This is a genomic window from Photobacterium sp. DNB22_13_2 (genome assembly GCF_052873915.1).
Genome location: NZ_JBNNXU010000010.1, coordinates 1 through 115,343, shown reverse-complemented (window position 1 = coordinate 115,343; position 115,343 = coordinate 1). Strand labels below are relative to the sequence as shown.

General features: G+C 49.2%; 102 protein-coding genes, 1 tRNA gene and 2 rRNA genes. 35 read left to right on the top strand and 70 right to left on the bottom strand.

Going from position 1 to position 115,343, the window contains the following annotated elements:
- Positions 1-483 precede the first annotated feature (483 nt).
- Positions 484-792 carry a transcriptional regulator BolA gene (bolA, locus tag ACVA58_RS15695; protein ID WP_446511354.1) on the bottom strand — a complete coding sequence of 103 codons (309 nt, stop codon included), beginning with the start codon at positions 790-792 and terminating at the stop codon, positions 484-486.
- Between the two features lie 150 nt (positions 793-942).
- Between bolA and ACVA58_RS15690 the strand changes: the two genes are divergently transcribed.
- The 9 genes from ACVA58_RS15690 (at position 943) to yajL (ending at position 9,153) form a co-directional block, all read left to right on the top strand.
- Positions 943-2,073, top strand: a complete 1,131-nt coding sequence (locus ACVA58_RS15690; RefSeq protein WP_446511353.1) for a methyltransferase — start codon at positions 943-945, stop codon at positions 2,071-2,073.
- Between the two features lie 64 nt (positions 2,074-2,137).
- Positions 2,138-2,707, top strand: a complete 570-nt coding sequence (locus ACVA58_RS15685; protein ID WP_446511352.1) for a YajG family lipoprotein — start codon at positions 2,138-2,140, stop codon at positions 2,705-2,707.
- Positions 2,707-3,261: a peptidylprolyl isomerase gene (locus tag ACVA58_RS15680; protein WP_446511351.1), complete on the top strand. Its 555-nt coding sequence runs from the start codon at positions 2,707-2,709 to the stop codon at positions 3,259-3,261. The genes ACVA58_RS15685 and ACVA58_RS15680 overlap by 1 nt, the downstream gene beginning before the upstream one ends.
- Before the next feature lie 48 nt (positions 3,262-3,309).
- The gene (locus tag ACVA58_RS15675) at positions 3,310-3,672 is read left to right on the top strand and encodes a hypothetical protein (protein WP_446511350.1); all 363 of its coding nucleotides are present in this window, start codon (positions 3,310-3,312) and stop codon (positions 3,670-3,672) included.
- Positions 3,673-3,847: 175 nt separating this feature from the next.
- A complete protein-coding gene (locus ACVA58_RS15670) occupies positions 3,848-5,221 on the top strand; it encodes an AmpG family muropeptide MFS transporter (RefSeq protein WP_446511349.1) in 1,374 nt (457 codons plus the stop codon).
- A gap of 358 nt (positions 5,222-5,579) precedes the next feature.
- Positions 5,580-6,362, top strand: coding sequence for a nucleoside-specific channel-forming Tsx family protein (locus ACVA58_RS15665; RefSeq protein WP_446511348.1), 783 nt, complete (start codon positions 5,580-5,582; stop codon positions 6,360-6,362).
- A 307-nt stretch (positions 6,363-6,669) separates the two neighbouring features.
- Positions 6,670-7,497, top strand: a complete 828-nt coding sequence (locus ACVA58_RS15660) for a nucleoside-specific channel-forming Tsx family protein (protein WP_446511347.1) — start codon at positions 6,670-6,672, stop codon at positions 7,495-7,497.
- A 101-nt stretch (positions 7,498-7,598) separates the two neighbouring features.
- Positions 7,599-8,540, top strand: a complete 942-nt coding sequence (panE, locus tag ACVA58_RS15655) for a 2-dehydropantoate 2-reductase (RefSeq protein WP_446511346.1) — start codon at positions 7,599-7,601, stop codon at positions 8,538-8,540.
- Positions 8,530-9,153, top strand: coding sequence for a protein deglycase YajL (yajL, locus tag ACVA58_RS15650; protein ID WP_446511345.1), 624 nt, complete (start codon positions 8,530-8,532; stop codon positions 9,151-9,153). Before panE ends, yajL begins: the two co-directional genes overlap by 11 nt.
- 75 nt (positions 9,154-9,228) lie before the next feature.
- On the opposite strand, the gene thiI is transcribed toward yajL, so the two are convergent.
- From thiI to pomA, 3 genes are all read right to left on the bottom strand, one after another.
- Complete coding sequence (gene thiI, locus ACVA58_RS15645; RefSeq protein WP_446511344.1) at positions 9,229-10,677, bottom strand: tRNA uracil 4-sulfurtransferase ThiI; 1,449 nt, start codon at positions 10,675-10,677, stop codon at positions 9,229-9,231.
- 229 nt (positions 10,678-10,906) lie between these two features.
- Positions 10,907-11,827, bottom strand: coding sequence for a flagellar motor protein MotB (locus ACVA58_RS15640; RefSeq protein ID WP_446511343.1), 921 nt, complete (start codon positions 11,825-11,827; stop codon positions 10,907-10,909).
- A gap of 9 nt (positions 11,828-11,836) precedes the next feature.
- Positions 11,837-12,598, bottom strand: coding sequence for a flagellar motor protein PomA (gene pomA / locus ACVA58_RS15635; RefSeq protein ID WP_255040731.1), 762 nt, complete (start codon positions 12,596-12,598; stop codon positions 11,837-11,839).
- Between the two features lie 318 nt (positions 12,599-12,916).
- Between pomA and xseB the strand changes: the two genes are divergently transcribed.
- From xseB to dxs, 3 genes are read left to right on the top strand one after another with little or no spacing between them, the layout of a single operon-like run.
- Positions 12,917-13,159, top strand: a complete 243-nt coding sequence (gene xseB / locus ACVA58_RS15630) for an exodeoxyribonuclease VII small subunit (protein ID WP_446511342.1) — start codon at positions 12,917-12,919, stop codon at positions 13,157-13,159.
- On the top strand, positions 13,152-14,054 hold the full coding sequence (gene ispA / locus ACVA58_RS15625) for a (2E,6E)-farnesyl diphosphate synthase (RefSeq protein WP_446511341.1): 903 nt from the start codon (positions 13,152-13,154) through the stop codon (positions 14,052-14,054). The genes xseB and ispA overlap by 8 nt, the downstream gene beginning before the upstream one ends.
- A gap of 24 nt (positions 14,055-14,078) precedes the next feature.
- Positions 14,079-15,938, top strand: a complete 1,860-nt coding sequence (gene dxs / locus ACVA58_RS15620; RefSeq protein ID WP_446511340.1) for a 1-deoxy-D-xylulose-5-phosphate synthase — start codon at positions 14,079-14,081, stop codon at positions 15,936-15,938.
- An 82-nt stretch (positions 15,939-16,020) separates the two neighbouring features.
- On the opposite strand, the gene ACVA58_RS15615 is transcribed toward dxs, so the two are convergent.
- The 10 genes from ACVA58_RS15615 to glyA all read right to left on the bottom strand — a co-directional run bounded on the left by ACVA58_RS15615 (position 16,021) and on the right by glyA (position 25,712).
- A complete protein-coding gene (locus ACVA58_RS15615) occupies positions 16,021-18,105 on the bottom strand; it encodes a hypothetical protein (RefSeq protein WP_446511339.1) in 2,085 nt (694 codons plus the stop codon).
- 106 nt (positions 18,106-18,211) lie between these two features.
- A complete protein-coding gene (pgpA, locus tag ACVA58_RS15610; protein ID WP_446511338.1) occupies positions 18,212-18,697 on the bottom strand; it encodes a phosphatidylglycerophosphatase A in 486 nt (161 codons plus the stop codon).
- 3 nt (positions 18,698-18,700) lie between these two features.
- The gene (gene thiL, locus ACVA58_RS15605) at positions 18,701-19,672 is read right to left on the bottom strand and encodes a thiamine-phosphate kinase (RefSeq protein ID WP_446511337.1); all 972 of its coding nucleotides are present in this window, start codon (positions 19,670-19,672) and stop codon (positions 18,701-18,703) included.
- 62 nt (positions 19,673-19,734) lie between these two features.
- Positions 19,735-20,202, bottom strand: a complete 468-nt coding sequence (gene nusB / locus ACVA58_RS15600) for a transcription antitermination factor NusB (protein WP_187462241.1) — start codon at positions 20,200-20,202, stop codon at positions 19,735-19,737.
- Positions 20,202-20,672: a 6,7-dimethyl-8-ribityllumazine synthase gene (ribH, locus tag ACVA58_RS15595; protein ID WP_006646664.1), complete on the bottom strand. Its 471-nt coding sequence runs from the start codon at positions 20,670-20,672 to the stop codon at positions 20,202-20,204. The genes nusB and ribH overlap by 1 nt, the downstream gene beginning before the upstream one ends.
- Positions 20,673-20,845: 173 nt before the next feature.
- On the bottom strand, positions 20,846-21,949 hold the full coding sequence (ribBA, locus tag ACVA58_RS15590) for a bifunctional 3,4-dihydroxy-2-butanone-4-phosphate synthase/GTP cyclohydrolase II (protein WP_446511336.1): 1,104 nt from the start codon (positions 21,947-21,949) through the stop codon (positions 20,846-20,848).
- Positions 21,950-21,983: 34 nt separating this feature from the next.
- Complete coding sequence (locus ACVA58_RS15585) at positions 21,984-22,640, bottom strand: riboflavin synthase (protein ID WP_428655001.1); 657 nt, start codon at positions 22,638-22,640, stop codon at positions 21,984-21,986.
- 1 nt (position 22,641) lies between these two features.
- The gene (gene ribD / locus ACVA58_RS15580) at positions 22,642-23,796 is read right to left on the bottom strand and encodes a bifunctional diaminohydroxyphosphoribosylaminopyrimidine deaminase/5-amino-6-(5-phosphoribosylamino)uracil reductase RibD (RefSeq protein ID WP_446511335.1); all 1,155 of its coding nucleotides are present in this window, start codon (positions 23,794-23,796) and stop codon (positions 22,642-22,644) included.
- A gap of 49 nt (positions 23,797-23,845) precedes the next feature.
- Positions 23,846-24,295: a transcriptional regulator NrdR gene (gene nrdR / locus ACVA58_RS15575; RefSeq protein ID WP_255040667.1), complete on the bottom strand. Its 450-nt coding sequence runs from the start codon at positions 24,293-24,295 to the stop codon at positions 23,846-23,848.
- A 166-nt stretch (positions 24,296-24,461) separates the two neighbouring features.
- Entirely contained in the window at positions 24,462-25,712 is a 1,251-nt protein-coding gene (glyA, locus tag ACVA58_RS15570; protein WP_446511334.1) for a serine hydroxymethyltransferase, read from the bottom strand.
- A 443-nt stretch (positions 25,713-26,155) separates the two neighbouring features.
- On the opposite strand from glyA, the gene ACVA58_RS15565 reads away from it, so the two are divergent.
- Complete coding sequence (locus tag ACVA58_RS15565; RefSeq protein WP_446511333.1) at positions 26,156-26,773, top strand: YitT family protein; 618 nt, start codon at positions 26,156-26,158, stop codon at positions 26,771-26,773.
- A gap of 279 nt (positions 26,774-27,052) precedes the next feature.
- Here ACVA58_RS15565 and glnB read toward each other — a convergent pair whose 3' ends face one another.
- The 4 genes from glnB to purL all read right to left on the bottom strand — a co-directional run bounded on the left by glnB (position 27,053) and on the right by purL (position 32,837).
- Positions 27,053-27,391 carry a nitrogen regulatory protein P-II gene (gene glnB / locus ACVA58_RS15560; protein ID WP_446511332.1) on the bottom strand — a complete coding sequence of 113 codons (339 nt, stop codon included), beginning with the start codon at positions 27,389-27,391 and terminating at the stop codon, positions 27,053-27,055.
- 117 nt (positions 27,392-27,508) lie between these two features.
- Positions 27,509-27,913 carry a hypothetical protein gene (locus ACVA58_RS15555; RefSeq protein ID WP_446511331.1) on the bottom strand — a complete coding sequence of 135 codons (405 nt, stop codon included), beginning with the start codon at positions 27,911-27,913 and terminating at the stop codon, positions 27,509-27,511.
- Positions 27,914-28,074: 161 nt separating this feature from the next.
- Positions 28,075-28,752, bottom strand: coding sequence for an HAD family hydrolase (locus tag ACVA58_RS15550; RefSeq protein ID WP_446511330.1), 678 nt, complete (start codon positions 28,750-28,752; stop codon positions 28,075-28,077).
- A gap of 173 nt (positions 28,753-28,925) precedes the next feature.
- Positions 28,926-32,837 carry a phosphoribosylformylglycinamidine synthase gene (purL, locus tag ACVA58_RS15545; RefSeq protein ID WP_446511329.1) on the bottom strand — a complete coding sequence of 1,304 codons (3,912 nt, stop codon included), beginning with the start codon at positions 32,835-32,837 and terminating at the stop codon, positions 28,926-28,928.
- A 380-nt stretch (positions 32,838-33,217) separates the two neighbouring features.
- On the opposite strand from purL, the gene mltF reads away from it, so the two are divergent.
- Together mltF and ACVA58_RS15535 are read left to right on the top strand one after the other, a co-directional pair.
- A complete protein-coding gene (mltF, locus tag ACVA58_RS15540; protein ID WP_446511328.1) occupies positions 33,218-34,759 on the top strand; it encodes a membrane-bound lytic murein transglycosylase MltF in 1,542 nt (513 codons plus the stop codon).
- Positions 34,760-34,938: 179 nt separating this feature from the next.
- Positions 34,939-35,088: a hypothetical protein gene (locus ACVA58_RS15535; protein ID WP_446511327.1), complete on the top strand. Its 150-nt coding sequence runs from the start codon at positions 34,939-34,941 to the stop codon at positions 35,086-35,088.
- A gap of 35 nt (positions 35,089-35,123) precedes the next feature.
- On the opposite strand, the gene tadA is transcribed toward ACVA58_RS15535, so the two are convergent.
- Positions 35,124-35,660 (bottom strand): tRNA adenosine(34) deaminase TadA, encoded by a 537-nt coding sequence (gene tadA / locus ACVA58_RS15530; protein ID WP_446511326.1) that lies wholly within the window; start codon positions 35,658-35,660, stop codon positions 35,124-35,126.
- 103 nt (positions 35,661-35,763) lie between these two features.
- Entirely contained in the window at positions 35,764-36,633 is an 870-nt protein-coding gene (locus tag ACVA58_RS15525; protein WP_446511325.1) for a LysR substrate-binding domain-containing protein, read from the bottom strand.
- Between the two features lie 203 nt (positions 36,634-36,836).
- Here ACVA58_RS15525 and ACVA58_RS15520 point away from each other — a divergent pair, with 203 nt between their 5' ends.
- Both ACVA58_RS15520 and fghA read left to right on the top strand, forming a co-directional pair.
- The gene (locus ACVA58_RS15520) at positions 36,837-37,967 is read left to right on the top strand and encodes an S-(hydroxymethyl)glutathione dehydrogenase/class III alcohol dehydrogenase (RefSeq protein ID WP_446511324.1); all 1,131 of its coding nucleotides are present in this window, start codon (positions 36,837-36,839) and stop codon (positions 37,965-37,967) included.
- A 58-nt stretch (positions 37,968-38,025) separates the two neighbouring features.
- The gene (fghA, locus tag ACVA58_RS15515; protein WP_446511323.1) at positions 38,026-38,868 is read left to right on the top strand and encodes an S-formylglutathione hydrolase; all 843 of its coding nucleotides are present in this window, start codon (positions 38,026-38,028) and stop codon (positions 38,866-38,868) included.
- A gap of 90 nt (positions 38,869-38,958) precedes the next feature.
- Here fghA and ACVA58_RS15510 read toward each other — a convergent pair whose 3' ends face one another.
- The 4 genes from ACVA58_RS15510 to guaB form a co-directional block, all read right to left on the bottom strand.
- A complete protein-coding gene (locus tag ACVA58_RS15510; RefSeq protein ID WP_446511322.1) occupies positions 38,959-40,515 on the bottom strand; it encodes an AbgT family transporter in 1,557 nt (518 codons plus the stop codon).
- 394 nt (positions 40,516-40,909) lie between these two features.
- Positions 40,910-42,469, bottom strand: coding sequence for an AbgT family transporter (locus ACVA58_RS15505; protein WP_446511321.1), 1,560 nt, complete (start codon positions 42,467-42,469; stop codon positions 40,910-40,912).
- A 507-nt stretch (positions 42,470-42,976) separates the two neighbouring features.
- The gene (guaA, locus tag ACVA58_RS15500) at positions 42,977-44,560 is read right to left on the bottom strand and encodes a glutamine-hydrolyzing GMP synthase (RefSeq protein ID WP_446511320.1); all 1,584 of its coding nucleotides are present in this window, start codon (positions 44,558-44,560) and stop codon (positions 42,977-42,979) included.
- Between the two features lie 114 nt (positions 44,561-44,674).
- On the bottom strand, positions 44,675-46,138 hold the full coding sequence (gene guaB / locus ACVA58_RS15495; RefSeq protein ID WP_446511319.1) for an IMP dehydrogenase: 1,464 nt from the start codon (positions 46,136-46,138) through the stop codon (positions 44,675-44,677).
- A gap of 276 nt (positions 46,139-46,414) precedes the next feature.
- Between guaB and xseA the strand changes: the two genes are divergently transcribed.
- On the top strand, positions 46,415-47,773 hold the full coding sequence (xseA, locus tag ACVA58_RS15490) for an exodeoxyribonuclease VII large subunit (protein ID WP_446511318.1): 1,359 nt from the start codon (positions 46,415-46,417) through the stop codon (positions 47,771-47,773).
- A 124-nt stretch (positions 47,774-47,897) separates the two neighbouring features.
- On the opposite strand, the gene ACVA58_RS15485 is transcribed toward xseA, so the two are convergent.
- From ACVA58_RS15485 to trmJ, 22 genes are all read right to left on the bottom strand, one after another.
- Positions 47,898-48,122 (bottom strand): zinc ribbon domain-containing protein, encoded by a 225-nt coding sequence (locus ACVA58_RS15485; RefSeq protein ID WP_446511317.1) that lies wholly within the window; start codon positions 48,120-48,122, stop codon positions 47,898-47,900.
- A 542-nt stretch (positions 48,123-48,664) separates the two neighbouring features.
- Positions 48,665-49,546 (bottom strand): alanyl-tRNA editing protein, encoded by an 882-nt coding sequence (locus ACVA58_RS15480; protein WP_446511423.1) that lies wholly within the window; start codon positions 49,544-49,546, stop codon positions 48,665-48,667.
- 109 nt (positions 49,547-49,655) lie between these two features.
- Positions 49,656-51,164: a ribosome biogenesis GTPase Der gene (der, locus tag ACVA58_RS15475; RefSeq protein ID WP_446511316.1), complete on the bottom strand. Its 1,509-nt coding sequence runs from the start codon at positions 51,162-51,164 to the stop codon at positions 49,656-49,658.
- A gap of 181 nt (positions 51,165-51,345) precedes the next feature.
- Positions 51,346-52,503, bottom strand: coding sequence for an outer membrane protein assembly factor BamB (gene bamB, locus ACVA58_RS15470; RefSeq protein WP_446511315.1), 1,158 nt, complete (start codon positions 52,501-52,503; stop codon positions 51,346-51,348).
- 10 nt (positions 52,504-52,513) lie between these two features.
- Entirely contained in the window at positions 52,514-53,125 is a 612-nt protein-coding gene (locus ACVA58_RS15465; RefSeq protein WP_446511314.1) for a YfgM family protein, read from the bottom strand.
- Positions 53,126-53,138: 13 nt separating this feature from the next.
- Entirely contained in the window at positions 53,139-54,407 is a 1,269-nt protein-coding gene (hisS, locus tag ACVA58_RS15460) for a histidine--tRNA ligase (protein ID WP_446511313.1), read from the bottom strand.
- Between the two features lie 102 nt (positions 54,408-54,509).
- Positions 54,510-55,625, bottom strand: coding sequence for a flavodoxin-dependent (E)-4-hydroxy-3-methylbut-2-enyl-diphosphate synthase (gene ispG / locus ACVA58_RS15455; RefSeq protein ID WP_446511312.1), 1,116 nt, complete (start codon positions 55,623-55,625; stop codon positions 54,510-54,512).
- A 12-nt stretch (positions 55,626-55,637) separates the two neighbouring features.
- Entirely contained in the window at positions 55,638-56,615 is a 978-nt protein-coding gene (gene rodZ, locus ACVA58_RS15450; protein ID WP_446511311.1) for a cytoskeleton protein RodZ, read from the bottom strand.
- On the bottom strand, positions 56,605-57,363 hold the full coding sequence (pilW, locus tag ACVA58_RS15445; protein WP_446511310.1) for a type IV pilus biogenesis/stability protein PilW: 759 nt from the start codon (positions 57,361-57,363) through the stop codon (positions 56,605-56,607). Before pilW ends, rodZ begins: the two co-directional genes overlap by 11 nt.
- 77 nt (positions 57,364-57,440) lie before the next feature.
- A complete protein-coding gene (locus tag ACVA58_RS15440) occupies positions 57,441-58,562 on the bottom strand; it encodes a bifunctional tRNA (adenosine(37)-C2)-methyltransferase TrmG/ribosomal RNA large subunit methyltransferase RlmN (protein WP_446511309.1) in 1,122 nt (373 codons plus the stop codon).
- A 264-nt stretch (positions 58,563-58,826) separates the two neighbouring features.
- Positions 58,827-59,255 carry a nucleoside-diphosphate kinase gene (gene ndk, locus ACVA58_RS15435; protein WP_446511308.1) on the bottom strand — a complete coding sequence of 143 codons (429 nt, stop codon included), beginning with the start codon at positions 59,253-59,255 and terminating at the stop codon, positions 58,827-58,829.
- A gap of 31 nt (positions 59,256-59,286) precedes the next feature.
- Positions 59,287-60,564: an aminopeptidase PepB gene (gene pepB / locus ACVA58_RS15430; protein ID WP_446511307.1), complete on the bottom strand. Its 1,278-nt coding sequence runs from the start codon at positions 60,562-60,564 to the stop codon at positions 59,287-59,289.
- Between the two features lie 47 nt (positions 60,565-60,611).
- Positions 60,612-61,907, bottom strand: a complete 1,296-nt coding sequence (gene pepB, locus ACVA58_RS15425) for an aminopeptidase PepB (RefSeq protein ID WP_446511306.1) — start codon at positions 61,905-61,907, stop codon at positions 60,612-60,614.
- Positions 61,908-62,286: 379 nt separating this feature from the next.
- Positions 62,287-62,487: a Fe-S cluster assembly protein IscX gene (iscX, locus tag ACVA58_RS15420; RefSeq protein ID WP_446511305.1), complete on the bottom strand. Its 201-nt coding sequence runs from the start codon at positions 62,485-62,487 to the stop codon at positions 62,287-62,289.
- Between the two features lie 140 nt (positions 62,488-62,627).
- The gene (gene fdx, locus ACVA58_RS15415; RefSeq protein WP_036816639.1) at positions 62,628-62,966 is read right to left on the bottom strand and encodes an ISC system 2Fe-2S type ferredoxin; all 339 of its coding nucleotides are present in this window, start codon (positions 62,964-62,966) and stop codon (positions 62,628-62,630) included.
- Positions 62,967-62,968: 2 nt separating this feature from the next.
- On the bottom strand, positions 62,969-64,819 hold the full coding sequence (hscA, locus tag ACVA58_RS15410; protein ID WP_446511304.1) for a Fe-S protein assembly chaperone HscA: 1,851 nt from the start codon (positions 64,817-64,819) through the stop codon (positions 62,969-62,971).
- A gap of 38 nt (positions 64,820-64,857) precedes the next feature.
- Complete coding sequence (gene hscB / locus ACVA58_RS15405) at positions 64,858-65,373, bottom strand: co-chaperone HscB (RefSeq protein WP_446511303.1); 516 nt, start codon at positions 65,371-65,373, stop codon at positions 64,858-64,860.
- 94 nt (positions 65,374-65,467) lie between these two features.
- Positions 65,468-65,791, bottom strand: a complete 324-nt coding sequence (gene iscA, locus ACVA58_RS15400) for an iron-sulfur cluster assembly protein IscA (protein ID WP_446511302.1) — start codon at positions 65,789-65,791, stop codon at positions 65,468-65,470.
- Positions 65,792-65,809: 18 nt separating this feature from the next.
- Positions 65,810-66,196, bottom strand: a complete 387-nt coding sequence (gene iscU, locus ACVA58_RS15395) for a Fe-S cluster assembly scaffold IscU (RefSeq protein ID WP_107350527.1) — start codon at positions 66,194-66,196, stop codon at positions 65,810-65,812.
- 36 nt (positions 66,197-66,232) lie between these two features.
- Positions 66,233-67,447 (bottom strand): IscS subfamily cysteine desulfurase, encoded by a 1,215-nt coding sequence (locus ACVA58_RS15390; RefSeq protein WP_446511301.1) that lies wholly within the window; start codon positions 67,445-67,447, stop codon positions 66,233-66,235.
- Between the two features lie 31 nt (positions 67,448-67,478).
- Positions 67,479-67,985: a Fe-S cluster assembly transcriptional regulator IscR gene (gene iscR / locus ACVA58_RS15385; protein WP_446511300.1), complete on the bottom strand. Its 507-nt coding sequence runs from the start codon at positions 67,983-67,985 to the stop codon at positions 67,479-67,481.
- A gap of 113 nt (positions 67,986-68,098) precedes the next feature.
- Positions 68,099-68,830, bottom strand: coding sequence for a tRNA (cytosine(32)/uridine(32)-2'-O)-methyltransferase TrmJ (gene trmJ / locus ACVA58_RS15380; protein WP_446511299.1), 732 nt, complete (start codon positions 68,828-68,830; stop codon positions 68,099-68,101).
- A 235-nt stretch (positions 68,831-69,065) separates the two neighbouring features.
- On the opposite strand from trmJ, the gene suhB reads away from it, so the two are divergent.
- Both suhB and ACVA58_RS15370 read left to right on the top strand, forming a co-directional pair.
- Positions 69,066-69,866 carry an inositol-1-monophosphatase gene (gene suhB / locus ACVA58_RS15375; protein ID WP_446511298.1) on the top strand — a complete coding sequence of 267 codons (801 nt, stop codon included), beginning with the start codon at positions 69,066-69,068 and terminating at the stop codon, positions 69,864-69,866.
- A gap of 104 nt (positions 69,867-69,970) precedes the next feature.
- The gene (locus ACVA58_RS15370; RefSeq protein ID WP_446511297.1) at positions 69,971-70,255 is read left to right on the top strand and encodes a hypothetical protein; all 285 of its coding nucleotides are present in this window, start codon (positions 69,971-69,973) and stop codon (positions 70,253-70,255) included.
- 67 nt (positions 70,256-70,322) lie between these two features.
- Here ACVA58_RS15370 and secF read toward each other — a convergent pair whose 3' ends face one another.
- The 6 genes from secF to ACVA58_RS15340 all read right to left on the bottom strand — a co-directional run bounded on the left by secF (position 70,323) and on the right by ACVA58_RS15340 (position 77,145).
- Positions 70,323-71,270, bottom strand: coding sequence for a protein translocase subunit SecF (gene secF, locus ACVA58_RS15365; RefSeq protein ID WP_446511296.1), 948 nt, complete (start codon positions 71,268-71,270; stop codon positions 70,323-70,325).
- Between the two features lie 12 nt (positions 71,271-71,282).
- Positions 71,283-73,130, bottom strand: coding sequence for a protein translocase subunit SecD (secD, locus tag ACVA58_RS15360; RefSeq protein ID WP_446511295.1), 1,848 nt, complete (start codon positions 73,128-73,130; stop codon positions 71,283-71,285).
- A gap of 25 nt (positions 73,131-73,155) precedes the next feature.
- Positions 73,156-73,488, bottom strand: coding sequence for a preprotein translocase subunit YajC (yajC, locus tag ACVA58_RS15355; RefSeq protein ID WP_255040627.1), 333 nt, complete (start codon positions 73,486-73,488; stop codon positions 73,156-73,158).
- 16 nt (positions 73,489-73,504) lie between these two features.
- Positions 73,505-74,635, bottom strand: a complete 1,131-nt coding sequence (tgt, locus tag ACVA58_RS15350; protein ID WP_446511294.1) for a tRNA guanosine(34) transglycosylase Tgt — start codon at positions 74,633-74,635, stop codon at positions 73,505-73,507.
- Between the two features lie 266 nt (positions 74,636-74,901).
- Positions 74,902-75,954 carry a tRNA preQ1(34) S-adenosylmethionine ribosyltransferase-isomerase QueA gene (queA, locus tag ACVA58_RS15345; protein ID WP_446511422.1) on the bottom strand — a complete coding sequence of 351 codons (1,053 nt, stop codon included), beginning with the start codon at positions 75,952-75,954 and terminating at the stop codon, positions 74,902-74,904.
- A gap of 102 nt (positions 75,955-76,056) precedes the next feature.
- Positions 76,057-77,145, bottom strand: coding sequence for a S1 family serine peptidase (locus tag ACVA58_RS15340; RefSeq protein WP_446511293.1), 1,089 nt, complete (start codon positions 77,143-77,145; stop codon positions 76,057-76,059).
- Between the two features lie 229 nt (positions 77,146-77,374).
- Between ACVA58_RS15340 and ACVA58_RS15335 the strand changes: the two genes are divergently transcribed.
- Together ACVA58_RS15335 and ACVA58_RS15330 are read left to right on the top strand one after the other, a co-directional pair.
- The gene (locus tag ACVA58_RS15335; RefSeq protein ID WP_255040624.1) at positions 77,375-77,833 is read left to right on the top strand and encodes a CBS domain-containing protein; all 459 of its coding nucleotides are present in this window, start codon (positions 77,375-77,377) and stop codon (positions 77,831-77,833) included.
- 48 nt (positions 77,834-77,881) lie between these two features.
- The gene (locus tag ACVA58_RS15330; RefSeq protein ID WP_446511292.1) at positions 77,882-78,493 is read left to right on the top strand and encodes an acyl carrier protein phosphodiesterase; all 612 of its coding nucleotides are present in this window, start codon (positions 77,882-77,884) and stop codon (positions 78,491-78,493) included.
- A 104-nt stretch (positions 78,494-78,597) separates the two neighbouring features.
- Here the strand turns inward: ACVA58_RS15330 and aceA are convergent, their stop codons facing one another.
- From aceA to ACVA58_RS15315, 3 genes are all read right to left on the bottom strand, one after another.
- A complete protein-coding gene (gene aceA, locus ACVA58_RS15325; protein WP_446511291.1) occupies positions 78,598-79,905 on the bottom strand; it encodes an isocitrate lyase in 1,308 nt (435 codons plus the stop codon).
- Between the two features lie 180 nt (positions 79,906-80,085).
- On the bottom strand, positions 80,086-81,684 hold the full coding sequence (gene aceB / locus ACVA58_RS15320; RefSeq protein ID WP_446511290.1) for a malate synthase A: 1,599 nt from the start codon (positions 81,682-81,684) through the stop codon (positions 80,086-80,088).
- A gap of 679 nt (positions 81,685-82,363) precedes the next feature.
- On the bottom strand, positions 82,364-83,260 hold the full coding sequence (locus ACVA58_RS15315) for a hydrogen peroxide-inducible genes activator (RefSeq protein WP_446511289.1): 897 nt from the start codon (positions 83,258-83,260) through the stop codon (positions 82,364-82,366).
- A gap of 131 nt (positions 83,261-83,391) precedes the next feature.
- Between ACVA58_RS15315 and ACVA58_RS15310 the strand changes: the two genes are divergently transcribed.
- The 7 genes from ACVA58_RS15310 (at position 83,392) to ACVA58_RS15280 (ending at position 89,065) form a co-directional block, all read left to right on the top strand.
- On the top strand, positions 83,392-84,000 hold the full coding sequence (locus ACVA58_RS15310) for a peroxiredoxin C (RefSeq protein WP_446511288.1): 609 nt from the start codon (positions 83,392-83,394) through the stop codon (positions 83,998-84,000).
- Between the two features lie 245 nt (positions 84,001-84,245).
- Positions 84,246-84,992, top strand: coding sequence for a copper homeostasis protein CutC (locus ACVA58_RS15305; RefSeq protein ID WP_446511287.1), 747 nt, complete (start codon positions 84,246-84,248; stop codon positions 84,990-84,992).
- 194 nt (positions 84,993-85,186) lie between these two features.
- Complete coding sequence (gene ppk2 / locus ACVA58_RS15300; RefSeq protein WP_446511286.1) at positions 85,187-85,990, top strand: polyphosphate kinase 2; 804 nt, start codon at positions 85,187-85,189, stop codon at positions 85,988-85,990.
- Between the two features lie 108 nt (positions 85,991-86,098).
- The gene (locus ACVA58_RS15295) at positions 86,099-87,022 is read left to right on the top strand and encodes a LysR family transcriptional regulator (RefSeq protein WP_446511285.1); all 924 of its coding nucleotides are present in this window, start codon (positions 86,099-86,101) and stop codon (positions 87,020-87,022) included.
- A 141-nt stretch (positions 87,023-87,163) separates the two neighbouring features.
- Positions 87,164-87,724, top strand: coding sequence for an outer membrane beta-barrel protein (locus tag ACVA58_RS15290; protein ID WP_446511284.1), 561 nt, complete (start codon positions 87,164-87,166; stop codon positions 87,722-87,724).
- Between the two features lie 174 nt (positions 87,725-87,898).
- Complete coding sequence (locus ACVA58_RS15285) at positions 87,899-88,426, top strand: porin family protein (RefSeq protein WP_446511283.1); 528 nt, start codon at positions 87,899-87,901, stop codon at positions 88,424-88,426.
- 78 nt (positions 88,427-88,504) lie between these two features.
- Complete coding sequence (locus tag ACVA58_RS15280; protein ID WP_446511282.1) at positions 88,505-89,065, top strand: outer membrane beta-barrel protein; 561 nt, start codon at positions 88,505-88,507, stop codon at positions 89,063-89,065.
- 63 nt (positions 89,066-89,128) lie between these two features.
- Here ACVA58_RS15280 and phoU read toward each other — a convergent pair whose 3' ends face one another.
- The 4 genes from phoU to ACVA58_RS15260 all read right to left on the bottom strand — a co-directional run bounded on the left by phoU (position 89,129) and on the right by ACVA58_RS15260 (position 94,585).
- Complete coding sequence (phoU, locus tag ACVA58_RS15275; protein ID WP_446511281.1) at positions 89,129-89,839, bottom strand: phosphate signaling complex protein PhoU; 711 nt, start codon at positions 89,837-89,839, stop codon at positions 89,129-89,131.
- 10 nt (positions 89,840-89,849) lie between these two features.
- Entirely contained in the window at positions 89,850-90,668 is an 819-nt protein-coding gene (pstB, locus tag ACVA58_RS15270; protein WP_446511280.1) for a phosphate ABC transporter ATP-binding protein PstB, read from the bottom strand.
- A gap of 18 nt (positions 90,669-90,686) precedes the next feature.
- Positions 90,687-92,300 (bottom strand): phosphate ABC transporter permease PstA, encoded by a 1,614-nt coding sequence (gene pstA, locus ACVA58_RS15265; RefSeq protein WP_446511279.1) that lies wholly within the window; start codon positions 92,298-92,300, stop codon positions 90,687-90,689.
- Between the two features lie 62 nt (positions 92,301-92,362).
- Positions 92,363-94,585 carry an ABC transporter permease subunit gene (locus ACVA58_RS15260; RefSeq protein ID WP_446511278.1) on the bottom strand — a complete coding sequence of 741 codons (2,223 nt, stop codon included), beginning with the start codon at positions 94,583-94,585 and terminating at the stop codon, positions 92,363-92,365.
- Between the two features lie 259 nt (positions 94,586-94,844).
- On the opposite strand from ACVA58_RS15260, the gene ACVA58_RS15255 reads away from it, so the two are divergent.
- The 3 genes from ACVA58_RS15255 to ppx are packed head-to-tail and all read left to right on the top strand — an operon-like array spanning position 94,845 to position 98,978.
- Positions 94,845-95,348: a glycine cleavage system protein R gene (locus tag ACVA58_RS15255; protein ID WP_446511277.1), complete on the top strand. Its 504-nt coding sequence runs from the start codon at positions 94,845-94,847 to the stop codon at positions 95,346-95,348.
- 34 nt (positions 95,349-95,382) lie between these two features.
- Positions 95,383-97,473 carry a polyphosphate kinase 1 gene (gene ppk1, locus ACVA58_RS15250; protein ID WP_446511276.1) on the top strand — a complete coding sequence of 697 codons (2,091 nt, stop codon included), beginning with the start codon at positions 95,383-95,385 and terminating at the stop codon, positions 97,471-97,473.
- Complete coding sequence (ppx, locus tag ACVA58_RS15245) at positions 97,470-98,978, top strand: exopolyphosphatase (protein ID WP_446511275.1); 1,509 nt, start codon at positions 97,470-97,472, stop codon at positions 98,976-98,978. The genes ppk1 and ppx overlap by 4 nt, the downstream gene beginning before the upstream one ends.
- Before the next feature lie 86 nt (positions 98,979-99,064).
- On the opposite strand, the gene ACVA58_RS15240 is transcribed toward ppx, so the two are convergent.
- The 5 genes from ACVA58_RS15240 to ACVA58_RS15220 all read right to left on the bottom strand — a co-directional run bounded on the left by ACVA58_RS15240 (position 99,065) and on the right by ACVA58_RS15220 (position 107,514).
- The gene (locus ACVA58_RS15240; protein WP_446511274.1) at positions 99,065-100,060 is read right to left on the bottom strand and encodes a PstS family phosphate ABC transporter substrate-binding protein; all 996 of its coding nucleotides are present in this window, start codon (positions 100,058-100,060) and stop codon (positions 99,065-99,067) included.
- 90 nt (positions 100,061-100,150) lie between these two features.
- Positions 100,151-101,455 (bottom strand): phosphate regulon sensor histidine kinase PhoR, encoded by a 1,305-nt coding sequence (phoR, locus tag ACVA58_RS15235; RefSeq protein WP_446511273.1) that lies wholly within the window; start codon positions 101,453-101,455, stop codon positions 100,151-100,153.
- Between the two features lie 57 nt (positions 101,456-101,512).
- Positions 101,513-102,202: a phosphate regulon transcriptional regulator PhoB gene (phoB, locus tag ACVA58_RS15230; protein ID WP_107350498.1), complete on the bottom strand. Its 690-nt coding sequence runs from the start codon at positions 102,200-102,202 to the stop codon at positions 101,513-101,515.
- 198 nt (positions 102,203-102,400) lie between these two features.
- Entirely contained in the window at positions 102,401-106,243 is a 3,843-nt protein-coding gene (locus tag ACVA58_RS15225) for an AAA family ATPase (RefSeq protein ID WP_446511272.1), read from the bottom strand.
- Positions 106,240-107,514: an exonuclease SbcCD subunit D C-terminal domain-containing protein gene (locus ACVA58_RS15220; RefSeq protein WP_446511421.1), complete on the bottom strand. Its 1,275-nt coding sequence runs from the start codon at positions 107,512-107,514 to the stop codon at positions 106,240-106,242. Before ACVA58_RS15220 ends, ACVA58_RS15225 begins: the two co-directional genes overlap by 4 nt.
- 153 nt (positions 107,515-107,667) lie before the next feature.
- On the opposite strand from ACVA58_RS15220, the gene rdgC reads away from it, so the two are divergent.
- The 3 genes from rdgC to ACVA58_RS15205 all read left to right on the top strand — a co-directional run bounded on the left by rdgC (position 107,668) and on the right by ACVA58_RS15205 (position 110,520).
- Positions 107,668-108,579 (top strand): recombination-associated protein RdgC, encoded by a 912-nt coding sequence (rdgC, locus tag ACVA58_RS15215; RefSeq protein ID WP_446511420.1) that lies wholly within the window; start codon positions 107,668-107,670, stop codon positions 108,577-108,579.
- A 289-nt stretch (positions 108,580-108,868) separates the two neighbouring features.
- Positions 108,869-110,260 carry a prephenate-dependent tRNA uridine(34) hydroxylase TrhP gene (gene trhP, locus ACVA58_RS15210; protein WP_446511271.1) on the top strand — a complete coding sequence of 464 codons (1,392 nt, stop codon included), beginning with the start codon at positions 108,869-108,871 and terminating at the stop codon, positions 110,258-110,260.
- Positions 110,261-110,265: 5 nt separating this feature from the next.
- Positions 110,266-110,520 carry a YfhL family 4Fe-4S dicluster ferredoxin gene (locus ACVA58_RS15205; protein WP_446511270.1) on the top strand — a complete coding sequence of 85 codons (255 nt, stop codon included), beginning with the start codon at positions 110,266-110,268 and terminating at the stop codon, positions 110,518-110,520.
- A 48-nt stretch (positions 110,521-110,568) separates the two neighbouring features.
- Here the strand turns inward: ACVA58_RS15205 and mepA are convergent, their stop codons facing one another.
- The 6 genes from mepA to ACVA58_RS15175 all read right to left on the bottom strand — a co-directional run.
- Complete coding sequence (mepA, locus tag ACVA58_RS15200; protein WP_446511269.1) at positions 110,569-111,408, bottom strand: penicillin-insensitive murein endopeptidase; 840 nt, start codon at positions 111,406-111,408, stop codon at positions 110,569-110,571.
- Positions 111,409-111,517: 109 nt separating this feature from the next.
- Entirely contained in the window at positions 111,518-112,498 is a 981-nt protein-coding gene (locus tag ACVA58_RS15195; RefSeq protein WP_446511268.1) for a sugar-binding transcriptional regulator, read from the bottom strand.
- 209 nt (positions 112,499-112,707) lie between these two features.
- Entirely contained in the window at positions 112,708-113,439 is a 732-nt protein-coding gene (locus tag ACVA58_RS15190) for a 4'-phosphopantetheinyl transferase family protein (RefSeq protein ID WP_446511267.1), read from the bottom strand.
- Between the two features lie 228 nt (positions 113,440-113,667).
- Positions 113,668-113,744: transfer RNA gene (locus tag ACVA58_RS15185), tRNA-Asp, on the bottom strand.
- A gap of 66 nt (positions 113,745-113,810) precedes the next feature.
- A 5S ribosomal RNA gene (gene rrf / locus ACVA58_RS15180) occupies positions 113,811-113,926 on the bottom strand.
- A 241-nt stretch (positions 113,927-114,167) separates the two neighbouring features.
- A 23S ribosomal RNA gene (locus ACVA58_RS15175) occupies positions 114,168-115,343 on the bottom strand; the annotation flags it as partial.

Here is a 115,343-nt window from a genome sequence, read left to right as displayed (position 1 = left end):
TTTGCATTAGCACCAGCAAATTAATAAAAAACCAACAACTACTATATAGTCACAACAATGGGGCAAAATGCCCCATTATTATATGTTTCAAATATGTCGCAATGTTAATCACTGTTAACACCTAAGATACCAGTAACCTCTTGGTGGTATTAATCTTTCCACCTCAAAAACGGACAATTATCCAAAATTTCTTACTGGTTAGGCTCACTAACCTATTCGGTTGGTCCGTACAGATTGCTATTTGTTATTCGTTTTATGTTTAGAAGCAATGCGACGCTTAACGAACTGACAGCCCCTATTATAGACATCATAAGAAAAGTTATACCGTTCAGTCATCGAAAGTACGCAATCAAGCCAATAATAGGCCGTATCTCTGCAATAGTACGAAATTGATTAAAGAAATGATGCGCAAGGCTTCAAATTTCAGGGTAAAAAAAACCGCAATCATTGCGGTTTCTTATCTAGTTCAGCTGTCAGTCAGCCTTATTTACCACCACCACGGCACGCCGGCGATGCTGGCGCCCCTTCTTGCTGGCTCTGCCACTCACTTTTGGTATAAGTGTGGATCGCCAAGGCATGAATATGGTTGGCAAGCTCGTCAGCCAAGGCCGAGTTCACAGCACGATGACGACCGATAAGACGCATCCCCTCAAACTGCTCACTGATCACAATCACCTTAAAATGGCTCTCTGAGCCTTCCGGCACATTGTGCATATAACTTTCATTGATCACCTCAAGATGAAGGGGTGAGAACGCGTGCTGTAGTTTATCTTTTATACGTTCTTGGATCATGGTGTACCTTCTCCCAAAGAAATATCAGCACTACTGACGGCAACTTATGTGCGGTAGTAATATAAAGACTGACATAAAATGTGTTTTAAGTAGTGGCTGGTTTTGCGAAAATACCAGTCAATGAGTAAACATACCGTAAAGTAACCGTTAATGAAACCAGAGCTAACCCTTCATGAGCGTACGCTGATCTTGCAGCGATACCCAGCAAGGAACAACGACACCCTGCAGGCATGGGACGCAGCAGACGAGTACCTGATCAACCACGTCAAAGAGGCTGATATCACCCTCGATCCAGCGCGCCCGATCCTGATCCTGAACGACAGTTTCGGGGCACTTAGCTGCTGGTTTGCCAATGACGGTAAAGTCACAACCGTCACAGACTCTTTCATCTCGGCGCAGGGTTGCATGGCCAACCTTACAGAGAATCAGCTGCCTGAAAGCAATATCATCGACTGTCTGACTGATATGCCTGAAAATCCGCAATTGGTGTTGATGAAACTGCCGAAAAACAATCGCTTGCTAGTATGGCAGCTGCAGCAGCTTTGTCAGTTGCTACCAGCTAATTGCACGGTGATTGCAGCGGCCAAAACACGAGACATCCACTCCTCGACCTTGAAGCTGTTCGAGAAGCACCTCGGTGAAACCAAAACCTCACTAGCCGTAAAAAAAGCTCGCTTAATTTTCTGCCAGAGCAACCCTGAACTTACCCAGCCACTGCCAGCACCACAGCAATGGGATGTCCCTGAACATAAAATCACCCTAGCCAATCATGCCAATGTCTTTTCCAGTGATAGTTTGGATATCGGTGCCCGCTTGTTGCTAGAACACATCCCTAGTGGCAATCAATATCAGGACATCGTCGATCTCGGTTGCGGTAATGGTGTCATCGGCATCAAGGCTGCTCGTCTTAATCCGCAGGCAAATGTGGTATGTGTCGATGAAAGCTACATGGCTGCCGCATCTGCCCGCATGAACGCCGAGGCAAACCTTGATAATCCATCGCAGCTAACAGCAACAGTAAACAACTGCCTAGACAACTTTCCAGTCCAGAGCGCCGATTTAGTTTTGTGTAACCCACCCTTCCACCAGCAGGCAGCCATCACCGACCATATTGCCTGGCAAATGTTTTGCGACGCCAAACATGTGCTACGCGGTAGCGGCAAACTGATTGTTATTGGTAACCGCCACCTAGGATACGGTGGAAAACTCAAACGTTTATTTGGCAATGTCACCGTCATAGCCCAAAATAACAAATTTGTCGTTTATCAATCAGATAAGTAAATTACAATATCACTTTTTACGGGGAGCTTGCGCAGCCCCGCCTATACCCAAGGATAGAATGACTATGAAGAAGCTTCTTGTTGCAGCCTCCGTGCTTGCCCTGACGGCCTGTTCTACCCCATCTGAGCCTCAGCTGTCCATCAGCCCAGAGCCAGTAATTGCCTCGCAGCCTCTGGTACAAGGCAAGAGCATGAATCTCGATAGCCGTGATCTTCGTGCAGCCCAATTCATTGCAGTTGTCGATAGTGGCCGTGAAAATGTTCAGCCGCTACACAGCAACGAAAACCTCCGTATCACAATGGAAAATGCGCTATCACGTCAGTTGATCGCCCAAGGTTATACCATTGCTGAAGACAGCGAGGGGACCTTGCGCCTTGATATCCTTGAAGCGATGGTCAACGTAAAGCACAGCGTAGTAAGCCATGATCTCAGCAGTAAACTGCAGCTTCAACTGGTTGTGGAAACGCCAAAAGGTAAATTTGTTAAACGCTATTCTGGCAAGTCTGCCCGCAATGGTGCTATGAGTGCATCGGTAGAGGATATGGAGCAATCAATGAACAATTTAATTACCGCTGTACTGAAAGACATCTATGCTGATCCAGAGTTAAATGCTTATATGCAGGAGAACCTATAATGCGTCGCTTTTTTTCGACCCTATTACTTTGCTTAGCATTACCGGTTAGTGCTGCCCCCCAAGTGTCGGTCACTACCAACCTGGGTGAGTTCGTCATTGAGCTTGAGCAAGAAAAAGCCCCGGTTTCGAGCGAGAACTTCCTTCGCTATGTTGAGGATGGCAGCTATGAAGGAACAATTTTTCACCGTGTGATCCCAGGCTTCATGGCCCAAGGCGGTGGTTTTGACAAAGATCTCAAGCGTCGTTCAGGTTATGAGCCAATCAAAAATGAATCCACCAATGGCCTAAGCAATGCCAAAGCCACGGTCGCGATGGCTCGCACCCAAGATCCTGACTCGGCAACTCGCCAGTTTTATATCAACTACCAAAATAATACGTTCTTGGATGCTCAAGGTAGCCGCCCGGGTTACGCAGTATTTGGCAAAGTTGTGAGCGGCTTCCCAGTTATTGAAAAAATGACGGAAATTCCCACTACAACTATCCGCTCTATGGGTATGAAAGATGTTCCTGAGCAACCTATAGTTATTGAAAGTGTCAAAATTATTAAAAATTAGACACAAGCTAATGTCACCTGATCATTAGCTTGTGATCAGGTGACAGCTATGCTCAAACTTGTCTCTTCCAATCATGCAGCCCCTGCTGAGTTGATCAGCCAGCATATTGCCGACTATGCGCCGGCGATTGCTCTCAGTGCCTTGGGGACGATCAACGGCGACGTCGATTACGACGCCATGAAAACCACCGTCACCGAACACCTTCATGAATGGTGGCAACTCTCTGTACCTTCAGGCTCCCCTGACAATCACTACGAATCCACTTACTGGTACTTAGTCCACTTGCTGGAATCGCTGGAAGAACATGAGCTGCTGGGTAATAACTTCTTGCAATACAAAGTGGCTTCAGCAGCACAGTTTCTGCTCGGAGTCGGTGAGCGACAGGAAAAAATGCAGGGCATTCGTCCATAATCTTCCGCCCTGCCGTTACTCCTTTCCCTCGCCTCACCCTGCCTTGTTTCAGAGATATACAATATTCATATTTTTTTTACTGTATTTTGACTGAATTACTCGGTAGCTTGCGGGTATACCCAACTTGCTTGAGGGTATACTACTGGCTGCTAATTCAGAAAGACCTGAGGGATCCATGGAGCAATCGATTGAAAATGAAAAACTTGGTTGGCGAGTATATCTAGAGAAAAAAGTCCTGATCATGTTGGCACTGGGCTTCTCTTCCGGCTTACCCTTGCTACTGGTATTTGGTACTTTATCTTTCTGGTTACGTGAAGCCGATGTAAGCCGTACCGATATCGGTTTTTTCAGCTGGGTGGCACTAGCCTACGGCTTTAAATGGATCTGGTCACCGCTTATCGACCGCTTCCCAATTCCGATCTTGTCATCACTACTCGGGCGACGCCGAGGCTGGATGATCTTCTCGCAGTTACTGATCATTGGCTCCCTGATAGGGATGGCCGTCAGCAACCCACAAGGTGATTTAGTCCAACTGGCTATTTTTGCCGTCATCGTGGCTTTTTCATCGGCATCACAAGACATTGTGATTGATGCTTATCGTATCGAATTAGCTTCCGAGCGATTGCAAGCGGCACTGGCTGCTGCTTACATGACCGGCTATCGCCTCGCTATGATCATGGCGGGTGCCGGCGCACTCGCATTTGCCGCATGGTTTGGTTCCAATACCGCCTACGATCCAGAAGGCTGGAAGTATGCCTATTTCATTATGGCAAGCCTGATGTCGGTCGGCCTAGTCACTGCGCTTTGTATTCATGAGCCGACCATTGATAGCTCAGCTGTCGATAATGTCGAGAAAGAGTTCCGCCAAAGCCTGATAGCCAAAGGGACCTCACCGCGCAAGGCAAGGCTCATAGCCTGGTTCTATGCCGCCGCCGTGATGCCTTTTAAAGACTTCTTCGACCGTTACGGTAAGCAAGCCCTGCTGATCCTTGCCCTGATCGGTTGCTACCGAATTTCTGATGTTGTGATGGGGGTCATGGCCAACGCCTTCTACGTCGACATGGGCTTTACTAAAACCGAAGTGGCCTCAGTGTCAAAAATCTATGGCGTAATCATGACACTACTGGGGGCTGGCCTTGGCGGGATCTTGGTCAGCAAGTATTCCACCATGCGCATTCTTGCCTTGGGCGCCGTGCTCGCCGCTCTCACCAATTTGGCCTTCATGGTTTTCAGCTATATCGGAAACAGCTTACCGATGCTGACCTTGGTAATATCACTGGATAACCTCAGTGCAGGCATAGCCACTGCCGCTTTCATTACCTTCATGTCGAGCCTGACCAATGTGGCTTTTTCGGCCACACAATATGCGCTATTTAGTTCCATCATGCTGCTGTTCCCGAAATTCATTGCCGGTTTCTCGGGCTTGTATGTCGACATGTATGGATACAATATCTTTTTCCTCACTACCGCCCTTATCGGTCTGCCGGTACTGGGCTTGATCTACATCGTTAATAAGCACAGTACCAGCCTTAGCGCAGAGAGCCAGTAGCAACACAATTACGCTCTATCCCGCAGCGTGGAACATTGAAAGGAAGTATTCTGTTGAGCAGGAATACTTCCTTTTTAATTTTGCACGCCTTTCACCCCTATTTGAGATAGCAAAACCGCGCTTAGAGTGCCCCCTTCACACTTAGTTCAGAAAAATTACAATAAAACGCACAAAAAACACGCTAAAGATCACTTTAATTCGTGCTTGCAATCGATTACAACCGATCGAGATCACATTTAGCAAAGGATTGCGCAATCGTTACATTCACAAAGGTGACATAAAACAATAAACTCTCCGCCAACAGAACACGGGCAGACAAAAGTCCGGTCTTAAAACACAATTAGCGAGAGTTCACCCCATGCGTAAATCACTAGTAGCACTAAGCGTTCTAGCTGCCTCTGCTGTTCCAGCAGTTAATGCGGCTGATTACTCTGACGACATCCACAAAAACGACTATAGCTGGTCTCAGTTCAACCTGATGATGGCTGTTGATGAACTACCAGGCGAATCGACTCACGATTACATGGAAATGGAATTCGGCGGTCGTTCAGGTATCTTCGACCTATACGGTTACGTTGACGTATTCAACCTAACTAGTGATCCAAGCAGCGACAAAGATGGTGCAGAAAAAATCTTCATGAAGTTTGCACCGCGTATGTCTCTTGACGCAGTCACGGGTAAAGATCTGTCTTTCGGTCCTGTACAAGAGCTATACCTAGCAACACTTATGGAGTGGGGTGGTAACTCTGGTGTTAACACTCAGAAAATTGGTCTGGGTTCTGACGTAATGGTTCCATGGTTGGGCAAAATCGGCCTAAACCTATACGGTACTTACGATTCAAACCACAAAGATTGGAACGGCTTCCAAGTATCTACCAACTGGTTCAAGCCTTTCTACTTCTTCGAAAATGGCTCATTCATCTCTTACCAGGGTTACATCGACTACCAGTTCGGCATGGAAGACGAGTACGCAACATCAAGCAACGGCGGTGCGATGTTCAACGGCCTTTACTGGCACTCTGACCGCTACGCAGTCGGTTATGGCCTGAAAGCATACAAAGATGTTTACGGAATCAAAGACACAAGCGGCTTTAAGTCTAGCGGCGTTGGTCACTACTTCAGCGTAACTTACAAGTTCTAAGTTACAGCTCTCGTAGTTTGATAGAAAAAAGCACCTTCGGGTGCTTTTTTTATGCCTCTTTATAATCCCGCCCTACGCCTCTCAAATCTAAGATAGTAATTATTTTCGAGACATTCGATCTTTGTTGTTCATTTCTGGCACATTTTTCCAGCATTAAGATTTTCATAGGCAAGATCCTTGCCGCAGTTGCAAGACAATCCGCCAGCCACGCACTATTCCGCTAGCCTTTAATTAGCACTGGACTACGCCAGACAACATGGCTATCCAGCGCTCACAAGCAATGGCAAATGGCTAGCGAGACAATATCATGCATAAAACCCTGACCGCTTTAAGTATCAGCGCAGCAGTGATGCTGCCAACAACCAGCTATGCTGTCGATTATTCAGATGATATCCATAAAAACGATTATAAATGGCTGCAATTTAATCTAATGTACGCCCTTGAAGAACTCCCGCGCTCACCCGATGCACGTTCCGGCCATGATTATTTAGAGATGGAATTCGGTGGCCGCTCAGGAATCTTTGACCTCTACGGCTATGTCGATGTCTTCGATTTAACCGACCACGATGCCAGTGATAAACATGAGCAACCTAAGATATTCATGAAATTTGCCCCCAGGCTTTCCCTTGATGCGATGACCAAAAGAGACCTTTCCATAGGCCCATTTCAAGAGTTCTACATCGCAACGCTATTCAACTGGGACGGGGGCTATGCCAAAGAGAGTGATTTTCCCCCGGTCAATAACTCCTTCTGGGGTATAGGCTCTGACGTTCAGGTACCGTGGTTTGGAAAAGTAGGCCTCAACCTCTACGGACTTTATGACATCAACAATAAAGACTGGAACGGCTTACAACTTTCAACCAATTGGTTCAAGCCCTTTTATACCTTTTCCAATGACAGTTTCATTGCCTATCAAGGCTATATTGACTACCAGTTCGCTGCAGATGACACTTTCAAAGGAAACTCGCAGGCAAACCATGGTGGTGTAATGTTCAACGGCTTCTACTGGCACTCTGATCGCTATGCCGTGGGCTACGGTTTCAAACTCTATAATGATGTTTACCTCATTGAAGACACTAACGATTTTGAGTCTACCGGTATCAGCCACTATTTCTCGGTGACTTACAAATTCTAGAAACACCGCCTTATCCACTCAGGGAAGAGTGGAACACTCTCCTCATTATTTCCATCGATGTTATTATCTCGACATAGATACCCAATACACGGAAGCAAGTTGTGAACATCACCATTCTCGGCGCCGGTGCCGTCGGCAGGCTATGGGGCTGCAAACTCGCTAATCAACACCACGTCCAGTTCTGGACTCGCGATAATAGCCGCCAGCTGAGTATTCAATTATCAGAAACGGAAGCTACCCAATCGCTCACTCCCCAATCGCTCACTCATAGTAGGGCTCGATCAAATACCTTCCATTTTGAGGCCAACCAACCCACTTTACTGACTAACAGCCAACTGCTACTGATCACCGTCAAAGCCTTTCAGGTAGATGCTGCCATTCAAGCTATCAAACCGCACCTGAGCCCCGAGACAGCAGTTGTGATCATGCACAACGGCATGGGCAGCCAGCAAACTGTATTGAATCTGCTGCCCGACAACCCGATCATTTATGCCACCACCGCCCAAGCCGCTTTCCGCCCTAGTCAAGATGAAGTGCTCCACACCGGCATTGGCCCTACCCTACTGGGGGGAATTACGTCACACGGCATCCAGCACCAGCAGCTGGCACAGTTACTTGATGATGCCCTGCCCCCTTGCCAATGGGAGGAAGATGTCAACCAACCACTATGGCACAAACTGGCTATCAACTGTGCCATCAACCCTCTGACAGCACTCCATCATTGCAAGAACGGTGAGCTGGCAAGATTAGAGTTCGATATCGAACTAAACGCTATTTGCGAAGAGGTCGCTTTGGTTATGTCCGCAGAGGGGTACCCGGTTACCGCTTCAGTGCTCAGACAACGGGTCGATACGGTGATAAATGCAACGGCTAATAATTTTTCTTCCATGAATCAGGATGTTTGCCATCAAAGGCAGACAGAAATCGACTATATTAGCGGGTATCTTATTGCCCGGGCGGCAACACATAACATTGAAGTCCCTCACAACCATCGCCTGTGGCAGGCTATAAAAGAATTGGAGAGAAAATACCATGACCAATGACAGCACCAGCCCGAACCCTATCAAGGTCGCTGTATGCATTGCGCCGGGAACGGAAGAGATAGAAGCCATCACGACTGTCGACATGCTGGTTCGCGCTAATTTTTCGGTAACGACGGCCAGCGCTGCGTCCGACGGGGCGTTGATCATGGAAGGCTCGCGAGGGATCAAACTGGTTGCCGATACAGCCTTAGTCAATATTGCCGATGATCCGTTTGACTGTGTGGTACTTCCCGGTGGGCTTGGTGGGGCGGAATGCTTCCGTGACAGCCCGCTGCTGGTTGAGTTTGTCAAACAGCACAAATACGATGGCAAGTTAGTTGCGGCTATATGTGCCGCTCCAGCCCTGGTGCTAGAACACCATCAGCTTTATCCCGAAGCCCTGATGACATCGCACCCTAGCTTCCATGACCGTATTCCGGCCGAGCGACTGCGCACTAAGCGGGTGGTCTATGACGTTAACAACCGCTTGCTAACCAGCCAAGGACCGGGTACCGCAATGGAGTTCGCGTTTGAGATCATCAACCACCTTGCCGGCAAGGAAAAATCGGCTGAGGTAGCTGAGCCTATGGTCGTGTGGCCGAATATGCACTACACGGTGTTACCAAGAAAATAGGTAAGGCATAGAACTACAGACATAAAAAAAACGAGAGCCAAGGCTCTCGTTTTTTATACATACAGCTTTACTGAATTAAGGACGGTAGACCTTCACATTGTCAAAACCGTTCTCTTTCAGGTAAAGCGCCTGTAGGCGGCTCATGACACCACGGTCACAGTACAGCAGATAGGTTTTATCCTGCGGCAAGTCACCAAACTGGGTAGCCAGTTTGTAGAACGGAAGGTGCTTCACATCGACATTGCCGAGTTCAAGCGGGTTCTCGTCTTCTTCATCCGGGCTACGGATATCCAGTACCACAGCATCCGTTTCGATCTGGTCTACCAGCTCGATTTCCGGAGCCTGCTCTTGGCTTTCTTTCTCAATATCTCGGATATCAATCACACGCGCCTCAGCAATCACTCGCTCTAGAACAGTGTAATCGAACTTCGCTTCCTCGGTTTCCAGCTTCTGCAATACCGCTTTTACCGTCGGACTCTTGGAGATCACACCACAGAATTCCGGCATGGTCTTAGCAAAATCTTCGGTACCGATCTTACGGGCAACATCAATGATGTCTTCTTTATCCCAGTTGATCAGCGGACGCAGGATCAGCGTATCGGTCACGTTATCAATATGGCGCAGGTTCGTCAGGGTCTGGCTCGATACCTGACCCAAAGCTTCACCGGTCACCAATGCTTGAATACCAAAACGTTCGGCAACCATACCCGCTGCACGCATGAACATGCGTTTGAGTACGACGCCCATCTGGCCGTCATCAATGTTTTCAAGGATTTCGCCAACAACAGGTTCGAAGTCGATCGCAATAAACTTCACTTTAGCGGACGAACCATACTTCTTCCACAAGAAGTGTGAAACCTGCTTTACACCGATTTCATGGGCAGGACCGCCCAAGTTGAAGAAGCAGTAATGCACTTTGCTACCGCGTTTGATGTGCAGATAGCTTGATACACCTGAGTCAAAGCCACCAGAAATCAAACTCAATACATCTTCCTGAGTACCCAACGGGAAACCACCCAAGCCTTTGTGGCGGGCAAGGATCTGGTTCAGCTTTTCATTTTGCACTTCGACACGGACAGTCACATCCGGGTTCTTCAGCTTCACCGACGCCGACTCAACAGCCTGGTTCAGGCCACCGCCCACATAACGCTCAAGCTCGATCGAGGTAAAATCATGCTTACCGGTACGTTTGGCACGAACACAGAAGGTTTTGCCTTCTAGAGTGTTACCAACATGCGCGAGAGTCTGCTCGTAGATGTCGTGCAAATCGGTGAAGTCAGTTTGCTTAACTTCCAGCACATGGTGGATACCCGGAGTCTGGGTCAAGACCGTCAATATCGCTTCACGCTGGCTGTCGTCTTTTGGCACCACTTCAATATGGCTGCGGCGATTAATCACCGCAATAGACTCACATGAACGCTGAAGGATAATGCGAATGTTACATTCTAAGATTCTGGTAAAACGCTTACGTACAGATTCACTCTTTACGAAAATCTCAGGATGGGGTTTAACAATAAATTTCATAACACGCTTCGCTACACTGGGCCAAACAATACCAAAAAGGCTGAAAGGCGCGGATTATACAGCAAGCAGGCTGTTGCTGAAACAAGGATATTTATACCTAAGTAACTTCAAGGAGCTTAAATATAGTGTAGGCATATTTTCATTTGTCGTTAGCCAGTTGCTGTAACCTCATAAAACAAAGGCCGGCTCCTGTGATGGAGCCGACCTTAATTGAATCGCCTATTTAGCATTATTGCACGGTGCGAGTGGAGATTTCCTCACTGAAATGGGGCTCACCCTGCATGATTGAAATCTCTACCCGTCGGTTGGCTCTGCGCTCTTCCGGTGTCGCATTCTCATTCAGAGGCTGGGTGCCTGCCAGCCCGACCACGCGCAGACGTTGGGGATCAAACCCATCGACCTGCTCCATTTCCTGTGCTACCGACACTGCACGCTGGGCAGATAAATCCCAGTTGGAGCGATAGAGTTCCGAATCCAGCTTTTGGTTATCAGTGTGGCCACTGACCCGGACTACCCCTGGCACATCTTTCACCAAATCGGCAACCTGCCGGATCAATGGGCGGAATTTGGGTTGCAGGAATGCCGACCCTTCAGGGAAGGCCCCTTTTTCCTTGATCCGAATCACCACTTGCTGGCCGAGGTTCTCCACCTCGATGGCCCCTTCATCCATTTCGCGGTTAAGAGCCTGCTTGAGCACTTCAAGTAACTGCTCTTGGGCTTCGGTCATTTCCGATTCGTTATTCTGGTTTTGCTGGGTCGCCACCTCTGCGCTCTGGCCGCCAGTCACCTTTCCGGCATCGCGCTTGGTGCCTCCCGCACGGTCTGAATCACCGTCATGGAAATCCAATGTCCGCTGGGTCATGTCAATCGTCTGCTGCATGATCACCTCAATCGGTGTCGGCTCAGGCCTGCCAGGGCGGAACTCCTGGGCAATCACACTGGTCCCTTTGGGAATATCTTTCACTTCCAGCATGTTTTGTACGCCAAAGGCGAATTTCATTGAGCCGGCGATCTGCTTGAATTTCAGCACATCCATTTCAGAAAATGACAGCAACAGAACAAAGAAACACATCAGCAGCGACATCAAGTCGGCAAAGGTACCCATCCATGCAGGCAGCCCCGGAGGGGGACATTTATGTTCTTCTTCCATCAGCCCCTCTTAATCATCAACGTTAATCGTACGTTTTTTCTCGTTGAGGTAGTTCTTCAGGTAGCTGTCGATAACCCGGGGGTTCTGGCCATCCTGAATTGCCAACACCCCATCGAGGATCAGACGGCGATTAAGTTTTTCTTCATCTTTGCGCAGGCCCAATTTTGCCGCTATTGGCAGCATCACCATGTTGGCCATAATAGCGCCATACAGAGTTGTCAAAAGGGCAACCGCCATCGCCGGGCCGATGGATTTAGGGTCGTCCATGTTTGACAACATCGCCACCAGGCCGATCAGGGTACCTATCATCCCCATCGCAGGAGCGACATCACCAAGTGCTTTGAAGATACCGATCCCCAACTCATGGCGTTCATTGGTCAAGGCGATGTCTTTTTGCAGCGTCGCCCTTACCACATCAGCATCATGGCCATCCACCAGCAAATCGACACCTTTACGCAGGAAGCTATTATCCACTTCCATTTCTTCAAGCGCGAGGAAACCGCCTTTACGGGCGGCATCGGCCATTTCGACAATTTTTGCAATCAAATCTTCCGGATTGTCGTTCTTGAACATAAATGCCTTAACGGCAATTTTGGTGGCCCCCAAAAACTGGCCAACGCTGTATTGCATCAAGGCTACAAACAACGAACCACACAAAACAATCAAAATCGACTGGGTGTCAACGAACATGCCAAAGCTGCCGCCTAGCACCATGGCCATAATGACAAAAGCAAATGCCCCAATTAATCCTATAAGGGTCGCCAAATCCACTCGGTAGTCTCCAGTTCGTTGCACTTGTGAATCAGTATTGAACGATGCATTGTATCTAGCCCCTTGTGACCTTTCAAAGACACAATGCCAAAAGGGCTGCATTCGTTCATTATTCGTGCTTCAGGTGACCTCAGTATGAAGCTAACACCAGCATTTTTCGTTACTGAAACTTATTATCGGCACTTTGCTGCTTAGGTTTAGCCTTGTCGGGAGAAAAAAAGAAAAATCATGTTTGCTACACAGATTACTGTGAGATAATTTGACCCAGATTACGCTCTACGCTATTTTTCGAGCACTTAGAAGAGAAATGACACCACTATGGCAGCAAAAAAACCTGAAAATATGGCCTTTGAAGCCGCACTGGATGAACTAGACGCAATCGTCAATGAGTTGGAATCCGGAGACATTGCGCTCGAAGATGCACTGAAAAAATTCGAACGCGGCATTGCCCTTGCCCGCACTAGCCAGCAGAAACTAACCCAAGCCGAACAGCGCGTTGAAATCCTGCTTCAGGCAGATGACGAAGCCCCTCTGACCAAGTTTGATACAGATAATGAATAACACGCCATCACTGTCGCAATCACTTCAGTTTTATCAAGCGCGCAGTAACCAGCAGCTTGGACAGTGGATTGATGCCCAGCCTTTTGCTGAGCTACCACTTATCAAAGCCATGAAACATGGCACCCTGTTAGGTGGCAAGCGTGCCCGTCCATTTCTGACTTACGTCACCGGTGAGATGCTAGGTGCCGATATTGTTGATCTTGATACGCCAGCTGCAGCGGTAGAGTGTATCCACGCTTACTCGTTGATTCACGATGATCTTCCGGCAATGGACGATGATGATCTGCGCCGCGGCCAACCGACCTGCCATATTGCTTTTGATGAAGCAACCGCCATTCTAGCCGGTGATGCGCTGCAAACACTGGCATTTGACATTCTCGCTTCAGGATCTCTGAGTGCTGATGGCGAAGCCAACCGGGTTGCGATGATCCGTGAGCTGGCCAAGGCTTCTGGCGCCAGCGGCATGTGCATGGGCCAAGCCCTTGACCTGGATGCAGAAGGCAAGCAAGTCGGCCTTGAACAACTCAAAAATATCCATCGCCATAAAACCGGCGCCTTGATCCGCTGTGCCGTTCGCCTTGGCGCATTGGCTGCAGGAGAAAAAGGCGTAGCCGTTTTACCTCAACTTAATGCCTATGCCGACGCAATTGGTTTGGCGTTTCAAGTCCAAGACGATATCCTTGACGTAATAAGTGATACTGAAACCTTGGGCAAGCCACAAGGTTCGGACATCGAGCTGGAAAAAAGTACCTATCCTGCTCTTCTCGGGTTGGATGGCGCCAAGGCAAAAGCTCAGCAACTGTACCAACAGGCACTACACGCATTGAGTGCAATACCTTACAATACAGAACAACTAGAAGTTTTTGCCCGATACGTCATCGAGCGCAATAACTAAAAACAGCAAAGCGCCGTGAATGTTATGACACTGGATATTTCGAAATACCCTCATTTGGCGTTGGCCAACACCCCAGATGAGTTACGCCTGCTGCCAGCAGAAAGCCTGCCAGCAGTGTGCGACGAACTACGCACCTACCTACTGAATTCAGTCAGCCAGAGCAGTGGCCACTTTGCCTCTGGGTTGGGTGCTGTCGAGTTAACCGTCGCGCTGCATTATGTATACAACACACCGTTCGATCACCTTATTTGGGATGTCGGCCACCAGGCCTATCCGCACAAAATCTTGACTGGCCGTCGCGACCAGATGCCAACCATCCGCCAGAAAGGTGGGGTGCATCCATTCCCATGGCGTGAAGAAAGCGAATACGATGTACTGTCTGTCGGTCACTCATCAACCTCGATAAGTGCTGGGCTGGGAATGGCTATTGCGTCTGAAAAAGAAGGGTTAGGCCGTAAAGTTGTCAGCGTCATTGGCGATGGCGCCATTACCGCAGGTATGGCTTTCGAAGCCATGAATCATGCCGGTGGTGTCCACTCAGACATGCTAGTGATCCTGAACGACAACGAAATGTCGATTTCGGAAAATGTCGGGGCGCTAAACAATCACCTAGCACGTTTGCTGTCCGGTAACCTCTACACCACTATCCGTGAAGGTGGCAAAAAAGTTCTATCCGGTGCGCCACCAATCAAAGAGTTGGTCAAGCGTGCCGAAGAGCACCTCAAAGGTATGGTTGTTCCGGGAACCATGTTCGAGGAGCTTGGCTTCAACTATATTGGTCCAATTGACGGTCATGATGTCGAAGAGCTGGTCAAGACCCTCAAGAACATGCGTAACCTAAAAGGGCCGCAGTTCCTGCACATCATGACCAAAAAAGGCAAGGGCTATGCCCCTGCCGAAGCCGATCCGATCAACTATCACGCGGTACCTAAGTTTGATCTGAACCAGAACCCAATCCCGAAAGCGAAAAGCCAACCAACCTTCTCCAATGTGTTTGGCGATTGGCTGTGTGACATGGCCGAGCAGGATGAAAAGCTGATGGCTATCACACCAGCTATGCGTGAAGGCTCGGGTATGGTGCGCTTCTCCAAAGAATATCCATCACAGTATTTTGATGTGGCAATTGCCGAGCAGCATGCAGTGACACTGGCAACCGGTATGGCCATCGGTGGCTACCACCCGGTTGTGGCGATTTACTCGACGTTCCTACAGCGCGGTTATGACCAATTGATCCACGATATTGCGATTATGGATCTACCAGTGATGTTCGCTATCGATCGCGGCGGTCTTGTTGGTGCTGACGGCCAGACCCACCAGGGCGCCTTCGACATAAGCTTCATGCGCTGTATTCCTAATATGGTGATCATGGCGCCAAGCGATGAAAATGAGTGCCGCCAGATGCTCTACACCGGCCACATGCACCAAGGTCCGAGTGCGGTTCGTTACCCTCGTGGTAGCGGTACTGGCATTGCCCCAGAGCACGAAATGACCGCCCTGCCAATCGGTAAGGGGATTGTTCGCCGCGAAGGGGAAAAAGTCGCTATCCTTAGCTTCGGCACCATGTTGAGCTATGCGCTGGACGCCGCAGAGAGTCTGAATGCTACCGTTGCCGATATGCGCTTTGTGAAGCCTCTTGATGAAGCTATGATCCTTGAGCTGGCCGCCAGCCACGATATCTTGGTGACGGTGGAGGAAAATGCGATAGCCGGCGGTGCTGGTAGTGGTGTCAATGAGTTCTTGATGAAACAGAAAGTGCTCAAGCCAGTATTGAATCTTGGTCTACCTGATCGCTTTATTGAACAAGGCACACAAGCCGAGCTTCATGCGATGCTGGAGATCGACGGCCCAGGTCTCGAGAAGCAAATCCGCGCTTACATCGACTAATCCTCAGCCGCACTGACTTACGTAAATACTCTGTGCCCCAAGCAATGTTCTATTGTTTGGGGCACTTTCTTAGGTTCAGTATTTATTTTTTCTCTATCGCCCTTTTCAATATCACTCCCTGATAACCACTCAGCGATACTTGGCTAACCACTGCCCCTAGGCTGCCATCGGGGTTTACTTGTTGGTATGTCCCACCAAGACTGACATCAAGCGGTTCCACAGCAAAGAAATCAAATTGGTTGCGCTCTCTGGTTCCTCGGTATACAACCAACCCCTTGCTATAGCGGCGAGCTATCACACCTTGATCAGGAGAGTTGCCAAACCAACCACTGCGTTGGATCCAGTACCACCCGGAAGGCTGTAGGGGAATACCGCCAATATTTGTTGCAGCAGAGTCAGCCTCCTTGCCTTTATCATCAAATACCACCAATTCAGCCCCTTCCGGCGCAGGTTCGGGAATGCCTATATCCACTTCAAGCATTGCCGTGGGTTGATAAGCAATATTCTTGGCAATACCAGCTTGATACCAGTTGCCCTGCTTAGAATTACCACTGCCATAGCGATAGCTCTGGTTCCAGCTATGGTAAAAAGTCTGCCCGGGGACATTGAAGAGATAATACAATGCCAGCCCGGTTTCGATATCCTGCAGCCATGCCGCAGGATCCAACGGTGAGTACTGGCTTCGCCCCCCTTTGGTAGAAGCCATGATCAGGCTCTTGTCCTGTTGACTGGCTAAAGCAAAATTATCCCAATAGCGCTGCAGCCGTTTTAGCCCAATGGCTGGCGTCAGGTAATGTTCACGCAGCCAGACATCGATCACTTCCCTGAGCTCTGGTGGCCATGGCGCATAGTGCCAAAGGTTAAGCTCGGAGATATTGGCTGCCAGCCATTGTGTCCCAGTCAAGGATTTAACTTGTTTGAGAAAACCGGCAAGCTGTTTGGCATATTCATATTCTACCTGCTTACTCCCCGCTATCATTGCAAGCTCTCGAACCTCTCCGCCCGATACAACTGCAAACTGATTTTCCCCTAGCAACTTCGCCATATCGTCATTATACGCGCCAGATAGCCCCTGTTGTTTCCAGTCTTCTAGATACCATTGGGCATGCAACTTATTGAACGCACTATCGAGGAAGTTAACCCGATACCAACATGTTCCTGGCCACATATAACCCGCCGGAATAAGCCTCGACTGATGACGAAAGCGCGCCGATGCCTGTCTGTTGGTTCTGGATAAGAACTCTCGATGATTAATATAGCCATCGCCATCAAGGTCGTTTGCAGGATCCCAGCCAGGAATGAACATACGCTTCTGGCGTACCTCAAGCCATGGCGATATTACCAGCTCCTCTACCTCGGTAGATTTTTGCCAGGCAAGCTCGAGCATCCACACTCGCAGTCCAGCAGCGAGCCCCGGCTCGCCAGTGTTTAGCTGGCGCTTTTGATACCAAGGTTGAGCACTGTGCCAAGGTTGCTCCAGTTGCAGCTGCCCTTCATATTTAATCGCCCAATCATCACCGGACTGTATGTGCCACTCCACTTCAAGCGGCTGCCACCGCCCAATATTCCCTTCATCGTTTGTCACGTGACGAGCGAGTGTAGGTAGTCCGCCTGCTTTAACCGACAATCGTTCAAACGGGTAAGAAGAAAACATCACCAATTTATCATCAGGCTCGAGCTTGAGAGGCAAACGAGCCGTCGAGAATTGACCGTTGCGGATCAGCAATAAATGATAAGGGTGCCCTTTGAGCAAATAGTCCAATCCCTTATTGGGCTTAGCCATTTCCAGTTGAGTATCTTCGGCAAAATGCAGATATCCATCTTCCACATCCATGCCTGAGTTCAAGGCTTTCTGACTCAGCCAAGCCTCCTGCCTGCCCGGTCGACAATCAAATTTATGGGCATACATATATCCCATCGCATTCATCCGATGGTTGATTTCAGGGTCCTGCATACTGCCAAACACCACATCGGCATGCTGGCTTTCCCACGCTTTAACTTGCTCAGCAGTCAGAACTATCCCATGATTATCTGGCTGAGCCGTATCCGACCAGCTCCCCGGCAGAACCCATGCCGTTCCGGTGGAGGGGTAGATTTGCCCATACGCTAAAATAGGCAACAACGCTATCCCTGCTAGCCAACAACCCATCCTACTGCCCCAGCTCATGCTCTCCCCCTTAATCACTCGCCCATTAAAGAGTAGTCCATTGAATTAGAAATAAAAAAAGCCGCGCAAATGCGCGGCTTCAATATCTTCACCCGGTACGATGAAATTACCAGCCTAACCAATGGCCCAAGCCCCACAGAGCTATCATCGCCATAAAGCCAGCTAAGATATCGTCAACCATGATCCCCACGCCACCATGGACGTGTTTGTCCAGCCAGCTGATTGGCCACGGCTTAACCATATCGAAAAAGCGGAACAAGACAAAGCCCGCCAGCACCCATTGCCAGCTCACCACCGGGGCAATAGCCATGGTGATCCAAAAACCAACAAATTCATCCCAGACAATACTGCCATGGTCATGAACCCCCATATCATCTGAGGTTTTCTGACAAATGGTGATACCGATAAGAGCGGCTACCACAGTGATCACGAGGTAGGCAGTAAAGGGTAATTGTACCATCAGCAAATATAACGGGATCGCTGCCACTGTGCCCATGGTTCCCGGTATAACAGGTGAAAGGCCGCTACCAAAGCCGGTAGCCAAGAAATGCCATGGGTTTTTCAGGTTAATTTTATCTTTCGGGTTTGCCACAATTTACTCCGCAAAATGATCATATCCGTGCAGTTTCCAGTTCAGCGGTTGGCGCTCGCGAACCAAGGTAATACCTTGTCCCGGCCGTAACTGGCCAATACAGGTTGCCCTTACACCACTACGAGCTAAGGCAGTGTCAACCGCTCCTCTATTCTGCTCCGGTACCGTGAAGCACAGTTCATACTCTTCACCACTCGCCAAGGCCAGCTGCAATGCTGCATCACGCTTGGGTTCAAAAGCGATAAGCTCTGGCGAAAGCGGTAGTTTATCAACGTCAATTTCTGCTGCCACCCCAGATCGTTTCAGAATATGTCCAAGATCACTAATTAGGCCATCCGAAATATCTAACGCCGCGGATGCTAGACCCCGTAGCGCTTGGCCAGCAAGAATGCGTGGTTCTGCCTTATGATGCCGCTCAAGTAAGGTTACCGCCAACTCAGGATCATCAACCGTTTTCTGGCCCAAAAGCAACGCCAACCCTGCAGCACTGTCGCCGAGGTTACCAGTCACGTAAATCCAGTCTCCAGAGTGAGCACCACTGCGGGTCAGCGCCTTCCCTGTCGGGATAAAGCCATGCACTGTCAAAGTAATACTAAGCGGGCCCTTGGTCGTATCCCCTCCCACCAGCTGGACATTGTAGTATTCCGCCAAGGCAAAAAAGCCTTTGCAGAACCCTTCTAGCCAAGCTTCATCCGGCTGTGGCATGGTCAGTGCCAACGATACCCAGGCAGGCGTCGCGCCCATGGCCGCCAGATCACTGAGGTTAGAGGCCAGTGCCTTGTGAGCAATCCATGACGGATCAGCATCAGCTAAAAAGTGGGTTCCCGCCACTAAGGAATCGGTGCTGACCGCCAGTTGGCTACCATTCGGTACCTCAAGCAAAGCACAGTCGTCACCAATGGACAAAGGCACATCTTTACGTTTCACGGCCTGGTTTTCAAAGTACCTGGCTATCAGATCAAATTCGTTTGCCATATTATTCTTTTGATAGATAGAAAAAAGGCCAGCAGTGCTGGCCTTTTATATTAGCGTTGTGATTACTTCTTGCGAAGTGATGGCGCTGCTTTATCCAGCACACCGTTCACAAACTTGTGACTATCTTCAGCACCGAAGGCTTTCGCCAATTCGATAGCTTCGTTGATAACGACCTTATATGGTACGTCATCACGCTTGGTCATCTCATACATAGCAAGACGAAGTAGCGCTAGTTCCATCTGATCCAAGTCCTGTAGAGGACGAGACAGGTACGGACGCATTTTGCTGTCCAGTTCCTGATGGTTCAGCACTACACCTGTCAGCAAATCACGGAAGTAAGCAACATCTGTATGTGGTGCTGCAAGCGCCGGGGCTTCCGCCTGGTGCTCTTCTTCTTCGAATTTATCGTCAGAAAGAAAATGTTGCTCGATATCAGCAACATTACCTTTGGTAATTTGCCAAGAATAAATTGCTTGTACAGCAAAGTGACGTGCATTACGACGTGCGGCTGGTTTCACACTAACCCCCATTAGGATTCAATTTGGGACAGGACATTAACCATTTCAAGCGCGCTTAGTGCAGCCTCTGCCCCTTTATTACCAGCCTTGGTACCGGCACGCTCAATGGCTTGTTCGATAGAATCTACAGTCAGAACACCGAATGCAACTGGAGTATTATACTCTAGAGCAATCTGAGCCAGACCTTTGTTACACTCACCGGCAACATAATCAAAATGTGGCGTACCGCCACGGATCACAGAGCCAAGCGCAACAATAGCATCATAACGATCGCTTTTAGCAACTTGCTGAGCAACAAGCGGTAGCTCATATGCACCTGGGCAACGAACAACGGTGATGTTGTCTTCACTTACTTGACCCTGACGTTTCAGAGCGTCTAGCGCACCTGAAAGTAGGCTTTCGTTGATAAAGCTGTTGAAGCGTGCGATTACGATAGCAACTTTTGCGTTTGGTGCCGCGATGGCGCCTTCAATTACCTTCATGGGCCTTCCTGTGACTATGTCTTTTCCGGTATGAGAAACCGCGGGAGTCTACCATACTTTATGCGTTATACCAATTGGCATATTCAAGCACTTTCCCGCCCCATACCGGCAATGTTTGGGATAAATTGTAGCGTTATGCGTTTCGAAGAATAACGGGCTCTCGCCCGCTTATATTATTCGCAAATATATTCAACCGCTTCGAGGCCAAATCCCGATAGCGAATGGTAGCGCTGAGTACTGGACGATAGCAGGCGCATTTTGGAAATGCCTAAATCAGACAAGATCTGCGAACCCACGCCAACCTGGCGAGACTGATCTTTCGGGTTCAGCTTCACGCCGGGTTTACCCTCTTCCTTAGCAGCCATGTTCTGGACTTTGGTGATGATTGATTCCTGGCTTTCCGCCTTGCTCAATACCACCAATACCCCGCCTTCTTCAGCAATACGCTTCATTGCCGATGGCAGTGTCCACTGGGTCGCACCCGAATGAAGAATATCTTTGAATGTATCTTGCAAGTGAACACGTACCAAAGTTGGCTCACCTTCAACAACATCGCCTTTTTGCAACGCGTAGTGGACTTCGTTGTCGATGGTGTCACGGTAAGTGATCATCTCAAAGTCACCGAACTCTGTTGGCAGAGTACACTGTGCGACGCGCTCGATAGTGGTTTCGTTGTTATTACGGTATTCAATAAGGTCTGCGATTGTACCCAGTTTCAGGCCATGCTGCTCAGCAAAGATCTCGAGATCCGGGCGACGGGCCATAGTGCCGTCTTCATTAAGAATTTCGACAATCACACTGGCTGGTTCTAAACCAGCGAGGCGCGCAATATCACAGCCCGCTTCAGTGTGGCCGGCACGGGCCAAGACTCCACCCTCTTGAGCCATCAGCGGGAAGATATGGCCTGGCATCACGATATCAGCTGGCGACGCATTGGCTGCGACAGCAGCCTGTACGGTAACAGCACGATCGGCAGCAGAAATACCTGTCGTGACCCCTTCCGCCGCTTCAATTGATACGGTGAAGTTAGTGCTAAATTGTTCGGTGTTGTCCTGCACCATCAAAGGCAACTTCAGTTGCTGACAGCGTGATTTTGTCAAGGTCAGGCAGATCAACCCACGGCCATGGCGAGCCATAAAGTTGATTGCTTCAGGCGTGATTTTTTCCGCCGCAATGATCAGATCGCCTTCATTTTCACGATCTTCGTCATCCATAAGGATAACCATCTTACCTAGGCGGATATCTTCGATGATGTCCTTTGCGCTGCTTAGAGCCATATCGCTACCTTATTCTTGTTTATATTCTGTCTGTTTATCCAAGGAACCCGCTGCGGGCCAGCAAATCCATAGACACTTCTGATTTTGGCTCTGCGGCCTTGTCACCCAGCATCAGGCGCTCGAGATAGCGGGCGATCACATCCACTTCCAGGTTAATCTTACGACCCGGCGTGAATGCTTCCATCGTAGTTTCCGATGCCGTGTGTGGCACGATCGTTAGCTTGAACTCATCACCGCGGATAGCGTTAACCGTTAGACTGATCCCATCAACCGAAACCGAGCCCTTCTCCGAAATATATTTCGCCAAATGGGCTGGTGCCTTCAACCAAAACTCAATCGCGCGACCGGTTTGGTTGCGCTCAATGACTTCTGCCACATCATCAACATGACCAGATACCATATGACCACCGAAACGTGTGGTCGGCAGCATGGCTTTTTCTAGGTTTGCCTTCTGCCCCGCACGGTATTCCACAAATGCGGTACGCTTTAGTGTTTCCAATGACAAATCGGCTACGTAGCCTGATCCAGTCAGTGCAACGACGGTCAAACACACGCCGTTGGTTGCAATGCTATCACCCAATTTTACATCGGATAGGTCTAGCTTGCCGGAGTCCACCGTCACAGAAATGTCTTTGCCTTTAGGGGTCAGGGCAGTAATCGTACCCACGGCTTCAATAATGCCTGTAAACATGTCAAACCTTATGCTTTGTCTTATTGAGTTTATCTGTTTGGATATGGGCTTGGACACGGGAAGTGATACGAATATCCCCTCCCACCATACGCACATCCGTCACGCTTAGTTCGGGAACCTGATCCATCGCAACCAGGCCGTTGAGATCAACCAATCCGCGGCTATCGCTGCCCATCAATTTGGGCGCTTGGTACAAGATCAGCTCATCAACCAATCCGGCTTGCAACAAACCGCCCGCAAGGCCAGCCCCCGCTTCAACCCAGATATGATTAATATTGCTCTTTGCCAATTCAGCCATCAAAGCAGGTAGATCGACTCCCTCGCCTTCTTTGATAACCAATTGTTCAACATCTTGCGGCCATTGTTGCGTATCGGCCTGTTTTCTTGCCAATACCGTTTTACCCGGTAGGCTCACTAAGCGATGCTGCGGCGTCACTCGGTTCTGGCTGTCAATCACCACCCGAACCGGCTGACGTAATTCTGCCAGCGGATATGCCCGCTGCACCGACTCACCCAGCTCTTGCCAGCGCACATTCAGCGACGGATCATCGGCCAGTACCGTTGCACTGGTTGACAAAATAGCGCCAGCTTTAGCGCGATAACGCTGAACATCAGCCCTTGCGGCAGGGCCAGTGATCCATTTGCTTTCGCCATTCGCCAATGCAGTCCGCCCATCAAGGCTGGCAGCCAGTTTTAGCTGGATATACGGAAGACCGGTTTTCATAACTTTGATAAAACCGGCGTTCAGTGCTTCAGCATCTTGCTCGAGCAAGCCCGTTAGCACCTCGATACCCGCTTGCTGGAGCATCGCAATACCACGACCAGCCACTTTCGGATTGGGATCCACCATGGCGCAAACTACACGTTTTACGCCAGCTTTAACCAGAGCCTCGGCACATGGAGGAGTGCGGCCATAGTGGGAGCATGGCTCCAAGGTGACATAAGCGGTGGCTCCCTTGGCCTTCACGTCTGCCGCACGAAGGGCATAGACTTCAGCGTGGGGTTCGCCTGCACGGTAATGATAGCCTTCACCGACGATTTCATCGCCATGAGCGATGACACAGCCGACATTGGGGTTAGGGGTAGTTGTGTACTGACCGTTCTTCGCCAACGTGATAGCACGTAGCATCATGGCGTGGTCGATAGATGAGAACATGAGACTTCAGTATTGGTTAGAATAGCCGGCACATCACGTCCGGCCTCAATTATTTTTCTAGTTTAGCGATTTCTTCACCAAACTCACGAATGTCTTCAAAACTACGGTAAACAGAAGCAAATCTGATATAGGCGACTTTATCTAGCTCTTTCAGCGCTTCCATCACCAAATTGCCGATCATTTCCGATGGCACTTCACGCTCACCGGTCGCACGCAGACGCGATTTGATCGTATTAATAGCACTCTCGATATCATCGGCGCTAACTGGGCGTTTTTCCAACGCGCGCTGGATTCCACCGCGCAATTTATCTTCATTGAACGGATCACGGTTACCATTTGTCTTGATCACCCGTGGCATCACCAACTCAGCGGTTTCAAACGTTGTATAACGTTCGCTACATGCTAGGCACTGACGGCGGCGACGAACCTGATGACCATCGGCCACCAATCGAGAATCTATTACTTTGGTGTCATTGGCACCACAAAAAGGACAATGCATCTAGCCTCCTCAACTTCGTCGCACCAGTGTAACCCATTTCAATAACAGGGGGAGACTATTACCATAAAATTTCTCCTATATATGCCCCCCAAAAAGCCATAAAAAAGGGCCTGCAATCTGCAGACCCTCTTTATATTGGGTTATCGTCGCCAACCGGCGTTAGTGATTACGCGTAAACAGGTAGGCGTTTACAGATTTCCAGCACCTTGACTTTGGTTGCTTCAATCACTTCTGGGTTGTCGATGTTATCCATCACGTCACACATCCAGTTAGCCAGTTTTTTGGCATCTTCAACCGTAAAGCCGCGACGAGTGATCGCTGGCGTACCGACACGGATACCAGAAGTAACAAACGGGCTACGCGGGTCGTTCGGTACACTGTTTTTGTTCACCGTAATATTCGCTGAGCCCAGTGCCGCATCCGCTTCTTTACCTGTGATGCCTTTGTCAATCAGGTCAACCAAGAATAGGTGGTTCTCAGTGCTACCAGACACGATCTTGTAACCGCGCTCAAGAAATTCACCCACCATCGCCTTGGCATTTTCAACCACGCGTGCTTGGTAATCTTTGAACTCAGGCTCCATCGCTTCTTTGAAGGCTACCGCTTTGGCTGCAATAACGTGCATCAGTGGACCACCCTGGCCGCCAGGGAATACGGCAGAATTCAGTTTTTTGTATAGGTCTTCGCCCGCCGTTGACAGGATCAGGCCACCACGAGGGCCAGCCAATGTCTTGTGCGTCGTTGTTGACACAACATGCGCATGTGGCACCGGGTTAGGATAAACACCTGCAGCAATCAAACCGGCAACGTGTGCCATATCAACAAAGAAGTACGCACCGACTTTATCTGCGATTTCACGCATGCGCTTCCAATCGACAATCTGAGAGTAGGCAGAGAAACCACCAATGATCATTTTTGGCTTGTGCTCAAGCGCCAATGCTTCTACTTCGGCATAATCAATCTGACCAGCTTCATCAATACCGTAAGGAATGATGTTGTACAACTTGCCCGAGAAGTTAACTGGAGAGCCGTGAGTCAGGTGGCCACCGTGTGCCAGGCTCATACCCAATACTGTATCACCGGCATTCAATAGCGCCATGTAAACTGCGTTGTTCGCCTGAGAGCCAGAGTGAGGCTGAACGTTAGCGTACTCCGCACCAAATAGCTCGCAAGCACGGTCAATGGCTAGCTGCTCTGCTTTATCAACGTACTCACAACCACCGTAGTAACGCTTACCCGGGTATCCTTCAGCATACTTGTTGGTTAGCTGAGAACCTTGGGCTTGCATCACGCGTGGGCTGGTGTAGTTTTCAGAAGCAATCAACTCGATGTGCTCTTCCTGACGCGCCGTTTCTTCCTGAATCGCTGCAAATAGTTCAGCATCATAATCGGCAATATTCATGTCGCGCTTTAGCATCTGTCTCTCCTGACTCGGATTGTTTTCAGTCCTTTTCGTCTCTGTAAGCCGATTAATAGCTACGCCGACAAAGAGGCGGTAAACACACAAAATTGGCGAAAACGGAAAAACCATAAAGCTAGGCGTCACGGGGACGCAAACGTTTTCGTCTCACCTGTAGATAGCGCTGTATTTTACAGAAATTGATCTAAATCAGATACCCCTAATGTGACTTTTTATTGGTATTTATTTCATTTTTGGTATGAATTGTTTTCAAGTTGTTCACTCCCTCGACATAGATAACCAAAATTAAAATATCCACATTACAAGTAATGGATGAAATTAATTTTTTACGATGGCGTAATTTTATTTGTACACCATTAAATGAACAGATTTGCCCCCGACTATCACGCTCTTCATCAATGGTCTATATCATGGCGCATCTAAACATAAGGAGTGTTGTCTTGAGCGGTTATCATCATTCACTGAAAGAAAATATCATTGCTATTCTTACCGGTACTTTCATCGTTGCCCAAGGGGTTTTCTTTCTCCAGCAAGCCGATCTTCTTACCGGAGGCACAACAGGTCTGGCCCTGCTGGTCAGCCAGTTTGTCGACCTGTCTTTTGGCCAGCTGTACTTTATGATGAACTGCCCGTTTTACCTGATGGCCTGGTTCCGAATGGGCAAAAGCTTTGCCATTACCAGCATTATTTCTGGTGGATTGGTTTCGATCATTACCGACAACCTGCACCATGTGTTGGAGATCAGCCGTCTCGAACCACTGTACTGCGCATTGATCGGCGGTTTATTGATGGGGCTGGGTATGCTGATCCTATTCCGCCACAAAACCAGCCTCGGCGGCTTTAACGTATTAGTACTGTTTCTACAGGAAAAAATGGGATGGTCAGCCGGCAAACTGCAAATGGGTATTGATATGACCATTCTGGTCGCCTCATTCTTCCTTGTTAGCCCAATGGTATTGCTGTTCTCGATCGTCGGCGCATTCGTGCTGAATTTAGTTTTAGCTATGAACCACAAACCGGGTCGTTACAGTGGCGAACTAAAGCCGCAAGCTAGCTAGAGTGCTCAAATAGTTCGATAAGAAGTGGAAGTCTATCAATGGCTTTCACTTTTTTTATGCCAATTGACAGCCCTTCTAATACCAATTTAGATAAGTAGTTGATCAAGGATTTATGTAGATTGGCATAAGAGAGGACATGGAGCTGATACTGATCAGATTAAATTAAGATAAGAGCTAAGGGATTTCGCTCAAGAACGCAGAGGGAGCGCGGAGTTTATACACATAAATGAGCACTCCCGATAAAGTTATTGAGCGAAATAACGAAGCTATCATCTTAATTTAGATGGCGTCCTCGTCTTCTTCGCCGGTCCTGATCCGCACCACACGATCAACATCGAACATGAAGATCTTGCCGTCACCGATCTTACCGGTTTGTGCGGTTTCGATAATGGTATCGATACACTGCTCGGCAACATCATCGGCCACAACGATTTCCAGTTTCACTTTCGGTAGGAAGTCGACCATGTATTCGGCGCCGCGATATAGCTCGGTGTGACCTTTCTGGCGACCGAAACCTTTGACTTCGGAAACTGTCATGCCGCTAATGCCTACATCGGCTAGCGCTTCACGAACATCATCAAGCTTGAACGGCTTGATAATGGCTTCAATTTTTTTCATTCTCATCATCCTTTGCTGAGCATAGTGCTGTTGGCAGAATTCATACTGGGGAGCTGCCAACAACCTGATTAATTTAAGTGAAGTATATCAAAAGCCTGATGCTGAAAGATCAGCGTTTCAGTATTTTTCTACCGTGAAGATGACATCATTGTCCATCATTTTCAGTAACAGCAGAACAGAAAATACTAACACGCAGCTATTGAGGAAAAAGATCGCCATTCCCCTAAACTCAGGGCTAAATAACTGGGGCAGATAAGGGATCATGCTGTAGTTGGAAAACATGGTGATTGCGGGAATAAAAAAGTAGAGAGGGATAAATCCCCAGCGGTTTCCGCGGCTAAGACCGAGTATCGCACCGATACCAGAAAGCAGAACTAAGATAGCGATATAGCTTGGCACGATTCCGACCTGATTTAAACTGAAAGTCAGGGCAAAACTGTCGGCATATCTTACCAGGCAGATCATTACTAGTACTGCGAGCCCCTTAGCAGCCAGGTGCAGTCCATGACGTGTTACATCCATTATTGTCTCTCTTCCATGAAAGCGGTAATGATAAGTCTGAAAAAATAAGCGCATATTCTATGCGGGTATTTTATCCAGTACAACAATTATTCAATTTTTGAACGATTGAATTATTCTCCTCCATATTTAGACCTTGGTTTAGCAATAGGTTCCCTCCTTTACTAATAGTGAACGGTAACCAGATCGACCAGTCCTTCTAGGCTTCTGACTACCCGGGTAGACACTTTAGTATCGAGCTTCTGCCGGTTTATCCATACGGCCTTGAATCCCAGCTGGCTGGCTGCGGTAGCATCATTGAAAGGGTGATTACCAATATACCAGCACTCCTGTGCCTGTTTGCCGCTTTGTTTCAATGCCCGCTGAAAAATTCTAGGGTCAGGCTTGGCGGCACCAACCTGCTCCGAGATCACAAGATACGAGAAAAACTCACGGATCCCGGTCACTTGCAGCTTGTCTTCTTGGTGATAGGTGAAGCCGTTGGTAATAATGGCCAGCGGCACGACGTTTCGCAGCTTTTCCAATGCTGGCAGTACATCGGGAAATAAACGCCAATATTGGCGATAGTAAATATAATACTCGGCAATCAGCCTGTCGGCCTGCTCTTCACTGAGCGGGCGACGGAACAAGGCACTGATTCGAGCCCGGCGCAACCCTTCAAAATTGAGCGCTCCAGCCCGCCACTGCTGACGCTTTTCGTCGGTGATTGCCCGCCACATGGCTTCAATGCCATCAGGACAGTCAATAATGTCATCACGATAGCGCTTGGCAAAGTCGCGAATGGCGTCTTGCTCAGCCCCATCATGATCGAGCAAGGTATTATCAAGATCGAAGAAAATCATTGCACCTCCAGCACCAGCTTTGGGCTTATGCCAAATGAATGAATCACCAGGTGGATAACTTCAGCTTAATCATACAATTGCATTTAGTACTATATTTTTTTCCTAAAAATGATACAGATAATAAAAAACCGCTCACTGGGAGCGGTTTTTTTCATCAATATTAAGCAATTAGATTAGCCGATATTCACTCGGGCGTTGCGGAACATGCGCATCCACGGGCTGTTCTCGCTCCACTCATCTGGGTGCCAAGAGTTAGCCACAGTGCGGAATACACGCTCTGGGTGAGGCATCATGATAGTCACACGACCATCTTGCGTCGTCAGACCGGTGATAGCATTTGGTGAACCATTCGGGTTGTTCGGGTACTGCTTCGTTGGGTTACCGTGGTTGTCCACGTAACGCACCGCTACTGTACCTGATGCTTCAATGGCGCTTAGGTGATCCGCATTGCGAACTTCTACACGACCTTCACCGTGAGATACCGCGATTGGCATGCGAGATCCGGCCATGCCGTCGAAGAAGACAGAATCAGACTTCTGTACTTCAACCAAGCTAAAGCGTGCTTCAAAACGCTCTGATTCGTTGCGAACGAATCGTGGCCATAGGTCAGCACCTGGGATCAGCTCTTTCAGGTTCGACAGCATCTGACAACCATTACACACACCTAGTGAGAAGGTATTGTCACGGTTGAAGAATGCCTGGAACTGGTCGCGAGCTTGTGCATTGAACAAGATAGACTTCGCCCAACCTTCACCTGCACCCAGTACGTCACCATAAGAGAAGCCACCACAAGCAACTAGGCCGTGATACTCATCAAGGGCTGCTTGACCAGTCAGAATATCGCTCATGTGGATATCGGTTGCTTCGAAGCCTGCACGGTCAAAGGCTGCTGCCATCTCGACGTGTGAGTTAACACCCTGCTCACGCAGGATTGCCATCTTAGGCTTGGCACCGGTATTTACCATCGAACCAGCAATAAACGGCGCAGCAACATCTTCGTTGATATCAAAGCTCAGGCTAGCGTTAAGACCTGGGTCAGTGTTGTCTTTCTTCGCTGCGAACTCTTGGTCAGCACAGGCAGGGTTATCACGCAGACCTTGCATCTTGTGTGTGGTTTCAGCCCAGATAGTACGTAGCTCGATACGAGAGCGTTCTAGTACCACAGCATCACCCGAGGTGATCACTACGTTATCCGATGCTTCTACACTACCGATGACGTGAGTACATGTCGCCAGACCGTTCGCTGCCAATACCGCTTTCACCGCGTCTAGGTCGTCATTCTTAACTTGAACAACGGCACCTAGTTCTTCGTTAAACAGCGCCGCTAGCGTGTCTTCGCCAAGGCCAGCAATATCGGCTTTCACACCACAGTGACCGGCAAATGCCATCTCTGCCAGCGTGACGAATAAACCGCCATCGCCTTTATCGTGGTAAGCAACCAGCTTGTCGTCACGAACCAGTGTTTGCATTGCATCAAAGAAGCCTTTTAGCTGCTCTGCGTTATCAACGTCTGCTGGCTTGTCGCCAAGCTGCTTGTAAACCTGTGCCAGTGCAGTCGCACCCAAACGATTCTTACCATTACCCAGGTCAACCAGGACCAGTGAAGAGTCACCTTTATCGGTACGCAGCTGAGGCGTTACCGTTTTACGGACATCTTCAACACGGCCAAAGGCAGTGATAACAAGCGAAAGTGGAGAAGTCACTTCTTTGTTTTCGCCGTTCTCTTCCCACTTGGTCTTCATCGACATGGAGTCTTTACCCACAGGGATAGTCAGACCCAATGCAGGACAAAGCTCTTCACCGACCGCTTTAACAGCTTCGTAAAGACCAGCATCCTCACCTGGGTGACCCGCTGGGGACATCCAGTTGGCAGACAGTTTAATGTGCTTGATATCGCCGATATCGGTCGCGGCGATGTTGGTTAGCGACTCACCGACAGCTAGGCGTGCAGACGCACCAAAGTCAAGCAGTGCAACGGGCGTACGTTCACCCATCGACATTGCTTCGCCGTGGTAAGAATCGTAGCTAGCCGCGGTTACAGCACAGTTAGCTACCGGCACCTGCCATGGACCAACCATTTGGTCACGAGCCACAAGACCCGTTACGGTACGGTCACCGATAGTAATAAGGAATGTTTTCTCAGCAACGGTAGGAAGGCGCAGTACGCGTTCAGCCGCTTCGTTGATTTCAATACCATCGCGAACAATCGCCGGGCTATCAACTTTTAGCGTCGTTGCATCACGGTGCATCTTCGGCGTTTTGCCCAATAGGATGTCCATTGGCATGTCAATTGGCGTATTGTCGAAGTGTGAATCTTCAAGTTTCAGATCACGCTCTTCAGTGGCAACACCAACAACTGCGTACGGTGCACGTTCACGCTTACAGATAGCATCGAATGCTGCCATATGCTCTGGCGCAACAGCCATGACGTAACGCTCTTGTGATTCATTACACCAGATCTCGAGTGGGCTCATGCCCGGCTCATCGTTTGGCACGTCACGCAACTGGAAGATACCACCACGCTCGCCATCGTCGACCAGCTCAGGCAGTGCGTTAGAGATACCGCCCGCACCTACATCGTGGATAAATGCGATTGGGTTATCATCACCCAACTGCCAACAACGGTCGATCACTTCCTGACAACGACGCTCCATTTCTGGGTTTTCACGCTGTACAGAAGCAAAATCTAAGTCTTCAGCTGACTGGCCAGACGCCATTGAAGATGCAGCACCGCCACCAAGACCAATGTTCATTGCAGGACCACCCAGAACGATTAGGCTTGCACCTACTGGGATCTCTTTCTTCTGCACGTGCTCGTCACGGATATTACCCATACCACCAGCGATCATGATTGGCTTGTGGTAACCACGCACTTCAACACCGGCGTGAGAGTTTACTTTTTCTTCGTATGTACGGAAGTAACCCAGCAGGTTTGGACGACCAAATTCGTTGTTGAACGCAGCACCACCCAGAGGGCCTTCTAGCATGATGTCTAGCGCGTTAACGATACGACCCGGCTTGCCGAAATCCGTTTCCCATGGCTGCTCAAAACCAGGGATGCGTAAGTTAGACGTTGTGAAACCAACAAGACCGGCTTTTGGCTTACCACCGATACCTGTTGCGCCTTCATCACGGATTTCACCACCAGAACCAGTAGAAGCACCCGGCCATGGAGAGATGGCTGTTGGGTGGTTATGCGTTTCCACCTTCATCAGGATATGCGCATCTTCGTTGTGGTAGTTATATTGACGCGTCTCTGGATCAGGGAAGAAACGCCCCACTTTAGAGCCCGTCATTACGGCTGCGTTATCTTTGTAGGCAGACAGAACATGCTCAGGTGTGGTTTCGAACGTGTTCTTGATCATTTTGAACAGCGACTTTTCTTGCTTAACGCCGTCAATTGTCCAATCTGCGTTGAAAATTTTGTGACGGCAGTGCTCTGAGTTCGCTTGGGCAAACATCATCAGTTCGATGTCTGTCGGGTTGCGCTCAAGCTTAGTCACGAAGCTTTCTAGTAAGTAATCAATTTCGTCTTCGGCAAGCGCAAGGCCCAGCGTCACGTTCGCCTCTTCAAGTGCCTTACGGCCACCTGATAGAAGATCAACATCCGCAACAGGGGCGGGTTCTGCAACTTGGAAAAGGGCGACTGCTGAATCAAATTCAGTGAAAACAACTTCCATCATACGATCATGGATCAGGCCTTTCAGCACGACCTCTTGTTCAGCAGAAAGTTGGATAGAGGTTTCGATGTAGTAAGCCGTACCACGCTCCAGGCGCTTGATCTGCTCAAGGGCACAGTTGCGGGCGATATCGGTAGACTTCGATGACCATGGGGAGATTGTTCCCGGACGAGGGGTAACCAGCAGCAGTAGGCCAGACGGCTCGTGCTCTGCAATCGTAGGGCCGTAGGTCAGCAAGCTTGTTAGCTTTTCTTGCTCTTCCGCACTCAGTGGCGCAGACAAGTCTGCAAAGTGCATGAACTCAGCATAAATACCTGACACAGGCAGATCCAATTCACGGCAACGCTCTAGTAGCTTATTAACGCGAAACTCAGACAGTGCGGGTGAACCACGCAAAATTTCCATGTGCGAACGTCTCTCGATTAGCAGTTAAAGAAAGGTGATATTGGCCTAACCCCCGGTCCGATACCGGGACAATTACGTCAATGTCACCTCATTTGCCATTACCCGTTTAAGGCGAGCAGCTCATGATGGGGCGTAGTATAAGGGAATTTTTTTTGTGACGTAACACCTGACGCAACCGTTTGCGCGTTTTTTTTTCAATGATCGCCAAAAACAGGAAGATATTTGATACCACGTCCCCTTTTCACACATTTATTTACGATTTTAGATTTAAGAAATGCGTCAGACTGCAGCAAACCTGTCGCCAAAACACTGTGATTATTTTGCGGATCGGGCGAGCTTTGGTATAAAGGACATCCTGTTTTTACCAAGAGCATACCTCGTTGAGCATTCTTCGACCGAATCCAAGTTATAAAAAATTCATTGCCTTACTATTGAGCCTTTTTGCCCTCAATGGTTGCCTATGGCAGGAAGAACCTAGCACGGAACTAGAACGGATACGCGAAGAAGGCGTCTTGCGCGTCGGAACGCTCAACAACCAGCTCTCTTACTATATTGGTAATGAAGGTCCTACCGGATTAGATTACGAACTGGCCCGCCGCTTTGCCGACAAACTTGGCGTCAAGCTGGAAATGAAGGCCATGTTCACCCTATCCGGCCTGTTCCCCGGCCTCGATCGCGGTGATGTTGATATCCTTGCCGCTGGCCTGACCATGACCGACGAGCGCTTGGCGCAATTTCGCGCTGCACCGGCGTACTATTATGCCAGTCAGAAAGTCGTTTATAAAAAAGGCCAATGGCGCCCTCGAAGTATAGAAGATCTTGCCGAAAACAAAGGTTCGCTAGCTGTGGTCAGCGGCTCTAGCCATGAGAAGACCCTGCAAGCACTCAAGCAAGATCACCCGAGCCTTGAGTGGCAGTCGCTTGAAGAAATCGACAGCGACGAGTTACTGCGTCAAGTGGCCGTGGGCGAACTCGACTATACCTTGGCTGATTCCGTCGATATCGCTCTAAACCAGCGGATCTTACCGGATGTCACCACAGCGCTTGAGTTGACAGAAGATGAACCTATCGCCTGGTTCGTCAACCAGAATAATGATGACAGCTTGTATGCCCTGCTGATCGAATTCTTCGGTGAAATTCAACAAAGCGGCGAACTGGCTAAGCTAGAAGAGAAATACCTTGGCCACGTCGACAAGTTCGACTATGTCGACACCCGAGCGTTCCTGCGTGCCGTCGAAGGCAAGTTGCCCAATTGGGAAGGCTTGTTCAAGCAGTATGCGAATGAATTTGACTGGCGCTTGATTGCCGCCCTGTCGTACCAAGAGTCACACTGGAACCCACGCGCAGTATCACCAACAGGGGTACGCGGGATGATGATGCTGACCCTGCCGACAGCCCGCTCTGTCGGAGTGAAAAACCGCTTAGATCCGGAACAAAGTATCCGCGGTGGTACCGAGTACCTACGTAAGATGATCAATCGGATCCCTGACAGTGTCGAAGAGCACGAAAAGGTGTGGTTTGCCCTAGCGTCATATAACGTTGGTTTCGGCCATTTAATGGATGCCCGTCGCCTTACCCAATCACAGGGCGGCAACGCAGACGCCTGGAGCGATGTGAAACAACGCCTGCCGCTACTGCGCCAGCGCAAATACTACAAGCAAACCCGCTATGGCTATGCCCGTGGTGATGAGGCTCTACATTATGTCGAGAATATCCGCCGTTACTACCAGAGCATTATCGGTTACGAGCAAACCCACAGCCAAGAGCCACAACTTGATGAAATCGAATTGATTGATGGCTTGCATACCATAACCCCATCAACAGAGGCGCTGGCTCAGCAACTGCCACCCGCAGATGAAGTGTTAACACCTAATGTGGCAACACCTAATGTGGCAACACAGAATAAAACTGCCAGCAATTAACTATTATTTCCTCCCCCTGCCATGCAGGGGGATCTTGTTCACACCTTTCTGTTCTTATGTGTAAGAAATGATCGCAAAGCGTGACCGGTACCGTTAGAGAGATAGCAAGGATGAGAGATACTAGCCCTAACACGGTTTTACTCGCTCCGATCCTGAGCAGTTCTAAAGGAGGAGGCTCTATGCGCTTTTCGAACAAGAAAATCAGTAATAACATGCGCATGCGAATGGCATCTGCTGCCACTCGACGCAAGCGACTTAACGCGAATACCCGCAAGAAAATTCTTTGGCGTCAACGAAGCTATATCATCAACAGTTCGGCAGGGATCTAATCACTTCAATCTACTGAAAAAGGCGGGGGTAATGGTTAGCTAGATTTATCAGCAGCCTGCTGGCGAGCTTTCTTTTCAGCCTTTTTCTCGGCACGACGACGCTTAAAAAAAGCCTGCAGTTGATGACGGCACTCATCGGCCAACACCCCAGACTCAATAGCCACATGGTGGTTGACCTGTTCATAACTGAGCAAATTCATAATACTGCCTGCCGCGCCCGTTTTCAGATCATGGGCACCAAACACTACCTTGCCGATCCGGCTATGCACCATGGCACCAGCACACATCGGGCATGGCTCCAGCGTTACATATAAAGTGGCATCGATCAGGCGATAGTTCTGCAATACTTGACCGGCTTGGCGCAGAGCCATAATTTCAGCATGGGCGGTGGCATCATGATGAGTAATGGAGCGGTTCCAGCCTTCACCAATCACTTGCCCCTGATAAACCACAACGGCTCCAACTGGCACTTCACCGGCCTCTTCGGCGCGGGAGGCGAGCTCCATGGCACGGCGCATAAAGTCTTCGTCGTTATATTCAGGGGCTTCATCTGTCCTGGTTGGCTGTGACATAGATCGCTCTGACATGAATGATTTCTACTCGCTATTACTTGAGGCCGCTGATTATACCCAAAAGCCCGAGGGATGCGAGGTATTGGGCCTCCTTGCGGTTATCCTACACCAATGATTCGGCCAAAAAATCCACCAGCAAGCGAACCTTGGGCGATAAATGGCGGTTATGGGGATAGAGAGCCCAGATCCCCTCTTCAGGCTCGCGAAACGTATCCAACACTGTGACCAGTTCACCTTTATCCAAATCATCGCTAATGTAGTAATCCGGTAGCTGAACTAACCCAACCCCTTTCAAAGCAGCATCACGCAAAGCATGGCCACTGGCACAACGTAAGGTTCCATCAACCTTCACACTGCGCTCTTTCCCTGCTTCTTGAAAACGCCAATGATCGTAATTACCCACTAAGCAATTATGGTGACGAAGCTCAGACAGCGAGTGCGGTACGCCGAACTTTTCCAAATAAACCGGAGAGGCACAAACAAACTGGGTACGACTGGCAAGGCGCCTGGCCATCATGGTCGAATTACTAAGCTTTCCGAGGCGGATCGCCAAGTCATACCCACCCTCGACCAAATCCACAGTTTGGTTAGTCAGCACCATATTCACATCCACTTCTGGATACTGCTGCATAAAATCCACTACCAACGGCATGATGTACTGCTCACCATAGGTATAAGGTGCCGTTAGCTTGAGGCTACCCTGCGGGGTATCGCGTCGATCGCTGATCGCCCTTTCGGCCTCTTCCAACCCATCCATCAACCGGCGGCAATGCTGGTAGTAAATGGTGCCTTCTTCGGTCAATGAGACCTTACGGGTTGTGCGGTAAAACAACTTGGTATTGAGTCGATTTTCCAACGCGCTGATCTGGCGACTGACTTGAGCCGTGGAAATACCGAGCTGCTTGGACGCTGCCGTGAAACTCTCGGCTTCCGCTACCGCAACAAATTCGCTGACCCCTTCCCACAAAAACATACCACACCATTATTACTCACCAGAAATAGTTATTTGCATTATAGGGTAATTATCATCACTCAATAAACAAATATACTAAGCCCATCACAACGAAACAGCAGAACACACAATCGCTGCATCATCGTTAATAAATCTCACCTACTGTTATAACAACCGTAGGAACAGCAAAGGGCTTCGCCCAACTATCATAAGAGAGAAATGAAATGTCTGAACAATTTATCAAATCTAAAGCAGCCATCGCATGGGGTCCAAACCAGCCGCTTTCTGTTGAAGAAGTTGACGTGATGCTGCCGAAAAAAGGCGAAGTATTGGTCCGCATCATTGCCACTGGTGTTTGCCACACCGATGCCTTTACCCTGTCAGGTGATGATCCAGAAGGGATCTTCCCTGCAATCCTTGGTCATGAAGGTGGCGGTATTGTTGAGATGATTGGCGAAGGCGTGACTAGCGTAGAAGTTGGCGACCACGTTATCCCGCTTTACACCCCTGAGTGTGGCGAGTGTAAATTCTGTAAGTCAGGTAAAACTAACCTGTGCCAACAGATCCGCGAAACCCAAGGTAAAGGCTTGATGCCAGACGGCACCACCCGTTTCTACAAAGATGGCCAGCCAATTTTCCACTACATGGGTTGCTCAACGTTCTCTGAGTACACAGTACTGCCTGAGATTTCACTGGCGAAAGTCAACAAAGAAGCGCCACTAGAAGAAGTCTGCCTGCTAGGCTGTGGTGTTACGACCGGTATGGGGGCAGTACTGAAAACAGCCAAAGTCCAAAAAGGCGACACTGTTGCCATCTTTGGCCTTGGCGGGATTGGCCTATCAGCTATCATCGGTGCAACCATGTCCGGTGCAAGCCGCATCATCGGTGTCGATATCAACGAGAGCAAATACGCGTTGGCGAAAGAGCTCGGCGCGACAGACTGCATCAACCCGAACGACTACGACAAGCCAATCCAGGAAGTGATTGTCGAAATGACCGATGGCGGTGTGGATTTTTCCTTCGAGTGTATCGGTAACGTCAACGTCATGCGTTCAGCCCTTGAGTGTTGTCACAAAGGTTGGGGTGAATCAGTGATCATCGGTGTTGCTGGTGCTGGCCAGGAAATCTCTACTCGTCCGTTCCAATTGGTAACGGGTCGTGTATGGCGCGGCTCTGCGTTCGGTGGTGTAAAAGGCCGCTCAGAACTGCCTGAAATTGTTGAACGCTACATGGCAGGCGAATTCAAGCTGGATGACTTCATTACCCATACCATGGGTTTGGATGCCATCAACGAAGCCTTTGATCTGATGCATGAAGGCAAGAGCATCCGCTCAGTCATCCACTACGACAAATAATGCTAACGGCTAGGCTCCTGCGGGAGCCTAGCCGTCCAAGCGACTCAAGAGTATCTCAATGACTATCGAAAACGTAAGCTGGAACAAAAGCTTTGGCGGCTGGCACAAGCAATACACCCATCACTCTGCGGTGCTGAACTGCGACATGCGCTTTGCCATTTTCCTCCCACCGCACATCGCTCAAGGGACAAAAGTGCCAGTGCTCTACTGGTTGTCGGGCTTAACCTGCACCGATGAGAACTTCATGCAAAAAGCGGGTGCCCAGCGCCTGGCAGCAGAATTGGGTATTGCCATTGTCACGCCGGATACCAGCCCACGCGGTGAAGGGGTACCCGATGATCCCGAAGGGGCCTACGACTTCGGCTTGGGTGCTGGATTTTATGTCAATGCAACCCAAGCACCGTGGAACCGCCACTACCAAATGTATGATTATGTAGTGAATGAGCTACCAGCCTTGATCGAACAGCACTTCCCTGTAAGTGATAAGAGAGCGATCAGCGGCCACTCAATGGGTGGGCACGGTGCTTTGATGATTGCCCTGCGCAATCCATCACGCTACAGCTCAGTATCGGCCTTCAGCCCAATCAGCAACCCGGTAAATTGCCCTTGGGGTGAAAAAGCCTTGAGCGGTTACCTTGGTGACAATCGCACCAGCTGGCTACAATACGACACCACAGAATTGCTCAAGAATAACCAGCAGCCCGTGCCTGCACTCGTCGATCAAGGGGATCAAGACAGCTTCCTTGAGGAGCAGTTAAAGCCCGATTCACTTGCTGAAGCAGCTCAAAGCATCGACTACCCGCTCGAACTCCGTATGCAGGAAGGCTACGACCACAGCTACTACTTCATCGCCAGTTTTATTGACGATCACCTACGCTTCCATGCCCAGCATCTTCTCTAAGCTACTGCCAGCGATTACCGGTAAACATAAAAAACCCCGCTCGAAGCGGGGTTTCGTTTATCTGTCACTGGCTTTCTATCAATGACTCAATTAAAAGCCTAATGGGATATTAAAGGCAAAGAAAGCAACCAGTACCGTGGTCCATACCGTCAGGAACGCCACCGAATAAGGTACCATCATCGCAATCACATCACCGAACGATAGCTCAGGCTTATACTTACGCATGAAGGCCAAAATAACCCCCGCATAACTCATCATTGGCGTAATAATGTTGGTTGATGAATCCGCCACACGATAAGCCGCTGTGACAAGATCCGGCGTCATATTTGGGTTTACCTGGTACAGCATTGGCACGAAGATCGGGCCCAGTAGCATCCACTTCGACGTCAGACCGCCCACAAACAGATTAATTACCGCAGTTGTCAGGATAAAGCCGATGATCAGAAGGATTGGAAATTCTTGCAAACCCAAAGCACTCAGGAAGCTCGCACCAAGGTAGGTTACATAGGTACCCAAGCCGGAGAAGCCAAGTAGCGCCAAGAAGTTATAACAGAAGAACGTCAACACCAAGATATAGCCCATGGTGTTCATCTGCGTCACCATTGCCTTTACGACATCCTGCAGCGACTTGAACTTACCTGTTGCTGCTCCGAAGAAAACACCGACAACCGCAAAGACCATAGCGATCAGCAAGATCACATTATCAAGGTAAGGGGTCACTTCGCGGCCAGCTTCGTTGGTGTACGTCGCCAAAGGCCCCATTGCCAAGCCAACCACGGCAGCCAGAGCAATGATCAGCCCCAAGCCCGCAGCACGAAGACCTTTATTCTCTGTATCCGATACCTTGAAGTCATCTAAATTCAAGTCTTCCGGCAGCTGGTAAGACATTTTCTCAAGGCGAGGAGCAACAAAACGCGTCGTTACCCAAGCACCTAGCCCTGCCAGAAGGAAAGTTGAAGCAAAAATGAAGAAATAGTGCATTGTTGCAGGATTAAGCGCTTCACCCGCCGCGTTTTCAAACGGGATCCCTTGAGATTCAGCAAAGATACGTGCATTAGCCCCCAAAATAACGTCAACAGGCGTCGCAGGAATCAAGTTGGCACTGAAACCTGCCGATACGCCAGCAAAACCAGCAGCCATACCAATAAGTGGGTTCTTACCCAAGCCAGCATAAAGCAGACCTGCAAGAGGGATCAGGATCAGGTAACCAGCATCTGTTGCAATCGAGCTCATGATACCCAGGAAAACAACCAACAACGGTAGATAGCGGTCATTAATTCGCAGACCGACTTTCTTTATCACCGTCGATAGCAAGCCAGAGTTTTCTGCGATACCGACACCTAGCATCACAATCAAGATAACGCCAAGGACACCGCCACCAAATGACAGCCAGTTGGTTAGTAATGCATTATCAAACATCCAACGGACATTCTCCGTTGCCATCATATTTTTGACACTGTGGGTCACCGCACCGCCATCAGCACCTGTAATGTCAAACTGTAAGCCTCCAATAGCAGCAGTCAACACCAAACAGAATACAAATAGCGACATGAAAATAATGACAGGATCAGGGATTTTTTTACCAGCCCGTTCGATGAACGCGATGATGCCTTTCTGCGAAGGCGGGTTCGAAATGGTCTCACTCATAATCGTACTTCCTTAATACACCGATTGAGTTTTAATGTTGTGTTTTAATCGGAAAGTAACAAATCATTCCATCTGAGTAAAACCACTAAACCAGAGCAAAAGCAAATCAATAAACCATAATACAAGAAAGATATAGAATAAAACCCCATTCAGCTCATATTAAGCAACAAACCAACCTGTACTACCGGAAAAGTACAGCATTAAAATTTTGCAAAATTAAATTTCAAATATTGCAACAAAATCAGCATTAACAATCATCCAACACCGATTTATTGATATCGACAATATCAGACTACTTTTCACCAACATCATATTCAGTGAAGGAATGGCCAGCTCACGGATCACAAGCATAAAAAAAGCCCCGCAGAGCGGGGCTTTTTATTCAGCAAGTAAATTACATGCCGTAGGTATAAGGTGCTTGGATACCTAGAGGAATACCGATTGCCCAGTAGATAAGTAGGAAGATAGTCCAACCAATCAGCATTGCAATCGAGTAAGGCATCATCATTGAAGCCAGAGAACCAATACCTGAGCTCTTCACATAGCGCTGCATGTAAACAACAACCAGTGGGAAGAACACCATCATCGGAGAAATGATGTTAGATACAGAGTCACCAACACGGTATGCCGCCTGAGTCAGCTCAGGAGAGATACCAACAGCCATCAACATCGGAACCATGATAGGACCGATCAGGGCCCACTTCGCAGATGCGGAACCAACCAGTAGGTTAACGAATGCTGTTAGTAGAATCATACCAACGATAGTTACCTGACCCGGTAAGTTCATCGCTTGAAGAAGCTGAGCACCAGAAAGAGCGAGTAGTGTACCAAGGTTAGATTGAGTAAAGGCAACAAGGAACTGGGCGATAAAGAACGCCATTACCATGAAGCTACCCATGCTGCTCATCGTTGCAGACATTGACTTGATGATATCGTCACTTGCCTTGAACGTACCGGCAATGCGGCCGTAAACCACACCAGGGATAACGAACAAGATAAAGATAAGCGGTACGATAGACTGCATTACCGGTGCGTTAAATGCGGTGATTTCACCTGCTGGATTACGCAATGGTGATGCCTCAGGGATCAGCGACACAATCAGCACGGCAACACCGGCCATCATTGCCCAACCTGCACGTGAGAAAGCTTTACTTTCCAGCTCAGTGAAAGAGCCCATATCCGGTGCTTCTTCCGCATCATCATCGATAGCTGTTTGAGATAGGCGTGGCTCGATAACGCGGTCAGTGATGTACCAACCAATGCTCACGATAAGCAGTGAAGACAGGCCAGTAAAGAAGATATTAGAAAGCGGGTTTACAATATATTCAGGGTCAAGAATTTGCGCCGCTTCTTGCGTGAAGCCAGCCAATAGAGGGTCGATACCTGAAGGAACAAAGTTTGCTGCAAAGCCACCTGATACACCAGCGAATGCGGCTGCAATACCGGCTAGAGGATGGCGGCCTGCTGCGTGGAAGATAATACCACCCAACGGGATAACCAGTACGTAACCTGCATCAGCGGCAGTGTGCGATACGATTGCAACCAGAATTAACACAGGCGTGATGAATTTAGCCGGTGTTACGTTCAGCATCTTCTTAAGGCCGGTATTGATAAAGCCAGAAGCCTCAGCAACACCTACACCTAGCATTGCTACAAGCACAATACCCAACGGTGCAAAGCCAGTGAAGTTTGTCACCATAGTCGCAAGGAAGTTTGCAAACGCTTCGCCGGTCAGTAGGTTGTTAACTTCTACTGCTTGGCCAGAAACGGGGTGAATTAAACCAAATTCGAACTGAGAGAAAACGGCAGATAAAACCCAAACAAGGATCAATCCCCAGAAGAAGAGCAAGGCAGGATCAGGGATCTTGTTACCTGTACGCTCAATAAAGTTAAGAAACTTATTCATCGCACTCGGCGACTCATTAGGTGTCTTGTTGACAGCTTGATTGCTCATGGGAACTCCATGGTCATTAGTGATGTTGTAAGTTTGCGGCGTTAGATTGTCGTTGTATCGCCGTCAATCCGATTTTTCTAAAACAGAAAAAGCTTGTGGCGAATTGTAATGAAAAGTTCAAAGAAATACGCACGATCCACCATGCATTAGTGAACTCACGCAATACCATATTGTAATAAAATATTAATGCAAAACATCCTACTAACAAGCACGTTACAACCCCACACCCAAAGCACAACAATACTTTCATTTATATAAATTATTTCCTTACTCTTTCCTTAGATCACATCATAAGCTATCTAAACCTGACCAGATAAGAAATGAAAGCAAGTTAGTGTTACCAAGTCATAAACTGATATGGCCTCATAGCTCTCCCTGTGAAAGACTCTGTCATATATAAGCAATAGTCCGCTCGGCATTACTACAGTTTAGCCAAAAAAAAGAAGCACCCGAGGGTGCTTCTTCTTATTCAATGAAGCTAAGCTGAAGTCAGCGAAAATAAGGGGGTTATTCCCACTCGATAGTAGCAGGTGGCTTACCCGATACATCGTAAACAACACGAGAGATGCCATCTACTTCATTGATGATACGGTTTGAAACCTTACCTAAGAAATCGTACGGCAGGTGAGCCCAGTGCGCTGTCATGAAGTCGATAGTCTCTACCGCGCGCAGTGACACAACCCAGTCGTATTTGCGGCCATCGCCCATAACACCAACAGAGCGGACTGGCAGGAACACAGTAAATGCCTGCGAGACTTTGTTATACAGATCCGCTTTGTGCAACTCTTCGATGAAGATAGCATCAGCACGGCGTAGCAAATCACAGTATTCTTTCTTCACTTCACCCAGTACACGTACACCTAGACCAGGACCCGGGAATGGGTGGCGGTAAAGCATATTGTAAGGTAGGCCAAGCTCAAGACCAATCTTACGTACTTCATCTTTAAACAGTTCGCGTAGTGGCTCAACTAAGCCCATTTCCATGTCATCTGGTAGACCACCAACATTGTGGTGAGATTTGATAACGTGTGCTTTACCGTTCTTAGAAGCCGCAGATTCGATAACATCTGGATAGATTGTACCCTGCGCCAGCCATTTGGCATTTTTCAGTTTTTTCGATTCTTCATCAAAAACGTCGATAAACACGTGGCCGATAATCTTACGCTTCGTTTCAGGATCGTTCTCGCCAGCGAGTGCATCAAGGAAACGATCTTCCGCTTTAACATGCACGATGTTCAGGCCAAAGTGATCACCGAACATATCCATAACTTGCTGGCCTTCGTTCAAACGGAGTAATCCGTTATCAACAAAGACGCATGTCAGTTTGTCACCAATTGCACGGTGAATCAGCATCGCAACAACCGATGAATCAACACCACCAGATAGGCCAAGGATAACTTCGTCGTCACCTACTTGTGCTTTAATGTTTGCGACTGCATCATCGATAATATTTGCCGAAGTCCACAGTTTCTCACAGCCACACACTTCAAGAACAAAGTTCTCGATCATACGCATACCTTGACGCGTATGTGTTACTTCAGGGTGGAACTGTACGCCGTAAAAACGTTTTTCTTCATTAGCCATTGCAGCATATGGACAAGTCTCTGTCTCTGCTACTTTCACGAAGTCAGATGGGATTTCGACCACTTTGTCACCGTGGCTCATCCATACATCAAGTAATGGCGCACCGTCTTCTGCGATAGCATCTTCGATGTTCTGGAAGAAAACGGTTGGCTCAACCACTTTGACCTGAGCATAACCAAACTCACGCTCAGTAGAGCCCGCTACTTTACCACCTAGTTGCTCGGCCATTGTCTGCATACCGTAGCAAACACCGAAAACAGGTACACCAGCTTCGAACACATACTGCGGTGCGCGAGGTGAACCTTCTTCTGTCACACTTTCCGGGCCACCAGAAAGGATGATGCCATCAGGGTTGAAGTCGCGAATATCCGCTTCATCAACGTCCCAGCTCCAAAGCTCACAGTAAACACCAATTTCACGGATACGACGTGCAATAAGCTGGGTGTACTGGGAACCAAAGTCCAGGATCAGGATACGCTGGTCATGAATATTTGTGGTCGTGGTCATTCGAGCTGTCTCAAAAAATAAGTGAAAGGTGGGGGCATAAAAACGCCCCCGATCTTATAGAAGTTTTGCGTTTAGGCAAACGTTTTCGTCAGTTGCTGGTGCAGCTGTTGAAAATTAACCCAAACGGTAGTTAGGTGCTTCTTTGGTGATCGTCACATCGTGAACGTGTGATTCATTCAAACCAGCACCAGAAATGCGAACAAACTCAGCTTGGGTACGCAGCGCTTCGATAGTCGCAGAGCCGGTCAGACCCATGCTTGAACGCAGGCCACCCATTTGCTGGTGAACGATTTCCTTCATGTGGCCTTTGTAAGCAACACGGCCTTCGATACCTTCAGGAACCAGCTTATCTGCTGCGTTATCCGTCTGGAAGTAGCGGTCAGAAGAGCCTTTCGACATTGCGCCCAGTGAACCCATGCCACGGTAAGATTTGTAAGCACGGCCTTGGTACAGCTCAACTTCACCTGGTGCTTCTTCTGTACCTGCGAACATTGAACCAACCATCACACATGATGCGCCGGCAGCAATGGCTTTACACATATCGCCGGAGAAACGGATACCACCGTCGGCAATAACCGGAATATCATATTGGTCAGCAACAGCAACAGCTTCAGCAATCGCGGTTACCTGAGGAACACCTACACCGGTGACGATACGAGTGGTGCAGATAGAGCCCGGGCCGATACCCACTTTTACTGTGCTCACACCGGCTTCGATAAGTGCACGGGCACCTTCTGCCGTAGCGACGTTACCACCAACGATTGGCAGGTCAGGGAACGCTTCGCGTGTTTCGCGGATACGGGTAAGGACACCTTCAGAGTGGCCGTGAGAAGAATCGATAAGCAGTACGTCAACGCCAGCTTCAACCAACGCCTTAACACGCTCTTCGTTACCAGCACCAGCACCAACAGCGGCACCTACGCGAAGACGGCCACGCTCATCTTTACATGCGTTGGGCTTACGCTCAGCTTTCTGGAAATCTTTCGCAGTGATCATACCGCGAAGCTGGAAGTCATCGTTGACTAGCAGCACTTTCTCAACGCGGTACTGCTGCATGATAGCTTCAACTTCTTCACGCGATGCGCCTTCTTTAGCAGAAGCCAGTTTATCTTTTGACGTCATCACTTCTTCAACCTTCATCGAAAGGTCAGTAACAAAGCGGACATCGCGACCTGTGATAATACCCACCAGCTCGTTGGTATCAGAAACAACAGGGTAACCGGCAAAACCGTTTTCAATAGTCAGACGCTTTACATCTTCAATTGTGTTGTAAGGCTTTACGGTAACAGGCTCAGAAACCACACCGGCTTCGAACTTTTTCACCATGCGAACTTCATTGGCTTGTTGCTCAATGGACATGTTCTTGTGGATGAAACCGATGCCGCCTTCCTGGGCAAGGGCAATTGCCAGGCGACCTTCTGTCACAGTATCCATTGACGCAGACACCATCGGAATGTTCAACGTAATGTCTTTTGTCAGGCGGGTGCGCAGATCGGCAGTGTTAGGCAGTACAGTAGAATGGGCTGGAACCAGTAGGACATCATCGAAAGTCAAAGCTTCTTGTTTGATTCGTAACATTGCAATATCTCACACCAAGTAGAGGTTTAAAGAAGGATAAAATATTGCGGACGAATTATACGGGTGAAGCAATCGATTGGCCAGACTTTTTTTTATTTTTTAAATTGACAAATTTGCCTTGATGTGTAGTATATTTCGGTTAAGTTTCCGGTGCTTCGGTCAGCATAATACGACCAAGATCTGTCCATAGATCTGCCCAGGCTTTGTTCTCCACGTCCTGAGGCGCGTCTACCGCACACCCCAGCCTTCCAATATCCAATACAGGTATCTTGTCTTGTGACGTTATTTGCGCAGCAGAACCAGACCAATGACCGTATCTACACCGTTTCCAGCCTCAATGCTCAAGTTCGTTTGATCCTTGAAAATGAAATGGGCGTGGTTTGGTTGATTGGTGAACTGTCGAACCTCTCCATGCCCGTGTCCGGCCATTGGTATTTCACCCTTAAAGACTCACGCGCCCAAGTTAAATGCGCCATGTTCAAAGGCAGCAACCGCCGTGTGACCTTCAAACCGGCAAATGGCACCCAGGTACTGGTCAAGGCTCGCCTGTCACTCTACGAACCGCGTGGTGACTATCAGTTAATCATCGAGAGTATGCAACCTGAGGGAGATGGTCGTCTACAACAACAGTTTGAGCAACTGAAAATGAACCTAGCTGCCGAAGGCCTGTTCGCCCAGACACTCAAACAACCGCTGCCAGATCAACCGCAACGAGTAGGAGTTATCACCTCTAAGACCGGTGCCGCTCTGCACGATATCCTCAATGTTCTTCAACGCCGCGATCCCAGCCTACCGGTGGTCATTTACCCAACGATAGTCCAAGGGGAAGGTGCAGCTATATCGATTGCCCAAGCCATTGGTCGTGCCAACGCCCGCCGTGAGTGTGATGTTTTGATTGTCGGCCGAGGTGGTGGCTCGCTAGAAGATCTATGGGCCTTCAACGAGGAAATCGTAGCGCGGACCATTGCCGCCAGCCAGATCCCAATCGTCAGCGCCGTCGGCCATGAGGTCGATGTCACCATCGCGGATTTTGTTGCCGATGTCCGGGCGCCGACGCCTTCCGCTGCCGCCGAGCTGATCAGCCGCGATATGGGCTTCCAGACCCAGAAAATAAGCCAAAAAACTCAGCAGCTTCAGCATGCAATGCGCCACTACCTATCCGGCAGGCAAGCACACACTGTCCGCCTGCAGCATCGCCTTGATCGACAGCACCCGCAAGTGCGCCTTAACCAGCAGCAACAGCAGTTGGACGAATTGTCAGGCAAGCTAGAATTAGCAATGAAACAACGTCTGGGCCGTCACCAAAAGCACATTGACCGTATTGACTACAAACTGGCACTCAACTCACCGACGCAAGTTGTCAAAGCGCAACAAAACCGGCTTGAGAGATTACAGCAACGACTTCAAGATGGAATGGATCGCCGCCTGCTCAATGCCAGCCACAAGCTCGCTATGGCAGCTGAAAAGCTGGAAACCGTTAGTCCACTGGCGACCCTAGGCCGCGGCTACTCAATTACCCGCAACCGCAAGGGACAGGTCGTCCGTAGTGCTGAACAAGTCAAACATGGTGATAGCCTGCGGACAACCCTCGCCGACGGGGAAATCCATTCTATTGTGTCTGAATCGGCAGACTAAGTGGCCATAACTTGTCCTCTAGATCAGCCATAACACGCTGGTAACTACAAAGCGTCAGATCAAAAATGCCGCCAGTAATCACACCTGGCGGCATTTCTATTTCAGCTGCTTATTCCGATTGAGATTACGCTTGTTCAAATATAAATCTGACCCGAGACTTGGACTTCAGCTCATTGCAGCTATTGCAGAAATAGCTCGCCGCCCCACACGCCTGAAGCTTGTCCAACTCGGCCTCGCAATCAGGACAAAAAGCCTTTTTGATAAACGTCGTGCTGCAGCACCCGCAATGGTACTTCCCTTCCTGCCACTCGAGTTCTTGTTGACAACTCGGACAAATATTCTGGTTCATTTTCTTTCCCTTAATACCAATCTGGATAAGTAGTTGATCAAGTATTTGCACTGGAAAAATCGTTGTTATCAAGGCAGATATTGCAGTAACTAGTGGCTCTAATTACAAAATATCTAACGCAGAAAACAGCGATTTTAACCTGCAAGGTTGAGCAAATATTTATGTAGGTTGGTATAAATACCAATCACCCAATAATAATTCAATTTTCCAGCCTGCACCTTTGATCCGGCTCAGTAATAACCCGCATCCCGATCGTACTTCAAACCGGTGATCAACGCTAAAAGCCATGGTGATCAGCGATCAGGTACCAAAAGAACATTTATCAATACACATCCCGAAAGCATAAGTTACATGTTCTGTTTTTCAATTTTAAACGATATTTAATATTAAAACTTCCGGTACAAAGCCAGTTGATCAAGAAGATTAGAAATAAGCACTAAAAAGATCGCACTTATACCAAGCGACTTAACGAAAAAACCTAATCAACTGATAAATATAAAAAAATCGCCAAGCGGCGATTTTTCCTGTCTTCAAACAGTTGATCAAGCTGGAGAGCTATATGTTAACATCACCAGCTCCTGATCGCTGTCAATACGGAACTCTACCCGTAATGCCGTATATTCTGCTAGTGAGCGGATATGACTACCACCACAGGGGATCTCCACCACTTGGCCTTCCTGTAGATCACAGCGCCAATAGCGGGAATCGGTCAGCGCTTCCCCTTCCCTTCGCATATCTACCAGGTAACCCGCCTCACACCATAGCGCAAGCTGCTGATTGATATGCTCGGTGATAACAGGCAAAGCGGCCAGCATATCGGCCGCATTGAGGCCACGTTTGCGCAGGGTTTTACCAATACGATAGGTATCAGTGCTGCAATCTTCGGTTACTCTGCTCTCTGTCTGCGCGTAGCTGTGAAAATCATAATGGCCTAGCTCATCTTTGCGTGATGCATCCTTGCGCCAGAAATCATGGTGCAGCACCTTGTTCAGAGCAAGTGATGACAGGTGGCCGCCACTGTGACCACGGCTCAGGGCTAACTGGTATTGCTCATCAACATTCAGCATGACCTTACCGCCTGCGGGAAAATCTACAGCTTCAGCCAGCTGATGCACCACCACAAACACCCATCCTGGCTCATCGCGTTTCACCGGGATATCTGCACCAACGTGCAGCAGACCGCTCTCCAGTTCAACGGCGCCAACGAGGCAATCGACAACCTCATACGCATGCCCTGCTTGTGTCAATGTACCGCGATCAGCTGGGTGATCCGGCCAGATATGGCTAACAGGATGGAATGGCGTCTTATCGGTAACAACGTAGCAGCCCTGAGACGGAGTGGCCACTGCTGTCAGTTGTACGTCCGCTTCACATTGATAGATACGCTCAGGAAAAAGTACATGGGTCGCGCTGATCACAATGATGGATATCCTTGCAGGTAGATAGGAAGGTGATAATAACAAAAAACCCGACCAAGTGGCCGGGTTTGTCTATACAGCGGAATAAGTCGCTTGTTAGCGACCTAAACAGTAATTAGCTATCGCCGTCGCGATCACGGTTTTTCAGTGCTGTAGCCAGACGCTTGCGCTGACGCTCCTGAGAAATCGTTAGCTTTTGCTTCTTGGTTTCGAACGGGTTCTCGCTGTTCTGGAACTGAATACGAATTGGCGTACCCATCATTTCCAAAGACTTGCGGTAGTAGTTCATCAAGTAGCGCTTGTACGAGCCCGGTAGTTCATTCACCTGATTACCGTGAATAACAATAATCGGTGGGTTGTAACCACCAGCGTGGGCATACTTCAGTTTTACACGGCGACCACGGATCATTGGTGGCTGGTGATCGTCCTGCGCCATCTGCATAATGCGAGTCAGCAACGAGGTGCTGATACGCTTAGTTGCTGACTGGTAGGCTTCCTGTACTGATTCGTAAAGGTGACCAACACCGGTACCATGTAAAGCCGAGATAAAGTGAAGGCGGGCAAAGTCGACAAAGCCCAAGCGACGGTCCAGTTCAGACTTCACACGCTCTTTGACTTCGTTATCCAAGCCATCCCACTTATTAACGGCAATAACCAGTGAACGACCAGCATTCAGGGCAAAACCAAGCAGGCTCAAGTCCTGATCAGAAATGTTTTCACGCGCATCGATGACCAGCAGAACAACATTGGCATCTTCCACCGCTTTCAGCGTCTGGATCACCGAGAATTTTTCTACCGCTTGATGCATGTTCTTACGACGACGGATCCCCGCCGTATCAATCAGAACATACTCCTGGCCTTCGCGCTCCATAGGAATGTAGATGGAATCACGGGTGGTACCCGGCATATCGTACACAACGACACGCTCTTCACCTAGGATACGGTTAGTCAGTGTCGACTTACCGACATTCGGGCGGCCAATAATCGCCATCTTGATTGGCTGCTCTTGCAAGCGCTTATACGCCGCTTCCGCATCCTCTTCAGACAGATTAGCTTTCTCGATATCTTCAACTGACGTCAAATCTTCGATGAACACTTCATCACTGTCTTCATCTGTTGATTCGTTCAGGCTATCCGCGAAAGGGGCCAGTGCACGCTCCATCAGTGCCGTCACACCACGGTTTTGCGCCGCGGCGATCTGGTACATACCGTTCATGCCCAACTTCCAAAATTCGGCACAAGCGCTGTCACCATCAACACCATCAATCTTGTTTACCACCAAGAAAGTCGGCTTTTCACGGCTACGAAGGTGCTTAGCAATAGCTTCATCCGACGATGTCAGGCCAGCACGACCATCCACAAGGAACAAGACAACATCAGCCTCCTCGATCGCCGCCAGTGATTGCTCGGCCATTTTGGTTTCGACGCCTTCTTCAGTTCCGTCGATACCACCGGTATCAATCACAATAAATTCATGCTCTTCGAGCTCAGCCTTACCGTATTTACGATCCCTTGTTAGGCCAGGAAAGTCAGCTACCAGCGCATCCCTTGTACGGGTAAGACGGTTAAATAACGTCGATTTACCCACGTTTGGGCGCCCGACAAGGGCAACAACAGGAATCATAAGTACCTCTTACTTTTCATAGTCATAATGACATATTTTCCATTCATTCTTGCCTCCAGCCAGGTCAATAGCCTGCACCTTCATCCGACAATAATATCGCGAACGGATATAACAACAACGGCTCCTGACTGTGTCTACAGCAGGAGCCGAGAATAATAATGGCGCGTATTATAACGGCAAATTACGGCATTTGCATTTTGTTAATACGCCCATCGCGGGTGATCACCAAGTAACCATCACTCATCCGGACCGGTGGTACCGCAATACCGCTACCGTCTGTTTCCTGTTGGGCAACAAAATCACCACTGTATGGGTCGATCCAATGCAAGTAGCCTTCGCTATCACCCACCACCAGATAACCATCAATTACAGTAGGTGCGCTGAGCAAACGGTACTCCAGCTGACTATTCGACCATAGCTCCGTGCCACTGCGGGTATCTACCGCAACAACATGGTCTTTATCTGTGATCAAATATAGCTGACTACCATCGATAGCAAAGTCAGTGGCCGAAGAATAGTTGCGCTTCCATGCCGGCTGGCCAGTACGCAAATCAATCGAGACCAAGCTGCCATTAAAGCCAAGGGCTAATAGACGTTCGCCATCGATAACTGGGGTAGCATCAACATCAACCAGACGGTCAATCTCGGTACCGCCTTTTGGCGAACCAATCGGCTGTTGCCACAACATCTGGCCGTTGCCCATCAAGGCTCCCGCCAAACGACCATTAGCCTGTCCCCAGAATACACCACCAGAAATCGACACTGGCGAGCTGTCACCGCGAAGGGTCAGGGTTGGCACTTCGCTACCCAACTGCCAGCGGCTTTCGCCACTGTCGGCATCCAGCGCCTGCAAGATACCACGACTGGTATTAACCACCACCAAGCCTTCATCGACCAATGGCTTTGACAATACCTCGCCTTCTACCGTTTGGCGCCAAACAACCTCACCGGTTTCTTCATCAAGGGCTATGACCTCGGCATTTTCCGAGCCAATAAACACCTTGCCGTATGACAAGCTCATACCACCAGCCAATCTTGCGGAAATATCCCCTTCAAGATCCTGCTGCCAGATTTCCTTGCCCGTATCCGGATCCAGCGCTTTAACCAAACCAGTACGGTCAGCAACAAACACCTTACCATAGCCCACTGCCGGGCTCAGCTTGGAAAAGAAATGGCCAACGCCATCCCCAACCTTGCTGCTCCACCCTTGCACCGGGGTAAACGAGCTTTCAACCACTGGCAACGGTGCCATCTGGATAGTGTCTTCTTCGCTGGCACAACCCGCAAGCAGACCGACAGCCAATGCGACCGAAACTGCTTGCTTCAAGACCTTCTGCATACGCTCTACCTTACTGTGCCAAGTCGTCTAGCTTGATCTGCAAGGCCGGTGATGTACCAAGCTGCTGTGCGCTCACATAAGCTTCACGCGCCGCTTCAACATCACCTTTTTGCAACAAAACATCACCACGTAGCTCAGCCACTTTGGCCTGCCAGCTTTCAGCTGTCACTTTGTCCAGTTCTGATAGCGCCTTGTCGAAAGTATCCTGCTCAGCATAAATACGTGCCAGGCGGGTTTGTGCAATCGGTAAGATCGCGACATCTTTGGTATTGGCGATAGCCCAGCTTAACTGCTCGGCGGCACCATCCAAGTCACCGTTATCAACCTGTGCTTTCGCCAGTTGAAGGGCTGCCAAAACAGAGTACTGGCTGCTTTCGTGGGCTGCGATAAATGCCTGTACATCTGCAATGGCTGACTCGCTGCCATTTTCCAGGCGGTTAACCACCTGGGTATATGCATCGGATGCCTGCTCCTTGGCTGACTGAACTTCCGACTGGTAGTAACGCCAGCCAAACAGACCACCCAAACCAATCACAGTTCCGAGAACAACGGCTTTACCGTTTTCTTTCCACCAAGCCTTTATCTGTTCAACTTGTTGTTCTTCTGTGATATTGCCGTCCACTTCCTGTCCTCTCTTAAATCAATTCGGCCAGCTTCGCTGCCACTTCGTCTTGCGCCATCGTGGTTTGCTCACCGCCGCGAAGATCTTTAACTACCACGGTATTTTCGGCGATTTCATTTTCGCCCAGTACCAATGCGATTGCCGCGCCGACATTGTCAGCACGCTTGAATTGCTTCTTGAAGTTACCACCACCGAAGTGGGTCATCACTCGCAGGCCAGCAACTTCTCCGCGCAGCTTCTCAGCCAGCTTCATGCCCGCCATCATGGTGCCTTCGCCCGCCGTTACCATGTACACGTCAACCGGGCGACGAACTTCAGTCAGCTCCAGGGTTTCCATCATCAGTACCAGACGCTCAAGACCCATTGCAAAACCAACAGCCGGGGTCGCTTTGCCACCTAGTTGCTCAACCAGGCCATCGTAGCGGCCACCACCACATACTGTACCCTGAGCACCAAGGCTTTCGGTGATCCACTCAAATACAGTACGGTTGTAGTAGTCCAAACCACGTACAAGACGTTCATTTACTTGGTATTCGATACCAGCAGCGTCTAATAGTTCACACAAACCGGCAAAATGTTGTTTTGACTCGTCATCAAGGTAGTCGGACAACTTAGGTGCATTTACCAACACTTCCTGGATGGCCGCGTTTTTAGTATCAAGTACACGCAATGGGTTAGTATGCATGCGTCGCTTGCAGTCTTCATCCAAAATCTCGATGTGCTGCTCAAGGAAAGCAATCAAAGCCTGACGATAGTCTGCTCGGGCTTCAAGCGAACCAATAGAGTTCAGCTCAAGGCGCACGTGCTTATCGATACCCAGCTCACGCCACATACGGGCTGTCATCATAATAAGCTCGGCATCGACATCCGGGCCGTTTAGACCGAAGACTTCCACACCGCACTGGTGGAACTGGCGGTAGCGACCTTTTTGAGGACGTTCGTGACGGAACATAGGACCGGTGTACCACAGACGCTGTTCCTGGTTGTATAACAGGCCATTCTGGATCCCTGCACGTACACAGCCAGCCGTTCCTTCCGGACGCAAAGTTAGGCTATCGCCATTGCGGTCCTCAAACGTATACATTTCCTTTTCAACAACATCCGTTACTTCACCGATTGCCCGACTAAACAAATGCGTCGACTCGACGATAGGCATACGGACTTCACTGTAACCGTAAGCGCTTACAACTTGTTTAATGGTCGATTCCACTTTCTGCCAAAGTGGAGACTGAGTTGGAAGGCAGTCGTTCATGCCTCGAATTGCTTGAATTTGTTTCGCCACGTTTATTCTCGTTAACCGATGGGGAATGGAGTTGAATATATAGGTTATAACGCAAATAGTGAACCGCCCCAACACAAGGAGGGGCGATTCTTGCCAATTTCGTTATTTTTCTGTCACATCAATGCGGTTTGCTGTATCCAGCATCGATGCTTTAGCGCGGATTTTAGCCTCTAGCTGCTCAATCACGTTGTCGTTATCGAAACGCTCTTTCTGGCGCAGGCCATCTTCATAAAACGCACTTTTACGGTTGCCGCCGGCAATACCAAGGTGTGACACTTCGGCTTCACCTGGGCCATTGACCACACAACCGATGACGGAGACATCCATTGGTATGGTGATGTCTTCCAATCGCTGCTCAAGCTCGTTCACAGTGCCAATTACATCAAACTCTTGGCGTGAACACGTTGGGCAGGCAATAAAATTAATACCGCGAGAGCGGATTCGCAGGGATTTGAGGATATCAAAACCGACTTTGATTTCTTCAATTGGATCGGCCGCCAACGAAACACGCAGGGTATCACCGATCCCTTCAGCCAGCAGCATACCTAAACCAACAGCGGATTTCACCGAACCAGCACGCGCACCACCGGCTTCGGTAATACCCAAATGGAGCGGCTGCCGGATCTGCTGAGCCAGTTTGCGATAAGAGTCTACCGCCAGAAAGACATCTGACGCCTTCACACTGACCTTGAATTGGTCGAAGTTAAGACGATCCAGAATATCGACATGGCGCATCGCCGATTCCACCAAAGCGTCTGGCGTCGGCTCACCGTATTTCTGCTGAATATCTTTTTCCAGTGATCCACCGTTCACCCCGATGCGAATTGGGATGTTGTTGTCACGGGCGCAGTCTACTACCGCACGAATACGATCTTCACGGCCGATATTGCCAGGGTTGATACGCAGACAGTCAACACCGTACTCGGCCACTTTCAGTGCGATACGGTAGTCAAAATGAATATCAGCCACCAACGGGATATTCACCTGCTGCTTGATAAGCTTAAACGCCTCGGCCGCGTCCATGGTTGGCACCGAAACACGGACGATATCCGCACCGACTTTTTCCAATGCTTGGATCTGCGCGACGGTAGCGGCCACATCAGTGGTGCGGGTATTGGTCATAGACTGCACCGCAATCGGTGCGCCATCACCGATTGGCACATCACCGACATAGATACGGGTGGACTGACGGCGTTTAATTGGAGACTCGTTATGCATTACATCTACTCTTTACTGCGGCAGTTTCAATCGCGCCACTTTACCTGCAGGGTACCTGCTAAGATCAACAGGTTTACCTTTATAGTTAATGGTGACTACGCTCGGTGCACCAAGCACCACGCGAAAAGGCTCATTGCCGTCTAGCTTCAGGACATCACCGGCTTTCTTGATACCTGTATCCAAGCGTCGGCCGTTGGCATCGCGGATGTCAATCCAGCAATCGCCGGTAAAGCTCAGCTCAAGATCAGTGCTAGCGACGACCGTTTCCTCTTCGGATACCACATCGTTCAACTGTTCGGCAGCCAAACTGTCAGCGCTGTCTACATCGGCGTCTGCAAGCTCTTGTGGCTCGGTAAAGCTATCTTCGAAACTGGCCTGAGGCTCTGGATCGATCGTTGGTAGCTGTACCGGTTGTTCAGCATCGACCGTGCTCACGACACTCGCGTTATCATCCGAACCCGGTTCGGTGACGGCCGTCAGCACCGCAGTGCTACTGCCGTTGCCGGCGTTGGCAATCGCCTCATCCAGCGCCTGCACCTCTGCAGGAGCGGCAGTAAGTTCAGCCTCTGGTGTCATCTGCAAGCTCTGCCACCACCAGATCCCGGTCAAGCCGACAAACAGGGCACCTAAAGCCCAAGTCAATCGCATGATGCGGCTATCGTGCGCTTCACGCTTGGTACGGCGTGAAAAGCTTTGCATTTCCTGCTCTTGGGGTTGGGCATGACCTTGCTGGTCAAGTTTGGCCAGTATCTCAGCCTCGTCAAGGCCGACAAATTTGGCGTAGGAACGCACATAGCCACGGGTAAACGTGGCCAATTGCGCTTCTTCGAAATGGTTATCTTCGATATCGCTGACAACCGAGAGGCGAAGCCTCAATCGGCTTGCAACATCCTTCTGTGAATAGCCTAGCTTCTCTCGAGCCTGACGCAGCATATCCCCTGGAAGAATGACATCTTCTGTTGATCGTTCTTCGTTCTGTTCAGTATTCATTGGCTAGATATTTTTGATATTGCTGAGAGTTTGGGTATTGGGCTTTGAGAATACCAGCGTATTTATCCGCTTGGCTATCAGAGCCAGCCAGCAGCTCTAGCTGGATCAACAGCCAAAGGCTGTCGGCTTTATACCCGTATCTTTTGTTAAATTTAAACAGCCTGACGCGAGCTTCCTTGAAGTTCTGCGTCTCAATATCCAACTTCGACAGATTCAGCATCGACCTTGCCCGGTAAGGATCGTAAGACAGGGCTTTTTCAAAGTAGCCCCGAGCTTGTGATTGTTTTCCTTGCTCCAGACGACACAATGCTGCATTTTCATAACTTGCCGAAGTCAGGTAATAATATGGTTGCTTGATGGCACGCTCAAATTCATCGATGGCATCATCATAGCGCCCCTGACTACACAAGAATACACCATAGTTGTTTCTCACATCGCCATTTTTTGGCGAATCTTTCAGCGCCTGGCGATAGATGGCTTCAGCAGATTCCGGTTCGTCCACCCGCTGGTAGTAATAAGCCATCGCATTTTGCGCCCGGTAATAACTCGGCGCATAGCGTAGGGCGAGCTCAAAATTATCACGCGCCCTCTGCCATTGTCCTTTCTCTAAATACCCCAGTCCAAGAGTGACTCTGGCTTCAGAAGCCTCAATCTTGTTCATGTTCTGGGGGGTATTGCCAGTCTCATCGACGGTAACACAACCGGTCATAAAACTACACAATAATAGGCACATCGTCCATCGCACCATCCCATTCCCACCTTAATGTCCATATTAATGTGCAGCCAAAGCGAATTCCTTCTTCGCTTTGACTAGGTAATTGTCTATTAGACTGATTTTACCGGGATTTGTTCAGCATTTTGAGCCTTAGCTTGTGTGCGTTTCGTGCGGTCAATCACATCACCTACTAATTGTCCGCATGCCGCATCGATATCATCGCCGCGGGTCTTACGAACGGTTACCGTAAAGTCGTATTCCATGAGGGTTTTCATGAAGCGGTCAATACGAGAGTTGCTCGGTTTCTTGTATGGAGAACCCGGGTATGGATTAAATGGGATCAAGTTCACCTTGGCCGGCGTATCTTTCAGGAGCACACCCAACTGACGCGCATGTTCCATATCATCATTGACATGATCAAGCAGAACATATTCAACGGTCACACGACCACGGTTTGCATTCGATGACTCAATGTAACGACGTACCGACGCTAGGAAGTCTTCAATATTCCAGCGATCATTGATTGGCATGATTTGCGAACGCAGTTCATCGGTCGGTGCGTGCAGAGAAATAGCCAGTGCCACATCGATGGTGCCCGTCATCTGATCAAGGCCGGATACAACGCCTGATGTCGATACCGTGACGCGACGCTTAGAAAGACCAAAGCCGAGATCATCAAGCATGATTTCAAGCGCTGGGATCAGGTTCTTCATGTTAAGCAGCGGCTCACCCATACCCATCATGACAATGTTGGTAATAGGGCGACGACCGGTTTCTTTTTCGATACCGATCTCTTTGGCAGCACGCCAAACCTGACCAATGATTTCCGACACACGTAGGTTACGGTTGAAACCCTGCTGGGCCGTTGAGCAGAACTTACACTCCAGCGCACAACCTACCTGAGAGGACACACACAATGTCGCACGGTCTTCATCAGGAATGTAGACCGTTTCTACATCCTGATCACCGACTTTCATCGCCCACTTGATAGTGCCGTCGCTCGAGTGCTGAGCTTCCGCTACAAACGGTGCACGAATTTCTGCCACTCGCTTAAGTTTTTCACGCAATTTCTTGTTGATGTTCGTCATCTGATCGAAATCATCACAACCGAAATGATAAATCCACTTCATTATCTGATCGGCGCGGAAGGCTTTTTCACCCAGTTCATCGGCAAAATACTTACGCAGCCCCTTGCGATCAAAATCCAGCAGATTTGTTTTAACAGTTGTCATCGGTTGTTGCCTCTTTAAATTACGTGACGTTATCTGTGCCTTGGGTATACCTATTAGCGGTATACGACAGGACCTTTGAGTACCAAACTGCAAGGCAGTGCTATGAAATAGACTCTCTATTTGTCAGTTTGGTTTTAAGGCGCGAAATTGTACAGGCTTTGGCAGTGAGATGCCACTTGTTCACTCGGCAGGGGGGTATCGCGGAGAAATAAAAACGGGAAGCCAAGGCCTCCCGTTTCTTTACTTAAGGCTTAACCTCATCGCTTAATCGCGAGCACAAATCTCGTCATCAGCAAAGAAGTAGGCAATCTCACGTGCAGCAGACTCTGGGCTGTCTGCACCGTGTACTGAGTTATGACGCAGGCTGAGCGCATAATCGGCACGCAGGGTACCGCATGCCGCATCTTCCGGGTTGGTCTTGCCCATCAACTCACGGTAACGCACAACGGCATTGTCGCCCTCCAGCACCTGAACCATCACAGGTCCCGACGTCATAAAGGCTACCAAATCGTCAAAAAACGGCTTACCTTCATGCTCGGCATAAAAGCCTTTGGCCTTGTCGGCATCCATGCGGATCATTTTCGCGGCTACCACACGTAGCCCCGCCTTCTCGATTCGGTTATAAATAGCACCAATCAGATTACGCTTAACGGCATCTGGCTTTACGATTGAGAATGTTCTTTCAATTGTCATTATTATAGTTCCCTCAGGCTAAAATCTACGGCTAAAGCAGCATAGCTGCAATGTTGGCAACCCCAACTCCTGTCGCACCAGCCGCCCAGCGGGCGTCCGCGCTATCTCGGAAGCAAGCCGCCAAGTCAAAATGAACCCAACCGCAATTGTCAGTATCAACAAAACGCGATAGGAAAGCAGCGGCATTCGATGCGCCCCCCATTCCGCCACCTTTCTGCGAGCGGCTGTTAGCCGTATCCGCATAGTATGACGGACAGTTGGCCTGATGCCAGGTTTCCAGCGGCAACGGCCACGCTGGCTCATTAACCAAGTCAGACAGCTGCTGTGCTTTGAACACCAGCTCCTTGTTCAAGCCAAACAGAGCATTAAAATCCGTACCGACCGCCATCATGGCGGCACCGGTCAGAGTCGCCGCATCAATAATCAATGGCGCTTTGGTTTCGCTAGCGGCAATCAAGCCATCAGCCAGTACCAAGCGTCCCTCAGCGTCGGTATTAACAATTTCTACGGTCTGGCCATTTTTGTACGTTAACACATCACCCAGCTTATAGGCGTTTCCGGCAATCATGTTTTCGGCACAACACAGGATCAACTTCACACGCTGACGCAAACCTTGCTCGATAGCATAACCCAGCGCAGCCGTTACTGTGGCCGCTCCACCCATGTCGCACTTCATGGTCACCATGCCAGCGCTCGATTTAATGCTATAGCCGCCCGAATCAAAGGTGATCCCCTTACCCACCAAGCAAGCCGATACCGGCGCATCGGTATCCCCTGTTGGATTAAAGTCCACGGTCAGCATTACTGGGGGACGACTGCTGGCACGACCAACGCTGTGAGTACCAATCCAGCCTTGCTCGGCAAGCGCATCACCCACTACAACCTCGTGGGAAAGTGCTTCACCGGCAATCGACGACAAAAAGGAAATCGCTTCATCCGCCAGCTTCTGCGGATACATGTCTTCCGGCGTCGCATTCACGACCTTGCGTACCCAGTCAGCACTGCGGCGACGGGCGTTGAGCAGCTCCAGCTCGTCCTCGTCGATAGAGGCCCAGCGCAGCTCGACTTCTACCTTCGGTGTTGCGAAGCCACAGTAGAACGCCCATTGGCGCTCATAACTCCAGCCTTCACCCTCAAGGCTAGCTTGCGTGATCCCTTGCGACTGTAGCTGACGTGCAGCCTGCTGAATACGACGCAGCGGGTAATCACCGGCAAAATGGACTACGGCCCCGTCGGCTTCATACGCCACCAGCGCCTTGTCTCCCCAGACTCCCGAGTGTGGGGCTGACGATAATGAAATCTTTAACATACTTTCTTCCTGAAAAGCTGCCGCTCATAGGCGGCAACATTATAGTTTTAGTCTTGTTCGTGGTCGCACAGGATATTTGCCAATGTGCGAACCCCCATGCCTGTTGCCCCTGCCGCCCATTTGTCGTTGGCTGACTTACGATAGGTACCACTGGCATCAATGTGCATCCAGCCATTCTGGTAATCTTCGACAAAGTAAGACAGGAAAGCCGCAGCGGTGCTAGCACCTGGCATAAAGTCGCCTTGTGAGATATTACTCAGATCAGCAAAGTTTGATGGCATCATGGCACGGTGTTGCTCAGCCAACGGTAGCGGCCACAAGCCCTCGTTTTCATCACTTGCAGCCATCAAGGCTTTCTGAGCCAAGCCGTGGTCAAAGCTGAACAATGCATGGTAGTCATTGCCCAGTGCATTCTTCGCCGAACCAGTCAGAGTGGCACAGTCAATGATTAGCTCTGGGTTCTGGCTGCTCGCATAGATCAGGCCGTCGGCCAGAACCAAACGACCTTCGGCATCGGTATTGAGCACTTCAACGGTTTTACCATTCTTGTAGGTAATGATATCGCCCAGTTTGAACGCGCGTCCTGAAACCATGTTTTCCGCGCAACACAGGATCAGCTTGATACGCTTGTTAGTGCCGCGGGCAATAGCCAGAGCCAACGCACCGGTCGCCATCGCTGAGCCACCCATATCAGCCTTCATCGCGGTCATACCCGCAGAACCCTTCATGCTGTAGCCACCAGAATCGAACGTAATACCCTTACCTACCAAACACGTGTGAACAGGCGCATCGGCATTACCGGTTGGGTTATAGTCAAGGCGCAGCATCGCTGGTGAGCGCTCTGAACCACGACCTACGGTATGGATACCATTCCAACCTTCATCCAGTAGATCATTACCTTTGATAATCTTGTAAGTAACATGTTCAGGCGCCAATGACTTGATCATTTCACCAGCACGGGACGCCAACTGCGAAGGACGAACCACTTCTGCAGACTGGTTGATAATATCGCGAACCCAGTTGGTTGCCATTAGACGCGCCTGCAGCTCAGCTTCATCAGCATCTGACAGCCCGCTCCAGCTTACCTCATTACCCGGCTTGGCATTACGGTGACCCTGAACAAAGGCCCAGATACCCTCTAGGTCCCAACCGTCACCAGCCAGTTCGACGTTCTTGATACCTTGCGCATCCAGTTTGCGGCCGGCACGTTGAATGGCAGGCAACGCATTTTCTTCTGTCAGGTGAACTACTGCACCATCAGCTTCGAAGGTTACCAGGGCACTTTTGCCCCATTTTTCGTCAGCTGCTTCCGCAGACAGTAGTACACTCATTTTGGCAGACATGAAAGACTCCTTGGATTATTGTTACTCCGCTATACCCAGCGCAGTAACGAGATATGATAGGACCGAACCTAACGCCTGAATACATTATCTTGCATGCATTTAGATAACAAATAGATGACAATGGCGTTACCCGTTATAACAGATGTTATTGGGGCGCATTTTAGCATTACAAGGGGTTTCAGAGCGATTTCAGCACGTTCCGGACAACGCTCCCCAATGAGGGAGAACGTGGTAGTTGAAAATAAGGCTATTTGGCCAATTTTCAGGATTTATCCTACTCTGCCTTGGATGCAGACAAGAAACAAGCTGTTTACAACGAGAGTAGGAGCAAGATCATAGCGGGGAAAAACGTGGGAGTGGGAGTTTGGAAGAAAGCGGGTTAATCCGCCTCTTCAATCCAGCACATCTGCACGGCTTCGAGCACCCGCTCGCTGCAATGCTCGGGATCATCATCAAAATCCTCCAGCGCCAGGATCCATTCCCTTAAATCGGTAAAACGCAGCGTCACCGGATCAACGTCCGGGAACTGCTCGGACAGCTCAATAGCTAACTCCCGCGAGTCAATCCATTTCAAGCCCATAACTGCCTCCTATTCTTCAGTCCATAGCCATTAGCTAGAATAATTTTAGTTTGGTATTAGTGTAGCTAACCGCAAAGCACTGGCATAAAAAAAGCCCTGATGGATTCACCATCAGGGCTTTCAATACATATCCGCGGATATTAGTGATTTTCCGACGCTAGGTTCAGCGTGTATTTCGGAATTTCCACCACTAAATCCTCATCGGCTACTTTGGCTTGGCAGCCCAAGCGTGATTCAGGCTCAAGTCCCCATGCCTTGTCCAGCATGTCATCTTCCAGCTCATCACTTTCTTCCAGTGAATCAAAACCTTCTCGCACAATACAGTGGCATGTGGTGCACGCACAGGATTTTTCGCACGCATGTTCAATGCCAATACCGTTGCGCAGTGCCACGTCAAGAATGGTTTCGCCTTCTTGCGCTTCTAGCACTGCCCCTTCCGGGCAAAGCTCATCATGGGGTAATACAACAATTTTAGGCATGCCTAAACCTCATCTATCGACTGGCCAGCCAGTGCACGACGGATAGACTGATCCATCCGGCGTGATGCAAATTCCTGGCTCGCCTTATCTGTTTTCTTAATTCCGGCTTCAATCGCGTAAGAGTCAGTACCCTGACGCAGCTGAACCAGTTCCATCATGACGGCTTCCAGCTCGTCGCGCTCTTCTTTACTCAGTAGGGTTTCACCATCCTGAGCCAGCGCTGCAATCAATCCTTCCAGAACACGGTCCGCTTCCACTTGTTGCTCGGCAAGTGCGCGGGCGTCTTTATCGTCCTGGGCAAAGGTCATTGAATCGCGGATCATTGTCGCGATTTCATCATCAGTCAGGCCGTAAGACGGCTTAACCTGAATAGAAGATTGTACGCCACTGCTCTTCTCCATCGCGGTCACCGACAACAAACCGTCGGCATCGACTTGATAGGTCACACGAATGTGTGCAGCACCTGCCGCCATCGCCGGGATACCACGCAAGGTAAATCGTGCCAGTGAACGGCAATCACTGACCATTTCACGCTCGCCCTGTACCACATGGACTGACATCGCGGTTTGACCGTCTTTGAAGGTCGTGAACTCTTGGGCACGGGCAACAGGAATAGTGGTGTTGCGCGGGATGATCTTTTCAATCATGCCACCCATGGTTTCGATACCCAAAGACAGCGGGATCACATCCAGTAGCAACATATCAGCATCCGGTTTATTACCCGCAAGGATATCAGCCTGAATCGCGGCGCCGATTGCCACGACTTGGTCGGGGTCAATCGATGTCAACGGATCTTTACCGAAGTAGCCGCCCACCATTTCACGAACCAAAGGCACGCGGGTCGAACCACCGACCATAACGGTTTCATTAACCTCATCGGCTGCCACATCGGCGTCCTTTAACGCGCGGCGGCATGACATCAAGGTCTTCTTAATCAGCGGTTGGATCATGACGTCGAACTGCGAACGGGTCACATTCCCCTGCCAACCCAACACATCAACCGCAACCTCGTCAGCATCAGACAACGCTTCTTTGGCTGCCTGTGCCGCATCTTGCAGTTTACGCTGTGCTATCGCATCACGTTCAGTAATACCAGCTTGCTCAGCGAGCCAATCTGCTAGCAGATTGTCAAAGTCATCGCCGCCCAATGCTGAATCACCACCGGTCGCCAATACTTCAAATACGCCTTTAGACAAACGGAGAATAGAGATATCAAAGGTACCTCCGCCCAAGTCGTAGACCGCAATCACCCCTTCCTGGCCTGAGTCCAAACCATAGGCAATGGCAGCTGCGGTAGGCTCGTTAAGCAGGCGAAGTACATTAAGATTAGCCAGCTTAGCCGCATCTTTGGTACCGGCACGCTGGGCGTCATCAAAATAAGCCGGAACGGTGATCACTACGCCTTCAAGATCCCCACCTAGGGTGTCCTGCGCACGCTGGTTCAGGGTCTTTAGAATTTCTGCCGATACCTGCACAGGATTGACATCACCGCCACGGGTGATCAGCTGAGGCAACCCGTTATCAGTTGCATTGAACTGGTATGGCATTTGCGGATAACGCGTTTGGATATCAGTCAGCGAGCGCCCCATCATACGCTTAACAGAAATGATGCTATTGACCGGATCCTGCTGGGCAATGTTACGGGCTTCGTGGCCGACAACAATACCGCTTTCGCTGTAGTGAACTGCCGATGGCAAAATAGCCCGACCTTGTTCGTCTTTTAGGGTTTCCGGAACGCCGCTGCGTACTGCAGCCACGAGAGAGTTAGTAGTCCCCAGATCAATACCCACCGCCAATTTATGTTGGTGCGGCGCAGCGCTTTGACCGGGTTCAGCAATCTGTAACAGTGCCATTTTCGTTCCTGTGGTGTTTATACCGGGCTCAGAAAAAATCAATCAAGCAAGCGATCTTCCAAGCGCTCGACTTCTTCACGCAGCTTAACAATAAATTTTAGCTTGCGCACGGCATCAGCCGCCACTTCCCAGCTTTCATCAAGAAGTAATTGTTCAAGCTCAGCCAACTGTGCTTTGTAGAGCGTTGAGGCATGCTGCTCAAAATCAAACAACGCGCTTTCTGGATCACTCGACTCAGAGATCTCCTCCAACTCTTCACGCAGTTCCATTTGTTGCATCAAGAAAGCCGGGTCCTGCAGCGTTTTGTTCTCACCGCGGATATCAACACCGTTGACCGACAACATATACTCGGCACGGGAGACAGGATTTTTCAATATCTGGAAGGCATCGTTGATCTGCGCGGCTTTCTGCACTGACAACAAGCGGTCACGCTCGGAAGCCGTAGCAAATTTGTCAGGATGGAAATGACGTTGCAATTCGCGGAACTGAGTTGCAAGAAGGCTACCGTCCAGCTGGAACTGAAAAGGTAGCCCAAAGAGTTCGAAATGATTCATATCGCGTGAGTTTCTGTAAAGACTGAGTCTAAAATAACTGAACCTGATCCTCCCTTGAATAAAGGCAGCAATCAGGTCCAATTGGGCTCAGCGATTATACGTTGAAGCTTTCACCACAGCCGCATTCGCTGGATACATTAGGGTTGTTGAATTGGAAGCCTTCGTTAAGACCTTCTTTGGCAAAGTCCAACTCAGTACCGTCCAGATACACCATGCTCTTAGCATCGATGATGATCTTCACCCCTTTTTCTTCAAAGATCTGATCACCTTCATCCAGCTGGTCGACAAATTCCAGTACATAGGCCATTCCCGAACAACCTGAGGTCCGGACACCCAACCGTAGGCCGATGCCTTTTCCTCGGCTTTCTAGGAAACTAGCTACGCGACTCGCTGCCGCTTCAGTAATCGTTATGGCCATACAACAACCCTTAGAAAATTAATGTTCTTCGTGTTTCTTTTTGTAATCGCTAACTGCCGCCTTGATTGCGTCTTCCGCAAGAATTGAGCAGTGAACTTTTACAGGTGGAAGCTCAAGTTCCTCGGCAATCGCAGAGTTCTTGATACTAGCAGCTTCGTCCAGTGTCTTGCCCTTAACCCACTCAGTAATAAGTGAGCTTGAAGCAATCGCAGAACCACAGCCGTACGTTTTGAACTTGGCATCTTCGATGATACCTTCTTCAGTCACTTTGATCTGAAGTTTCATAACGTCGCCACAGGCAGGTGCACCTACCATGCCGCTACCTACGTTTTTGTCGCCTTTATCAAATGAGCCTACATTACGTGGGTTCTCATAATGATCGATAACTTTTTCACTATATGCCATGACAGTTTCCTCGAATACGTGGCGATGACCGCAAGATTAGTGGTGTGCCCACTCGACCGTGTTCAGGTCAATACCTTCTTTATACATATCCCATAGCGGAGACATGTCACGTAGTTTCTCTACCGCACCGCGGATCTGTGAAACTGCGTAGTCTACTTCTTCTTCCGTCGTGAAGCGACCGAAAGAGAAGCGAATTGAGCTGTGTGCCAGTTCATCGTTCAAACCAAGGGCACGAAGAACATAAGATGGCTCCAAGCTGGCTGATGTACATGCCGAGCCTGACGATACAGCAAGATCCTTCAGTGCCATCAGTAGTGATTCACCTTCAACGAAAGCAAAACTGATGTTTAGATTATTCGGTACGCGCTGATCAAGATCACCATTGATAGTCATCGCTTCAAGACCTTCAAGGCCTTTCAACATACGTTCACGCAAAGCAAGTGCGTGCTGGTAATCTTTGTCCATCTCTACTTTAGCAATGTGGCAAGCTTCACCCATACCCACAATTTGGTGAGTCGCTAGCGTACCAGAACGGAATCCACGCTCATGGCCGCCACCGTGCATTTGTGCTTCCAAACGGATACGTGGCTTACGACGAACGTAAAGAGCACCAATACCTTTAGGACCGTAAATTTTGTGCGCAGACAAAGAGATCAGGTCAATTTTCATTTCCTGAACATCGATTGGTAACTTACCTGCTGACTGAGCAGCATCAACGTGGAAAATAACTTTCTTCTCACGGCATAGCTCACCGATTGCGGCGATATCTTGAATAACACCGATCTCGTTGTTCACGTGCATGATTGAAACCAACACAGTGTCTTCACGCATCGCGTCACGCAGCTTAGCCATGTCAATCAGACCATTTTCTTCCGGCTCAAGGTAAGTCACCTCATAACCTTCACGCTCTAGCTGGCGACATGGGTCAAGTACTGCTTTGTGTTCAGTCTTACAGGTGATCACGTGCTTGCCCTTCTTGCCGTAGAAGTGGGCTGCACCTTTAATAGCCAGGTTATCTGACTCGGTAGCACCTGAAGTAAATATGATTTCGCGTGGATCGGCGTTCAGCAGTTCAGCAATTTGCTCACGGGCGGTATCAACCGCCTCTTCAGCCTGCCAACCGAAGCGGTGAGAACGAGAAGCCGGGTTACCGAAGTTTCCATCCATGGTCATACATTGCATCATTTTTTCTGCAACGCGAGGATCTACAGGGCAAGTAGCGGAATAATCAAAATATATTGGCAGTTTCATCTTCATCTCCGAAAACACGGACGTCTGGTCTCTAGGAGCGAACATCGACACCGATTGTGGTGCTGTCGTGTGTATTTTTATGTCCAAATGACGACTTAGTTAGAACCTGATCTTGACGATCAGATATTTCTTGTACGTCATTGTCTTGCATCAACTCACCAAGAGTGATGTTGTTCAAAAAGCCGCTGATACGGGAGCTTAAATCACGCCATAGCGTGTGTGTCAGGCAGCGAACACCACCTTGGCAATCAGCCTTACCGTGACACTTTGTCGCATCTACCGATTCATCGACGGCAGCAATAACCATACCTACAGCGATATCGTTGGCATCTTCGCCGAGGCGATATCCTCCACCCGGTCCACGGACACTGGCAACAAGGCCAGCCTTGCGCAAACGAGAGAATAACTGTTCCAGGTAGGACAACGAAATCCCCTGTCGCTCTGAAATATCAGCGAGAGGAACCGGACCATCCTGAGAGTGCAAGGCCACGTCTAACATGGCCGTGACTGCGTATCTTCCTTTTGATGTCAATCTCATAACACACCGCTACCCACGTTTGTCTATGAGAGGGAGTGTCGCATACCTGACTAAAACGGTCAAGTATTTACCTGACTGTTTTAGTCAGGCTTTTAACCATAAGGTTTATACGTCTATTTGTCTTTATATTCGAGTGACTTTTCAACCGAGGATAAGATACCGCGCAGAATATTCAACTCCTGGGACTCAGGACGAGCACGTGTAAATAAACGACGAAGTTTCGCCATTACCATGCCTGGATGCTTCTTGTTGATAAACTGGGTTTGCTTGGCCACTTTTTCAAGGTGCTCGTAGAACATTTCTAGCTCTGCGGCACGCGGGTATTCTTCGACCAGCCCGTCGTTGACATGTTTTTGTTGCTCGAGAAACGCCATACGCACTTCATAGCTAACAGTTTGGACCGCCATCGCTAGGTTTAGCGAGCTGTATTCAGGGTTAGCAGGGATATAGACGTGGCAATGACAGCGCTGCAGCTCTTCATTGGTCAACCCTGTTCGCTCACGGCCAAATAAAATTGCCACATTGTGAGACGGCGCCTCAGCAATGGTTTTGATACCGCATTCGCGAGGATCTAGCTGTGGCCACTCAAGTGTACGTGATCGCGCACTGGAGCCGATGACCAAACCGCAATCGGCAACAGCCTCATCAAGGGTAGAGACAATTCGTGCTTGCTCAACAATATCGGCTGCACCCGCCGCCAACGCGTAGGTTTTCTCATCAACCTCACAAGCTGGATCAACCAAAATCAGGTTGGTTAAACCCATTACTTTCATCGCTCTGGCCGCAGAACCAATATTTCCGGGATGCGATGTTCCCACAAGAACTACACTGACTTTATCTAACATAGGAGGTGCAACTTTCAACTCTATCAATCGAACCGAAAGATTTTAACACAGTGATTTTAAAAATGGTGAAAACATGTAAAAACTTTATACCTAAACGGACTCAATAAGTGGTGAGGATCCTGCCCGTTGGCTTTACAGCGACTGCGCGAATAAAAAATAACCACTTCCCTTTTGCCCTAGCTCTGATATACTCGCCGCCGCTTTTTAGTTCTTTAACATCCGTTGGGAAGATCCTATGCATCCTATGCTGAACATTGCCATTCGTGCTGCACGAAAGGCAGGTGACCATGTCATTAAATCTCTAGAAAAATCACAAGCTATTGAAGTTGCCAATAAAGGCAATGATGTTGTTACCAACATCGATAACGAAGCAGAAGCTATCATTATCGACACTATCCGTAAGTCTTACCCTGACCACTGCATCATTGCGGCGGAAAGCGGTACGATTGAAGGCAAGGACAAAGAATGTCAATGGATCATTGACCCAGTGGATGGCACCAAGAACTTCGTTCGTGGTTACCCTCACTATGCAATCTCTGTTGCACTACGCATGCGCGGCCGCACTGAAGTAGCAGCCGTTTACGACCCTATGCGTAACGAGCTTTTCACAGCTACTCGTGGCTCAGGCGCACAGCTAAACAGCCAGCGTCTACGTGCATCTCAGCCTCGTGACCTTACCGGCACAACTCTGGCAACTGGCCTACCGTTTGATGCCAAACAACACACTGAAAGCTACATCAAGATTCAGAGCGCTCTATTCGTTGAATGTGACGATATGCGCCAATCTGGCTGTGCTGCCCTAGACCTATGCTACCTAGCAGCTGGCCGTGTTGACGGTCTATTCCGCCTAGGTCTTAAGCCTTGGGAAATTGCCGCTGGTGAACTAATCGCACGCGAAGCTGGTGCTATCTGTACTGACTTCACTGGCAACACTAACTACCTTGTATCTGGCAACATCGTTGCTGGTAACGCTCGCGTAGTTAAGCCACTGCTTAGCAAAATCCGTGAACACGGTAGCGAAGCACTAGCGAAGTAATTCTCGCTAACTGAAAAACATCAAACGCCCCGGTGATGAAAATCACCGGGGCGTTTTTTTATATTTCAGCAACTACACTTCTCCTGCGTACCAAGAAGAAGACAATGAAGTTAGTTTATCCCCTTTTAATGGGTATGATTTGGGCTATACCAGTGCAAGCAGGAATAAAAGATCCCAACTGTACCGCAGAGAAAGCTGCCAAAAGTACAGCCTCCAAGATGACTGTGGGAGTTAGCGGCCGCTGCTCACCCAAAGAAGCGACCAAAGACACTGCCTCTGGTGCAGTCAACAATGCCTTGCCCGATGAGGGGGTTGCCGGTAAAGCCGTCGACGCTGCCATGCCAGGATCTTCAGCCGACAAGAAAGGCACCAAAGCCAATAACCAATAACCAGTTTCGTCCATAAAAAAACGGAGCCTTACGGCTCCGTTTTTTTCAAAGAGTAAATACTCCGCCATTAAGGCATGGCATCGAACTCTTCACCTTCTTTGTCCACCTGTGGTGGCATCAAGTGCTCACGGGCAATGCCCAGTTTCAACGCCAGAGCCGAAGCAACGTAGATAGACGAGTAAGTACCGACAGTAATACCGATCAGCAAGGCTGCGGCAAAACCATGGATCATGCTACCGCCTTTCAAGAACAGCGCAATAACCACAAACAAGGTAGTCGCCGAGGTGATTAAGGTACGGCTCAGGGTTTGAGTAATCGAGTTATTCATTACCTCGATGGCATCGCCCTTACGCATTTTACGGAAGTTTTCTCGGATCCGGTCAAATACAACAATGGTATCGTTGAGCGAGTAACCAACCACCGTTAGCAAGGCTGCCACGATAGTCAGATCGATCTCAATCTGAGTAAACGAGAAAATACCAATGGTGATAATCACGTCATGCGCCAATGCCAGTACCGCACCCGCCGCCAAACGCCATTCAAAACGAACAGATACGTATAGCAAGATACAGATCAGCGACACCAAGATCGCTAAACCACCAGCCTCAGCCAGTTCGTCACCCACATTCGGGCCAACAAACTCGATTCGACGCATTTCTACAGCTTGACCTGTACCCACTTTCAGAGCATCGATGATCTGGTTACCCAGCTTCTCACCTTTTGCATCTTCACGCGGCTGCAGACGAACCATGACATCCCGTGCAGTACCGAAGTTCTGTACGATGGCATCACCAAAACCAGCCTCTTCCAATGATTCACGGATCAGGCCTAAATCAGCAGGCTGCTCGAAGCCCACTTCAATCAGGGTCCCGCCAGTGAAATCTAGGCCCCAGTTTAGTTTCTGGGTGGTCACGGTACCAATGGCCGCTAAAATCATAAGAATCGAAAGGACAAATGCCCCTTTCGACCAGCGCATAAAGTCGATCGCCTTATCCGCTTTCATTATCTGAAACATGTCAGCGTCTCCTTAGATCGACAGTTTATCGACGCGCTTACCGCCGTAAACCAAGTTAACCAGTGCACGAGTACCAACAATGGCCGTGAACATAGAAGTCAAAATACCAATTGATAACGTAACGGCAAAACCTTTGATCGCACCGGTACCCACAGCAAACAAAATGATTGCAGTGATTAGGGTCGTAATGTTGGCATCGGCAATCGTACTGAATGCATTGGCATAACCCTGCTGAATCGCATGCTGCGGGCTACGGCCCTCACGAAGCTCTTCACGAATACGTTCGAAGATCAGTACGTTAGCATCAACCGCCATACCTACCGTCAGAACGATACCGGCAATACCCGGCAAGGTCATGGTTGCACCCGGGATCATCGACATTACACCGATAATTAACACCAGATTCATCAACAATGCCATGTTGGCAAATAGGCCGAAACGGCGGTAGTAAATCAGGGTGAACAGCATAACTGCGACCATACCCCAGATCATCGCCTGAATACCCATGTCGATGTTCTGCTGACCCATTGATGGACCAATAGTACGTTCTTCGACAATCGAGATAGGAGCAATCAGTGCACCAGCTCGTAGCAGTAGCGCCAAGTTATGGGCTTCAGCCTGCGAGTCGATACCGGTTATACGAAAGTTACGACCAAGAGCAGTTTGGATTGTCGCCTGGTTAATCACTTCTTCGTGTTTTTCCAGGATAACCTTGCCACTCTCTTCGCGCTCACCGCTATCTTTATACTCAGTGAAGATGGTTGCCATTAGCTTGCCCACGTTGTTACGTGAGAAGGCTGTCATCTTGCTACCACCTTCGCTGTCTAGCGAGATGTTTACCTGAGGACGGCCGTATTCATCAGCACTTGAGCTGGCATCGGTAATGTGGGAGCCCGATAGGATCACTCGCTTTTTCAGTACAACTGGGCGGTTATCACGGGTGAACTTCACTTCGCTACCAGGAGGTACACGGCCAGAAGCCGCTGCCGCTATGTCAGCCGAGTTATCCACTTCGCGGAACTCAAGCGTTGCTGTAGCACCCAGGATTTCCTTGGCACGGGCAGTATCTTGAACACCTGGTAGCTCCACCACGATACGGTTAGCACCTTGGCGTTGAACCAAGGGTTCGGCCACGCCCAGTTCGTTAACACGGTTACGCAGGATAGTGATGTTCTGGTCGACAGCGTAATTACGGATTTCCTGCAGGCGAGCATCAGTGAATGTCGCGCTTAGCAAGAAGCCGCTAGTTGTGTCGATAAACAACATATCCGGGTGAAGGCGCTGTAGCTCACGCTTGGCTTCGTCAAGCTGCTCTGCGTTACGCAGGCGAACTTCCACGGCTTCATCAGTTTTGCTGATTGCACGGTAACGAATTTTCGCTTCACGTAATTCAGTACGGAATGTTTCTTCTTGCTGGCCCAGCAATTTTTCCATTGCTGCGTCCATATCGACTTCCATCAAGAAATGCACACCGCCACGCAGGTCAAGACCCAGTTTCATTGGGTTAGCGCCGATGGATTCAAGCCAGTCAGGAGTCGAAGCGGCAAGGTTGAGGGCGACAACGAAATCGTCACCAAGCTGTTCGTTAAGAATATCGCGAGCACTGATTTGGGTATCAGTGTCGTTAAAGCGGACCAGGACAGTACCGTTTTCGAAAGCGACTGATTTATAAGAGATTTGATTTTGTTCCAAATCTTCGGTGACGGCATCCAGCGTGGACATATCTGCCGAGGCGCCACGCGCCCCGGAGATTTGAATTGCTGGATCTTCACCGTATACATTGGGAAGTGCGTAGAGCAAACCGATAAGTAGTGCGAACACTACCATCAGGTTCTTCCACAAGGGATAACGGTTTAGCACTGCAGTGATCCTTCAAAGCAAATTTTTACAGAGACTTCATTGTGCCTTTTGGCAGAACGGCAGTAACGAAGTCTTTTTTGATAGTCACTTCGGTAGTGTCGTTCAGACCGATAACAATGTAGTCGTTTTCTTCAGAAACCTTGGCGATTTTGCCAACAAGGCCACCGCTGGTAAGGACTTCATCACCTTTGCCCATAGAAGACATTAGGGTTTTGTGCTCTTTAACACGTTTCGCCTGTGGGCGGTAAATCATGAAGTAGAAGATTACGGCAAAAAGGCCAAGCATGATGAATAGCTGCATACCGCCGCCCTGTGGTGCACCTTCAGCTGCTGCGTGTGCTTGAGAGATCAGACTCATTTACTAACGTCCTCGATTATTTGTTGTCATTTAATGGTGGAACTTCACGGTTACGACGTGCATAGAACTCTTCTACAAACACATCGAAACGATCTTCTTCAATCGCACTGCGGATACTTTCCATCAAACGCTGGTAGTAACGCAAGTTGTGGATTGTGTTAAGACGCGCACCCAGGATTTCATTACATTTATCCAAGTGGTACAGATACGCCTTCGAATACTTGCGACAAGTGTAACAGTCACAGTGTGGATCGAGAGGGGTTGTATCCGTTTTATGTTTCGCATTACGGATCTTGATCACACCTCCGGTCACAAACAGGTGACCGTTTCGGGCATTTCGAGTCGGCATCACGCAGTCGAACATGTCGATACCACGGCGAACACCTTCAACCAAGTCTTCTGGTTTACCCACACCCATTAGGTAACGCGGCTTGTCTTCAGGCAGTTGCGGACAAGTGTGCTCAAGCACACGGTGCATATCTTCCTTCGGCTCACCGACAGCAAGACCACCTACCGCATAACCGTCAAAGCCAATGTTAGTCAGACCTTCTACGGAAACATCGCGCAAGTCTTCGTATACACCACCTTGGACAATACCAAACAGTGAATTTTTGTTACCAAGTTTGTCAAAGTGGTTACGGCTACGCTGTGCCCAGCGCAGAGACATCTCCATCGACTTCTTCGCTTCGTCGTGTGTCGCCGGGTATGGCGTACACTCATCGAAGATCATAACTACGTCAGAACCTAGGTCTTGTTGGATTTCCATCGACTTTTCTGCGTCCATGAAAATCTTGTCACCGTTTACTGGGTTACGGAAGTGAACACCTTCTTCGGTAATTTTACGGATATCACCCAAGCTGAATACCTGGAAACCGCCTGAGTCAGTCAGGATCGGTCCCTGCCACTGCATAAAGTCGTGCAGATCACCGTGCATTTTCATGACTTCTTGGCCAGGACGCAGCCAAAGGTGGAAGGTATTACCCAGCAGAATTTGCGCGCCGGTTTCTTCCACTTCTTCCGGGGTCATACCCTTAACGGTACCGTAAGTACCTACAGGCATGAAGGCCGGTGTTTCTACCGTTCCACGCTCAAACTGCAAACGACCACGACGGGCACGTCCTAGGGTTTTATCTAATTCAAATTTCACAAAGCCTCCAACAGCCAGAGAAACAATCTGACATAAACGCCCCCATCCCGCTAAGGTCAGGGACACAACAATGGCAGTACCCGGCAAACACGCCAGCCCTACCTAAATATACCCGCCATAAAACAGCAGGTGATCCACTCCGCCCTAAAGCCTAGTGGAAGAATATGTCATCGTCTGGGCTTTTCGCCGAGAGATGAAACGTATAAAGGCTGCATTTTATCAAATGCAGCCTTAAGTGACACTGACTTCGTCAATGAAAAGTGCGATTACGCAGTTTTGTGGGTAATAAACATCGAGTCGCCATAGCTGAAGAAACGGTATTTATTATCAACAGCTTGCTTGTATGCGTTCATGGTATTCTCGTAACCCGCAAAGGCACTTACCAGCATGATCAAGGTGGACTCCGGCAAATGGAAGTTGGTGATCAGCACATCAATCAATTGGTATTCATAACCTGGGTAGATGAAGATTTCGGTATCGCCGAAAAATGGCTTCAGCTCAGTACCTTGCTTGATAGCGTCCTGAGCGGCACTTTCCAGGGAGCGCACTGATGTCGTACCGACCGCGATGACGCGCTTACCGTTGGCCTTGGTTGCGTTAATCGCGGCAACAACGTCTTCAGGTACTTCAACATACTCGGCATGCATGTGGTGGTCGTTGATATTGTCAACACGCACCGGCTGGAAGGTGCCCGCGCCAACATGCAGGGTAACAAAGGCAAAGTTCACCCCTTTTGCCCTGAGATCCGCCATCAACTCATCGTCAAAATGCAGACCAGCCGTTGGGGCTGCGACAGCACCCGGCTTGGCGTTGTAAACAGTTTGATAGCGTTCTTTATCTGAATCTTCATCAGGGCGGTCAATATAAGGAGGAAGCGGCATGTGGCCTACTTCTTCTAGGATTTCCAACACCGTTTTGTCACTATTGAAGCGAATTTCGAACAATGCGTCATGGCGGGCAACCATTTCAGCCTGATACTCATCATTCTCGCCAAGGAACAATTCATTACCCGGTTTTGGTGATTTTGACGCACGCACGTGGGCAAGAATGCTCTTGTCATCCAACATACGCTCAACCAAGACTTCCATCTTACCGCCAGAGGCCTTTCGCCCAAACAGGCGGGCTGGGATCACTCGAGTATTGTTGAATACTAACAAATCACCCGGCTCTACCAGATCCAGTACATCCTTAAAGCCTTTGTGCGCCAGCTCACCAGTATTACCGGTCAACTGTAACAAGCGGCTAGCAGTACGCTGAGGTTGTGGATAACGAGCAATCAGCTCATCAGGTAAGTCAAAGTCAAAATCGGAAACTTGCATCATTAGGGCCCTAAATTACAGCAGGCAGCTAGTATAGGCTGCCACACTGCAATATCAAGCAAAGATCACCTTGACCGGGTGGGGTTGGAATCGACGCAACGGCTAAACCACGACACGTCGGCGTAGCCCAATAACCATACTCAGCAATACCAAGCTACCGGTACCTATCGTGCCGCCACCGCTACTGCTATTTCCGCCGCTGGCGACCGACTGAGAGCCTTCGACGGCATCACCCGCCCCATCGTAATTAGCGAGGAAGGGATCAACGGCAAACTCCGGTGTCACCTGATTGAGGAAGCCCTGGCCTATTTCTCCCTCCAGCCAGGTCGTTTGACCTGCCACTTCCGAATAGACACCCGGCAATCGCCCGGCACATCCTTCTCCAAAGCTGACCAGCCCAACTAAGCGCAAACCAAAGTCGCTATCTCCAGCGGCAAGCGGATCCTGCCACACCAAGGGGCCTCCCGAATCACCAAAACAACTGTCTCTGCCGAGCGTAGGCGATACCGAACCTGCACAGAGAAAAATCTCAGATTCGCTACTGTTAATATTGCTCCCCCACATGGAGTTACAGATATTGTCCGGTACCCCTGAAAGCAAGGTTTGCTGAAGCCGAGTTGCCCCAGAGCTAGAGTCACTGGCATCGGTACTCCCCCAACCGGATACCAACAAATTGGGCTGGCGATCACTGTCTGTTACCCAACCATTGGCAAACGCCTGATCAGCACGTTGCTGTTGCTCAGTAGATGCAAGACGGATTGGCAAAGCGTCGTCCGGCAGGGTGCTGGACAATTTGAGGATAGCAATATCGTTGGCAAACCGGGATGAGTTGTAGTTGGGATGGAGTACGATTTCACTCACTGACACAGAGTTTAGCGAGCCCGCACTGAATATACTGGTGATACCTGCCCAGACCCGAACATTCTCGGGCTTGACCGTCTCGCTACCGTTACGCATACAGTGGGCGGCGGTCAATACCACATCGGCACTGATGACAACACCACCGCAGATAAATGTCCTTTCGTCCGATCCTTCGCCGAAGGTCATATTAAGGTAAGCCTGCCAAGGGATTTCATTCGCTCCCGACTCAATTCCACCAATGATTTTGGCTTGTGGAACGGGGTCATCGCCGTGTACATAGAATGGAAACACCATCGCCCAAGACAGCAAAATAAACAGCAGCTTACGCATCAACTCATTCCTCTACAGCATCATTTTATTGAGTATACGACACAATCTCTTTTTTAACTTATGAGAAACAAATGAGAAACAGGGAAATAACTTGCAAGTTCTTTGACGGGTGTCATAGGTCGTGCAGCCAGGATTGGCTACATTCATAGAGAAAGCAAAAAAAAGGAAGTTATGAAGCCTGCAATGCGGGCAATAACAACAAATAATTTACCGTTATTGAGGAGGCTTTATGTTTACCGTTTCCGACATGATGACGCCCTGCCCCCATACCTTGACCGCATCCCACACTCTGGCCGATGCCAAGCGGATAATGGCAAAACATCATATCCATCATGTTCCTATTACCGACAAAGACAACCACCTTATTGGCTTGGTTAGTCAGCGAGATATCTTGTCGGCACAGGAGTCGAGTCTTGAACAGATCTCTAAAAGCACCTTTATCTCAGCTCTGGACATCCCCCTAGAGCAAACCATGCACCGTAACCTGAGGAGCGTCGAACCGACGGCTGGGCTGAAAGAAGCTGCGCTTTACATGCAGAAACACCAGATTGGCTGTTTACCCATTGTCGACCACAATAAACTAGTAGGGATCATCACTGATACCGACTTTGTCTCCATCGCCATCAATTTACTGGAGCTGCAAGAAGAGGTCGAACCGATTGAAAGCGACTCTGCATCCACCTATTGAACATCATCCAAGCACTGTGCCAGAAAGCCCAGCAACATCTAACCGCGCATGAACTTTCTGGCCCATCTCCACCTTGCCCAGCAATGCAATAGTCACCTTGCGGGTAATTTATTAGCCGATTTTGTCAGGGGCGATCCCTATCGGCAGTTCGACCAAGACATCGCCGATGGCATCAAGCTTCACCGCTTCGTCGATAGCTATATCGATGCTATGCCGGAGGTACGCCAATGCCGACAACTGTTTGGATCGGACACCCGTCGGGTCAGCGGTATTGCCCTCGATATGGTCTGGGACCACTTTCTGGCCCGTCACTGGCAACAATTCCACCCCCAGACACTGCCTGAATTTGTTCGAGAAGCCAGAGCAGTAGTCGAGCAATATCAGTACAATATGCCAGAGAACTATCTCCTTACCATGAGCCGAATGTGGCAGCAAAACTGGCTACTGCAATACCAGCACCCCGAGTCATTGGAAACCTCCTTAACCCGGATGGCCAGCCGTCGACCCAAACTCCACCAGCTCGCCCTTACCCCTGCGGTATTAATGACGCACTACAACCAGCTTGAGCACCAGTTCTTTTCAATCTACCCGCAAGTGGAGCTAGCCGCACGGGGTTTTCAGCCTAACAGCAAGCAGCCCACGAGTCCGCCCAAAAGCTAAATTGTGTTGTAAAACCAAACTGTATGGATAAAAAAAGAGCGCCGTCTAGGCGCTCAAAAATCAAATTAGGTTTGTAACAATTGCTAGGAGGTTAGGTGTATCGGTTATTTAAACTGCTCTTCTTCTGTCGAGCCGGTCAAGGCCGTAACAGATGAATTGCCACCTTGGATGGTATTAGTCATCTTATCAAAGTAGCCAGTGCCCACTTCCTGCTGGTGAGCGACAAAGGTATAGCCTTTATCTGCCGCTTCAAACTCTGGACGCTGAACCTTCTCAACATAATGACGCATACCTTCACCCTGAGCATACGAGTGTGCCAGTTCGAACATGTTGAACCACATGTTATGGATCCCCGCTAGGGTGATGAACTGGTACTTATAGCCCATGTCCGATAGCTCCTGCTGGAACTTGGCAATGGTTTCTGCATCCAGGTTCTTCTCCCAATTGAAAGACGGCGAGCAGTTGTAGGCCAACAGCTGGTCTGGGTATTGGGCATGGATAGCCTCGGCAAACTTACGTGCCTCTTCCAAGCAAGGGGTTGCCGTTTCACACCAAATCAAATCAGCATAGGGTGCATAGGCAAGGCCACGGGCAATCGCCTGATCAATACCGGCACGCACGCGGTAGAAGCCTTCTTGGGAGCGCTCACCGATAATAAAGTCTTTATCGTATGGATCGCAGTCTGAGGTCAGCAAGTCAGCCGCATTGGCATCAGTACGGGCAATGACTAAGGTGGTAGTACCTGATACATCCGCAGCCAGACGTGCCGCAACCAATTTCTGTACCGCTTCCTGAGTCGGTACGAGTACTTTACCGCCCATATGACCACACTTCTTCACAGACGCGAGCTGATCTTCGAAGTGTACACCTGCCGCCCCAGCATCAATCATATTGCGCATTAGCTCATAGGCATTCAGTACACCACCGAAGCCAGCCTCAGCATCCGCGACAATTGGTAGGAAGTAATCAATACCTTCTTCTGGCGAACTACCGGTTGACCATTGGATTTGATCCGCACGGCGGAATGAGTTGTTGATACGCTTAACCACTGCCGGTACAGAATCCACCGGATACAGTGACTGATCAGGGTACATGCTTGAAGCCGTATTATTATCGGCAGCAACCTGCCAACCTGAGAGGTAAATCGCTTCGATACCCGCTTTTGCCTGCTGTACAGCTTGACCACCGGTCAGCGCGCCCAAACAGTTAACGTACCCTTTTTTCGCGTCACCGTTGACCAGATCCCACAGTTTGTCGGCACCACGCTGCGCGATGGTATTAGCCGGGGCAAAAGAGCCACGTAGGTTAATGACCTCTTCAGCGGTATAGGTACGCTTAACATGCTTCCAACGTGGGTTTTCCGCCCAATCCTTTTCCAATGCTTCAATTTGTTGCTGGCGAGTCAATGTCATAATGATGTCCCTCGTTTCATTTGGCGATAATCCGCATCACATTTTGTTATTGGCGTAACTGACTTTTTATTGGCCCGATAAGCCTGAACTGTCACGGGCCTTTTCTCATTATTGGCTTTCTGATGTTGCTAGATGTTGTTAATAGGTCTTACTAATTCTTTGGGGGCTACCTATCCGCCGCTATGGCAGATATTCATAGCCCGGCAAGGTCAGGAAGTTAACCAGCTCATCACTGGTGGTCAGCTGTGACATCAATACCGCAGCCTCGTTGTACCTTCCCTGTTGGAAATGCTCACTACCCAATTCTTGCTCAAGCACTTGCATCTCTTCTTTCAGCATTTGTTCAAACAGCGCCTTGGTTACCACACTGCCATTACTTAGCGATTTACCGTGCTTGATCCATTGCCAGATCGAAGCGCGTGAGATTTCTGCGGTCGCCGCATCTTCCATCAGGCCATAAATAGGCACGCAGCCATTTCCAGAAATCCATGACTCGATATATTGCACGGCGACACGAATGTTATGACGCATACCTTCTTCGGTTCTGCTTCCTTGGCATGGCTCAAGCAGCATGTCGGCGGTGATAGGAGCATCGTCGCTACGTGAGATGTCTAGTTGGTTAGTCCGTGCTCCCAGCACCTCGTCAAATACCGCTCTGGCGGTGCCAGCAAGCCCTGGGTGGGCAACCCAAGTCCCATCATGGCCATTGTTGGCTTCCAATGACTTATCAGTTTGGATTTTGTTGAGTACCCATTCATTGCGCTCAGGATCTTTGGATGGGATAAAGGCGGCCATCCCCCCCATCGCAAATGCCCCGCGGCGGTGGCAGGTTCTGACCAGCAGCCGTGAATAGGCATTGAGGAAAGGTTTTTCCATCGTCACGACTTGGCGATCCGGTAAAATGCGATCGGGATGATTACGTAATGTCTTGATATAACTGAATATATAATCCCAGCGACCACAGTTAAGCCCCACAATATGTTCTTTAAGGCTGTAGAGGATTTCTTCCATCTCAAATACTGCTGGCAGAGTCTCAATCAGAACGGTGGCTTTAATCGTCCCCCTGGGTAATTCAAAGTTATCTTCGGTGTAGCTGAATACCTCACTCCACCATGCTGCTTCCTGATAAGCCTGTAGCTTAGGAATGTAGAAATAAGGGCCACTGCCTTTCTCCAGCAATTTCTGGTAGTTATGGTAGAAATACAAAGCAAAGTCGAGCAGGCAGCCTGGAATGGGCTCCCCCTGCCAAAGCAGGTGTTTTTCAGGTAAATGCAAACCGCGCACCCGGCAGATCAGCACCGCAGGGTCATCGTTAAGTTGATATTGCTTGCCTGACTCGGGATTGGTGTAGGAAATCGTGCCGTTAACGGCATCTTTGAGGTTCTGCTGCCCGGCGAGCACCTCACCCCAAGCCGGTGCGAAGGAATCTTCAAAATCGGCCATGAATACTTTGACATCAGCGTTGAGCGCATTGATCACCATCTTGCGCTCGACAGGGCCAGTGATCTCAACACGGCGATCCTGTAAGTCCTGCGGGATATTTTGAACGGTCCACTCGCTGTTTCGGATTTCAGCGGTGTCAGGCAGGAAGTCTGGCAGGCTACCTGCATCAATCGCAAGCTGACGATGTTCTCGCGTTGCCAGTAGCTCAGGAACCCTGCCAGCAAAGCGCTGTACTAGCCCTTCCAAGAAAGCTAAGGCTTCATCATTGAGGATGTCAGCCTGCTCTGCCGATAACGGTGTCTGTAGCGATAGCTTCACTTCATGGTTAGTAGACATATCGTTTTCCATTCCTCACGCTCCCTTACGAATGTAACTTAATCACCACCCAAACCAAGTACGCTTTCGTCTACACGCAAACAAACTTGACCTTAACGCCCTATTTACGTTGCCGTAACATACGCCCAATTGCAAGACATGACAATTTAAGCCCGCTAGTAATAACCCACTCACAACCATTAAAAACAACAACTTACAAAAAGTAGAGCAATAACTCAAAACACTGAATTGAAACAAATTTCAGGCAAAAACTCGGTTTTCATTACCAAATCTTAATTCCCGCCATTTCGTAACCACTTACGTAATTAGATTACATAAAACAACAATTCAAACACTTGTACCGATCTGCGTTTCAAACATACATGTTTTCTCCAAAAGCCGTTATGTGCTTAAAAAATAATCGTTAAATACGTCATTATGTCTATTTTTTATACACAGGAAGCATAGTCCCTTAATCAACAGGTTTCATTTATTTTTAGAGCGAAACATAATAAACCTACAAATTAAAGGCAGTTTCATCAGATTGGATAGTTGGAAAATACCAACAAGGAATGGGGAATTAGCATTTTGTGCTGAGATAGGTGGTTTTATCCAAGCACTTAATTTACAGAAAGGAAATAAGACAAAGAAGCCGCAAAATTTGCGGCTCTATACTAAAAATGATGACAGAATGAAGTGCTTACAGTAATTCTTCGACAATATCAGCAAGTTGATGGAAGGTGCGGGTACGGCTGGAGGTCGGCCGCCACACCAAACCAATTTCGCGGTACGCCTCCTGACCGGGAGGCTCAACCACAACCAAATTTTGGTTATGCAGCAAACCATGATCAATAGCCATCTGCGGGATAAAAGTCGTTCCCAAGCCATTGGCAACCATTTGCACTAACGTGTGTAAGCTAGTTGCTGTAAACGGGTTGATCTTCTCTTTCGTAGTCAGTTTACAGGCCGAAACTGCATGATCGGTCAGACAGTGCTCTTTTTCGAGCAAGAAGACTGACTCATCAGGTAAATCAGCATAGCGCAATGGCGTGGTGACTTGCTCCGCCTGGTTACGGCTAATCACCATCTTGAACGCATCACGACCAACTACTTGGCTATGCATGCCTTTAATCTCTACCGGCAAAGCTAAGATCAGAACATCCATCTCGCCATTACGCAGTGCTGCCAGCAAGTTGGTCGTAGTATCTTCGCGTAATAATAAGTTGAGATTAGGGTGCAAGCGATTCACTTCCTGTACCAAATCACAGAGCAGGAAAGGAGCGATTGTCGGGATACACCCCACCCGCAACTGGCCTTCCATGCCATCTCCCGTACAATTTGACAGCTCCATCAAATCTTGGCTTCTGGCTAGCAGCTCCCTACTGCGGGCGACAACATCTTCGCCAGTCGAAGTAAAGACCAAAGACTTATTGTCTCTTTCAATCAGCTGACAACCTATCAGCTCCTCAAGGTTCTGCACCCCTGAGCTCAAGGTCGACTGACTGACAAAGCAACGCTTAGCCGCTTCACCAAAATGTCGAGTTTCAAATAAAGTCACTAAATAGTGCAATTGTTTTAGAGAGGGAAACTTATTCATCGTATTTTTCGATTACATCAATCTATTTATTCCGCTTTTTCCAATCTAACAGTTTCGTTATAGTTTGTCTCGTCCAAACAAGGAGCCAACCGAAAGGTCGGCGACAAACCGAATATTTTAGGAGCACCAAAATGGTACTAGTAGGTCGTCAAGCACCAGATTTTACTGCTGCAGCTGTTCTAGGTAACGGCGAAATTGTTGATAGCTTCAACTTCGCAGAGTTCACTAAAGGTAAAAAAGCAGTAGTTTTCTTTTACCCACTAGATTTCACTTTTGTTTGCCCATCAGAACTAATCGCTTTTGACAAGCGCTTTGAAGATTTCCAAGCGAAAGGCGTTGAAGTAATCGGTGTTTCTATCGATTCTCAGTTCTCTCACAACGCATGGCGTAACACTGCTGTTGAGAACGGTGGTATCGGTCAAGTTAAGTACCCACTAATCGCTGACGTTAAGCACGAAATCTGTAAAGCTTACGACGTTGAGCACCCAGAAGCAGGCGTTGCTTTCCGTGGTTCTTTCCTAATCGACGAAGACGGCCTTGTACGTCACCAAGTAGTTAACGACCTACCACTAGGCCGTAACATCGACGAAATGCTACGTATGGTTGATGCGCTAAACTTCCACCAGAAAAACGGTGAAGTTTGCCCAGCACAGTGGGAAGAAGGCAAAGCCGGTATGGACGCATCGCCAAAAGGTGTTGCTGACTACCTATCAGAGCACACTGCAGACCTAGCTAAGTAATTAGCAATTAACACCATGCTCACGGTGTTAATCAGGCAACAAACGCAATAGCGTAAAGCCAAAGTCAGCCAATAGGCAAAAATAGAATGAGGCCCGGACACACCGGGCCCTTTTTGCATCTGGGCTATGCCATTTTACCCACCTTCCACCTTCCACCTTCCATTCGATTTTTGATCTGACTAATCGTCTCAAAACCCAATATCGTCTACACTGCTTGTCACCCAATCCTTTGTACAGTCGTTGCCATGACCGTTAACCATATTGAAGTTTGTATCGACAACATTGAATCACTCCACCTTGCCCAGCAAGGCGGTGCCACCCGTATCGAACTCTGCTCTTCACTCGCGCTTGGCGGGCTCACTCCCAATGCAGGGTTAATGAAGCTTGCCGCCAAACACGCCAAAGTGCCAGTTTATGCCATGATCCGCCCACGCCAAGGGGACTTCTTGTTCTCGAGCCAAGATAAAGAAATCATGCTGGCAGATGCCCATACCGCAAAACAGGCTGGACTCGACGGACTGGTGATCGGTGCACTTAACAACGACAGTACCGTTGATGAGGATTTCCTTGCCGAACTCAGTCGTCTAGCTAACGGAATGGGACTGACCTTCCATCGTGCGATCGACCAGTGCCTAGATCCAATGGCTGCCTTGGATCTCATCATGAAGCATAACTGCGAGCGCGTACTTACCTCCGGGCTTAAAGCCAATGCCTTCGACGGTATCCCGATGCTGCGAAAAATGGTAGCGCACTGTGGTGAACATGTGGCGATTATGGCCGGTGCTGGTGTCAATGCCACCAATGTCGTGCAAATCGTTCAGCAAGCCGGCGTCAGAGAAGTGCATTTATCGGGTAAATCCACCCGCCCTTCCCAGATGCGCAGCTATGCCGATTCAGCCCATATGGGCAATGCCGAGATCGATGATTTCGCTATCCCGGTCACAGCACCTGAGAAAATCGCTGACGTGGTTCGCGCATTAGTTGCTCTTTAAAAGTCACCGTGGTTATTTTTGCCTTTCGAGGCTATCTATTGACCCATATCAATCTGGATAAGTCGTTGATCTCGTATTTATCTAGATTGGTAGAATAGTGCTATCTACATCAAGCAATTCACCATCCCATTCGTCAAACCCCAGTTTCCGAGTTACTCTTTTGTTATCAAATTGAAGCAAAGTAGAGACTCGCTATGCCTTATACCCCGCCGAAGAAAAAACTCAAAAAAAGCGATTACGATGCCGAGTTGGAGCGACTGCAAATTGAATTGGTCAAGCTCCAGGAATGGATCAAACAAGAAGGGCTGAAAGTCGTTGTGGTCTTCGAGGGGCGGGACGCCGCCGGGAAAGGCGGGGTCATCAAGCGGATCACTGAAAAGCTCAATCCACGGATAAGCCGTATTGTCGCTCTGGCGACCCCCACCGAGAGAGAGCGAACTCAGTGGTACTTCCAACGCTATGTTGCGCACCTTCCAGCAGAAGGTGAAATGGTGCTATTTGATCGCAGTTGGTACAACCGCGCCGGTGTCGAGCACGTGATGGGTTTTTGCACCGATGATGAATACGAGGAATTTCTTCGATCCTGCCCCGAGTTCGAGCGGATGCTCAAGCGATCCGGTATTATCTTGCTCAAATATTGGTTCTCGGTCTCGGATGAGGAGCAAGAAAAGCGTTTCCTTGAGCGCATCAATACCCCTATAAAACGCTGGAAATTTAGCCCAATGGACTTGGAGTCACGTAGTCGCTGGGCCGCCTACTCTGCCGCCAAAGATCGGATGTTCGCTTACACCGATACCAAGCAGTGCCCTTGGTGGGTCGTTGATGCCGATACCAAAAAGAAAGCCAGAATCAATTGTATCTCCCACCTCTTGAGCCAGATCCCTTATCAAGATATCCACTATCCAAACATTAAATTGCCAGAAGTCAACAAAGAAGGCTATGTTCGTGTACCTGAAGAGAACCAAACCTTTGTTCCCGATAGATTCTCGGATGAATGACGTTGAAAGCTATTTCAATATGTTCAACATCAATAAAACGATGTTTTTCATTTGGGGTGAGGTAGTATGTTTGGTGTGAACAATACGTATTGAGGATATGATGAAATTATGGCCAAGGATCTAGCTGCCAATCTTGATTTAAACCTACTCAAAACCCTGCTGGTTATCTATCAAGAGCAGAACTTACGCAAGGCCTCAGAACGGTTGTTCGTTACTCAACCAGCAGTTAGTCATGCGCTGCAAAAGCTGCGTTTGCACTTCAATGATGAGTTGTTCACCAAAACCCGAACAGGTCTGACACCCACTCCGTATGCCGATCAGTTATGCCTTGAGCTTTCACCTGCTCTCGATGGGCTGTTCAAAGCGGTTAATACCAACCAAGAGTTTGACCCGCAAAAATTAACAGGCAAACTGAAGATAGCCTTGGCCCCCCAATATATCTACGCGTTTGGCAGCAAGTTGTATTTATTAATCCAAGAGCAAACACCAAATTGCCAGGTTGAGATCATCAGCTGGAGTGCAACGACCTTTCCAGATCTACTAAATGGTAACCTACAAATTGCCCTTAACTATGATATAGACAACACCAGCAAGGAGCTGTATCGCCAAACTATTCCTGGTGATAAGGGGGTGATCATTGTACGTAGGGATCATCCTTTTAATGAAGCGATGATGAGCATACCCGATGCAAAAGATGAAAGCTTTGCCTGCCTAATCGTACCGGAACGCAATGAACAGGTAACTGATGTAGAGAAATACTTTGCTTACCATAACTTAGAGGCAAATATTAGCTTTCGTTCCACTTCACCGGAAACGATTTTACAAGTAGTGAAACAAACCGATTTACTGTTCCCGACGCTGGACATCATGATTACCGATGATAATCCAGACTTTCGAAAAATTGAGCCATATGTTGACTTTCCCGTAGCCAATTTCGCCTCTGTGTGCTTCTACCACCAATCAAAACATAAAGACCCGTTGACCCAATGGTTGTTTGAACTCATCAAGCAATTACACGATGAACATCAATAGCCCAACTCATTGCAATAAGCACCATGAATAACAGTGTTCAGATTTAGTAATTAGCGAAATAACAAAGCAAAATTTAGTATTTACCTCGCTGGCAAGGAAAGCCCGGCATCACAAAGTCAGATTCTTTGCAGCAGGTAAATAATGAAAAAAACACTACTCACTCTATCGCTCGTTGCCCTGTTTTCGTCGTCAGCCTTTGCCAACAAGCAAGGCGCTTATATCGGTGCAGACATTGGTGCCAATTACGTCGGTTCCTACTACCTAGACAGCAATATTGGTTTGGTCGCCGGATATGACTTTCAGCTATCACCGAAAATTATTGTCGGCATTGAAGGTGAATACCGCAATATGGGCAGTGACAGTGCCTTTGATGGAACGTCAGGAATCAACATCGGTGCAGATGTCAGTGCCTCTTCCTATGGCCTTAACATCAAGCCCAAGTATTACTTCACCGACAGTTTTTACGGCGCAGTTATGATCGGTATGCACCGTATCACTTACAAAGAGAAGCTCACCATCGACAACGACATCTTAGGTGGCAAAGAGACAGCCAATGGCTTTGCCTTTGGTATCGAAGGAGGTTATGAGCTGAACCGTAATGTCAGTTTCCGCGGTGGCATCAAGTCTGCACGAGCCGATGTTCTTGGCTACGACACCGAATTCGGCACCGTTTACATAGGTGTGAACTACAAGTTCCACTAAGTCTTGCACTCATTCAGTTATCAATAAAAACATCGTGCAATAAGCATCGCTTATCAGCCTTATCAATCGAACTAATTAGATAATGTACGGTGTTCAATTTAATATTTATCGCATTGGAAGAGCTAACGTTCATCTGTGCGAACCAACACTTATTACAAAATTTAGAGACCTATTATGAAAAAGACCCTTTTTGCTCTGACTATCGCTTCAATTCTTTCAGCGCCAGCTCTGGCCTCTAAAGAAGGTTTTTATGTTGGTGCCGACATTGGTTCTAACAAAATTGATGGTGAATCTGTAGATGCCGGACTTGGCCTTGTCGGAGGGTACAATTTCCAAATTTCACCACAGGTTGTGATTGGTGTTGAAGGTGAATACCGCAACATGGGTGAAGAAAAGTTCAGCGAACAAGGTTATTCAATCAAATATAAAGCTCACTCATTCGGCGTCAATGTTAAACCTAAGTACTACATCAACGATAACTTCTACGCAGGTGCGCAGCTAGGTGTTCACCGTGTATCTGAAGAACTAAAAGATAATATCGATGTTGTTAACTTCGACGAAACGAATACTGGCATTTCATACGGGCTAGAAGCCGGATACGACTTTAATAACAATGTCACAGTCAAAGGTGGTTACCGTGGCACATCGACCTCTGAGCTAGACTACGATACCTTCTACATCGGTGCCAACTACAACTTCTAAACTCCCCCTCCTAGATTAACCTGACGGCGTCTCGCCGTCAGGTTTACTGCTTATAACTCAACATAGAAAACCTACTCAATGAAATTACGTATTGCATTGCTACTTGCAACCTTACTATCGACAGGTGCTTTTGCTAGCTCAGTAGAAGGTCCATATGCTGGTGTAAAACTTGGCTTTACCGATTACAGCAAGGCAACGATTGCCGGCCAATATGGTTTAACGGCAGGTTATGCTTTTGCCATTGATCCTAGAGTTTCATTGGATATCGAACTCAATGCCATTGAATTAGGCGATAGCATTTTCTTCAGAGGCTTTAGCGGTATCAACTACAAAACCTATAGCTACAGTGCCGTTTTGAAACCTAAATACCACTTTCTGGCGCTTGGTTACCAGCCAGCTTATGTCGCTGCCGTTTTTGGGATGAGTAGGGTCGAGGAGAGTCGGAAATACTATATTGGTGGAGGTGAGTATCAAAAAGATCGCGACTATGACACTACGGGCATCTATGGTTTTGAGGTAGGCCGTGAAGTAACACTTAACCTCAATATTGTCGGTTACTTCAATTACCAAAAAGCAAATATGTTCGGCGAAGATAACTACTATAGAAGCTATGGGTTTGGTATTAATTACAAGTTCTAAGTAGCGATATTCGCCCCTAATTTCGCAAGGGCGAATAATTGTTATTTGGGTATCACAGAAGATCTATTTCAAAATATTTTCGATCTCTTCCTGGCTAGTATGGCGAATATCTTTACCTTTCACGAAGTAGATAATGTATTCGCAAATATTCTGGCAGCGATCCCCGACCCGCTCAATTGAGCGTGCCGACCACATCACCTGAAGAACATTGGGGATCGAGCGTGGATCTTCCATCATATACGTCATCAACTGACGGATAATTGCTTCATATTCACGGTCAATACGGTCATCTTCCTGATAGACCTCAATCGCTGCTTTAACATCCATCCGGGCAAACGCATCCAACACCTCGTGCAGCATACGTACCGCACTCTGACCCAGAGCTTCCAGCGAAACCAACAAGTTATATTGCTTGTTGGTGAAATTTTCCAACGCCACTTTGGCAATACTTTCGGCTACATCACCGATACGTTCAAGATCGGTAATGGTCTTGATGATCGCAATCACCAAACGCAAATCACTGGCCGTCGGTTGCCGCTTGGCAATGATACGGGTACAGGCTTCATCAATAGCCACTTCCATCGCATTGACCTTATGGTCATCTTTAATAACGCGACGCGCCAGTTCGATATCTTGCTTGTGCATAGCCTTGAGCGCATCAGCCAGTTGCTGTTCGACCAAGCCGCCCATTGCCAGTACATAGGTACGAATACTTTCTAGCTCAGCATTAAACTGGCCTGAAATATGACGGCCAAGGCTCAAATTATCTAACATTACGTTCTCCTTAACCGTATCGGCCCGTGATGTAATCTTCGGTCCGTTTCTCTTTTGGGGTGGTGAATATATCATTGGTACTGGTGTATTCCACCAGCTCTCCCATGTGCATAAAAGCCGTGTTATCGGACACCCGCGCGGCCTGTTGCATGTTGTGGGTAACGATAATTACCGTATATTTGGTTTTCAGATCGTTAATCAACTCTTCGATGGTCAACGTTGAAATCGGATCCAGCGCTGACGTTGGCTCATCGAGCAATAAAACTTCCGGCTCAATTGCTATCGCCCGGGCAATGACCAAACGCTGCTGCTGGCCGCCGGAAAGGCCGAAGGCATTTTCATGCAGACGGTCTTTAACCTCATCCCACAGAGCTGCACCACGGAGCGAACTTTCCACAGCATCATCCAATACCCGGCGATCTTTGATCCCCTGCAGTCTAAGGCCATAAACTACATTTTCGTATATGGACTTGGGGAATGGATTCGGTCGCTGGAACACCATACCAACCCGGCGGCGCAGCGAAGCAACATCGACTCTGCCGTCGTAGATATTCTGCCCGTGTAACATCACCTTGCCGTCAACCTTACAGCCTTCAACGAGCTCGTTCATACGGTTGATACAGCGCAGCAATGTAGATTTACCACAGCCTGAAGGACCGATAAATGCCGTCACCTGGCCTTTGGCAATCCGCATGTTGATATCATACAGGGCCTGATGGGCACCATAGTGGAGATCCAGCCCCTCAATTGACAGCGCCGTTTTCTCTTCCGGTAACGCTGACAAATCAACAGGCTCAAACAGGCCAATTGGGGAATTAATTGAAAACATACTCTTTCCTGAATCTCACTATTGCTCCAAGGAGCGGAATTTTTCACGTAAGTGGTTACGGATCCCAATGGCTGTCAGGTTCAAACCCACAATAACGGTGACCAACAAAAATGATGTGGCATACACTAGCGGTCGTGCCGCTTCCACATTCGGACTCTGAAAACCTACATCATATATATGATAACCGAGATGCATAAATTTTCGATCCAAATGCAGGTAAGGAAATTGGCTGTCGATCGGTAACGACGGTGCCATCTTTACCACCCCCACCAGCATCAGAGGCGCAACTTCACCAGCAGCTCGGGCAACCGCCAAGATCAAGCCCGTCATAATCGCAGGGCTTGCCATCGGCAAAACAGTCCGCCACAAGGTCTCAGCCTGAGTCGCACCCAAAGCAAGAGAGCCATGACGGATCGACGTCGGGATCCTGGCCAAGCCTTCTTCGGTCGAAACAATCACCACCGGCAACGTCAAAATCGCAAGGGTCAACGCCGACCATAAAATACCCGGCGTACCAAATGTTGGCGCAGGTAGCTGATCAGCAAAGAACACATCATCAATTTGTGCCCCGACAATATAAACAAAGAAACCCAGTCCGAAGACGCCGTAAACAATCGACGGTACACCCGCCAGATTAATCACGGCAACCCGAATTAACTTGGTAAATATGCTTTTTCCCGCATATTCATGAAGGTAGACTGCTGCCAACACCCCCAACGGAGTCACAATCACACTCATCAACAACACCATGAACACGGTGCCGAAAATAGCCGGGAACACACCACCTTCGGTATTAGCCTCTCGGGGATCATCACTGACAAAGTGGCCTAACTGGCTGAACCAATGACCAAACTTACCGGCGGTCGTAAAGTCATTGGGGAACCATAGATCTAAAATCTGCTCGAGCGGCAGCGTAATTTCCCGTCCCGTCATCTCCCGGACTATCAAACTATCACGACTGAGCTGCTGATGAAGCGTTAACAACTGTTGCTCGATTTGGACAAACCGCTGCTCTAGTAACTGCCGTTCGCCAATCAGTTGTGAAGGATCATCATACTGACGAGCCTTAGCATTAAGCAGCTCAAACTGTTGGTTCAATCTCACCAGTTCCGATTGCTCAATCTGGCTAATTAAATCACGAACAATATTGGCTTGCTCTAGGCTGTGCTCAATCTCTTCCAGCGGGATCTCCACACCATCGTCGATGAGACCGACCGGGAAACCATAGAAACGACCATTCTTCAGCCGCTCTATCACGGCGACACCTGCAGCCGGCTCTTGGCTGACAATATGTGGACCCAGTATGGTTACAAAGTCACTACCCAGCACATCCCGGTTACCGGTTTTGATTACGTAACGAAAAACAGTATCACCATCAAAATCAATGGTATTGATACCTGCCTCTGTCAGTTGGTTAACCGGAACCGTTTTACGCTCATAGATCTCACCAATAACGGTACTTTGGTGACCGTTTTGCTGGATTTCAAATTGATAAACAGGCGCAGGCCAGAAGTAACCTAGTCCTTTCCAACCAATCAATAGCAATAAGCCAAGCACCACGATCAAGCTCAGGCTAACAGCGCCTGCGGTTAGCCATATCCAAGGTGCTCCTGATTTTAACCACCTATTCATTCAATTCGTTTCATTGTTATTAATGTTCCCAGATCATTCATCGATGCCTACTCAGTAATAAATTACAGTGAACTGTATTTTTCACGTAGACGCTGGCGTACTAACTCAGCCACGGTATTAAACATAAACGTAAAGACGAACAGCACAAAAGCGGCCAAGAACATTATCCGATAATGGGAACTGCCCACTTCACTTTCCGGCATTTCAATGGCGATTGTCGCTGACAATGTGCGCATTCCTTCAAGAATATTCCAATCCATGATCGGGGTATTACCAGTGGCCATCAGCACAATCATGGTTTCACCGATCGCTCGTCCGAGCCCCATCATAATGGCCGAGAATATACCCGGACTGGCTGTTAACAGCACCACTCGTGTAAGCGTTTGCCAATGGGTCGCCCCCAAAGCCAGTGAGCCACTGGTCAAATGACCTGGCACTGAAAAAATCGCGTCTTCGGCAATGGAGAAAATGGTCGGAACCACAGCGATCCCCATCGCAATCCCTACCACTAAGGCATTGCGCTGATCATAACCAATCCCCCACTCGTCGCTCAGGTACGCCCTAACATCTCCAGCAAACCACATTTGTTCAAGCCAAGGACTAAGATCAAAACAGGCATAGGCTATCAAAACAATAACCGGCATCAGTATGAGAACATGAAAGCCATTCGGGACCCTACTTCGCCAACTGTCCGGTAACAAAGACCAACCAATCCCGGCCAACAGCATACCCATAGGGAACATCACCACCAAAACAACCATACCAACCAAATGGGATTCCACTATCGGTGCCAGCCAAATACCGGCAAGAAAACCGAGGATAACGGTCGGTAACGCTTCCATCAACTCCACGGTAGGCTTCACTATGCCGCGCATCCGCGAAGACATAAAATAAGCAGTGTAGATCGCTCCTGAAAGCGCAAGCGGAACCGCAAACATCAAACCATAAAGTGCTGCCTTCAAGGTGCCGAAGACCAGTGGTACCAAGCTTAACTTAGGTTCAAACTCATCACTGGCCGATGTCGACTGCCAGACATAGTCGGGCTCCGGGTAGCCTTCGTACCAAATCTTTTGCCATAGTGATGCAATGCCAATTTCCGGATGGGGGTTATCGACATCAAAAACCTGCCAATCATTGTCCTTGTGAGCAACCAGGCGATCTGCTCGTGACGAAATCACTATCTGCTGCGGCAGACCATCAGCAAAAACCGGATCGCGGTATATCGCCCCTTTTACTGTGGTATAAAATGCCGATAATTCTCCGTCCTGCTGCAAAGCAAAAAAGCCCTTGCGGGTATATTCCGGGATCAAAGCGGCTACCGGACTGTCACCAACCTCAAAGTCACGGGTTTTTACCAGCGCTCGCTTACCGTCTTTACGTGTTTCAAACCATTGGGATAACGATTGATCACTGTGGCTGATAAGCAGGGAGTTGGCACCCGATAGCAATGCCAGCTGTTGCGCCTGATTTCCTGTTGGCTCAATCTCAACCACTTCACGCACCCAACCTGAAGTACTGCCAAACGCGACAACATACACCTTTTCACCCGCGAGGACATAGGCCGTACGGGCATCAGGTGTCACTACAATATCTTTGACAGTAGTTGGCAACCCGCTGATAGCAAAGGAGGAAGATTGCCAGTCCGTCCCATTGACACCCAGCACATTGCTGTTTTCAGTAAATAACGCCACTCTGGCCCGGCCATCAGCAGTGATCCCGATAATAATCCCCCGCTGCCCACGGACCGAAGCCGCTAAGGTAACAATCGGTTGGCCTTTAGGGTCAAGTTGAATCCGGTTATGACTTAATGGATAGCTCAATGAAAGGGCGCTATCACCCGGTGCTGTAACCAAAAAGGGTTTAGCAATCAGCACCTCACCAGACTCTCCTCCCAACGCGTATAACCTGTCTGCTGGGAGCGTACGGCCAATACTGGCCACATTGTCGAGAAGCTCAATCTCGCCGACAACTTCACCCGCAGCAGTTCCGGTAAGGCTTATCGCACTCAGGGAGCCGTCAGCAGCAAGGCGATACAGATGATCATTATTGTCACTGACGCGGATATCAGCGGTTTTGTTGATAAAAGCGGTGGTGAATTGCTGCTGGGGGATCACCTTGACAGATGAGAAGATAGGCAGGATCACATACAGGAGATAGAAAAAAATCAGAATGAGGGTAACAAGGACAAAGATCCCACCGGACGTCACACCATAACGAACCAATTTATCTTTTACCTTACGGCCAGGACTCTCTCCCATCAATATCGCACCGGCCTTTGCCATCATTACCTCAATAAATTTACACGTTTACTAATAATATTTCCTTTAGATGACAATTATATGACAAGCCGCCTCCTCCGTCATGTCGGGCACATAGACATAAATGACATAAAAGTGAAATAAAAAATATTTATTATTCAATTCTGTGATTTCGTAAAAAATTCAATATCTTGATCGGTCTGTTAGCCTAGACACACACTTCACATGCTCACATAATAGTCAATATAGAACGGGCAATGACGCCTATGGGTATAAGGACATCGTTATGAAGCATCTGATCATCACTGTCATCGGCCAAGATCGCCCTGGCTTAGTAGAAACGCTGTCAGACGCGGTTTATCAAAACCATGGCAACTGGCTTTCAAGCAGCCTCAGTAAGTTAGCTGGCCAGTTTACCGGCATCCTACAAGTAGAAGTCGCCGAGCAATATGTCGGCGTGCTCAGTAATGCGCTCAAACAGCTTGATGCCCTTCAAGTTCAGGTGGTCGAAGAAGAAAGCAAAACCCTGCAAACTTCCGTTGTGCACCATCTGTTGGTCACGGGTAATGACCGCTCAGGTATTGTCAAAGACGTCACGACCAAGCTCAACCAGCTTGGGATAAATATTCACAAACTCAAAACGCATTCTGACAGTGCACCCAACTGGGGCTACCCTATTTTTTCGGCCCGCTTCCAATTGGAGTTGCCAAGCAGTTTAAGTATTGAGTACGTCCAAGAAGAGCTAGAAAAGATCGCCGATGATCTCACTGTAGATATCGACGATAACTGATCCCTCTTATGCCCCATTAGCAAGTAGGATAACAATGAGCGCAGAACCACTCTACACCGACAAAGAACTGAGTTGGCTATCTTTTAACGAGCGCGTGCTGCAAGAAGCCGCAGATAAGTCTGTCCCGCTGATTGAACGGGTCCGTTTCCTCGGTATCTACTCGAGCAATACCGATGAGTTCTATAAAGTGCGCTTTGCGGATGTCAAACGCCGTATTCTGATCAACGAAGAGCAAGGCAGCAATGACCGGGCCAAGGATCTATTGAGCAAGATCCAAAGCCGGGTACTCAAGCTAAATCAGGATTTTGACACCCTGTACAATGAAATCCTGCTGGAGATGGCAAGACGTCATATCTTTCTGGTCAATGAGCAACAACTCGATGACCACCAGCAGGTCTGGCTGAGAAAGCACTTCCGCACCCGTATTCTGCCCCATGTCACGCCTATCTTGCTGACCGACGATATCGATCTGCTGCAATTCCTGAAAGACGAGTATTCCTATCTTGCCGTAGAAATGCGTCAAGGCAATAGTAAGCGTTACGCCCTGATTGAAATCCCAACCGATCAACTGCCGCGCTTTATCCAATTGCCTGAAGCCAAAGGTAAACGACGCAAAACCCTTATCTTTCTCGATAACATCATCCGCTTCTGCCTCGACGACATATTCAGTGGCCTGTTCGAATACGATGAGCTGTCCGCCTATGCGATGAAAATGACCCGTGATGCCGAATATGACTTGAGCCTAGAGGTTGAACATAGCCTACTCGAGCAGATGTCTGAAGGCCTAGATCAGCGCCTGACTGCTATGCCGGTCCGTTTTGTCTACCAACGCGATATGCCTGCCGATATGGTCGACGTACTCTGCGGCTTACTGAAAGTCTCGAGCTACGACAGTATCATTCCGGGCGGACGCTATCATAATTTCAAGGACTTCATCGGATTCCCAAATGTGGGCCGGGACTACCTTGAGAACAAACAGCTACCAGCACTAGAAAGCACCCAGTTTGTTAATGCTCGCAATGCCTTCGATGCGATCAAGAAGCAAGATATCCTGCTGTACTACCCGTACCACACCTTCGGCCATATGACTGAGCTAGTTCGCCAGGCCTCCTATGATCCGAAAGTACGCAGTATAAAAATCAATATCTACCGCGTGGCAAAAAACTCACAAATCATCGAATCGATGATCGATGCAGCCAATAACGGTAAACAAGTCACGGTAGTGGTCGAGCTTCAGGCTCGGTTTGACGAAGAAGCAAATATCGAGTGGGCCCGCCGTCTGACAGAGGCGGGTGTACAGGTACTCTTTGGCGTGCCGGGACTCAAGATCCACTCCAAACTTTGTCTCATTACCCGCAAGGAGGGTGATGATCTGGTGCGCTATGCCCACCTCGGTACTGGCAACTTCCACGAAAAAACAGCACGGATCTATACCGATTTCTCGCTGATGACCTGCCGCAAGGAGATCACCGATGAAGTTCGGATGGTATTCAACTACATCCAAAACCCTTACCGCCCGGTAAAATTCAACCACTTGATTGTTTCGCCACGCAACTCCCGCTCACGTCTCTATGACTCAATCGACAGGGAAATTGCCCATGCCAAGCAAAACTTACCATCCGGTATTACACTAAAGGTGAACAACCTTGTCGATAAAGGTCTGATTAACCTACTTTACCAAGCCAGTAATGCAGGTGTGAAAATCAAACTGATTATCCGTGGCATGTGTACTTTGATCCCGGGGATCAAGGGGATTAGCGAGAATATCACGGCGATCAGTATCGTCGACCGTTTCCTCGAACACCCTCGGGTCGTCGTCTTTGAGAATAACGGCGAGCCTGATGTATACATTTCTTCTGCCGACTGGATGACGCGAAACATCGACAACCGGATTGAGGTTGGCTGCCCAATTTATGATCCGGAGCTGAAAAAGAAGATTATCGACATACTCAATATCCAGCTTTCTGATACCGTTAAGGCCCGTATTATTGATAAAGAAATGTCCAATCAATACGTTCCGCGAGGCAATAAACGTAAAATTCGCTCCCAGCTAGCGATCTACGACTACCTCAAGCAATCAGAAAAACAGCTTAAGAAAAAAATTAAGAGCGAAAGCAATACATGACAGAACCTGTACGCCCAAGAGAAGTCGCTGCGATAGATATTGGCTCGAACAGTTTTCATATGGTGGTTGCCCGTATTGTCGGGCAAAGCCTACAAATCATCAGCCGTCACAAACAGCGTGTTCATCTGGCCTCCGGGCTGGACGAACACCAAAATCTCGATCAGGCCGCTATCCAACGCGGTTTGAATTGCTTAGCAATGTTTGCTGAACGCCTGCAAGGATTTGAGCCGGAAAATGTTCGCATTGCCGCAACGTACACGTTGCGTCAGGCAAACAATGCCCATGTCTTTCTCAAACGCGCTGAGACCCTGATCCCCTATCCGATAGAAATCATTCCTGGTACTGAAGAGGCCCGTCTGATCTATCTGGGGGTCGCCCACACCCAGCCAGACAACGGACAAAAGCTGATTGTCGATATCGGAGGTGGTAGTACCGAACTCGTTATTGGTGATGGCTTTACCCCTCAACTGGCTTACAGCAAACACATGGGCTGTGTCAGCTACAACAAGCACTACTTTGCCAAAGGTAAAATCAGCAGCAAGAACATGACAGCAGCACAGCTTGCCGCACAGCAAAAACTCGAAAGTATTGCCAGTAAATATACCCGTAAAGGTTGGCAAACGGCCGTCGGCTCATCGGGGACCATCAAGGCGATCCGAGAAGTGCTGATAGGCCAAGGGCACAGTGATGGGGTGATCACCGCCAAGCGCCTGCAGCAGCTTTATGATGCCATCCTCAAGTTCAAAAATTCGGATGATCTCGATTTTGTCGGCCTCAGCGATGACCGCAAACCGGTCTTTGCTGCCGGGGTCGCCATTCTCAGTGCTGTGTTCAAGTCGCTGAATATCAATGAGATGATCTTTTCAGATGGTGCCCTGCGCGAAGGTTTGCTGTATGAAATGGAAGAGCGCTTCCGCCACAGTGATATTAGGGTCAGAACAGCAACGTCAATGGCCAAGCAGTACAACGTCGATATCGCCCAGGCCAACCGAGTCAAGGCAACCGCTGAACAGCTGTACAACCAAGTTGAGCCGCAACCGGGCTTAACCAAAGTCGAACTGGCAACCCTGCTCAGCTGGGGAGCATTACTTCACGAAGTGGGGCTGAGCATCAGCTACCCCGGTTTTCACCGGCATTCAGCCTACCTGCTGCGCTTCAGTACCATGCCGGGGTTCAACCTCGAGCAACAAACTGTGCTGGCGACTTTGGTTCGCTTCCAGCGCAAGAGCTTGAAATTGGATGAAATGCCGGAATTGAGTATCTATAAGCGCAAGCACCTCTACCCGCTGATCCGCACCCTCCGGTTGGCCGTCGCACTCAATGGCCAGCGCAGTGACGAGTCATTACCAGCGATCACTGTCGATGCTGATAAGGAAAAATGGCAACTGACCTTGCCCGATGACTGGGAAGAGAGTAACCGCTTACTAGCCGCCGATTTGCGCCAAGAGCAGGAATACTGGCGTAAAGCAGGTTGGGAGTTGGGCCTTAGCCCAGAGAGCAAGTAGCTGCCAAGTCCTCCGACTAACAATAAGAAGTCTGTAAAAAAGCCGGAGGTATGACTCCGGCTTTGTTATCTTCAAAACACACTTAACTAAAGCCCCAGCTCAGTCAGTGCTTGTTTCACCGCCTCGGCTGGAAGGGGAACATAACCATCCTTCTTCACCAGATCCTGCCCTTGGTCCGACAGGATAAAACGAATAAATTCGCTCTCAAGCGGCGGCAATGGACGCTCAGGGTGTTTATTAACATAGACATACAAGTAGCGCGCTAATGGGTAACGGCCACTGGCTGCATTCTCTATGGTCGGCGCAATATAATCGCTTCCTTTGCGGGCAATGGGCAGCGCCCGGATCCCGGTGGTCTGGTAACCTACACCGGAGTAGCCAATAGAATTAAGGGATGTCGATACAGATTGTACAACCGAGGCCGAGCCCGGTTGCTCGTTGACATTATTGCGAAAATCTCCCTGACACAGGGCTTTTTGCTTGAAATAACCATAGGTGCCGGAGACCGAGTTTCGGCCGAAAAGCTGGATCCCTCGCTTTTCCCAACTACCTGTTAGCCCCAACTGTCCCCAGCGGGTGATCGACTGGTTACCGCCACAACGCAAGGTTTGCGAAAAAATGGCATCGAGTTGGCTAAAGTCCAGCCCTTGAAGTGGATTATCCTCGTTAACAAACACCGCCAATGCATCGATTGCAACCCTGATTTCGGTTGGCTTGTAACCATACTCCTGCTCAAAAGCAGCGACTTCCCGTGCCTTCATCTGCCGACTCATCGGCCCGAACTGGGCAGTCGCCTCTATCAAAGCCGTTGGTGCTGTTGATGAACCTGCCGCCTGTACCTGAATATTCACACTCGGGTAAGTACGCTTGAATTCTTCCGACCAATAGGTCATCAGATTGGCAAAAGTGTCCGAACCAGCCGAGGATAAATTACCGGAGATCCCTTTCACTTTTTCATAATGAGGCAATGGACCATGATCGGCCTGAACAGGGCCAGCAACAAAGACTGGCAGAAGAGGTAATACAATAGTGAGCGCTATTTTCTGCCATCGGCTAATAGCTTGCCTGATCCGGTTAATCATTCGGTTATTGTAACTCCTTAAACGACAACAGCGGCCCTTAGGCCGCTGAATACTTTAGCATGTTTCACCGCAATTCGGCGTGCTTTACACTTATGCCGCGTGTGCGATCAAGCGCTGTGGCAAAGTAAATGAGAAAGTACTGCCGACATCCACTTCACTCTCAATCTCAAGGTGTGAGTCGTGATGGCTCAAGGCATGCTTAACAATCGCTAGGCCTAATCCGCTGCCACCAGTCTCACGCGACCGTGCCTTATCAACCCGATAGAAACGCTCGGTCAGGCGGTGAATATGCTGCGGCTCGATACCTTGCCCTTGATCAGTGACCTCCAGTCTCGGACCTGCCGACGTCAGGAACCAGCGTACCTTCACTTCAGCATCCGGCGGTGTATGCTTAACCGCATTGTAGACCAAATTGGAAATCGCACTGCGCAGCTGGTCTTCATCACCCAAAACTTTGAGCGAAGGATCCACTTCAAAAGTAAACAGCTGCTCTTTACCGCCGCTGAGCGAAATGGCCTCTTTTTCCAACACATCTAGCATCGCCGGAACATCAATAGTCTCTTCGAGTTCGATGTTCGGTGCCGCCTCGATTTTCGACAAGGTCAACAACTGCTCGACCAACGAGTTCATCCGGGTCAACTGTTCCGTCATCACCCCATGGGCTTTATCCCACATCGGGCCCACCAGCATTTCTGGGTCTTTCGACATTTCCAGATAGCCTTGTAGCACCGTCATCGGGGTTCTCAGTTCGTGGGATACGTTAGCAAAGAAATTGCGGCGCATACCTTCAAGCTGCTTAACCTGAGAAACATCCCGCACCACCATCAGGTATTCACCTTCGGTGTAATGCATGATCCGTAGCTCAAGAGTACGGTCATAATTGAGCGGCGATGTAATTTCGAGCGGAACCTCAAAAGATTGCTTGCTCAGGTAACGAACAAAGTCCGGGCTCCGGAGCAAGTTACTGATCGGCTGGCCGGCATCGTCAGGCCAACGGAAACCAAGCAGGTGTTGGGCAAGCTTGTTACACCACACGATGTTCCCTTCGCTGCGAAAGACAACAACAGCATCAGGAAGGGATTCCGCACCGTTTCTAAAACGGCGGATCAAGGTTGCCAGCTCTTTGCGACGACGTCGGTTACGTTGCTGCAAACGGTAAATACCATTGAAAAGAGGCTCCCAGCTGCCCGATCCCGAAGGAGGCGTCAGGCTACGCTCTTTCCATAACCAATTAGACATCTTCAGCAGATTATGAAAATGCCAAATCAACTGGATCCATGTTGCGACCAGCAAAAACCAGGGCATATAACCAAATACCCACCCCAGTGCGATCCAAGGCAAGTAGAAAAAGAGTAGTTCCCAGACTAACTTTTTCCACGAAAGCCGTTCTACCATTTATAACTCCGTCACCACGTTACCCGCAGTGCGCCTGCTTTATTGTTACTATTAAAACTAAACTCGGGTCGAGAAACGGTAACCCGCTCCACGCACCGTCTGAACCAATTTATCGTGACCACCAGTCTCTAGTGCTTTACGCAAACGACGAATGTGGACATCAACCGTTCGGTCTTCAACATACACATTGGTACCCCAAACGTTGTTCAGCAGCTGCTCGCGGCTGTATACACGCTCTTGGTGAGTCATGAAGAAGTGAAGCATCTTGAACTCGGTTGGCCCCATGTCCAGCGGTTGTTCGTTAGAGGTCACGCGGTGAGATACCGGATCAAGCTTCAGGCCCTGAACATCAATCACATCGTCCAAAGACGTCGGCGAAACGCGGCGCATTACCGCCTTCAGGCGTGCCATCAACTCTTTCGGCGAAAATGGTTTGGTGATGTAATCATCCGCACCCACTTCCAGCCCACGTACCTTATCTTCTTCCTCGCCACGGGCTGTCAACATAACAACCGGGATCTGACGAGTCATTTCATCGCGCTTCAAGTGCTTGATAAGATTAATTCCTGAGCCACCTGGTAACATCCAATCGAGCAAAATCAGCTCTGGATAAGGTTCGCACAGTTTCTCAAGCGCCATGTCATAATCTTCGGCTTCAACAGCCTGATATCCCTTCTGCTCAAGAACGAAGCAAAGCATCTCGCGAATTGGAGCTTCATCCTCTACAACAAGAATCCGTCTTACCATCGTAGTCAATACCTATTAATTGCTGTCTTTCGGCGCCATTATGTGTGTTAAGTATGACACTTTTGTGACTTTCACGGAGAAATACGTAACTGAACGTATATCATACTGTCATATAGCACTTTGTTGCACTTAACTGCAACATATTGATAAAAAACATGATTAGGGCTACTTCGCTTTCAATGACAAGTAGCCCATACATCAACCTCTTACTTGGATCCGGCTCCGGCCACCACCTTGCGCCTCTACAGAAACCTGTACACCGATACGTTCAACCAAGGTCCCGACATGGGAAATGACCCCGATCTGCCGCCCATCAGCCTGCAAGGCATCAAGGCAGGCCAACGCCATCTCTAGGCTATCGGGATCGAGGGTACCGAACCCTTCATCAATGAACAGCGAGCCCAGCTGGCGGGTATCCGCCGCCAATGACGCTAGCGCCAGAGCAAGAGCCAAAGAGACCAGGAAGCTTTCACCGCCGGATAACGACTCCACGCTACGCACTTCATCGCCCATATCATGGTCAATAACCTGAAGCGCCAACGGGCTACCCGGAACGGGCTGCAACGCATAGCGTGGCGCCAAGTCATGCAAATGTTCGTTGGCCAGTACCACCAATTGCTGCAGGGTCAGCCCCTGAGCCAAGGTACGGAACTTATTACCTGTTGCCGAGCCTATCAGCTCATTCATCTGAAGCCACAGTTCAGTGGTGGCTTGCTGTCTTTTGAGTTGCTCGGTCAACGCCCCGGATTGTAACTCGGCTTGCTCGGCCTGTACCAAGCGCTGCCGGTCCTGGAAGATCTGTTCATCCAACGCCGCCTTATCCGTTTCCCAACCAGCAACAACCGGTGAAGCAACGGGCTCAGCCGCGTCACTTTGATCAAGCTGAATATTGCTATCGTCAATCTCGATACTATGTGCATCCAGCCATTGCTGAGCAATAGTTAACGCCGGTTGATGTTCGACCTCGGCCAGCTCTCGCTCGGACAATACCGTGTTCGCCGCTGCCAACGCTTGCTCCAGCTGTTTCAAGTCTTCACGCTCTTGCGCTAGCCATCCTTCGCTATGGGTCAGCAAGGCGGTCAGCGCCTCATCGGTCAACTCAAATTGCGTCAGCCACTGCATCCACTGTGTTTTCTGCTCAGCCAGAGTCTGTGTAGCATCACTATACTGCTGTTGCATCGCTTTCAAGGCGGCATCCGCCGCTGCCATGGCCTCGCCCGATTGGCGTTGCTGTTGCTGAGCATGGTCCAATGCCAGTTGCTGGTTATGAATTGCCTGCTTGTGATGGTTTTCAACCGCCGCGATATCCTGCTCACCAATGAGCGCTACACGCTGCTGCCACAGCTGCTCTTTTTCCTTGGTCAACGTCGTCATTGCAGCGGTGATTTCCGTACTACGCTGATCGGTATTACGCAGCGCCGTTTGTGCTTCAGCCAACTGCGGTGCTAGCAAGCCTAACTGCTTATCTGCCTCAACCAATGCGGTTTGATTGGTCAAGAACTGCTGTATCTGTGTATGGAGCTGGGTAAAGAAAGCTTCTTCCCCGACATTTTTCAGCTGCACTAACCACGCATCATTACCGTACTGGCCATTCAATGCTTCTGCGCGTGCCGTCAAGATTTCCGTTTGGGTTGCTTGCTGTTGCTCTAGTGACTGCAGGCGGGATTGCCATTGCGTCTCCTTCTGAGCATGGCCATGCAGCTGATCGACTAGCTGGCTCTGGGTCTGTTGTAACTGCTGCCACTGCCGCTCCAGCTGACGCCCTTGCTCAATACTGCGTTGACGCTCCTCACCGGCTTGCTGCAGCTGCTTCAAGACAATATCCACCTGCACGACATCCGCTTGCCATTGTTCAAACAACACGGTTACCCCTGCCAGATCCGATTCAGCCGTTAGCTCCGAAGTGGTTCTATCCGAAGTTGTTTTCTCCGAAACCACTTTTTGGCACAGGGTTACAAAGGCAGGCTCATATTGCTGGTAGACCAGCCCAATCTGCTGCCCCAGAGACTGACGTTCAGCCTCTAGTGCAAGCAAACGCGGCTGTTCAGTTACCTGTAGCTGCTGCAATTGGTTGATTTTCGCTTCCGTTACCTGTTTCTGTTCAGCCAACTCTGTCACTCGCAGTTGCTGGGCCTGCAGCAGCCCTTCAACCACCGGATTGTCTGTGGCATAGGGGTGTTCGAGCGAGCCACACAATGGACAGGCTTCACCGCCTTTCAATTCAGCCCGGTAATCGTCGAGCTGCATCACCGCACGACTTTGCTGCAGCATGCCTTCGGCTTCTTTGTGCTGTGTCGACAACGTTGCCAACTGGGGTACCAAGCTAGCCAAACGCTGCGTAGCATCGACTACACGTTTGGTGCTACCTTGCCATTCCCCATCGGCCTTACTCTGCTGAAGCAATAGCGATTGCCATTCTTTCGCACCAGAAATACCTTGGCGCAAGGTATCACGCCATTGCTGCTTATCTGCGTAATGCCCCCGCTCTTGGGTCTGCTGTACTTCCAGAGCCGCGACATCAAGACTCTGGCGTAGTGCTTCGCAAGCCTGCAGCTGCTGTTGTAGATCATTAGCTTGCTGATCCAATGTCGCTTTACTTTGGGAATGAGTCTGTAGCTCACGTCCAATCTGCTGTTGCTCTTTACGCAAATCGCTATTGGCCCGATGCGCGGCAAGATAGCGTTTCACATTATCTTCGACTGAGGAGGCTTGCTCTGCCAACCGCTTTACATCGTGATGCTGCGTAAAGTAGTCCTGTAACTGTTCAGCTTGCTGCTGATAGCTCTGCTGCGCGTGTTGCAATTGCGCCACGAGTTGTTGTTGCTCTTGCTGGGTATGACGATAATGTTGACACTGTACATTGAGTTCACGCCACTGGTCGTGCAACCCCGATATTTTCTGGTCCCATTTCGTCGCCTCTTTGAGCTTTGATTCAATGGCTTGCCACTGTTGCTCTACGTCTTTGAGTGCCCCCCGCACTGCCACCACTTGCTGCTCAGCTGTTTGATGGCCTTGGGTTTCTGTCGCCAAAGCCGCTGTCGCAGCAGCTAAGCTATCAGTGACTTTTTTGAGCTGTACCTGCGCTTGCTGCAATAATGACAAATCGCGCTGGGCGGGCTGTACCTGCTCAATCAAGGTCAGTTGGGTATACCGTGGCGCCGCGCCGGCTTTTTGCTGGCTTGCGACTGCAGACTGGGTTTTCGCCTGTTCGACACGTGTCGCCAACATGCTCGCTGTCTGCAGTGTCTGCCGATGCTGTTTGAACGCTTGCAGCTGGCTATCGAGTTGTTCCACCTGCAGTTTCAAGGTTGCTACTTGGCTCAGCAGAGCATGTTTTTCTTCATCAGACAGCAGCGCAATATCGCCTAGCTTATCTTGCAATTGCGTTAGGGCTAGCTTCTCTTCACGGGCTCGTTCATACGCGGCAACCGAAAGCTGACCGTAAATTTCACCACCAGTCATGCGCTCCAACAACGCCGCACGATCATCGGCGCCCGCTTTGAGGAAGGCAGCAAATTCACCTTGGGGAAGCATTACCGCCCGACGGAATTGCTCAAAGGTCAAACCAATCAAACGTTCTATTTCGGCTTGAAGCTCTTGTTTCTTCCCTGCAAACCGTTGACCCGTGTCGATATTTTCCAGCCACTGCTCAGCAGCCTGCACACGACCTTCTGCCCGGCCCCGTGCGCGGCGGACATGCCAGTGAGCTCGCCAATGGCTACCGTCATTGGCGACAAAATCGACTTCAGTGTAAGCCTCTGCCTTACCGCGCGATAAGATGCTGCGTACATCGTTGGCTTTGATACGGCTACCGTCACCGTCACGGCCAATTTCGGCATCGTTTTTCTTATTAGATTGCAAACGGGGAATACGGTCGTACAGCGCCAGGCAAATGGCATCAAGCAAGGTCGATTTCCCTGCCCCGGTTTTGCCAGTAATGGCAAACAAGCCAGCTTCACCCAAGCGCCCACCCGCAAAATCTATTTCAAACTGGCTCTGCAGGCTCGCTAGGTTTTCACCACGTAAGGCTATAATTTTCATTGTTTTTCTCCCTCACGTGACGCGGCATCACGATCATTACCCGCCTCATCCTCAACCTGGATCAATAGTTGCTCAAAAGCCGATGCCATCGCAGTATCCGGCTCTCCGTTATATTTTTTCGCCCAACTCAGCGCAAACACTTGCTCAGGGGAAACCTCCGATAAACGACGATGGTTCAAGCCATCCTGCTGCTCTTGCTGCTGATAGTGCGGGGTGATTTTGGCTAAGCGCACCGCTTTGCCTTCTATCGCTAGCATGACTTTTTCACGCAATAACGCCTGAGGCTTATCAAGCAGCACATGCACCTCTAAGAAAGGCTGCTGCTCACGCGGTACGTCTTCAACTTCCAAGGTCTCAAGTTCAGCCAACACCTCGTCCAACGAGGCAGGCTTAGCCGGAACTTTTAGCATATCAACCACACGGGGGATCAATAACGGCTCAATCGCTGTTACCTGCTGGCCCTCGAAATCAACCAATACGACTTGGTGCTTATAGCGGCGTTCAGACATCGACAGCGGTAACGGCGAGCCGCTGTAGCGAATGTGGTCCTGCTTAGTCACCATCTGCGCCAGGTGCAAATGCCCCAGTGCGACATAGTCTATATCGTCGGCAAAAATAGTGGCCGGCAAGGCATGTTGGTTACCACCGAGTACCCTGCGTTCAGACATTTCCGACAATTTTCCCGACGCCATGTAAGCGTGCCCCATTCCGATCAAGGCTTGATCCGGTTGCTGTAACCGGCGTGCGGCATCACTCACCTCGCCATACAGGGTTTCGACGCCTTTGATAAGGCGGTCTTCCTCTTCATCCAAATCTTCGGTACGAAGATCGGCACTGCGCAAGAAAGGTACCGCCAATACCCACGCGGCTTGCTGACCCGCCTTGTTGGTCAGCGGGACCAGCATTCGCTCGGTATCCAACTCACCATCGGCAAGGCGGTGAACACCACCGACAATATGTAAGTCAAACGCCTTGAGTAGCTCATGCGGGGCATCGAGCTTACTAGGGGAATCGTGATTGCCACCAATCATCACCACGTTCAAAGCCGGCATGCTTTTCGCCATACGAGCCAAGAAACGGTACAGCATCCGCCACGCACTCGCCGGCGGGTTAGCGGTATCAAAAATATCACCAGCGACCAGCAGGGCATCTATCTGCTCCTGCTCAAGGGTCTGCGCCAGCCAATCAAGAAATGCCTGATGCTCAAAATCGCGGTTATAGCCATGCAGCTGGTGACCCAGATGCCAATCGGAGGTATGAAGGATCTTCATTGCGGTCAATATGCCGTGCTGGAAAAACTGTTCCGAATTGTACCGCACTTTGTGATATGCCCAAGCAGCAGAGCACGAAAACTTAAGACAAAAGCCAACCAATGCAATAAGATTGACAGCCAAATGCACAACCAAGGATTTGTAACAGCCATGATGTGGTTTAAAAACGTACTTACCTATCGCTTCAGCCGCGAGATCGACCTCAATCCTGACCAACTGGAAAAGCAGCTTGAAGAATTCCGCTTCACTCCTTGTGGTAGCCAGGATCAGCAAAAATTTGGTTGGGTCCATGCTCTGGGTAAGCACGGCGATATGTTCACCCATGTGATTGGTGACAACATCCTGATTTGTGCGCGCAAAGAAGAAAAAATGCTACCAGCTTCAGTGATCAAAGAAACATTGAATGAGAAGGTGGACGCCCAAGAACTTGAACAAGGCCGCAAGCTAAAGAAAAGCGAAAAAGACACCATCAAGGATGAAATCGTGATGGATCTTCTACCTCGCGCCTTCAGCCGCAAGAGCCAAACCTACGCGCTGATCATGCCAAAAGAAGGCTATGTCTTGGTTGATGCGGGTAGCTTCAAAAAAGCCGAAGATATGCTGGCACTGCTGCGTAAGTCTATCGGTAGCCTGCCGGTTATTCCGGTAACACCAGAGAAGCCCGCAGAGCTAACCATGACCGAGTGGGTTCGTTCGAACACATCTCCAGACGGCTTCACTATTGGTGAAGAAGCCGAGTTGAAAGCAATTCTGGAAGACGGCGGTGTGATCCGCTGTAAGCAGCAGGACCTGTCGAGCGATGAAATAATGGCCCACATCGAAGCCGATAAGTTAGTGACCAAGTTGTCTATCAACTGGCAGGACCGCATTGATTTTGTCCTTGGCGACGACCTGTCAATCAAGCGCCTGAAGTTCTCGGACGAGCTGAAAGATCAAAATGAAGACATCGACCGTGACGAGATGGCTGTGCGTATTGATGCCGATCTTTCTCTGATGGCTGGTGAGTTTTCCGCTTTCCTACCGAACCTATTCGAAGTCCTTGGCGGCCTTGAAGCCAAAGGCTAACAGCCTGTAACAATGATGGTGGCACTATCTCTATTAGTGCCACATTTTCCTTTCGCTTGGCTTCACCACCTCCGACCGAAGTACACACCACACTATTAGCCAAGTCCCCCCACAAAGCCATCTCACCGATCCAGTCAATTTGCCATTTACAGCCACAAGCCACGAAACTTCCCCTGTTTACTGAGTTAGCATTGCTATTGAGGGGTAGATCACAGTAAAATCCCGCCTCAACTCCGTATCCCCCTGCGATACGGCCTGATTTGCAATCAGACACTGGAATTTAAGAGCTATGTTTAAACCTGAATTGTTATCGCCTGCGGGCAGCCTTAAGAACATGCGTTACGCATTCGCCTATGGTGCAGATGCAGTCTACGCCGGCCAACCACGTTACAGCCTTCGTGTCCGTAACAACGAATTCAACCATGAGAACCTGAAGATCGGTATCGACGAAGCTCATGCTCAAGGCAAAAAGCTTTACGTGGTATGTAACATTCAGCCACATAACTCTAAACTGAAAACCTTCATCCGCGATTTGAAACCTATCGTAGAAATGGGCCCTGACGCACTTATCATGTCAGATCCTGGCCTTATCATGATGGTTCGTGAAAACTTCCCAGAGATGCCAATTCACCTATCCGTTCAGGCTAATGCCGTTAACTGGGCTACCGTGAAATTCTGGTCCACGCAAGGTGTCGAGCGTGTCATCCTGTCTCGTGAACTTTCGCTAGAAGAAATCGAAGAGATCCGTGAACACTGCCCGGAAACCGAGCTGGAAATATTCGTTCACGGCGCACTCTGCATGGCTTACTCTGGTCGTTGCTTGCTATCTGGCTACATCAACAAGCGTGACCCTAACCAGGGTACCTGCACCAATGCTTGCCGTTGGGAATACAAAACAGAGAAAGCCACTGAAAACGATGCCGGTCAGATTGTTGAAGTACAAGATGCCAGTGTTCAGGTGCAAGAAGCTGAAGAGCGCCCAGACAATACATTGGGTCTTGGCAAGCCAACTGACGAAGTCGTACTCCTAAGTGAAGCACACCGCCCAGAAGAAAAAATGGCCGCTTTCGAAGACGAGCACGGCACATACATCATGAACTCGAAAGATCTGCGTGCTATCCAGCACGTTGAGCGTTTGACCAAGATGGGTGTCCACTCTCTGAAAATCGAAGGCCGTACCAAATCTTTCTACTACTGTGCACGTACTGCACAGGTTTACCGCAAAGCGATTGATGACGCGGTTGCCGGCAAGCCATTTGACGAAAGTTTGATGGGTACCCTGGAGAGCCTTGCTCACCGTGGTTACACCGAAGGCTTCCTGCGCCGCCACACGCACGATGCTTACCAGAACTATGACTACGGCTACTCAATTTCTGACAGCCAGCAGTTCGTGGGCGAGTTCACCGGCAAACGCCGTGGTGACTTGGCCGAAGTCGAAGTGAAGAACAAGTTCATCGTGGGTGACAGCCTAGAAGTCATGACTCCGCAGGGCAACGTGATCTTCACCCTTGAAGCGATGGAGAACCGCAAATCTGAAGTGATTGATGATGCCAAAGGTAACGGCCACTTCGTGTTCATTCCTGTCCCACAAGACATGAATCTAGAATACGCATTGCTGATGCGTAACCTAAACTCAGGTGAAAACACCCGTAACCCACACGCACCTAAAGACGGTAAATAATCGCCATGGCGTTATTGATCACCCAAAAGTGCATTAACTGTGACATGTGTGATCCCGAGTGTCCAAACGAGGCGATCGTCATGGGGGCCGAAATCTACGAGATCGACCCCGACAAATGTACCGAGTGTAAAGGGCACTATGACAAGCCGACCTGTCAGTCGGTATGTCCTATCACCAACTGTATCATTACCGATCCTGACAACGTCGAAACAGACGAAGCCCTGTTCGAAAAGTTTGTTACCCTTCAAGGATTGGCTTAACGAAAAAAGCGCCGTAAGGCGCTTTTTTTGTATCTTTATCCTAACTAATTATCCCTCAACTGGCGTCCGCAACAAGGCCACACATTGTGATGGCGGAATAGGCTTTGGCTTAGGCTTTTTCTTCACCTTAGCCACCTTTTCTTTCTTCGGTTTTGGCTTAGGTTTCCAGGAAGCAAGCTCTGCTCCACATCCATCACCTGTCGGCGGTGATTGTTGCGCTTTACAGTTACTGTCGCCATCAGGGCAATGGAGCCTGACATGGAAATGGTAATAATGCCCCCACCATGGTCTGACTTTTTGCAACCATGTCCGGTCTGTCCACTCGCGCTGGCATAGCTGTTCTTTGATCACCGGATGGACAAATATCCGTGCGACCCGCTCGTCGGCGGCTGCCAGCTGTACCATCAGGGCTTGCTTATCACCCCAGTTCTTCTTGTTGATTTTATACTGCTTGATGTGCACCATCGGCAGCGGCTGGACATCAATCAGCTCCGTCTCGTTTAGCGGACGTTCTCCGAGCTTGAGCCAGATATCCGCATCTAACCCGGTCTGGTGACTGGCATGGCCAGACGAAAAACGCCCACCACGAGGCATCGCAATATCACCGACCAGCAATTGGCCAAGCTCTAGCTGATGGACGCTTTTAGACAAATCATGCAAAAAACGAATCATCGATTCATGGCCGTAAAACCGCCCCCGCTGGGAGCGCATAACCTGATAGCCATCTCCCTCCAACGGCAGAGGCTCAGCCCCTGCCAAGCAACCGTTATTGTAAGTACCGATAGACTCCGACTGGCCTTGTGTCGGCGCTTTTACTTTTTCCCATGGGCTGGCAGCTACCGGCAAGCCCAGCGCGAGCCCCAACAACAGCACAAAAAAGTACCTCATGACTGATCCTTTTGTCTTTATTTTCTTGCTCTCTTCAGCATAGCAAGCAATAAAAAAGCTGCCCGTAGGCAGCTTGATCATTTGGGATCGAAAAGCAAAAACACGATCTTTATTTCATTTGCTGATCCAAGTTCAAAATGGTCAGAGCATTACTGACGCTGGTTGCCAACACATCGACAACACCAGATCGTAATGCCCCGAGCAAGGCCAACGCCTTACTGTTCTCCGCAGCGGTCACCACCACGGTAGGTATATGCCTGAGCTCTTCCATACTAAGCCCAATCACCCTGTCGCTCATCATGGTATCGGCACGTCGACCTTGGCTATCGAAAAAGTCGTAACCGGCTATATCACCAACCACGCCTTTACGGATCCTCGCCTCGACAATTTCCTGCGGGGTAAACCAGCCCAGCTTAACCATATGACTGTTTTCATTCATGTCCCCGACACCGACCAAGGCCACATCAGCCCGGCGTGCACGATCAAGGGTCTCCTTCACCGTGCCATTCTTCATGAAGGCTTCTCTTACCGTGATATCTTCCACGTAGGCCGGTGCATAAAGGGTTTCACTGATCCCGTCATATTTCTTTGCCAACAGACGGCAGATATGGTCAGCATTAATCGCATTACCGGAACGATGAGTACCGCCAATACCAGACACAAAACGGCACTTGCGGTGGGGGACAACCCCTACATGGCTGGCAATGGAAGCAATATTACGTCCCTGCCCCACGGTCACCACCATATCATCGGTCAATATCGAGGACAGGTAGCTAGACACTAAGCTTGCCACCTGCTGACGCTGGCTTTCGTCATCAGGCTGGTCAAGGGCTATCAGTGCTCGCTTCAGGTTGAAACGCTCAACCAACTGCTGCTCCAGTTTCTCGCTGAATACCGGGTGGTACTTCACGGTGATTTCGACCACGCCTTCATCTCTGGCGCGGCGAAGCAAACGGCCGACTTTGGCTCTCGACATCCCGAACATCTTGGAGATCTCTTCCTGCGTTGCCCCATCCTGATAGTAAGCGATGGCTATCTCGGTAAGCTTGTCGCTGTCAACGTGGGTGGTGTCATTCTGGGGCGCTGTCATGGCCATACCTTTGTTACAAATAGGGTTAAAACTGAATAGCTATTTTAGCGGTTATCGGAAAAGACAGCGAGTACCAACCCCAGACAGCCCGTAGAAATGAGACTTTGCCCTTCATCCAGCTTATACAAATAGCTTTTAAAGCAATATGTTCCTAAAGCTAAAAAGACTACCCATTTAACTTTGGCAGCCAACGCAGAAAAGGCATACCTCTAATCAGATCTAGCCGCAGGGGTATAACCATTATCAAAAATATAACTTGAATCGGTATAGCAAAGGACACCGTATTGATCTTGAAGCCAATACACTTTAATTCCTGATCCCTTCGGCAAATCACCGCTTAGATTCACATTCAAAGTGAAATACAGACACTGCTTTTCAACGAACTCAAACGCCACGTCGAGAAAATCAAAATATCGTCCAACTTGCGGGAAAAGAGCTTTAAAAATTGCTTCTTTGGCTGAAAATAGCAAAGTGTTTAGTAGCCTATCTTCCAATGGTATTTCATTAATTTTCTGTTTTTCAGCCTGATCTATCACCATACCAACAAAGCTCTGATAAATATCCGGTTCAATCAATCTCTCGATATCTAGACCAATACCGGCATCGGGAGCGTTATTTAAAGCAACGACACACACCGCATATCCCTTGCTATGGCTAATACTGCCAACCACACCTTGTGGCCAAAGGGGCTCCCGTGACGCTCCTCGTCCAACATATACAGCATGATAATCAAGTTGCTGTAATGCCGATTTAGCCAAATACCGACCGGCCAAATACTCAGCTTGGCGCTTATATACAGATCTCGCTATTTCATCAGGACACCTCACCCCAAAGTGCTCGAACTGCGAATGCTCAAATTCACTCGACTCGAATTGACAGATTTCGCAGTAAGCCTCCAAATGTGGCAGTACCAATTCCTGTTTGTTATATATAAAAGACATTCCATTACTATCCACTTTATAACGCCACAGCCGATAGTAACAAAGAAGCAAACTATTGATCATAAAGACCATTGTAATAAATACTAAAAAGCCCAGCCTTTCGACTGACCTCTTAATAAATGGCGGAGCTGCTGGGCTTGTGCACAAGTGGGATTCATTCGACCGCAGGGTGAAGATAATATCCAGACGTAAAAAAGCCCAAGCATTTCTGCTTGGGCTTAGTATAAGTGGCGGAGCGGACGGGACTCGAACCCGCGACCCCCGGCGTGACAGGCCGGTATTCTAACCAACTGAACTACCGCTCCACACGGTGATAGACACTTTCGTCTCTATCCGATATCCGTCGTTCAATACGTATATCTAAATTGGGAGCCTGGCGATGTCCTACTCTCACATGGGGAGACCCCACACTACCATCGGCGCTATTACGTTTCACTACTGAGTTCGGCATGGGATCAGGTGGGTCCATAATGCTATGGTCGCCAAGCAAATTCTTTTGAATACATTCCGCTGGCTATAAAGCCCGCTAGCTACGTTAAGTTGCTCTCTCGCTCGGTCATTTAGCAGGCTAAACTCCCTTACTCGACTCACAACTTGTCTTGCTATCGAACTTTATCCCGGCGCTACCTCTGGTAGGCGGAATATCTTCATAATCTGGGAAAATCTGACTAGGTTCTCAACACTCATTCAAGTGCTCATGGAGTCCGTAAAAACCCCTTGGGTGTTGTATGGTTAAGCCTCACGGGCAATTAGTACAGGTTAGCTCAACGCCTCACAGCGCTTACACACCCTGCCTATCTACGTCGTAGTCTTCAACAACCCTTTAGGAACCTTATAGGTTCAGGGATGACTCATCTCGAGGCTCGCTTCCCGCTTAGATGCTTTCAGCGGTTATCGATTCCGAACTTAGCTACCGGGCAATGCGTCTGGCGACACAACCCGAACACCAGAGGTTCGTCCACTCCGGTCCTCTCGTACTAGGAGCAGCCCCTCTCAATCATCCAACGCCCACGGCAGATAGGGACCGAACTGTCTCACGACGTTCTAAACCCAGCTCGCGTACCACTTTAAATGGCGAACAGCCATACCCTTGGGACCGACTTCAGCCCCAGGATGTGATGAGCCGACATCGAGGTGCCAAACACCGCCGTCGATATGAACTCTTGGGCGGTATCAGCCTGTTATCCCCGGAGTACCTTTTATCCGTTGAGCGATGGCCCTTCCATACAGAACCACCGGATCACTATGACCTGCTTTCGCACCTGCTCGAATTGTCATTCTCGCAGTCAAGCGGGCTTATGCCATTGCACTAACCTCACGATGTCCGACCGTGATTAGCCCACCTTCGTGCTCCTCCGTTACGCTTTGGGAGGAGACCGCCCCAGTCAAACTACCCACCAGGCACTGTCCGCACCCCGGATAACGGGGCGACGTTAGAACATCAAAACTACAAGGGTGGTATTTCAAGGACGGCTCCACCATATCTAGCGACATGGTTTCAAAGCCTCCCACCTATCCTACACATGTAGGTTCAATGTTCAGTGCCAAGCTGTAGTAAAGGTTCACGGGGTCTTTCCGTCTAGCCGCGGGTACGCAGCATCTTCACTGCGATTTCAATTTCACTGAGTCTCGGGTGGAGACAGCGTGGCCATCATTACGCCATTCGTGCAGGTCGGAACTTACCCGACAAGGAATTTCGCTACCTTAGGACCGTTATAGTTACGGCCGCCGTTTACCGGGGCTTCGATCAAGAGCTTCGACCGAAGTCTAACCCCATCAATTAACCTTCCGGCACCGGGCAGGCGTCACACCGTATACGTCATCTTTCGATTTTGCACAGTGCTGTGTTTTTAATAAACAGTTGCAGCCACCTGGTATCTGCGACTGCCAGCAGCTGAGGGAGC

What these genes read in the sequence shown, in the direction of transcription:
- pepB (WP_446511306.1), bottom strand. Translation starts at nt 61,907, where the DNA reads ATGTCTGCCAAAATGAGTGTACTACTGTCTGCGGAAGCAGCTGACGAA.
- ACVA58_RS15285 (WP_446511283.1), top strand. Translation starts at nt 87,899, where the DNA reads ATGAAAAAGACCCTTTTTGCTCTGACTATCGCTTCAATTCTTTCAGCG.
- ACVA58_RS15685 (WP_446511352.1), top strand. Translation starts at nt 2,138, where the DNA reads ATGAAGAAGCTTCTTGTTGCAGCCTCCGTGCTTGCCCTGACGGCCTGT.
- queA (WP_446511422.1), bottom strand. Translation starts at nt 75,954, where the DNA reads ATGCAAGTTTCCGATTTTGACTTTGACTTACCTGATGAGCTGATTGCT.
- ACVA58_RS15555 (WP_446511331.1), bottom strand. Translation starts at nt 27,913, where the DNA reads ATGGATGTAACACGTCATGGACTGCACCTGGCTGCTAAGGGGCTCGCA.
- hscB (WP_446511303.1), bottom strand. Translation starts at nt 65,373, where the DNA reads ATGAATCATTTCGAACTCTTTGGGCTACCTTTTCAGTTCCAGCTGGAC.
- hscA (WP_446511304.1), bottom strand. Translation starts at nt 64,819, where the DNA reads ATGGCACTGTTACAGATTGCTGAACCCGGTCAAAGCGCTGCGCCGCAC.
- rodZ (WP_446511311.1), bottom strand. Translation starts at nt 56,615, where the DNA reads ATGAATACTGAACAGAACGAAGAACGATCAACAGAAGATGTCATTCTT.
- pstB (WP_446511280.1), bottom strand. Translation starts at nt 90,668, where the DNA reads ATGTTTTCAATTAATTCCCCAATTGGCCTGTTTGAGCCTGTTGATTTG.
- nrdR (WP_255040667.1), bottom strand. Translation starts at nt 24,295, where the DNA reads ATGCATTGTCCTTTTTGTGGTGCCAATGACACCAAAGTAATAGATTCT.
- ACVA58_RS15520 (WP_446511324.1), top strand. Translation starts at nt 36,837, where the DNA reads ATGTCTGAACAATTTATCAAATCTAAAGCAGCCATCGCATGGGGTCCA.
- ppx (WP_446511275.1), top strand. Translation starts at nt 97,470, where the DNA reads ATGACAGAACCTGTACGCCCAAGAGAAGTCGCTGCGATAGATATTGGC.
- phoU (WP_446511281.1), bottom strand. Translation starts at nt 89,839, where the DNA reads ATGTTAGATAATTTGAGCCTTGGCCGTCATATTTCAGGCCAGTTTAAT.
- ACVA58_RS15665 (WP_446511348.1), top strand. Translation starts at nt 5,580, where the DNA reads ATGCGTAAATCACTAGTAGCACTAAGCGTTCTAGCTGCCTCTGCTGTT.
- ACVA58_RS15675 (WP_446511350.1), top strand. Translation starts at nt 3,310, where the DNA reads ATGCTCAAACTTGTCTCTTCCAATCATGCAGCCCCTGCTGAGTTGATC.
- tadA (WP_446511326.1), bottom strand. Translation starts at nt 35,660, where the DNA reads ATGTCACAGCCAACCAGGACAGATGAAGCCCCTGAATATAACGACGAA.
- ACVA58_RS15505 (WP_446511321.1), bottom strand. Translation starts at nt 42,469, where the DNA reads ATGAGCAATCAAGCTGTCAACAAGACACCTAATGAGTCGCCGAGTGCG.
- iscU (WP_107350527.1), bottom strand. Translation starts at nt 66,196, where the DNA reads ATGGCATATAGTGAAAAAGTTATCGATCATTATGAGAACCCACGTAAT.
- dxs (WP_446511340.1), top strand. Translation starts at nt 14,079, where the DNA reads ATGACACTGGATATTTCGAAATACCCTCATTTGGCGTTGGCCAACACC.
- ACVA58_RS15640 (WP_446511343.1), bottom strand. Translation starts at nt 11,827, where the DNA reads ATGGAAGAAGAACATAAATGTCCCCCTCCGGGGCTGCCTGCATGGATG.
- phoR (WP_446511273.1), bottom strand. Translation starts at nt 101,455, where the DNA reads ATGGTAGAACGGCTTTCGTGGAAAAAGTTAGTCTGGGAACTACTCTTT.
- ACVA58_RS15315 (WP_446511289.1), bottom strand. Translation starts at nt 83,260, where the DNA reads ATGAATAAGTTTCCCTCTCTAAAACAATTGCACTATTTAGTGACTTTA.
- ACVA58_RS15255 (WP_446511277.1), top strand. Translation starts at nt 94,845, where the DNA reads ATGAAGCATCTGATCATCACTGTCATCGGCCAAGATCGCCCTGGCTTA.
- trmJ (WP_446511299.1), bottom strand. Translation starts at nt 68,830, where the DNA reads ATGTTAGATAAAGTCAGTGTAGTTCTTGTGGGAACATCGCATCCCGGA.
- ACVA58_RS15690 (WP_446511353.1), top strand. Translation starts at nt 943, where the DNA reads ATGAAACCAGAGCTAACCCTTCATGAGCGTACGCTGATCTTGCAGCGA.
- ACVA58_RS15190 (WP_446511267.1), bottom strand. Translation starts at nt 113,439, where the DNA reads ATGTCTTTTATATATAACAAACAGGAATTGGTACTGCCACATTTGGAG.
- ACVA58_RS15485 (WP_446511317.1), bottom strand. Translation starts at nt 48,122, where the DNA reads ATGAACCAGAATATTTGTCCGAGTTGTCAACAAGAACTCGAGTGGCAG.
- nusB (WP_187462241.1), bottom strand. Translation starts at nt 20,202, where the DNA reads ATGGGGGTTAGTGTGAAACCAGCCGCACGTCGTAATGCACGTCACTTT.
- ACVA58_RS15615 (WP_446511339.1), bottom strand. Translation starts at nt 18,105, where the DNA reads ATGAGCTGGGGCAGTAGGATGGGTTGTTGGCTAGCAGGGATAGCGTTG.
- ACVA58_RS15260 (WP_446511278.1), bottom strand. Translation starts at nt 94,585, where the DNA reads ATGATGGCAAAGGCCGGTGCGATATTGATGGGAGAGAGTCCTGGCCGT.
- secF (WP_446511296.1), bottom strand. Translation starts at nt 71,270, where the DNA reads ATGTTTCAGATAATGAAAGCGGATAAGGCGATCGACTTTATGCGCTGG.
- ACVA58_RS15195 (WP_446511268.1), bottom strand. Translation starts at nt 112,498, where the DNA reads ATGACAGCGCCCCAGAATGACACCACCCACGTTGACAGCGACAAGCTT.
- aceB (WP_446511290.1), bottom strand. Translation starts at nt 81,684, where the DNA reads ATGTCTACTAACCATGAAGTGAAGCTATCGCTACAGACACCGTTATCG.
- ppk2 (WP_446511286.1), top strand. Translation starts at nt 85,187, where the DNA reads ATGCCTTATACCCCGCCGAAGAAAAAACTCAAAAAAAGCGATTACGAT.
- bamB (WP_446511315.1), bottom strand. Translation starts at nt 52,503, where the DNA reads ATGCAGAAGGTCTTGAAGCAAGCAGTTTCGGTCGCATTGGCTGTCGGT.
- ACVA58_RS15525 (WP_446511325.1), bottom strand. Translation starts at nt 36,633, where the DNA reads ATGTTTTTGTGGGAAGGGGTCAGCGAATTTGTTGCGGTAGCGGAAGCC.
- yajL (WP_446511345.1), top strand. Translation starts at nt 8,530, where the DNA reads ATGACCAATGACAGCACCAGCCCGAACCCTATCAAGGTCGCTGTATGC.
- ACVA58_RS15340 (WP_446511293.1), bottom strand. Translation starts at nt 77,145, where the DNA reads ATGCGTAAGCTGCTGTTTATTTTGCTGTCTTGGGCGATGGTGTTTCCA.
- pstA (WP_446511279.1), bottom strand. Translation starts at nt 92,300, where the DNA reads ATGAATAGGTGGTTAAAATCAGGAGCACCTTGGATATGGCTAACCGCA.
- ACVA58_RS15440 (WP_446511309.1), bottom strand. Translation starts at nt 58,562, where the DNA reads ATGACAACTGTTAAAACAAATCTGCTGGATTTTGATCGCAAGGGGCTG.
- yajC (WP_255040627.1), bottom strand. Translation starts at nt 73,488, where the DNA reads ATGAGTCTGATCTCTCAAGCACACGCAGCAGCTGAAGGTGCACCACAG.
- ACVA58_RS15330 (WP_446511292.1), top strand. Translation starts at nt 77,882, where the DNA reads ATGAACTTTCTGGCCCATCTCCACCTTGCCCAGCAATGCAATAGTCAC.
- ACVA58_RS15670 (WP_446511349.1), top strand. Translation starts at nt 3,848, where the DNA reads ATGGAGCAATCGATTGAAAATGAAAAACTTGGTTGGCGAGTATATCTA.
- ACVA58_RS15535 (WP_446511327.1), top strand. Translation starts at nt 34,939, where the DNA reads ATGCGCTTTTCGAACAAGAAAATCAGTAATAACATGCGCATGCGAATG.
- ACVA58_RS15510 (WP_446511322.1), bottom strand. Translation starts at nt 40,515, where the DNA reads ATGAGTGAGACCATTTCGAACCCGCCTTCGCAGAAAGGCATCATCGCG.
- glnB (WP_446511332.1), bottom strand. Translation starts at nt 27,391, where the DNA reads ATGAAAAAAATTGAAGCCATTATCAAGCCGTTCAAGCTTGATGATGTT.
- der (WP_446511316.1), bottom strand. Translation starts at nt 51,164, where the DNA reads ATGATTCCTGTTGTTGCCCTTGTCGGGCGCCCAAACGTGGGTAAATCG.
- ACVA58_RS15305 (WP_446511287.1), top strand. Translation starts at nt 84,246, where the DNA reads ATGACCGTTAACCATATTGAAGTTTGTATCGACAACATTGAATCACTC.
- mepA (WP_446511269.1), bottom strand. Translation starts at nt 111,408, where the DNA reads ATGAGGTACTTTTTTGTGCTGTTGTTGGGGCTCGCGCTGGGCTTGCCG.
- ACVA58_RS15205 (WP_446511270.1), top strand. Translation starts at nt 110,266, where the DNA reads ATGGCGTTATTGATCACCCAAAAGTGCATTAACTGTGACATGTGTGAT.
- ribBA (WP_446511336.1), bottom strand. Translation starts at nt 21,949, where the DNA reads ATGGCTCTAAGCAGCGCAAAGGACATCATCGAAGATATCCGCCTAGGT.
- ACVA58_RS15220 (WP_446511421.1), bottom strand. Translation starts at nt 107,514, where the DNA reads ATGAAGATCCTTCATACCTCCGATTGGCATCTGGGTCACCAGCTGCAT.
- suhB (WP_446511298.1), top strand. Translation starts at nt 69,066, where the DNA reads ATGCATCCTATGCTGAACATTGCCATTCGTGCTGCACGAAAGGCAGGT.
- ACVA58_RS15225 (WP_446511272.1), bottom strand. Translation starts at nt 106,243, where the DNA reads ATGAAAATTATAGCCTTACGTGGTGAAAACCTAGCGAGCCTGCAGAGC.
- ACVA58_RS15310 (WP_446511288.1), top strand. Translation starts at nt 83,392, where the DNA reads ATGGTACTAGTAGGTCGTCAAGCACCAGATTTTACTGCTGCAGCTGTT.
- ACVA58_RS15680 (WP_446511351.1), top strand. Translation starts at nt 2,707, where the DNA reads ATGCGTCGCTTTTTTTCGACCCTATTACTTTGCTTAGCATTACCGGTT.
- iscX (WP_446511305.1), bottom strand. Translation starts at nt 62,487, where the DNA reads ATGGGCTTGAAATGGATTGACTCGCGGGAGTTAGCTATTGAGCTGTCC.
- ispA (WP_446511341.1), top strand. Translation starts at nt 13,152, where the DNA reads ATGAATAACACGCCATCACTGTCGCAATCACTTCAGTTTTATCAAGCG.
- pilW (WP_446511310.1), bottom strand. Translation starts at nt 57,363, where the DNA reads ATGGTGCGATGGACGATGTGCCTATTATTGTGTAGTTTTATGACCGGT.
- iscA (WP_446511302.1), bottom strand. Translation starts at nt 65,791, where the DNA reads ATGGCCATAACGATTACTGAAGCGGCAGCGAGTCGCGTAGCTAGTTTC.
- ACVA58_RS15370 (WP_446511297.1), top strand. Translation starts at nt 69,971, where the DNA reads ATGAAGTTAGTTTATCCCCTTTTAATGGGTATGATTTGGGCTATACCA.
- ACVA58_RS15550 (WP_446511330.1), bottom strand. Translation starts at nt 28,752, where the DNA reads ATGATTTTCTTCGATCTTGATAATACCTTGCTCGATCATGATGGGGCT.
- guaB (WP_446511319.1), bottom strand. Translation starts at nt 46,138, where the DNA reads ATGTTACGAATCAAACAAGAAGCTTTGACTTTCGATGATGTCCTACTG.
- ribD (WP_446511335.1), bottom strand. Translation starts at nt 23,796, where the DNA reads ATGTTCTCATCTATCGACCACGCCATGATGCTACGTGCTATCACGTTG.
- pepB (WP_446511307.1), bottom strand. Translation starts at nt 60,564, where the DNA reads ATGTTAAAGATTTCATTATCGTCAGCCCCACACTCGGGAGTCTGGGGA.
- thiL (WP_446511337.1), bottom strand. Translation starts at nt 19,672, where the DNA reads ATGGCAAACGAATTTGATCTGATAGCCAGGTACTTTGAAAACCAGGCC.
- rdgC (WP_446511420.1), top strand. Translation starts at nt 107,668, where the DNA reads ATGTGGTTTAAAAACGTACTTACCTATCGCTTCAGCCGCGAGATCGAC.
- ispG (WP_446511312.1), bottom strand. Translation starts at nt 55,625, where the DNA reads ATGCATAACGAGTCTCCAATTAAACGCCGTCAGTCCACCCGTATCTAT.
- ACVA58_RS15290 (WP_446511284.1), top strand. Translation starts at nt 87,164, where the DNA reads ATGAAAAAAACACTACTCACTCTATCGCTCGTTGCCCTGTTTTCGTCG.
- glyA (WP_446511334.1), bottom strand. Translation starts at nt 25,712, where the DNA reads ATGCTAAAGCGCGACATGAATATTGCCGATTATGATGCTGAACTATTT.
- ACVA58_RS15585 (WP_428655001.1), bottom strand. Translation starts at nt 22,640, where the DNA reads ATGTTTACAGGCATTATTGAAGCCGTGGGTACGATTACTGCCCTGACC.
- ACVA58_RS15335 (WP_255040624.1), top strand. Translation starts at nt 77,375, where the DNA reads ATGTTTACCGTTTCCGACATGATGACGCCCTGCCCCCATACCTTGACC.
- ribH (WP_006646664.1), bottom strand. Translation starts at nt 20,672, where the DNA reads ATGAAGGTAATTGAAGGCGCCATCGCGGCACCAAACGCAAAAGTTGCT.
- ACVA58_RS15660 (WP_446511347.1), top strand. Translation starts at nt 6,670, where the DNA reads ATGCATAAAACCCTGACCGCTTTAAGTATCAGCGCAGCAGTGATGCTG.
- ACVA58_RS15280 (WP_446511282.1), top strand. Translation starts at nt 88,505, where the DNA reads ATGAAATTACGTATTGCATTGCTACTTGCAACCTTACTATCGACAGGT.
- fghA (WP_446511323.1), top strand. Translation starts at nt 38,026, where the DNA reads ATGACTATCGAAAACGTAAGCTGGAACAAAAGCTTTGGCGGCTGGCAC.
- ACVA58_RS15390 (WP_446511301.1), bottom strand. Translation starts at nt 67,447, where the DNA reads ATGAAACTGCCAATATATTTTGATTATTCCGCTACTTGCCCTGTAGAT.
- trhP (WP_446511271.1), top strand. Translation starts at nt 108,869, where the DNA reads ATGTTTAAACCTGAATTGTTATCGCCTGCGGGCAGCCTTAAGAACATG.
- purL (WP_446511329.1), bottom strand. Translation starts at nt 32,837, where the DNA reads ATGGAAATTTTGCGTGGTTCACCCGCACTGTCTGAGTTTCGCGTTAAT.
- ndk (WP_446511308.1), bottom strand. Translation starts at nt 59,255, where the DNA reads ATGACAATTGAAAGAACATTCTCAATCGTAAAGCCAGATGCCGTTAAG.
- bolA (WP_446511354.1), bottom strand. Translation starts at nt 792, where the DNA reads ATGATCCAAGAACGTATAAAAGATAAACTACAGCACGCGTTCTCACCC.
- guaA (WP_446511320.1), bottom strand. Translation starts at nt 44,560, where the DNA reads ATGACCACGACCACAAATATTCATGACCAGCGTATCCTGATCCTGGAC.
- fdx (WP_036816639.1), bottom strand. Translation starts at nt 62,966, where the DNA reads ATGCCTAAAATTGTTGTATTACCCCATGATGAGCTTTGCCCGGAAGGG.
- xseB (WP_446511342.1), top strand. Translation starts at nt 12,917, where the DNA reads ATGGCAGCAAAAAAACCTGAAAATATGGCCTTTGAAGCCGCACTGGAT.
- ACVA58_RS15295 (WP_446511285.1), top strand. Translation starts at nt 86,099, where the DNA reads ATGGCCAAGGATCTAGCTGCCAATCTTGATTTAAACCTACTCAAAACC.
- aceA (WP_446511291.1), bottom strand. Translation starts at nt 79,905, where the DNA reads ATGACATTGACTCGCCAGCAACAAATTGAAGCATTGGAAAAGGATTGG.
- iscR (WP_446511300.1), bottom strand. Translation starts at nt 67,985, where the DNA reads ATGAGATTGACATCAAAAGGAAGATACGCAGTCACGGCCATGTTAGAC.
- thiI (WP_446511344.1), bottom strand. Translation starts at nt 10,677, where the DNA reads ATGAAATTTATTGTTAAACCCCATCCTGAGATTTTCGTAAAGAGTGAA.
- ACVA58_RS15240 (WP_446511274.1), bottom strand. Translation starts at nt 100,060, where the DNA reads ATGATTAACCGGATCAGGCAAGCTATTAGCCGATGGCAGAAAATAGCG.
- phoB (WP_107350498.1), bottom strand. Translation starts at nt 102,202, where the DNA reads ATGGTAAGACGGATTCTTGTTGTAGAGGATGAAGCTCCAATTCGCGAG.
- ppk1 (WP_446511276.1), top strand. Translation starts at nt 95,383, where the DNA reads ATGAGCGCAGAACCACTCTACACCGACAAAGAACTGAGTTGGCTATCT.